This window comes from Paenibacillus lentus, assembly GCF_003931855.1.
GTDB classification, from domain to species: domain Bacteria; phylum Bacillota; class Bacilli; order Paenibacillales; family Paenibacillaceae; genus Fontibacillus; species Fontibacillus lentus.
Window position 1 is genome coordinate 4,325,365 of the sequence record NZ_CP034248.1, and the last position, 115,343, is coordinate 4,440,707.

101 protein-coding genes and 4 pseudogenes (1 of these 105 running past the window's edge) are annotated in these 115,343 nt (G+C 46.5%); 28 read left to right on the forward strand and 77 right to left on the reverse strand.

Features of this window, described 5'->3' with window-relative positions:
• Window positions 1-283: 283 nt before the first annotated feature.
• Window positions 284-4,120: a DNA polymerase III subunit alpha gene (locus EIM92_RS19615; RefSeq protein WP_125084269.1), complete on the reverse strand. Its 3,837-nt coding sequence runs from the start codon at window positions 4,118-4,120 to the stop codon at window positions 284-286.
• Between the two features lie 397 nt (window positions 4,121-4,517).
• Between EIM92_RS19615 and EIM92_RS19620 the strand changes: the two genes are divergently transcribed.
• The 3 genes from EIM92_RS19620 (at window position 4,518) to EIM92_RS19630 (ending at window position 5,816) form a co-directional block, all read left to right on the forward strand.
• Window positions 4,518-4,847 carry a YtrH family sporulation protein gene (locus EIM92_RS19620; RefSeq protein ID WP_110933487.1) on the forward strand — a complete coding sequence of 110 codons (330 nt, stop codon included), beginning with the start codon at window positions 4,518-4,520 and terminating at the stop codon, window positions 4,845-4,847.
• 5 nt (window positions 4,848-4,852) lie between these two features.
• Entirely contained in the window at window positions 4,853-5,341 is a 489-nt protein-coding gene (locus tag EIM92_RS19625) for a sporulation membrane protein YtrI (protein ID WP_484217433.1), read from the forward strand.
• A 163-nt stretch (window positions 5,342-5,504) separates the two neighbouring features.
• Window positions 5,505-5,816 carry a YtpI family protein gene (locus EIM92_RS19630; protein ID WP_125084271.1) on the forward strand — a complete coding sequence of 104 codons (312 nt, stop codon included), beginning with the start codon at window positions 5,505-5,507 and terminating at the stop codon, window positions 5,814-5,816.
• 83 nt (window positions 5,817-5,899) lie between these two features.
• On the opposite strand, the gene EIM92_RS19635 is transcribed toward EIM92_RS19630, so the two are convergent.
• The 4 genes from EIM92_RS19635 to EIM92_RS19650 form a co-directional block, all read right to left on the reverse strand.
• Window positions 5,900-7,237, reverse strand: a complete 1,338-nt coding sequence (locus tag EIM92_RS19635) for a DRTGG domain-containing protein (RefSeq protein ID WP_125084272.1) — start codon at window positions 7,235-7,237, stop codon at window positions 5,900-5,902.
• A gap of 234 nt (window positions 7,238-7,471) precedes the next feature.
• Entirely contained in the window at window positions 7,472-7,801 is a 330-nt protein-coding gene (locus EIM92_RS19640; protein WP_246021071.1) for a hypothetical protein, read from the reverse strand.
• A gap of 113 nt (window positions 7,802-7,914) precedes the next feature.
• A complete protein-coding gene (locus EIM92_RS19645; protein ID WP_125084273.1) occupies window positions 7,915-8,262 on the reverse strand; it encodes a YlbF/YmcA family competence regulator in 348 nt (115 codons plus the stop codon).
• Window positions 8,263-8,357: 95 nt separating this feature from the next.
• Window positions 8,358-9,524: a DUF445 family protein gene (locus EIM92_RS19650; protein WP_125084274.1), complete on the reverse strand. Its 1,167-nt coding sequence runs from the start codon at window positions 9,522-9,524 to the stop codon at window positions 8,358-8,360.
• Between the two features lie 273 nt (window positions 9,525-9,797).
• On the opposite strand from EIM92_RS19650, the gene EIM92_RS19655 reads away from it, so the two are divergent.
• From EIM92_RS19655 to EIM92_RS19675, 5 genes are all read left to right on the forward strand, one after another.
• Window positions 9,798-11,165, forward strand: a complete 1,368-nt coding sequence (locus EIM92_RS19655) for a YheC/YheD family endospore coat-associated protein (RefSeq protein WP_125084275.1) — start codon at window positions 9,798-9,800, stop codon at window positions 11,163-11,165.
• Window positions 11,166-11,183: 18 nt separating this feature from the next.
• A complete protein-coding gene (locus EIM92_RS19660) occupies window positions 11,184-12,305 on the forward strand; it encodes a YheC/YheD family endospore coat-associated protein (protein ID WP_125084276.1) in 1,122 nt (373 codons plus the stop codon).
• A 96-nt stretch (window positions 12,306-12,401) separates the two neighbouring features.
• A complete protein-coding gene (locus tag EIM92_RS19665) occupies window positions 12,402-13,775 on the forward strand; it encodes a YheC/YheD family endospore coat-associated protein (protein ID WP_125084277.1) in 1,374 nt (457 codons plus the stop codon).
• The gene (locus tag EIM92_RS19670) at window positions 13,775-14,899 is read left to right on the forward strand and encodes a YheC/YheD family endospore coat-associated protein (protein ID WP_125084278.1); all 1,125 of its coding nucleotides are present in this window, start codon (window positions 13,775-13,777) and stop codon (window positions 14,897-14,899) included. Before EIM92_RS19665 ends, EIM92_RS19670 begins: the two co-directional genes overlap by 1 nt.
• Before the next feature lie 45 nt (window positions 14,900-14,944).
• Complete coding sequence (locus tag EIM92_RS19675) at window positions 14,945-16,048, forward strand: YheC/YheD family endospore coat-associated protein (protein ID WP_125084279.1); 1,104 nt, start codon at window positions 14,945-14,947, stop codon at window positions 16,046-16,048.
• Window positions 16,049-16,096: 48 nt separating this feature from the next.
• On the opposite strand, the gene EIM92_RS19680 is transcribed toward EIM92_RS19675, so the two are convergent.
• A complete protein-coding gene (locus EIM92_RS19680; RefSeq protein WP_125084280.1) occupies window positions 16,097-16,804 on the reverse strand; it encodes an HAD family hydrolase in 708 nt (235 codons plus the stop codon).
• Between the two features lie 272 nt (window positions 16,805-17,076).
• On the opposite strand from EIM92_RS19680, the gene EIM92_RS19685 reads away from it, so the two are divergent.
• Window positions 17,077-18,222 (forward strand): amidase domain-containing protein, encoded by a 1,146-nt coding sequence (locus EIM92_RS19685; RefSeq protein WP_246021072.1) that lies wholly within the window; start codon window positions 17,077-17,079, stop codon window positions 18,220-18,222.
• A 94-nt stretch (window positions 18,223-18,316) separates the two neighbouring features.
• Window positions 18,317-19,807 (forward strand): oligosaccharide flippase family protein, encoded by a 1,491-nt coding sequence (locus EIM92_RS19690; RefSeq protein ID WP_125084282.1) that lies wholly within the window; start codon window positions 18,317-18,319, stop codon window positions 19,805-19,807.
• Between the two features lie 72 nt (window positions 19,808-19,879).
• On the opposite strand, the gene EIM92_RS19695 is transcribed toward EIM92_RS19690, so the two are convergent.
• The 14 genes and pseudogenes from EIM92_RS19695 to EIM92_RS19760 all read right to left on the reverse strand — a co-directional run.
• A complete protein-coding gene (locus EIM92_RS19695) occupies window positions 19,880-20,251 on the reverse strand; it encodes a c-type cytochrome (protein ID WP_125084283.1) in 372 nt (123 codons plus the stop codon).
• Window positions 20,252-20,276: 25 nt separating this feature from the next.
• A complete protein-coding gene (locus EIM92_RS19700; protein ID WP_125084284.1) occupies window positions 20,277-20,738 on the reverse strand; it encodes a FixH family protein in 462 nt (153 codons plus the stop codon).
• A gap of 604 nt (window positions 20,739-21,342) precedes the next feature.
• Window positions 21,343-23,343 carry a methyl-accepting chemotaxis protein gene (locus tag EIM92_RS19705; protein ID WP_125084285.1) on the reverse strand — a complete coding sequence of 667 codons (2,001 nt, stop codon included), beginning with the start codon at window positions 23,341-23,343 and terminating at the stop codon, window positions 21,343-21,345.
• Between the two features lie 311 nt (window positions 23,344-23,654).
• Window positions 23,655-25,112 carry a glycoside hydrolase family 1 protein gene (locus EIM92_RS19710; RefSeq protein WP_125084286.1) on the reverse strand — a complete coding sequence of 486 codons (1,458 nt, stop codon included), beginning with the start codon at window positions 25,110-25,112 and terminating at the stop codon, window positions 23,655-23,657.
• Window positions 25,113-25,140: 28 nt separating this feature from the next.
• The gene (locus EIM92_RS19715) at window positions 25,141-27,015 is read right to left on the reverse strand and encodes a beta-glucoside-specific PTS transporter subunit IIABC (protein ID WP_125084287.1); all 1,875 of its coding nucleotides are present in this window, start codon (window positions 27,013-27,015) and stop codon (window positions 25,141-25,143) included.
• Between the two features lie 208 nt (window positions 27,016-27,223).
• Window positions 27,224-28,072 carry a BglG family transcription antiterminator LicT gene (gene licT / locus EIM92_RS19720; RefSeq protein WP_125084288.1) on the reverse strand — a complete coding sequence of 283 codons (849 nt, stop codon included), beginning with the start codon at window positions 28,070-28,072 and terminating at the stop codon, window positions 27,224-27,226.
• Window positions 28,073-28,318: 246 nt separating this feature from the next.
• A complete protein-coding gene (locus EIM92_RS19725) occupies window positions 28,319-28,876 on the reverse strand; it encodes a TlpA family protein disulfide reductase (RefSeq protein ID WP_125084289.1) in 558 nt (185 codons plus the stop codon).
• Window positions 28,869-29,612 carry an ABC transporter ATP-binding protein gene (locus EIM92_RS19730; protein ID WP_125084290.1) on the reverse strand — a complete coding sequence of 248 codons (744 nt, stop codon included), beginning with the start codon at window positions 29,610-29,612 and terminating at the stop codon, window positions 28,869-28,871. Before EIM92_RS19730 ends, EIM92_RS19725 begins: the two co-directional genes overlap by 8 nt.
• A complete protein-coding gene (locus EIM92_RS19735; RefSeq protein ID WP_125085286.1) occupies window positions 29,605-30,426 on the reverse strand; it encodes an ABC transporter permease in 822 nt (273 codons plus the stop codon). Before EIM92_RS19735 ends, EIM92_RS19730 begins: the two co-directional genes overlap by 8 nt.
• 17 nt (window positions 30,427-30,443) lie before the next feature.
• Window positions 30,444-31,046 carry a nitrous oxide reductase accessory protein NosL gene (locus tag EIM92_RS19740; protein WP_125084291.1) on the reverse strand — a complete coding sequence of 201 codons (603 nt, stop codon included), beginning with the start codon at window positions 31,044-31,046 and terminating at the stop codon, window positions 30,444-30,446.
• Complete coding sequence (locus tag EIM92_RS19745; RefSeq protein WP_246021074.1) at window positions 31,043-32,434, reverse strand: right-handed parallel beta-helix repeat-containing protein; 1,392 nt, start codon at window positions 32,432-32,434, stop codon at window positions 31,043-31,045. Before EIM92_RS19745 ends, EIM92_RS19740 begins: the two co-directional genes overlap by 4 nt.
• 259 nt (window positions 32,435-32,693) lie before the next feature.
• On the reverse strand, window positions 32,694-33,410 hold the full coding sequence (locus tag EIM92_RS19750) for a GntR family transcriptional regulator (RefSeq protein WP_125084293.1): 717 nt from the start codon (window positions 33,408-33,410) through the stop codon (window positions 32,694-32,696).
• Between the two features lie 9 nt (window positions 33,411-33,419).
• Window positions 33,420-33,908: pseudogene (locus tag EIM92_RS19755) on the reverse strand (carbohydrate kinase family protein); the annotation flags it as partial.
• Window positions 33,902-34,600: pseudogene (locus tag EIM92_RS19760) on the reverse strand (amidohydrolase family protein); the annotation flags it as partial. The pseudogenes EIM92_RS19760 and EIM92_RS19755, both read right to left, overlap by 7 nt.
• Window positions 34,601-34,869: 269 nt before the next feature.
• Between EIM92_RS19760 and EIM92_RS19765 the strand changes: the two are divergent.
• Entirely contained in the window at window positions 34,870-35,622 is a 753-nt protein-coding gene (locus EIM92_RS19765) for a CAP domain-containing protein (protein ID WP_125084294.1), read from the forward strand.
• A gap of 95 nt (window positions 35,623-35,717) precedes the next feature.
• Here the strand turns inward: EIM92_RS19765 and yfcE are convergent, their stop codons facing one another.
• Complete coding sequence (gene yfcE / locus EIM92_RS19770) at window positions 35,718-36,263, reverse strand: phosphodiesterase (protein WP_125084295.1); 546 nt, start codon at window positions 36,261-36,263, stop codon at window positions 35,718-35,720.
• Between the two features lie 178 nt (window positions 36,264-36,441).
• Between yfcE and EIM92_RS19775 the strand changes: the two genes are divergently transcribed.
• Window positions 36,442-37,038, forward strand: a complete 597-nt coding sequence (locus tag EIM92_RS19775) for a cupin domain-containing protein (protein WP_246021076.1) — start codon at window positions 36,442-36,444, stop codon at window positions 37,036-37,038.
• Window positions 37,039-37,225: 187 nt separating this feature from the next.
• Here EIM92_RS19775 and EIM92_RS19780 read toward each other — a convergent pair whose 3' ends face one another.
• The 14 genes and pseudogenes from EIM92_RS19780 to EIM92_RS19840 form a co-directional block, all read right to left on the reverse strand.
• The gene (locus EIM92_RS19780) at window positions 37,226-39,004 is read right to left on the reverse strand and encodes a copper amine oxidase N-terminal domain-containing protein (protein ID WP_125084296.1); all 1,779 of its coding nucleotides are present in this window, start codon (window positions 39,002-39,004) and stop codon (window positions 37,226-37,228) included.
• 30 nt (window positions 39,005-39,034) lie between these two features.
• Window positions 39,035-39,427, reverse strand: coding sequence for a DUF2304 domain-containing protein (locus EIM92_RS19785; protein ID WP_125084297.1), 393 nt, complete (start codon window positions 39,425-39,427; stop codon window positions 39,035-39,037).
• Window positions 39,417-40,169 carry a glycosyltransferase family 2 protein gene (locus EIM92_RS19790; protein WP_125084298.1) on the reverse strand — a complete coding sequence of 251 codons (753 nt, stop codon included), beginning with the start codon at window positions 40,167-40,169 and terminating at the stop codon, window positions 39,417-39,419. The genes EIM92_RS19785 and EIM92_RS19790 overlap by 11 nt, the downstream gene beginning before the upstream one ends.
• Window positions 40,135-41,427 carry an ArnT family glycosyltransferase gene (locus EIM92_RS19795; protein ID WP_125084299.1) on the reverse strand — a complete coding sequence of 431 codons (1,293 nt, stop codon included), beginning with the start codon at window positions 41,425-41,427 and terminating at the stop codon, window positions 40,135-40,137. The genes EIM92_RS19790 and EIM92_RS19795 overlap by 35 nt, the downstream gene beginning before the upstream one ends.
• A 193-nt stretch (window positions 41,428-41,620) precedes the next feature.
• Entirely contained in the window at window positions 41,621-42,847 is a 1,227-nt protein-coding gene (locus EIM92_RS19800) for a sensor histidine kinase (protein ID WP_125084300.1), read from the reverse strand.
• A gap of 1 nt (window position 42,848) precedes the next feature.
• Entirely contained in the window at window positions 42,849-43,559 is a 711-nt protein-coding gene (locus EIM92_RS19805) for a response regulator transcription factor (RefSeq protein ID WP_125084301.1), read from the reverse strand.
• A gap of 495 nt (window positions 43,560-44,054) precedes the next feature.
• Window positions 44,055-44,813, reverse strand: coding sequence for an MFS transporter (locus EIM92_RS19810; protein WP_246021078.1), 759 nt, complete (start codon window positions 44,811-44,813; stop codon window positions 44,055-44,057).
• 499 nt (window positions 44,814-45,312) lie between these two features.
• Window positions 45,313-45,705, reverse strand: a pseudogene (locus EIM92_RS19815) (manganese catalase family protein); the annotation flags it as partial.
• A 54-nt stretch (window positions 45,706-45,759) separates the two neighbouring features.
• Window positions 45,760-45,981, reverse strand: a complete 222-nt coding sequence (locus EIM92_RS24780; protein ID WP_425464167.1) for a hypothetical protein — start codon at window positions 45,979-45,981, stop codon at window positions 45,760-45,762.
• 7 nt (window positions 45,982-45,988) lie between these two features.
• Window positions 45,989-46,579 carry a hypothetical protein gene (locus EIM92_RS19820; RefSeq protein WP_125084302.1) on the reverse strand — a complete coding sequence of 197 codons (591 nt, stop codon included), beginning with the start codon at window positions 46,577-46,579 and terminating at the stop codon, window positions 45,989-45,991.
• Between the two features lie 379 nt (window positions 46,580-46,958).
• Complete coding sequence (gene istB / locus EIM92_RS19825; protein ID WP_125081065.1) at window positions 46,959-47,684, reverse strand: IS21-like element helper ATPase IstB; 726 nt, start codon at window positions 47,682-47,684, stop codon at window positions 46,959-46,961.
• Between the two features lies 1 nt (window position 47,685).
• Window positions 47,686-49,173 (reverse strand): IS21 family transposase, encoded by a 1,488-nt coding sequence (gene istA, locus EIM92_RS19830; RefSeq protein ID WP_125084303.1) that lies wholly within the window; start codon window positions 49,171-49,173, stop codon window positions 47,686-47,688.
• A gap of 216 nt (window positions 49,174-49,389) precedes the next feature.
• Window positions 49,390-49,509: pseudogene (locus EIM92_RS23950) on the reverse strand (EamA/RhaT family transporter); the annotation flags it as partial.
• Window positions 49,510-49,821: 312 nt separating this feature from the next.
• On the reverse strand, window positions 49,822-51,180 hold the full coding sequence (locus EIM92_RS19840; RefSeq protein WP_125081238.1) for an IS4 family transposase: 1,359 nt from the start codon (window positions 51,178-51,180) through the stop codon (window positions 49,822-49,824).
• Window positions 51,181-51,339: 159 nt separating this feature from the next.
• Here EIM92_RS19840 and EIM92_RS19845 point away from each other — a divergent pair, with 159 nt between their 5' ends.
• Window positions 51,340-52,227: a hypothetical protein gene (locus EIM92_RS19845; RefSeq protein WP_125084304.1), complete on the forward strand. Its 888-nt coding sequence runs from the start codon at window positions 51,340-51,342 to the stop codon at window positions 52,225-52,227.
• 632 nt (window positions 52,228-52,859) lie between these two features.
• Here the strand turns inward: EIM92_RS19845 and EIM92_RS19850 are convergent.
• The 8 genes from EIM92_RS19850 to EIM92_RS19885 all read right to left on the reverse strand — a co-directional run bounded on the left by EIM92_RS19850 (window position 52,860) and on the right by EIM92_RS19885 (window position 60,366).
• Entirely contained in the window at window positions 52,860-53,429 is a 570-nt protein-coding gene (locus tag EIM92_RS19850) for a manganese catalase family protein (protein WP_125084305.1), read from the reverse strand.
• Window positions 53,430-53,480: 51 nt separating this feature from the next.
• On the reverse strand, window positions 53,481-53,750 hold the full coding sequence (locus tag EIM92_RS19855) for a spore coat protein CotJB (RefSeq protein ID WP_125084306.1): 270 nt from the start codon (window positions 53,748-53,750) through the stop codon (window positions 53,481-53,483).
• Window positions 53,750-53,986, reverse strand: a complete 237-nt coding sequence (locus EIM92_RS19860; protein ID WP_125084307.1) for a spore coat associated protein CotJA — start codon at window positions 53,984-53,986, stop codon at window positions 53,750-53,752. The genes EIM92_RS19855 and EIM92_RS19860 overlap by 1 nt, the downstream gene beginning before the upstream one ends.
• Window positions 53,987-54,176: 190 nt before the next feature.
• On the reverse strand, window positions 54,177-55,601 hold the full coding sequence (locus EIM92_RS19865) for a hemolysin family protein (RefSeq protein WP_125084308.1): 1,425 nt from the start codon (window positions 55,599-55,601) through the stop codon (window positions 54,177-54,179).
• Between the two features lie 19 nt (window positions 55,602-55,620).
• Window positions 55,621-56,757 carry a radical SAM/CxCxxxxC motif protein YfkAB gene (yfkAB, locus tag EIM92_RS19870; RefSeq protein ID WP_125084309.1) on the reverse strand — a complete coding sequence of 379 codons (1,137 nt, stop codon included), beginning with the start codon at window positions 56,755-56,757 and terminating at the stop codon, window positions 55,621-55,623.
• A gap of 118 nt (window positions 56,758-56,875) precedes the next feature.
• A complete protein-coding gene (locus EIM92_RS19875) occupies window positions 56,876-57,961 on the reverse strand; it encodes an HD-GYP domain-containing protein (protein ID WP_125084310.1) in 1,086 nt (361 codons plus the stop codon).
• A gap of 92 nt (window positions 57,962-58,053) precedes the next feature.
• Window positions 58,054-58,884, reverse strand: coding sequence for an undecaprenyl-diphosphate phosphatase (locus EIM92_RS19880; RefSeq protein WP_125084311.1), 831 nt, complete (start codon window positions 58,882-58,884; stop codon window positions 58,054-58,056).
• Between the two features lie 27 nt (window positions 58,885-58,911).
• A complete protein-coding gene (locus EIM92_RS19885; RefSeq protein WP_125084312.1) occupies window positions 58,912-60,366 on the reverse strand; it encodes a bifunctional metallophosphatase/5'-nucleotidase in 1,455 nt (484 codons plus the stop codon).
• Between the two features lie 514 nt (window positions 60,367-60,880).
• On the opposite strand from EIM92_RS19885, the gene EIM92_RS19890 reads away from it, so the two are divergent.
• Entirely contained in the window at window positions 60,881-61,924 is a 1,044-nt protein-coding gene (locus EIM92_RS19890) for an HD-GYP domain-containing protein (protein ID WP_125084313.1), read from the forward strand.
• Window positions 61,925-62,041: 117 nt separating this feature from the next.
• On the opposite strand, the gene EIM92_RS19895 is transcribed toward EIM92_RS19890, so the two are convergent.
• From EIM92_RS19895 to EIM92_RS19930, 8 genes are all read right to left on the reverse strand, one after another.
• Complete coding sequence (locus tag EIM92_RS19895; RefSeq protein WP_125084314.1) at window positions 62,042-62,413, reverse strand: hypothetical protein; 372 nt, start codon at window positions 62,411-62,413, stop codon at window positions 62,042-62,044.
• Between the two features lie 4 nt (window positions 62,414-62,417).
• Window positions 62,418-63,278, reverse strand: coding sequence for an MSCRAMM family protein (locus EIM92_RS19900; protein WP_125084315.1), 861 nt, complete (start codon window positions 63,276-63,278; stop codon window positions 62,418-62,420).
• 233 nt (window positions 63,279-63,511) lie between these two features.
• Entirely contained in the window at window positions 63,512-64,909 is a 1,398-nt protein-coding gene (sufB, locus tag EIM92_RS19905) for a Fe-S cluster assembly protein SufB (RefSeq protein WP_125084316.1), read from the reverse strand.
• 20 nt (window positions 64,910-64,929) lie between these two features.
• A complete protein-coding gene (sufU, locus tag EIM92_RS19910; RefSeq protein WP_125084317.1) occupies window positions 64,930-65,349 on the reverse strand; it encodes a Fe-S cluster assembly sulfur transfer protein SufU in 420 nt (139 codons plus the stop codon).
• The gene (locus tag EIM92_RS19915; protein ID WP_125084318.1) at window positions 65,349-66,563 is read right to left on the reverse strand and encodes a cysteine desulfurase; all 1,215 of its coding nucleotides are present in this window, start codon (window positions 66,561-66,563) and stop codon (window positions 65,349-65,351) included. The genes sufU and EIM92_RS19915 overlap by 1 nt, the downstream gene beginning before the upstream one ends.
• On the reverse strand, window positions 66,560-67,861 hold the full coding sequence (gene sufD, locus EIM92_RS19920; RefSeq protein ID WP_125084319.1) for a Fe-S cluster assembly protein SufD: 1,302 nt from the start codon (window positions 67,859-67,861) through the stop codon (window positions 66,560-66,562). Before sufD ends, EIM92_RS19915 begins: the two co-directional genes overlap by 4 nt.
• A 24-nt stretch (window positions 67,862-67,885) precedes the next feature.
• Window positions 67,886-68,668: a Fe-S cluster assembly ATPase SufC gene (sufC, locus tag EIM92_RS19925; protein WP_125084320.1), complete on the reverse strand. Its 783-nt coding sequence runs from the start codon at window positions 68,666-68,668 to the stop codon at window positions 67,886-67,888.
• A 521-nt stretch (window positions 68,669-69,189) separates the two neighbouring features.
• Window positions 69,190-69,663, reverse strand: coding sequence for a Dps family protein (locus EIM92_RS19930; RefSeq protein ID WP_125084321.1), 474 nt, complete (start codon window positions 69,661-69,663; stop codon window positions 69,190-69,192).
• 315 nt (window positions 69,664-69,978) lie between these two features.
• Between EIM92_RS19930 and mtnK the strand changes: the two genes are divergently transcribed.
• From mtnK to EIM92_RS19945, 3 genes are all read left to right on the forward strand, one after another.
• Entirely contained in the window at window positions 69,979-71,202 is a 1,224-nt protein-coding gene (gene mtnK, locus EIM92_RS19935) for an S-methyl-5-thioribose kinase (protein WP_125084322.1), read from the forward strand.
• Window positions 71,199-72,305, forward strand: coding sequence for an S-methyl-5-thioribose-1-phosphate isomerase (gene mtnA, locus EIM92_RS19940; RefSeq protein ID WP_125084323.1), 1,107 nt, complete (start codon window positions 71,199-71,201; stop codon window positions 72,303-72,305). The genes mtnK and mtnA overlap by 4 nt, the downstream gene beginning before the upstream one ends.
• A 218-nt stretch (window positions 72,306-72,523) precedes the next feature.
• Entirely contained in the window at window positions 72,524-73,096 is a 573-nt protein-coding gene (locus tag EIM92_RS19945) for a hypothetical protein (protein ID WP_125084324.1), read from the forward strand.
• 88 nt (window positions 73,097-73,184) lie between these two features.
• Here the strand turns inward: EIM92_RS19945 and EIM92_RS19950 are convergent, their stop codons facing one another.
• The gene (locus EIM92_RS19950) at window positions 73,185-73,565 is read right to left on the reverse strand and encodes a DUF423 domain-containing protein (RefSeq protein ID WP_125084325.1); all 381 of its coding nucleotides are present in this window, start codon (window positions 73,563-73,565) and stop codon (window positions 73,185-73,187) included.
• 179 nt (window positions 73,566-73,744) lie between these two features.
• Between EIM92_RS19950 and EIM92_RS19955 the strand changes: the two genes are divergently transcribed.
• From EIM92_RS19955 to EIM92_RS19965, 3 genes are all read left to right on the forward strand, one after another.
• Window positions 73,745-74,158, forward strand: coding sequence for a hypothetical protein (locus tag EIM92_RS19955; RefSeq protein ID WP_125084326.1), 414 nt, complete (start codon window positions 73,745-73,747; stop codon window positions 74,156-74,158).
• A gap of 186 nt (window positions 74,159-74,344) precedes the next feature.
• Window positions 74,345-75,214 carry a DegV family protein gene (locus EIM92_RS19960; RefSeq protein ID WP_125084327.1) on the forward strand — a complete coding sequence of 290 codons (870 nt, stop codon included), beginning with the start codon at window positions 74,345-74,347 and terminating at the stop codon, window positions 75,212-75,214.
• A gap of 26 nt (window positions 75,215-75,240) precedes the next feature.
• The gene (locus tag EIM92_RS19965) at window positions 75,241-76,095 is read left to right on the forward strand and encodes a DegV family protein (RefSeq protein ID WP_125084328.1); all 855 of its coding nucleotides are present in this window, start codon (window positions 75,241-75,243) and stop codon (window positions 76,093-76,095) included.
• A 65-nt stretch (window positions 76,096-76,160) separates the two neighbouring features.
• Here EIM92_RS19965 and EIM92_RS19970 read toward each other — a convergent pair whose 3' ends face one another.
• A complete protein-coding gene (locus EIM92_RS19970; RefSeq protein ID WP_125084329.1) occupies window positions 76,161-79,229 on the reverse strand; it encodes a PAS domain S-box protein in 3,069 nt (1,022 codons plus the stop codon).
• 41 nt (window positions 79,230-79,270) lie between these two features.
• Window positions 79,271-79,441, reverse strand: coding sequence for a hypothetical protein (locus tag EIM92_RS23795; RefSeq protein WP_164515161.1), 171 nt, complete (start codon window positions 79,439-79,441; stop codon window positions 79,271-79,273).
• A gap of 15 nt (window positions 79,442-79,456) precedes the next feature.
• Between EIM92_RS23795 and yhbH the strand changes: the two genes are divergently transcribed.
• Entirely contained in the window at window positions 79,457-80,620 is a 1,164-nt protein-coding gene (gene yhbH, locus EIM92_RS19975) for a sporulation protein YhbH (protein WP_125084330.1), read from the forward strand.
• An 8-nt stretch (window positions 80,621-80,628) separates the two neighbouring features.
• The gene (locus EIM92_RS19980; RefSeq protein ID WP_425464214.1) at window positions 80,629-82,050 is read left to right on the forward strand and encodes a SpoVR family protein; all 1,422 of its coding nucleotides are present in this window, start codon (window positions 80,629-80,631) and stop codon (window positions 82,048-82,050) included.
• A 178-nt stretch (window positions 82,051-82,228) separates the two neighbouring features.
• Here the strand turns inward: EIM92_RS19980 and EIM92_RS19985 are convergent, their stop codons facing one another.
• Entirely contained in the window at window positions 82,229-84,124 is a 1,896-nt protein-coding gene (locus EIM92_RS19985; protein WP_125084332.1) for a PrkA family serine protein kinase, read from the reverse strand.
• A gap of 406 nt (window positions 84,125-84,530) precedes the next feature.
• Here EIM92_RS19985 and EIM92_RS19990 point away from each other — a divergent pair, with 406 nt between their 5' ends.
• Entirely contained in the window at window positions 84,531-85,277 is a 747-nt protein-coding gene (locus EIM92_RS19990; protein ID WP_125084333.1) for a DUF2161 domain-containing phosphodiesterase, read from the forward strand.
• Window positions 85,216-85,644 carry a hypothetical protein gene (locus tag EIM92_RS19995; RefSeq protein ID WP_125084334.1) on the forward strand — a complete coding sequence of 143 codons (429 nt, stop codon included), beginning with the start codon at window positions 85,216-85,218 and terminating at the stop codon, window positions 85,642-85,644. Before EIM92_RS19990 ends, EIM92_RS19995 begins: the two co-directional genes overlap by 62 nt.
• On the opposite strand, the gene EIM92_RS20000 is transcribed toward EIM92_RS19995, so the two are convergent.
• Window positions 85,641-86,909, reverse strand: a complete 1,269-nt coding sequence (locus EIM92_RS20000) for an aminotransferase-like domain-containing protein (RefSeq protein ID WP_164515162.1) — start codon at window positions 86,907-86,909, stop codon at window positions 85,641-85,643. The two genes, EIM92_RS19995 and EIM92_RS20000, sit on opposite strands and share 4 nt — an antisense overlap.
• Window positions 86,910-87,058: 149 nt before the next feature.
• Here EIM92_RS20000 and EIM92_RS20005 point away from each other — a divergent pair, with 149 nt between their 5' ends.
• From EIM92_RS20005 to EIM92_RS20015, 3 genes are all read left to right on the forward strand, one after another.
• Window positions 87,059-87,475 carry a hypothetical protein gene (locus EIM92_RS20005; RefSeq protein ID WP_342772879.1) on the forward strand — a complete coding sequence of 139 codons (417 nt, stop codon included), beginning with the start codon at window positions 87,059-87,061 and terminating at the stop codon, window positions 87,473-87,475.
• Window positions 87,475-88,542: a phosphodiester glycosidase family protein gene (locus EIM92_RS20010; protein ID WP_125084337.1), complete on the forward strand. Its 1,068-nt coding sequence runs from the start codon at window positions 87,475-87,477 to the stop codon at window positions 88,540-88,542. Before EIM92_RS20005 ends, EIM92_RS20010 begins: the two co-directional genes overlap by 1 nt.
• A 489-nt stretch (window positions 88,543-89,031) precedes the next feature.
• Window positions 89,032-89,421, forward strand: a complete 390-nt coding sequence (locus tag EIM92_RS20015; protein ID WP_125084338.1) for a TolB-like translocation protein — start codon at window positions 89,032-89,034, stop codon at window positions 89,419-89,421.
• On the opposite strand, the gene EIM92_RS20020 is transcribed toward EIM92_RS20015, so the two are convergent.
• From EIM92_RS20020 to EIM92_RS20055, 8 genes are all read right to left on the reverse strand, one after another.
• Window positions 89,414-89,659, reverse strand: a complete 246-nt coding sequence (locus tag EIM92_RS20020) for an AbrB/MazE/SpoVT family DNA-binding domain-containing protein (RefSeq protein WP_125084339.1) — start codon at window positions 89,657-89,659, stop codon at window positions 89,414-89,416. The two genes, EIM92_RS20015 and EIM92_RS20020, sit on opposite strands and share 8 nt — an antisense overlap.
• A 307-nt stretch (window positions 89,660-89,966) precedes the next feature.
• On the reverse strand, window positions 89,967-90,431 hold the full coding sequence (gene trmL, locus EIM92_RS20025; protein WP_125084340.1) for a tRNA (uridine(34)/cytosine(34)/5-carboxymethylaminomethyluridine(34)-2'-O)-methyltransferase TrmL: 465 nt from the start codon (window positions 90,429-90,431) through the stop codon (window positions 89,967-89,969).
• A 169-nt stretch (window positions 90,432-90,600) separates the two neighbouring features.
• Window positions 90,601-91,689 (reverse strand): 3-phosphoserine/phosphohydroxythreonine transaminase, encoded by a 1,089-nt coding sequence (gene serC / locus EIM92_RS20030; RefSeq protein WP_125084341.1) that lies wholly within the window; start codon window positions 91,687-91,689, stop codon window positions 90,601-90,603.
• A 156-nt stretch (window positions 91,690-91,845) separates the two neighbouring features.
• Entirely contained in the window at window positions 91,846-92,736 is an 891-nt protein-coding gene (locus EIM92_RS20035; RefSeq protein ID WP_125084342.1) for a hypothetical protein, read from the reverse strand.
• Window positions 92,737-92,885: 149 nt separating this feature from the next.
• On the reverse strand, window positions 92,886-95,615 hold the full coding sequence (locus EIM92_RS20040) for a GH36-type glycosyl hydrolase domain-containing protein (protein WP_125084343.1): 2,730 nt from the start codon (window positions 95,613-95,615) through the stop codon (window positions 92,886-92,888).
• 73 nt (window positions 95,616-95,688) lie between these two features.
• Window positions 95,689-96,525, reverse strand: coding sequence for a carbohydrate ABC transporter permease (locus tag EIM92_RS20045; protein WP_125084344.1), 837 nt, complete (start codon window positions 96,523-96,525; stop codon window positions 95,689-95,691).
• 2 nt (window positions 96,526-96,527) lie between these two features.
• Window positions 96,528-97,421, reverse strand: coding sequence for a carbohydrate ABC transporter permease (locus EIM92_RS20050; protein ID WP_125084345.1), 894 nt, complete (start codon window positions 97,419-97,421; stop codon window positions 96,528-96,530).
• 85 nt (window positions 97,422-97,506) lie between these two features.
• Window positions 97,507-98,868 (reverse strand): ABC transporter substrate-binding protein, encoded by a 1,362-nt coding sequence (locus EIM92_RS20055; protein WP_125084346.1) that lies wholly within the window; start codon window positions 98,866-98,868, stop codon window positions 97,507-97,509.
• Window positions 98,869-99,412: 544 nt separating this feature from the next.
• Here EIM92_RS20055 and EIM92_RS20060 point away from each other — a divergent pair.
• Window positions 99,413-100,435: a LacI family DNA-binding transcriptional regulator gene (locus EIM92_RS20060; protein ID WP_125085288.1), complete on the forward strand. Its 1,023-nt coding sequence runs from the start codon at window positions 99,413-99,415 to the stop codon at window positions 100,433-100,435.
• A 118-nt stretch (window positions 100,436-100,553) separates the two neighbouring features.
• On the opposite strand, the gene aroF is transcribed toward EIM92_RS20060, so the two are convergent.
• The 13 genes from aroF to mqnC form a co-directional block, all read right to left on the reverse strand.
• Window positions 100,554-101,591 carry a 3-deoxy-7-phosphoheptulonate synthase gene (gene aroF, locus EIM92_RS20065; RefSeq protein ID WP_125084347.1) on the reverse strand — a complete coding sequence of 346 codons (1,038 nt, stop codon included), beginning with the start codon at window positions 101,589-101,591 and terminating at the stop codon, window positions 100,554-100,556.
• A 372-nt stretch (window positions 101,592-101,963) separates the two neighbouring features.
• Window positions 101,964-102,917 carry a 4-hydroxy-3-methylbut-2-enyl diphosphate reductase gene (locus EIM92_RS20070; protein ID WP_125084348.1) on the reverse strand — a complete coding sequence of 318 codons (954 nt, stop codon included), beginning with the start codon at window positions 102,915-102,917 and terminating at the stop codon, window positions 101,964-101,966.
• A gap of 76 nt (window positions 102,918-102,993) precedes the next feature.
• Complete coding sequence (locus tag EIM92_RS20075; RefSeq protein WP_125084349.1) at window positions 102,994-104,451, reverse strand: sensor histidine kinase; 1,458 nt, start codon at window positions 104,449-104,451, stop codon at window positions 102,994-102,996.
• Between the two features lie 2 nt (window positions 104,452-104,453).
• Window positions 104,454-105,146 carry a response regulator transcription factor gene (locus EIM92_RS20080; RefSeq protein ID WP_125084350.1) on the reverse strand — a complete coding sequence of 231 codons (693 nt, stop codon included), beginning with the start codon at window positions 105,144-105,146 and terminating at the stop codon, window positions 104,454-104,456.
• 191 nt (window positions 105,147-105,337) lie between these two features.
• Entirely contained in the window at window positions 105,338-106,966 is a 1,629-nt protein-coding gene (locus tag EIM92_RS20085) for a S1C family serine protease (RefSeq protein WP_125084351.1), read from the reverse strand.
• A 157-nt stretch (window positions 106,967-107,123) separates the two neighbouring features.
• Window positions 107,124-107,783, reverse strand: a complete 660-nt coding sequence (locus EIM92_RS20090; protein ID WP_125084352.1) for a response regulator — start codon at window positions 107,781-107,783, stop codon at window positions 107,124-107,126.
• A 13-nt stretch (window positions 107,784-107,796) separates the two neighbouring features.
• Window positions 107,797-108,822, reverse strand: a complete 1,026-nt coding sequence (locus EIM92_RS20095; RefSeq protein WP_125084353.1) for a sensor histidine kinase — start codon at window positions 108,820-108,822, stop codon at window positions 107,797-107,799.
• 2 nt (window positions 108,823-108,824) lie between these two features.
• On the reverse strand, window positions 108,825-109,766 hold the full coding sequence (gene liaF, locus EIM92_RS20100) for a cell wall-active antibiotics response protein LiaF (protein WP_125084354.1): 942 nt from the start codon (window positions 109,764-109,766) through the stop codon (window positions 108,825-108,827).
• A gap of 205 nt (window positions 109,767-109,971) precedes the next feature.
• Complete coding sequence (locus EIM92_RS23800) at window positions 109,972-110,139, reverse strand: hypothetical protein (protein WP_164515163.1); 168 nt, start codon at window positions 110,137-110,139, stop codon at window positions 109,972-109,974.
• Between the two features lie 103 nt (window positions 110,140-110,242).
• Window positions 110,243-110,935, reverse strand: a complete 693-nt coding sequence (locus EIM92_RS20105; RefSeq protein ID WP_246021080.1) for a 3D domain-containing protein — start codon at window positions 110,933-110,935, stop codon at window positions 110,243-110,245.
• Window positions 110,936-111,014: 79 nt separating this feature from the next.
• The gene (thrS, locus tag EIM92_RS20110) at window positions 111,015-112,952 is read right to left on the reverse strand and encodes a threonine--tRNA ligase (RefSeq protein ID WP_125084355.1); all 1,938 of its coding nucleotides are present in this window, start codon (window positions 112,950-112,952) and stop codon (window positions 111,015-111,017) included.
• 391 nt (window positions 112,953-113,343) lie between these two features.
• On the reverse strand, window positions 113,344-114,246 hold the full coding sequence (locus tag EIM92_RS20115; protein ID WP_125084356.1) for a putative sporulation protein YtxC: 903 nt from the start codon (window positions 114,244-114,246) through the stop codon (window positions 113,344-113,346).
• A gap of 163 nt (window positions 114,247-114,409) precedes the next feature.
• Window positions 114,410-115,343, reverse strand: partial view of a cyclic dehypoxanthinyl futalosine synthase gene (gene mqnC, locus EIM92_RS20120; protein WP_125084357.1) — the 3' portion only. It continues 203 nt past the right edge of the window; only the last 934 of its 1,137 coding nucleotides appear in the window; the start codon falls outside the window, past its right edge; the stop codon is at window positions 114,410-114,412.

A 115,343-nucleotide genomic window follows, 5' to 3' on the forward strand; every position in this document is an offset into this window, starting at 1 on the left:
ACTTACGTTATAGCAAGTATTTACGGAACTGTTTTACAGCTTTTTCATATCTTACGGTTTAGTAAAAAGCCGATCCATGATTTCCACGACACCTAACGCCTCTAAAACCACGCCTGACCGCCTCTAGCAGATGGCGAATAGTAGATGCCCGAGAAACACTCCAAGCACTACAGACGGCTATAGCGGCTTGAGAGAGAGGCTTAGTACGCACTGAACTTGAGCCATTCCAAATTGAATAGCATATGAACATAACAAAATTGCTCTAATCTAATTCACATTCGCCTTATTTAATCTTCACTGTCCCTCTCCCCAGCATATCTTCCATCTGCTGAAACAGCTCAGGTGATGGCTTAATGTTGTAGCGCTCGCTTAGTGCGAGCAGCTTGCCAGTGCTCTCATAATAGAGCAACGTAGCGACAGAGCCTGGATGAAGCTGAAGCAGCGACTTCAGCTGCTCCAGCAGGCGGGCGTTCTCCGCCGCCGCCGGGATCTTGATGAAGACGCGCTGCGCGGGCGTCTTCACCTCGCGGGCGGCCGTCGCCGCCCGCTCAAAGGGCTGCCCGGCGCTGCCGGCAGCCCCAGGGGCCTCGCTGCGCTGCGCTGCAGCCGTGCGGGATGACGCCGCCGTGACGGCGTCATTCCCACGCGGGGCTGCAGGCTGCGGCTGCGCCGAGGCCCTGCCCATGCCGCGGGGGGATGCCCCGCGGCTGCGCCGAAGCTGCGCGAGGCTCGCGGCGCTTAGCGGCGCAAGCTCGTCCGCCAGCAGCTTGAAGCCTTCGTCCTGCTGCTGGACGGTGGCGCGCAGCGCCAGCAGGGCGCCTTTGGCGACCAATTCCCCGCTGCGCCGCCATATTTCAGGAAATAATACGACCTCACATCGCTCTACCTGATCCTCCAGTTCCATAAAGGCCATCGCTTTGCCCTGCTTGGTCGTGATTGTCTTTACAGACACGACCATACCAGCGACGACAACCCTGCTCCCATCTGGACTCTCCCCTAGATCCATAAGTCTTTCGCTTCCTTCGGCCACCAGCAATTCGTCGTAATCATCGAGCGGATGACCGGACAGATACAAGCCTAACAGCTCCCGCTCCAGATCCAGCTGCTGCGCCGCACTAAACGGAGGGATTTCTGGATACTCGATATTCCAGTTCGGCGTCTCCACAAAATCAAATAACTGTATTTGCAAATCCTCCCGCTCCTTGCGCCATTTGAGTGCAGCCTCAACCGTCTCGTCCAGCATGGCGAGCAATTGTGCACGATGACCCGGCAGCGAATCAAACGCGCCGCCTTGAATAAGCGATTCAATAACCCGTTTATTGCAAGTCCGCAAATCAACCCGCCTGCAAAAATCGAGTAAGCTATCAAAGGGCCTTTCCTTCCGTTCCCGCAAAATACTCTCCATAGCCTGAGTACCGACATTCTTAATCGCCGCCAGGCCGAAGCGGATAACGCCCCGCACAGCCACCTCAGCATCTTCGGAGTGTCTGCTTTTCTCTTCTACCGGCGCCCCAGAAAGTACCGCAGCCCGCTCTGCCATCATGTTTACCGGTTCGCTCCCGCCCAGCTCCTGCAAATCGTTTGCCGCATACGATTCTACGACTGTAAGCGGCTCAGTAGCCCCGATGTTATGCTCCGCATTTTTTCTATCGGAAGTCTGAACTAGACGAGGCGTAAACAAGATACTGCTCTCATTAACATCCGGCGGCAATACCGTAATCCCCATTCGGCGACATTCGATAATGTATTCAGCCACCTTGCGATGGCTGCCCATCACAGCCGTCAGCATCGACGCCATAAAGTGAACAGGATAATGCGCCTTCAAATAGGCCGTTTGAAAAGCAAGAACTCCGTACGCCGCGGCATGAGCGCGAGGAAACCCATAATTGGCGAAGCGAACGATCATATCGTAAACCGCATTCGCATCTTTCTCTTCATATCCTTTGGCTAGACTTCCAGCTACAAAATGCCCTCTCTCTTCATCCAGTACCTCGCGTTTCTTCTTCGAAACGGCGCGGCGCAGCAAATCGGCTTCGCCCAGAGAAAAGCCCGCCATCTTTGCCGCGATCTGCATAATTTGTTCCTGATAAACGATGATGCCGTAGGTGTCCTGAAGAATCGGAATCAGGTCAGCATGCGGATATTCCACGCTAATCTGCCCGTGCTTGCCTGCGATATATTTTGGAATAAATTCCATCGGACCAGGCCGATACAGAGCGAGAACCGTAATAATATCCTCGAAAACAGAGGGCTTCAGCTCCCTAAGCACCCGCCTCATCCCTGCGGATTCCAACTGGAATACGCCCGTTGTCTCGCCCCTTCCCAGCATCTCATAGGTGGCTGGGTCATTATCCGGAATATGGCGAAAATCAGGGGTTTCTCCCTCCTGCTCCTGAATCCAGTTCATACAACGCTCGATAATCGAGAGCGTACGCAGTCCCAAGAAGTCCATTTTGAGCAGCCCTATCGACTCCAGATGCTCCATGGAATACTGGGTAAGCGGTGTCCCTTCGCCGCCAGCCTGCAGCGGCACAGTGTCCGTCAGCGGATCGCGGGAAATCACAACGCCGGCTGCATGAGTAGACGCATGACGGGGCATGCCTTCTACCTTGCGAGCCATGTCGAGCAAGCCTTGAATCCGCTGCTGTGATTCGTAGAGCCCCTTCAGCTCCGGGCTTTCCTGGATCGCCCGCTCAATCGTCATACCGAGATTGCCAGGGATCAGCTTCGCCACCTTATCCACTTCGCCAAACGGCACGTTTAGCACACGTCCCACATCCCGCACCGCAGCACGCGCGGCCATGGTACCGAACGTAATAATTTGCGCCACATGCTCAGCGCCGTATTTGTCCGCAACATAAGCAATAACCTCATCCCGCCGCTCATCGCTGAAATCGATATCGATGTCCGGCATGGTCACCCGTTCAGGGTTAAGGAAGCGCTCAAACAGCAAATTGTATTTCATCGGATCGACATCGGTAATATTCAGCACATAAGCCACGATGCTCCCCGCAGAGGAGCCCCGTCCCGGACCGGTGGCAATACCCTGCCTGTGCGCGTAAGCGATGAAATCCCAAACGATCAAAAAATAATCCGAGAAACCCATATTTCCGATGACATTCAATTCATAATAAAGCCGCTGTTTCAATGGCTCACGGGTATGCTCCTGCTGCCAAATGTCAAGATGGCCATATCTTTTCTCAAGCCCTTCTTCACATAACATGGTCAAATAGGCTTCAGCGCTCATTCCATCCGGAATCGGGCGATAGGCCGGTAAAATATGCCGTCCGAATTCAAGCTCAAGATTACATTTGTCCGCAATAACCTTCGTATTAGTAACGGCCTCAGAAATATATGGGAATAGCGCCGCCATTTCTGCGCCGCTTTTTAAATACAGCTGATCGGTTGGAATTTGCAGCCGTTCCTCATCCTCTACCGTCTTGCCTGTACCGATGCAGATGAGTACATCCTGTACCTCGGCATCCTCTTGGTTCAAATAATGTACATCATTCGTTGCCACCAGTTGCACATCCAGCTCGCGAGCCAGCTTGATCAGCTCCGGAAGCACCTTTTTTTGTTCTGGAATACCATGATCCTGAAGCTCGATATAGAAATCCTCACCGAATACCGCCTGGTAGCGCTGTGCAGCCTTTCGAGCCTCGTTATATCTGCCGTGCAGCAAATGCTGCGGCACCTCGCCGCCAAGACAGGCGCTCAGGCATACGAGACCTTCGCTGTGTCGCTCCAGCACCTCCCAATCGATCCGCGGCTTATAGTGAAAGCCCTCTAGATGGCCAATGGAAGACAGCCTCATGAGATTCCGGTAACCCGTTTCATTCTTGGCCAGCAAAATCAAATGATGAATCGGCTGGTCTTTGCGAGTTCCCCGTTCCTTGCGCGAAGCGGCCGTAAAGTACATTTCACAGCCAATAATCGGCTTAATGCCGTTTGCCTTGCAATATTTATAAAAAGGAACCGCCCCGTACATGACTCCATGGTCGGTTAACGCCAACGCCTTCATTCCGAAGCTTGCCGCTTTGGCAACCAAATCCTGTAGTCTGGCGGCACCATCCAGCAGACTGTACTCGCTATGCACGTGCAAGTGAACAAATTCGTCCATGCGTCTCCTTCCTTTCCAAGACAATAACTCCTAATTCCTACCTCTATAGAGGACAGACCTCCACTAGCAGATGTTGGCTTTTTAAACTACCTCTTCAAGTCAGGTTTAAAAAGTCGACTTTTCAGCACCGAGAAGGTTGCACGAACCCGAAGAAAGAGGAGCGCAGTGTAGGAGTAGCCTACATGAGCACCGGACTTCGAGGGTGAGTGCAAGATTCGATGCCGTGATACATCTAGAAATCACTTCGTGATCAAAAGACGGCTTTTTAAACTACCTCTTCAAAATATTTTATCATATAAGGCTCGAACGCGCCCATACAATGGTAAAGAAGGACAAGCGGACCGAAGCCATATGGCTTGCACACCATAAATTGCTGATAGAGAGGAGAGTTTGAAGCATGAGCACATTTCTTACAAAAGCGGTGATGGACTTCTTTATCGCTTTCGGTATCGTCCTGGGAGGGGCGCTGGTCGGAGGAATCGGAGCCGTCGTATCCTTGCAACCGCCGACTCAGACGATGCTCGATGTCGCGGACCGAATTAAAATATGGGCGCTCGCTGCCGCCGTAGGGGGAACGATCGATCCGATGCGTGTCATAGAGAGTAATTTTTTTGACGGAAACCTGTCACCAGCTATTAAGCAAATCCTATATTTGTTATTCGCCTTCCTTGGCGCGCATATGGGATCGGAACTGGTACGCTGGGTATGCGGGGGCAACCGGGGATGAGCCCGATTCAGCGGCCGACGATTGAAGAGTTCAGGCGGTTTATCCAGCTGACGGCAATTTTCGTTTTAGGCATGGTTGTAGGAAGTGTTGTGTATAACATCATCTATCAAACGAGCTACAATACGCTGTGGATTCAGAATAAAGACCTGCAAATTCAACTTTATCAAGCGGAGGAAGATAATAAAACGCTCAAAAAATACAATAAAAGATCGACGGTAATCAAAGAAATCAAGATCCGTGTGGAAGATCGGGATCCTCCGCTCGATTCACTCGCAGTGAAGGAGGTCGTACAGCAGCTGCACGAGGAGCTTGAGGTGCTTCGAGGCAGAAGCATTTTCGAAATCGACTCAGACGGAAAAATGGCACGGACTCTGTTAAATCGAAAAATATACGCCGTCCGCGACAAAGAATACAGCATTCAAATCAAGACGATGCTCGTCAGCGAAGGAGTGCTGCAGGTATGGGTGGACATGCGTCCTTATATCAGGGGCTGACTTTTTCACAGTATACGATTACAATAAATATTGCGCAGTTTATTTACCATGATTTCGGATTATCTTCTATGATATTTGCAACAAATTCCCCCATTAATTCGCACAAAGCTAGGTCTTTGCACTGAAATTACAAGGAAATGTGAAAAGGAGCTGTTTTCGTTCCATGATCGAAAGTATCCAATATGTGTTGTATGTCGGACTCATCATTACATGCATTTTCTCCGTGTTCTTTAGCATAAAATCCCGCCGATCCGTAGACGGCAAGGCTCGCGGCCTGTCCCAAGCTAAAATGAATATCAGTATGGGCTTTATGCTTCTAATTCTTGCTTTTATCCAAATGTTCATCTTTAGCGGCTCGTCCATCCGTGTCGTGATCGGTGCCCTGTTTATGGTGTTAGGAGCTTTTAATATTTTTGCGGGTATAAGAAATCATGGGCTTTGGACACGTTACAACCCGGAGTCCAATCAATCGTAATCCAGTACAACGGATAGGATACGTCGAAAAAAAGGACAATTCTGCGCTTTTGAAGCATTTCAGAAATTGTCCTTTTGTTGTTATTAAGCGTGATCGATCGACTGCAGCGTCATGACCGCTTTGGAAATAAGCAGGTCCTGGTGAGTAATAATGATTTCCAGCTTGCAGGCGCGGCGGCTCGTTTCCAGAACGACCGGCGTAATGGTGACCGCATTCTCAATTTGCACGGGCCGGACAAAATAGGTCGTCAAATGATCGACGACATAATCCCCGCCGCCAACATCCTTGGCTGCGCTGAGGCCCGCTTGAGTCATGATCGAAGTTAATACGCCATGGGATATTGTGCCGATATCGGTCGACATTTGCGGTGTAATGATTCCTTGGAAGAACAGTCGTCCCTCCTCGTCCCGTTCCTCGACGAAGCCGTTCCACATCAAGTGCTCAAACGTTTCCCCGAGCTGTGGTTCGTTCCGCGCATCCCGCATCGCTTGCAGTACTTCCTTACGTGTGACAGCGGAGACAAGCTTCCGGTTGCGATCGATCACCGGCAAGAAATCAATACCTTCCCACACCATAATTTGCGCCGCGGAAGCAAGCGAAGTTTGAAGCCCGACCGTAATCGGATGGCGCACCATACATTTCTCGATATGATGGTCTCCGCCACCGATGTCCTCGACATTTTTACGGCTGACAATACCGATGACCCGATTCCACTCATCCACGACTGGAAAGTGCTGCATTCCCGTTTCCAGAGAAAGCTGGTCAAAATCCGAAATATTGCTGTTTACCTTAAGCATATTAGGTTTTGGCTTGGTCGCGACAATGTCCTCGACAAGCATAATCTTTTTCTTGATCAGCCGGTCAAACAGTGCTCGGTTTATCATGGAAGCAACCGTAAAGGTATCATGCCTGGATGAAATGATCGGTAAAGCTAAGCGATCCGCAAGCGCCTTGACTGCGCGGCTCGTCCCGAAGCCCCCGGTAATGAGGACGCCGGACCCCAGTTCAAGCGCTAATGAGTGCGCATCCTCCCGGTTCCCCACGATCAATAGGCTGCCCGCATCAATATACCGGGCCATCGCATCAATCTTCATCGCACCGATCACATATTTATGTAGCGTCTTATCCAAGCCTTCGCTACCGCCCAGCACATGTCCCTCCACAATTTCGACGACATCGGCAAAGGTCAGCTGATCCGATATATTACGCGGCTTCTTCTCTACCCGCACCGTCCCTATCCGCTCTTTCGTAATGACGATCCCCAGATTCTCCGCTTCCTTAACCGCACGATAGGCCGTCCCTTCACTTACCCCCATGCTTCGAGCCAATTTACGAACTGAAATTTTAGTTCCGATTTTCAGCCCTTCAATGTACAGTAGCAGTTGTTCGTGCTTTGTAATGCTTTCCTCATGCCCTTGCAACTGTTACACCCCCCGTTCAAATCTGTACCATTCTGTATCTATTATACACATTTTTCCCTTGAATATAAATGGACACGCTTCATCCAACAATCGCATAAAACAAAAAGAAACAAGCACTGCCTGTCCCTCCTAGGAAAAACAGCACTTGTTTCGTTTAACTTCCCGACGAATTGCCACTTACCACTTATTCTTACAGCTTTTCATAGGGCGCCACTGCCAAGAAAAACTCCTCGATTAGCCCTGCTTGCTCTCTACCTGCCAATCTTTCTTCAGCAGCTTGCTCTGCCAATCGCGCAGCTTGGCCCGACGCACGGCTTCAAGGGCACGCTGCTTCTCCTCGTTGACACCTAGCAGAAAATGCAGGTGCGCACCGACAACCATAAAAGCAAAAGCTGCCCACACGGCGCCAAATAACGACATCCAGCCTGCACCTGGATCAAACGAGATCAGCGGCAGAGCATAGATGAGCATACCCAAGGCAAGAATGAGATAGATCGCATGCTTCCATTTACTTCTCTTTTTCTCTTTCTTAATTAATTGCAATGCTTTTATTGTTTTCATCATCCGCAACTCCTTCATCACGATCTATAAACGAATCTATATTTCTAGTCTATGAAGGAGAGATCAGTAATATGAAACTTTCAGCAGGAAACTTGCACTAAAATTGTTTAGTCCGACTACAACTGCTCTGCCCCGTATAGATGCTGCAGGCTGTCCGTGATAATTTTGTTCACATCTTGAATGATCACGCTCAAGCGGCGTTCTGCATCAAACAAGCGACGAATGTTCAAATTCAAGCTTAGCACCTCAAACAGCTTCTCCATTTGCTCCATTTCCTCGGGAGAAGGCATATCGCCGCTCATCATCCGCTGCTGTACTTCATTTTGCTTCAGGCGAAAATCATCAAGCATCCGCTTGCTTTCCGGATCTGCATCCACCAGTTTCATGGCAGAAGTAATATCAGCTACCTCCTGACTCTCTTTAAGGGCCTTTGCCAAATCATGTGCTTTGTCATAAATGTTCATTTTTAATATCCTCCTCAATTGTAGTGAATCAAGTTATAGTAATACAAGTTGTAAATACGCCTGTCACTTCACCCTAAACCAAATGAGCCATCTTCTCATCGACCGATCCACAGCAGCATTAACGATTGTACCAAGCCGATTATGCCACCCAACAGAACTCCCAGCCAAGTAATTGCTCTAAACTCTTTGCCCGATAAGCTAAGTATAACCTCTTCCAACCGATCTACGGGAAACTTCTGCACCTGCTCCTTCACGAGCTGCGGAAGCCTGATTGCCTTCATTGCGGGCGGAATGACGCGAGCGATAAGAAGAAGCAGGCGATCTGCAAGACCAGGAACGGCAGCTTCAGCTTGACTGCGCCACGGTTCAATCCATGAAGCGACTTCCATGCTCTCGACCTTACTAATCCAAACTTCGAGCGGAAGCTCCTGGAGCTTCGCACCGATCCATGACTCTGGATCACGCCCAATCCAAGAATAGAACAGCTCGCCTACAGGCTTCTCGCCATAAAGCTCCAGCCGGTCCTTAATTGCCGAAGCAACTCTACTCCGCGCTTCATCCCCTTGCAACGCCCGTACGAGGGCTGGTGTCAGCTTCTGAACAAGCTTCTCCTCATCCATAAAGATCGCGGCCATCGTCCCCAGAAAGCCCCCAGTGTTGTCGACAAGACCCGACGCTATTTTGGTCAACAGACGCTGACCCTTGGATGAAAGCATTTCCTCCACAACCGCGTCAAGAATCGCTTTTGCTGCCGCCTCGCCCCATATCTGACGGTTTTCTTCCGACCAGCCCGGCACTATATCTTTTAGCGGTTTTTGCTCCCAATCATATTTCTGCCAAGCTTGTCGGAAGCCATATTGGAGTATCGCTGCCAGCGCCGCTGCCATTTTGCTCTTGAGCGACGCCCACTCCTCCTCCGTCCAAATAAGCAGGGCAGCTTCCTTGACTGTTTTATCGCTGCTCGCCCAACGTTCTAGCAGTACCCCTAGCTTCTCCGCTGCCTGACTGCGGAACTCAGGCCTCAGCACCATTTCCTGCAGCCCTTCCGCAGTAACCAGGTAGTCGGCGACGACAGTGCCTAGAGACTCCGCTATATCCTCTCTCCGCTTCGGAATGAGTCCCGGCGTGAACGGTACGCGCCGCTTTCCGATCATGACAGGGTTCCTTGGGTGAAACAGCATTTTTATCGCAAAATGGTTCGTTACTCCGCCAACAAACGCTGCCACGACAACACTGACCATAATGTATAACCAATCTGCCAACCTTACATCCTCCCTGTAAATCCCTAAAGAATACCGCCTAATAACTCTACCGTTATATAGGCTGTTGTCACAATTTATTACGCTCTAGCCCTCTGCGGATGGCCGTCTCCCTACTTGAACTGACACCGAAATCTGTATTGGCCTGCGTCTGATACAAAGTTATTTCAAAGATGGGTTAATCACCAAGGATTCTATGTCCTCATATGATGCATTACATGTATTTACGAAGATGCACCCAAGACATCAAGCCTAGCTTGGAAGGAGATCCGCTTCATGCACTCCAAAAAAATAAAGGTACAAATCATGAATCCGGGTTTGCTGGAAGAGGATTGTCTCGTGCTCGGCGAGCTGCTGATCAAGCAGCTAAAAATTCCGACCAATCATCCGCTGCAGCTATCCTTCGGTTCATTTCGCCACAATGTCAAGGTCATTCCCTTGTCGCGGTTAGACGGGATCAGGATCAGCCAAGGACTTGCAAAAAGAATGGCTCTTCCGGCAAGGTCGACACTTCGAATCACTTATCGTCCTCATTCATCTACCATCCAGCTTGGACCAATTATCGGTGTGCTGATCAGTCGAGACTATCCGGAAAGTCCGGAGAGACCGTTCGGCCCAATCACCTTGTTCTGCCGGGAACTCGCCAATGCTTGCCAACGACAAGGAGTCTTTGTTTATTTCTTTACACCATCCCATATTGGAAGCAACAGCTCAAATGTAACAGGATGGGTTTATGCGGATGGCTGGAGGAAAACCGATCTTCCTGCCGCAAATGTGTTCTACAATCGCCTGACATCGCGAAAATTGGAGAATAAGCCTAGCGTACAGCATTTTATGAAAGAAGTAAAATCCCTCTTTGGCAGCCATTACTTCAACGAAAAATTCCTGGATAAAACCGAAGTATTCGATGCTCTGGGGCACGCTCCAGCTCTGTCCGTTTATATGCCAGAATCGCATTTATTCCGCAATTTCGCCATGTTGAAATCGATGTGCAACAAACATCCCATCGTCTTCCTTAAACCGATTAAGGGCAGCCTGGGCAAGGGCATCATACGTATCTCCCGGCTGGAAGGAGGAGGTTATCAAACGTTAACGGCGCAAGTCGGCGGAACTCAGAAGCAGACTTACCCCAGTCTCGCCAAATTATTCTCCGCTCTATCCGGCAAAATGAAATCGACACGTTACCAGATCCAACAAGGCCTCCATCTAATGCAGATGGATCGTCGGCCTGTAGATTTTCGTGCACTTGTGCAAAAAAATCGATTCGGAAAATGGAATGTTACCTCTATTGTCGCCCGGATCGCTGGCAATCAACATTTTGTTTCCAACCTAGCGCGAGGCGGTTCGCTCTGCACACTAAAGGATGCTATCTCACGCAGCACGCTCCCTCCTCAAATTAAGAAAAAGTTAAGCGCAAGACTTAAAAAGGCCGCGCTCGATATCGCAAAGGGTATCGACGAGCAAATTCCAGCTCACTTCGGAGAACTGGGCATTGATCTCGCGGTCGATCAGCATGGCCGAATCTGGTTGCTCGAAGTGAATTCCAAGCCTTCGAAGAATGATAATACACCGATTGGCGGGGGCAAAGTTCGACCTTCCGCTAAGCAAGTGATAGAGTACTCACGTTTTCTTTCCGGCTTCTAAACAAGGAGGATCTTTAAGATGAATCCGTCTACTCAAGGCATAGTCGGCATTTTGGTAGGCGAATGCACCGGTCCCCTACCTTTTGCAGAATCAGCGTTTTTCCGCCAATTATGCCATATTGGCAATCAACAGAGAATGACTATCTACGTATTTTGCCCAGGGTGGGTCACTTCAGGCCACAGGAGCATCCCTGGATATACGTTTGAGAATGGGAAATGGATACGAAAGCAGTTCCGCGCCCCGGAAATTATTTATGATCGATGCATATCTCTCGATAAAAGGCAGCAGCGGCGCAAGCAGCGCTGTCTAGAAATCTTGAATGAACTGCAGCCCTTCGTTTACTTAACCCGGGGGCTTGCAGGTAAATGGTCTGTCTATCAAGCCCTTGTCAAACATAAACTTTTCGTCCCCTTCCTTCCCCATACTGTCCGTTACGAGAATTCGAGCCAGCTCGACCAGTGGATCTCAAATCATGAAGGCGAGGCCTTCCTCAAGCCGCAAAACGGTTCGCACGGAAAACGAACCCTACATGTTAAAGAAATAAAATCAGAGCCGGGAGGTGGGTTTGTAGTAACCGGAAGAGACAGCAGCAATCAACCGTTCCTCAGAAAATTTCATTCCAGGCAAGATGGTTTGGAGTGGATCCATCGATTCGTCGGTTCAAGAATATTTCTGCTGCAGCCCTATCTGCAACTAAACAATGCTAACGGCGAGCCATTTGATGTCAGAGTGCTGATGCAAAAAAACGAAAATGGCAATTGGAGCATGACAGGCATGGCTGTACGGGCTGGTCGCAAACACACGTTAACCTCTAATCTCCACGGCGGCGGAAGCGCTCATCGAGCGTTACCCTTTCTGACTAAGGAACTGGGTACGCAGGATGCATCAAGGGCTATAGACACTATCCATCATCTCTCGGAGGCTATTCCTGTGCATTTGGAATCCCATTTTGGCAGGCTTGCTGAGCTTGGGATCGACTTCGGAGTTGATCGCAAGGGGCAAGTATGGATTCTGGAGGTCAACTCCAAGCCGGGCAGGTCCTCATTGTCTCGGATCGGCGATATGCAAGGGGCTCGAAAGTCCGTGGAGAACCCGATTCAATATGCCCGATATTTGTTGCTTCGAAAAAATTTAGCATAGCCATTCTTACTGGTTGCTTCATTGAAACCTTCAAGAACTTTGATCCTGGGCTTTCGAAGCTGTTTTGCTTCGCAATACTTTTAGGAGGAAAAATTCATGAGTTTGACTTTCTGCAACGTCCATTTCACGCAGCAGCCCCAAAGGGTCGTCTACGTGTCGGGATCATTAATGAAGAACCTGAAATTGTCAGGGAAAAAGTCCGTTCATCTTAGGCTTGGCCAAGACCGCATTCCTGCTACAGTCAAACCGATTCATAAACCAGGCAATCATCTGTATCTTGCCTCGGGCGTTCGCAAAAGGATCAAAATTCCAAGTTCAGGCACTATATATCTTCGCAATCACCAGGATGGCGAAGTACACATCGGCCCCCTGATAGGTGTTTTATCCGATGGGCCTACGAATTCGCTCCAAAATCCTTTCGGCTCCAGAACGGGATTCATCAAACAACTGCTTAAGCATGGAAGCAAGCTGTCCTATATATTCGCCTTTACCCCAAAGGACATCAATTGGGAACAAGAAACGATCAATGGCTACTTTCTTACCGAGTCAGGCCGCTTTCAACGAAAAAGTGTACCGCTGCCGGATGTTGTCTATAACCGTCTGCCAAGCCGTAGGGCGGAGACAACGACTCCAATTAACTTGCTGCGCGAAAGGTTTATCCGTAAAAAAATACCCTTTTTCAACTGGAGCTTCTTTAATAAATCGGACATATACAGGCTGCTGGAAAAAGATACAGGCGTCAGCCGTTACGTGCCTGAATCGATTATGAATCCTACGCCTGAGCAAATAAGAGATTTGCTGGATCGACATTCACTCATCTACTACAAACCAAACAGCGGAAGTCTAGGGAATGGCATTTATAGACTATCCCACATTCCAAGAAGCGGTTATTTTGCCCGGTACCGCAATGGCAGTAAAAATGCGCTGCTGCGCTTTGGTTCCTTCACCAGCATGATGCGTACGCTTAAGACCAGGCATGGACGATCACTTCGCGGTTACGTGGCACAGCAGGGGATTCGACTTATCGAGATTGACGGCTGCCCGATCGACTTCCGATTCCATATGCATAAGAACGGTAAAAACAATTGGGTCGTGGTCGGCATTGGCGCCAAAAAGGCCGGCAAAGGCAGCGTAACGACACATCTCAAAAATGGCGGTTCACTGCTGACTCCGGAACAAGCGCTCGGCCGCGCCTTTGGGGAAAGGGCTGAAGATGTGCTGAGGAACGCGAAAAATGTTGCTATCACGCTAGCCGAAGCAATAGAGTATCACCAGCAGCATCTGATTGGAGAAATTGGCTTCGATATCGGGATAGACAAAGACGAGAAAGTATGGATGTTCGAGGCTAATGCCAAGCCAGGAAGATCTATATTCCAGCACCCTTCTCTAAAAGCCGAGGGTAAGGCATCCGTAGAGCATATACTCGAGCACTGCCTATATCTCAGTAAATTCCGGAGGAGGGAAGGCTAATGGGCCATCTCTTGACCGACAGAAAGCCTGTCGTCGCTGTGCTCACCGTAGGAGATCCCGAAGGCCAGTTCCGTGGAAACCGAGCTAACTTCAAAGACATCATCAACACAGGAAAAAACTTGGAAATTCCTGTATATGTTGTTACGACTAAAGATTTGAAACTATCTGCCCAGCGAATCCAGGGCTATCATTACGACCCCGAAGAAAAGAGCTGGACGAAGCAGTGGTTTCCCCTTCCTGATGTAATTTATAATCGAATTCCACTGCGGGAAGACGAACGAAAAAAAAAGGTTCGTAAAAAAATCAAAGAAGTTATCCAGCATAAAACGATTCACATATATAATCCTTATTTTTTTAATAAACGAAAATTGTTTAATTGGTTGAAAAAAAACCGATCTACGCGAATGCTAGTTCCCGATACCAAAAGATTGCTTGGCCCCAAAACGCTATGCAACATGCTCTATACTTATGAACGGCTTTATTTAAAACCCGAAAGCGGCAAGGCTGGAAAAGGGATCATGCTTCTTCAATATGAGGAGGAGCATGTCAAGCCCTATCGTCTAACGATCCAGGGCCAAAGATACAGACATATCATTTATCGAACAGACAATTTAGGCTCGCTCTGGTCTCGAATTCAAAAAGAAATGAACAACACCCCCTATATTATGCAAGAGGGAATTCAGCTCACTTCGTACAAAGATCGAAATTTCGATCTGCGTGTTCTCGTGCAAAAAACGGGAAAAGGAGTGTGGATGGTAACTGGAGTAGGGGCACGGCTCGCCGGACTAAAAAGAATTACCACACATGTCCCGCAGGGAGGCAGTATAGAATCCCCCGAGAAAATGCTTAATCCTTCATTTGGCAGTGAAATGACCACCGTGATCCTTCATCGCCTGAAGTCCAATGCCGTGCTTATTGCCAAACAAATCGAGAAATCCTCAGGGTATTTACTTGGTGAGATGTCAATGGACCTGGGAATTGATACCGAAGGAAATATGTGGTTCTTCGAAGCCAACAGCAAGCCTATGAAATTCGATGAACCACAAATCCGCAAAAAATCGCTACAACGCATTTTTCAATATAGTCAGCATTTAATAAATCAGCCCAAAAACGCGGATCACTAATCCGAATTATATTGGTCCAATTATCGTACAAAGAAGGTGAATGTATTGTCGCAACCTGTTCTCGGCATATTGACGCTGTATATGAATGACAAAAAGCAGCTTGAAGAGCGGCATATATATCAGAAAATGATTATGGAAGGCCAGAAAATAGGGTTAGATGTTTTCGTGTTTACACCGATGGATGTTTATAATGACAAGAAAAAAATTCATTCCCTCCAGTATGATCCAAAAACAAAAAGATGGACACGAAGATGGCGCAGCTTTCCGCACCTCATTTTTGATCGGTGCCGAATTCAAAAAAGCAAGCGCTATGAGCAGCTAGTCAAGTTTCGCAACCGCTACTCGGGTCTCACGTACCTGAACCGTCCAATGCGCGATAAATGGATGATTTATCAGCTTCTCTCCCGCAAGCCGAGATTCAAGCCACATTTGCCAGAAACCGTGATATTTCAAAATATGAGCGATGTATACAAAATTATGAGTTCTCATCCCAGTGTTTACATTAAACCGATGCAGGGAACGGGAGGAAGAGGCATCCTACGCGTAGATCGTGTCGGCCCGGAATCCTATTTACTTCAAGGCAGAAAGCTTAATCGAGATATCATTCCAGCCCAAAAAGTCCACAAGACAAAGCTAGAGTCCTATCTCATGAAATGGAAAGCCAAAAAACGTTATCTTGTGCAACAAGGAATTGAAATTAGGCTGTCCGACGGCCGGGTACATGATTATCGAATGCTGGTACAAAAAAATGGTTCCGGGCGCTGGGAAGTTACCGGATGTGCGGGCAGAGTAGGTCCGCCGCGTAGCGTAACTTCAAATCTGCACGGCGGGGGGCATGCCGTACCAATGGACACTTTACTGCAGCAATACGCCGACATTGATGAGAATCGCGCTGAAATACGCCGAACCGCCGAGAATCTTAGCCTGGACATTGCCGAAATGCTGGAAACAACCTACGGTGCGCTCTGTGAGCTCGCTCTAGACCTTGCTATTGATCCAAGCGGAAATGTTTATGTCCTGGAAGTGAATCCGAAGCCGGCCCGGGAGGTGTTTATCCAGTCCGGTGATACAGATGCTTACCGCACGGCCATCCTAAGGCCGCTTGAATATGCCTTATGGATGTACAAACAAAAAGCCGCTCCTTCTTAACACGAAGGACGGCTTCGTTCATTATCCAAATCCATCAACAGCTTATTTTTAGCGTTCCTTCTCTTCGGAAAAATCTGCTGCTCGATCATACAACGTGACCAGTTCAGCAAAGGAAGAGATCAGCTTATCAGCCCCATCAAGCTCCCTTCCGTGACCATATCCGGCATAAGCACAGCCGATAACCGTCTGTCCGTTCTCTTTGCCCGCTTCCACATCGGAAGAGCGGTCCCCGATCATCCATGCACGGTTTATATCATGGGCATCCAATAGAAGCTTCACTAAATCAACCTTAGATGAGGTTTGATGCTCGCCGGCACTATAAATCCCTTCAAACAGCGAGGAAATGCCGTGCGTATTTGCAACCTCTTTCACATAATGCTCGAGTCCGTTGCTTGCCACAAAGAGCCGGACTCCTCGCTCCTTTAGACGTTTAAGCGTCTCTGCAACTTGAGGATATAGTTCAGTATCGTAGTCCTTCAAACCGATAAGCTCATACTCCAGGAGCAATTCGTCAGCCCGTCGATGAACGGTTATATCATGATCTGGCAGTACTCTCTTCCATATATCATCCAGCAGCATGCCTAACCCGCCAAGTATTCTGTCTTCAGGCGGCGTCTCCCCGGTATACAGTTTCTCTTCCCGCAGCTGATCGAACAAGCGATGATATACCGGAATTAAAAGTGTCTCCGTTTTGAATAGCGTGCCGTCCATATCAAAAATCATCGCTTCAGGTCTTCTCAATCGGGTAATTTCCATGTCAGAGTCCTTCCTATCTTTGTGATAGCCCCATGATATTCCAAAGAAATGACCTTGTAAACCCTATAAGCTTCCCGCTGGAAATTTCCCTCATTACACCAGCGGAGACTAAACCGGAACTGCTCCAAAGTCTTTTACACGATAGAACTCATAATTTCAGTCATAAAGGTAAAGCTAATACCGAGCCTGCCGGATTGCTTGCTAATCGTTAGATAGACGTACCTAGACCTGAGAAAGTTTTGGTTAGCTCTTAGTAGCAGGAGTGGAAAATATTGTTTAAAAAAGACGGTGGTATGAAATTGACAAATAAAATGACATCAGCCGTAATTATTCTTTGCTTAGTACTGTTCGCCTACAGACCCGAAATAACTACTGCTTCCGATGACAAACAGGAAAATGAGGTTCGTGTCTTTCTGAACAAACTTTACAGGCAGAGAGCCGATGTTCTCATTAAACGCAACACGAAGCAATTAGAGAACTATTATTTCAATGGCTCCAAGGTTAGTAAGCATGCTTACCACAATGAAATGAACCGAACGAATTACCTTAATGAATGGGCCACCAAGAGATCAATTAAACTGGTTATGGCGGATAGCGATATTCGTATTATTCGCCTGAAATTATCCAACAATACGGCTAAGATCTCCTTAGTGCAGTCACTGAAGATCGATTATACCTATTTGAATAAATATGTTCCCGTTCAATCATTTGGCATCGGAACAGAACATTTTATTACTCTCAAAAAGATCGACAACGATTGGAAAGTCTATAAAGAATGGTATTTGGATCCATTGAATGAGAACCCGAACAAAATAGCGGCCACCGAGGATGGCCTATCCCCATCCGTCAGCTATAAACAAGAATTAGTGGATGGCCAAAAATATCGCCGAGCCCGTGCAGTAGAATATGCCAATAAATATGCTGGTACTGCTTGGGGTGCTGGGAATAATCATAGGTATAACCGCAAATATGCCGATTATTCCGGTAGGGGTGGAGATTGCACGAATTTCGCTTCCCAAGTTGTAGGGGATGAGGAAGAAGGCGGAGGCTTACCAAAGACTGGTGCCTGGCGTTATTTCTTCAAGAAAGGAGGAAGTGAAGCTTGGATCAGGACAGATTCCTTCTATAACTTTATATTGTATTCCGGATACGGAAAGCTGCTGGCAAAAGGCCATTTCCGGGATATGATCACTCCATCAACCAAATATCCAAATGGGGCGATTTCACATATCCAACCGGGCGATTTGATCGGTTATATTATTAGCGGCAGTGATGTGGATCATTTCTCAGTTGTCGTAGGCTTTGACGATTACGGCTACCCGCTCGTCAATTCGCATTCGGCAGATCGCTACCGCGTTCCCTTCGACCTGGGATGGGATCAATACACTAATTACTTACTTGTCCATATTAAAGATTAATGAGTCTAGCGGGATAAACAGCTTGTCAGCATAACTGCAGTTTAGCGTCATACAATAGAGAACTGGAACATATTGACGGTACGCTGGAGGACAAATGAAATTATCCCGCCTGTTGAAGCAATCCGCGATCAGGGCCGGGGCGATGGCTATCGTAAAGTTGCTCGGATTAGTCGGCCGTGTCGTCTTGACCAGGCTCGTAGGTGCAGAAGGAATTGGATTGTATCAAATCGCATACTCCTTTTATGGTTTGCTGCTGATGATTTCCGGTGGTTTGTCGACAGCTTTGGCCATTATCACTGCGAAAAAGCCTTGGCTCGGTTGGCATTTTTTTAAATGGATCTCCCTCTTTTTAGTGGTGCTAGGGGGCTTTTTGAGCATGGTCGTATTCTGGAACTCACCGCAAATTTCCAGTTTTATAGGGAATCCTGGTTTGCAATATGCTTTACGAAGCCTCGCTCCGGCGATCTTTGCGGCTCCGTTGTTAGGCCTATTAAGAGGTTACTTACAAGGCCTCGAACGCTTTAGCATTATTGCTATATCTGAGTTAATAGAGCAGGGTAGCCGCATATTATTCATGCTGCTTATAGTCGGCCAGCTATTTACTCACGGCATCTATATCGCTGTTGGCGGAGGGTTGCTAGCCGCCTTTATTGGCGTACTTGCATCTTTTACACTGCTAACGATTTATATTTCCACTGTTCAACGGAATAAAACTATTGTCCCTATGTCCGTCCATAAGCTGCCTTTTGTTTGGCTGTTTAAAGCATCTTTCATGATTTCATTAACTCGATTGCTAATTCCCGCCTCCGATTTTATCGATGCCATCCTTATTCCTGGGAGGTTAATGGCCGCAGGTTATGACACTTCCCAGGCCACGGCGATGTACGGCATAATTACGGGAATGGCCGCAATTATGGCATATACACCGACGCTCGTCACTCAAGCGCTGAGCCATACTGTAACGATTCGAATGGCTCATTATTGGCAGCACAAGTTGCTGACCGAGTTCCATAAACTGCTCTCAGTTTCGCTTAAAGCAGCCTGGCTTTGGGGACTATCCGCTGCCATATACATCTACGTATACGCCAATGAGCTATCCTTGTTTATTTTTAACACTGCCGAGGCCACGGAGCCGATCCATTATCTAGCTATTATTCCTGTCGTGGTTGGCTTTCGCGAATTATCGACAAGCATTCTATGGTCCCAGGACATAAAAAAAGTGACTTTTTTCGGACTATTTACCGGTATAGGCTGCTCCATCGTTATTCAATATGTACTCATTGCAATTCCTGGATGGGGCTATTTCGGAGCTGCGCTTGGAATACTCGCAATGGAGATCATATCTTCCCTTTGGAATTTAATCGCACTAAAAATACCATTCGGTCGCTTGCTTAAACGGCTTCCGTTTCTTCTTTTCGATGCGATGATATTGATCGTTTCAATGTTCCTAATCAGCCTATTGTCGAAGCTTTGGAGCGACGGACCAAAGAGTATGTTCAGCTTCTTAGCGGAAACGGCCTTATTCTTCTCTGTCGTCGGCCTCTTCCTCTACGCTCGCTTCAAAGGAAATTTTTCAACAGGATAACGCCTTAGTATCTTGAAGCATGCTGCCGATCTGGTCATTCTTTGCAGCGATCCACGATCCAGCTTATGCGCTTCATTCGGTTGCCCCTTTACTGTCCGTATGGGCGGCGAGCCAGGCGGCAAGCGCATCGATATCCTCGGCTTCTAGCCTTTTATCATAAGGGGGCATCCCTTCTCTCCCGGAACTAATTGCCTCATAAATTTCCGCTTTGGTAAGCGTAGAGCCGATCGACTGCAGATTCGGCCCTACCCGCCCGCTAAGATCAGCGGCATGACAGCCTACACAATTCTGTTTATAGACTAATTTGGCCTTGGCCTCATTCGCGCTTCCGCCTTCAAATGACGCAGCCGAGTTGTCCGTAGTAGCGGATTGTCCGCAAGCCGTTATAGCGAAGAGACAAATTACTAGCAATAGCAGCTGTAATTGCCGTGCTTCCGTTCTCATTTTTGCGGTCCTCCTTGCCTAATATTTAGTCCATATGGGAGCTCTTATCGTATAGCGATTCCTTCGCACGTTCGATTTCCTCTTCCGATACCGTTCCGACAATAAATTGCTTGCGCGGCATATTATGCATATCCCGAGCCGTCACATGAGCGATCACATTGTAAACTCCGTCTTTATCGAAAGTTCTTTCAATACCGTAAACGCCGTTTCCAACATGCGTGCCCTCCAGCATTTTATGCTCCTCGTCTCCGCTATACCATACTTCGAAGATTACGGATTTGGCATCCGTCACTTCTTCACCGCCCTGAGTTACCTTAGCTTGAATTGTCACCGACTCCCCAAGCTTTAATTCCTCGGGATCACTCTGAATTTGTACCTCGATAATTTCCGGAACCTCATTCAGTAGCCCTGTCTGGCTGTTCGAGGATGAGCATCCTGCCAAAATAGCAATCATAAGCACCAGCAACACTGTCGCCCATTTCTTCATATTGGACCTGAACCCCTTCTCTATCAAAAATTAGCTACCAATTCCACGGCCCCTTTACAACTCCGAGCCCTAATAAACAAAACATCTGCTAAACTCATCTTTTGACTCATTAACGAATCTGTCGTACACTTTGCTTCCGGTTCATATCGAAGCTCTCTTGCCTTACTCAGTGTAGACTCTGCGATATTATTCGTCACCTGGGCATCGTTAAAGCAAGGCGGAGACACATAAACATGCAAAGAATGATCCAATATCATCCGCGTCTTTCCCGACGGCATAGCATTGATCGGGATAAAGAATAGACTTAATAGAATAAGTGCAACCAATGATACTGCTATACTTATCCTTTTTATAGCTACTCCCTCCTTACTGGCAGTGTATCTCAATATTATGAGGAAAAAATGATGATTTGGGGCTATTTACATTTTCAGGTTGTTAACGTTTTGTGAATATGAGGAAGACACCACCAAAAACACCATGCGCTCTGTAATAAATATCATTGTAACTATTTAAACCCAAAAAATAAAGCAAGAATCATACCACATAGCGACATGATCCTTGCTTCGTTATATTTCGTTATATTTTAGAAGTTAAATATGCTGGACTAGTATTTGAAATGCCCGATTGTTTCCTCCAATTCAACCGCCATTTCCGACAATGCTTGGGCGGAGGCTGAAATTTGCTCCATCGCCGCCAGCTGTTCCTCTGATGAAGCAGCAACCTCTTGAGCAGCAGAGGCATTACCGGTAGCAATCATGGAAAGCTCATTTGCCGTTGCCACGATCTGCTGTACACTTGCCGATATTTGTTGTGCCGTAGCCGCAATCTCGGCAATCTGTGGTGTCGTTTCACGGATTCCTCCCATGGCCTGCTCTAATCGCTGCATCGTAGTCACGGATATGTTAAGCCCCTCCTCTACCTCTGATGTCACGCGAGTCATCGTCTGTACCGAATCCTCCGCATCCCGCTGAATGCCATCAAGGAGAGTGTTGATTTGCAGTGCGGACTGCTCGGATTGCTCTGCCAGCTTGCGAACCTCGTTTGCGACGACCGCAAAGCCGCTGCCATGCTCCCCAGCTCGTGCCGCTTCTATAGCTGCATTCAAAGCGAGCAGGTTCGTCTGACCGGCAACATCCCCGATCAGCTTCGTAATTTCACCGATTTCACGTGTACGATCATAGAGTGAGCGAATCATGCCATTCGACTGCTCGACAGACTGATAAATAGACCCCATCTGGTTGCCTGCCTGCTCAACCGAGCGACTACCTTCCTCCGCTTGTGCCGATGAATGTTTTGCCAATTCAGCAACAGCGTTCGTGCGCTCGGCAATCAGCATGACTCCTCGTGCAATTTCATCAAGTGCCGCTGCATTTTGCTCCAACCCCAATGTTTGGCGCTCGGCTCCACCAGCTATTTCCTGCACCGCTTGCGCTATATGATGACTCGTTTCTGCGGTCTGCTCAGAGCTTGAAGTCAGTTCGCCAGATGAGCGGGCAACCCGTTCGGCTCCTTCCCCTACCTTGCCGATCAAGCTGCGCAGCTTCTGCTGCATGATTTGAAATGCGGCGGCCAAATCGCCAATTTCGTCATTGGAATTCACCTGGATGACCTGGGTTAAATCCCCTTCACTTACGCTTTGGGCCTGCTCCTTCAACCTGCGAATTGGCTTGATGATCGACTGAATCATGAAATATATAAAAACAAACCCTACAAGAAGACAGACAATTCCGGTGAGCAACGTATTATAAATGATGGGCTTTGTGGCATCATCAATCTCCGATAAATAAATCGTACCTCCGATTTTCCACCCGGTCAGCGCATTGGTTATGTACGTCATATATTTATGCTCACCTTCGCTGACGAAAGTGTACTCACCATAATCACTCTCATACATTCTCTGCTCAGCAGACTCCGAAGCTTTCTCCCCAGCGTTGCTGACAGGATGAACGATAACATGCTGTTCGCCATCCAGAAGTATAGCGTAGCCTTCCTTTCCAACTTTAATCCCGCTGAAGGTTTCCCTGATATTTTCCAACTTCAGGTCAATTCCAAATACTCCTGAACCATCTGCTGTAGCCATGGACACCGAAATTGTAATTTCTTTATTATCATCAGCAGATAAGTAAGGACGACTAACTACAGCTTTGCCCGGTTCTTTCATCGCCGCTTCGTACCAAGGCCTTTCTCTCGGGTCGAAATCGGTCATTCCCTGCGGTTCCGGTATAATCAGAGACTTTCCTTCCTTTGTTCCATAATAAATAAGACTGGTCTCGGGATGAAGATCGGCATATTGCTCGAATGAAGAACGTGTACCCGCAAGCATTTCTTCACCAAGTAAATTTCCTTGCAGCTTTTCTGCGAAAATATGCGCATCATGTAGTTTCGGCTGAACGAGATCGTTAATCATTGAATCCGCGAGCTTAATAGATTCGGTAGCACTGTGTGTAATTTGCTCTTGAATCCCGCTTCTGGCACTCTTTGTCGCTAATACGCCAAGCACTAAAGGAGGAATAAGCAGGATGATGCCGATGGAGATAAATAACTTCACTTTAAAATTGCCGACAATTTTGTTTAATAATGCTCTGATAGTTTCTATTTCTAACACTCCATTTCCTAAATAATATTTCTCTCTATTTTCTAAAATAAGGTAAAATAAGTTGAGGACTTCTTCTTCAAACTGTACGACATATCCTTCCTCCCTATCAATTTATTTCCTGAAAAGGTTGAGCTAGATGTCGCGCAAATCCCCTTATCGAACTGCACCCACCTGCAAGAGCAGCCCCTTCGCTAAATCACGAAGGGGCGCAACATTATCGCATTATTATAATTGAACTCCACGAAATAGGCAACTAACACCATAGCCCAAGACCTACTTAAGGCTACAACCCATGTCTTTATTTCTATCTCATCAACTCCTTATAGTTCTTCACCATTCGTAGCTATTACTTTCTTATACCACTCAAAGGAAGCTTTACGGGAACGCTGTAAAGTTCCATTGCCATCATCATCTTGATCCACATAAATGAAGCCATAGCGCTTAGACATTTCCGATGTGGACATACTGATGAGGTCAATCGGCCCCCAACTTGTATAGCCCATCAAATCTACACCATCTCTAATCGCTTCTTTCATTTGCACAATATGCTGTCTTAAATAGTCGATGCGATACGTGTCCTGAATAGAGCCATCTTCTTCCACTTTGTCATAAGCTCCTAGACCATTCTCTACAATGAACAACGGCTTCTGATAACGATCGTACATCGTATTTAACGTTACACGAAGACCGATGGGATCGATTTGCCAGCCCCAGTCAGATGTTTTCAGATAAGGGTTCTTCACCCCACCGAACAAATTCCCCTCCGCACTTTCATGTTCTGGCTCATCTGATACAGTTATACTCATATAGTAGCTAAAAGAGATGTAATCGACGGTATACTGCTTAAGAAGCTCATCATCCCCCTGTTCCTTGTGCAGAACGATATGATTCTCCTCAAAGAATCGATCCATATATTTCGGATATTCTCCCCTGGCGTGCACGTCAGTGTAGAACAAATTCATCTGGTTCTCATGCTGAGCTTTGAGAATATCCTTTGGATTACAAGAGTACGGGTAGGTTTCCAGCCGCGCCAGCATACAGCCGATTTTGGCATTCGGAATAATTTCATGGCACAGCTTTGTAGCCAGAGCACTAGCAACAAATTGGTGATGCAGTGCCTGATAAATCGTCTGCAGCTTGTTCTCCGCGCGGTCAATCACAACCCCGCCGCCCGTAAAAGGACTGATTGGCATCATATTGATTTCGTTAAATGTCAGCCAGTATTTCACTTTATCCTTATAACGTCTAAATACCGTCTCCGCATATTTCGCAAAGCAACCGATCACTTCACGGCCTGCCCAGCCATTGTATTTTTGCGTTAGGCCAAGCGGCGTCTCATAGTGAGCTAATGTGACCAACGGCTCTATGCCATATTTATGCAGTTCGTCCAAGACGTTCTCATAGAACTGTAGCCCTGCTTCATTCGGTTCGGCATCGTCCCCGTTCGGAAAAATACGTGCCCAGTTAATCGAGATACGGAACACCTTGAAACCCATTTCCGCAAACAAAGCGATATCTTCTTTGTAGCGATGGTAGAAATCGATGCCATGACGCTTCGGAAACCTAGCATCGACCTTGCCGGCAAGTATGTTCTCTATCTGTTCCGAGGTGATTTCAATAGCATGTCCGCCGGTACGCTGCTCTTTAGGTACAAAAGCAACCATGTCCGCGCTGGACAGACCTTTCCCGTCTACATTATAAGCTCCTTCAATCTGATTGGCCGCCGTTGCGCCACCCCACAGAAAATGCTCTGGAAAACCCTTCATACTTTTTGTCATTGTGATGTACCTCCTTCAAATTTGTATATTAAATTACAACGGTTAAAAGATAATCGCCTTGCTTCACTTCTGCATTTTCCGTCTTTAGAACATCCAAGTAACTCGCTGAATTCGTTACGATAATCGGAGTTGCCGTGACGAAGCCTGCAGCTCTAATCTGCTCCACATCAAATTGAAGCAGCACATCCCCTTGCTTGACACGATCGCCTTCCTTCACCTTTTTGTCGAAGAACTGTCCTTTTAACTTAACGGTATTTACCCCCACATGAATAAGCAATTCAACTCCTGCATCGGACATTATGCCAATGGCATGACCGGTTGGGAATACCGTTGTCACGGTTCCATTAACTGGCGATGTCAGCCTTCCAATTAACGGTTCGATCACGACTCCTTTACCCATAGCTCCAGATGCAAACGCCTCGTCAGGTAGTTGTTCCAGAGGCATGATTTTACCCTCTAGCGGACTGACGATCACTTCCTTCTCTATCAGGCTTCCCACTGCAGGTACTGCTGATTCGTTAACGGAGGCAGAATCGCTCGGAGCTTTGCTGCTTGCTTCAACTTCATCTTTAAAACCGAGGATTAATACGAGTAATGCCGCCAAGACAAATGCTACTACTAGCCCGATCATCGTTGCGGTAAAGCCTGGACCGATAAACGTAGGAATTGTTAGCAGGCTTGGTACAGCAAACTCATAACCTGCCCCTCCGCCGGCACCGATAATCGCACTGCCGACTGCACCAGCAATACAAGCATATATAAACGGTTTTTTAAACTTCAAGGTAATTCCGTAAATCAATGGCTCAGTGATTCCGAATATACCTGCAATTGAAGAAGAACCAGCCAGAGCCTTCGTCTGCTCGTTTCTTGATTTTAATAGTACGCCAAGACCTGCTCCAGCCTGCGCAAGCACGGCAGCACCAACCATCGGCAGCATTGTATCGTAGCCTAACGTCGTCACATTATTCAGCATAATCGGTACTAATCCCCAGTGAACACCAAAAATAACAAAAACCTGCCAAAATGCTCCGACGATTACACCAGCGATAATCGGACTCAAATTATAAGCCCATGTATAACTCGAAGCTAAAGCTTGACTGATTGTGTTGCCGACAGGCCCAAACACCAGAAAGGTGAGTGGCACGATAATGACCAGCGCGAGCATCGGAACGAGAATATTTCTAACCGATTCATGGATGATCGATCGTAGAAACTTCTCCACATACGACTGAATCCAAACCGCCAATATGATGGGAATAACACTGGATGTATAACTGGCAAGCGTAACGGGAATGCCTATAAATGCTATTTGCGCACCATCGTTAAACGCAGCGATCATCGTCGGATAGACTAAGGCGCCGGCGACCGCCACCGCAACGAACGGATTTGCCTGGAATTTACGCGCCGACGTGAAACCCAAAAGAATAGGCAGGAAATAAAAAGTGCTATCTGCGGCAGCATTCAAAATCATATAAGTACCTGTCGCCACATCCATCCAACCGAGTCCCACAAACAGAGCCAGCAGTCCTTTTAATAATCCAGCGCCCGCAAAGGCTCCAAGCAGAGGTGAGAAAATTCCTGAGATCAAGTCAATCGCTTTACCCAGTATGGTACTGCTCGAACCTTCCTTATCATTACCGCTTTTCTCGGTGTCCTCCAAATTCGTCTCTTTCATAATTTGCTTGTATACTTGGTCTACATTATTACCAATTACGACTTGAAACTGTCCAGCGCTCTCGACAACCGTAATAACCCCCGGCGTTTTTTCCAAAACGGCCTTATTTGCCTTGGCCTGATCCTTCAACTTAAATCTCAGCCTAGTAGCACAGTGTACAAGAGAAACCACGTTCGATTCCCCACCAACGTAATGAATGATTTGTTTGGACAAATCCTGATTACTCATGGCCAAAACCCCTCTACTTGATTGATTTATGTGAACTTTAGCAATAGGTACCGTAGGGCGCGCTAGCACCTCACCCTACTTACCTAGGTAAAAAGAAAAACCTGAACTCAGGGCAAAACCAACGTCATATCACGTTCATTTTGCCATCAGTTCAGGTTTTGCCTGCATGACCAGTAACACCCTGTAATGATAGTTGTCTAATCTTGTTCTATTCTTCAAAACTGTTGCGTTCCGTCACTCGCTGAATGTGAATCGTCAGATACACATATTCGTCCTTACTTAGGGATTGTCCATAAGTGTTTTGTAGATAATCATTAATCTTACCAGCACATTCAAACGCCTTCGTGTACGTTTTCTTAACCTGGTTATACAAAAAGTCCTCTCCGCTGTTGTGACTTTCCTCCCGCAATACCCGCATGGCGAAATACTGCAAATGCGTTAGGAATCTCGAATAATTCAATGACGTATCATCGAGAACGATGTTGTAATGATAAGTTACAATATTGAGGATATTTTGGACGATTTCGGTCATTTTCATCGTAGCTTTCATTTCATTGCCGTCCATGCGGGCATTCACAAGGTGAAGAGCGATGAAGCCCGCTTCATCCTCCCCGAGAGCATAGCCCGTGTTTCGCTCAATAATTTGAAGCGCATCCAATCCAATTTGAAATTCCTTTTTATAGAAACGCTGAATTTCGAAAAGCATAGCGTTCTTGATGGCTAGTCCCTTCTCATGCCGCTGAATTGCAAAATGGATATGATCTGTCAGCGTCAAATAAATATTATCGCTAAGTGTCGTTTCCAGCATCTCATTGGCATGGGTTACAATTTCATTTACCAGTTCAAGATGAGATTCCGGGATATCATCGAGCAGTTCTGTAAGCTTGGCGGTCAACTCATTGGTGCTCATCATGAATATTTTGTCGACTTTCTCCTGATCGACGGTATCCCCCGCCACTTTATTAAAAGAAATGCCCCTTCCCATTACAATGATCTCTTTGCCTTTTGCGTTCTTGGTTAGAAGAACATTGTTGTTCAGGACCTTCTCAATGATCATTCGTGGCTCGCCTCCAGATTAATTTTAGAAATAAAAAATGCCCAAGCTAATTAAATATCATTCACGCGAATGAGATATAATTAACCTAGGCATTGCCCGCTTTACCGGTCACAATCCTTTATATAGTTCTTATTTTAGCATAAAAAAAAGCGATTACAAGCCTTTTTTATAAATATTGTCCATGACAGTGTCCCGCTACAGCATTGATTTTCTTGAAAACATAAAGCAGATGATCAAAGCAAGGCTTTAATCATCTGCTGCGGCTTGAATATAAGCTTGAAGCTGTTCACTGCTCGTAATTTCACCAATGATGGAATGATGGAGATTGCCCTTTTTGTCAATAATATAAGTAACCGGCAGGCCGACAATCCCATACAACCCAGCCACTTTGCCCGTCACATCGATCATGACCGGAAATTCAAATCGGTTTGCAGTCAAGAATTCATTTACGGTTCCTTTTGACTCTCCAACATTCACAAACAAGGTAGCCACATCCAACTGATTCGATTCGTACACTTCATTGATGAGCGGCATTTCCTTTACGCAAGGCTCGCACCAGGAAGCCCAGAAGTTCAAGACAACTACTTTTCCTCTATAATCAGATAGTAAAACCTTGTCCCCGTATGTGTTCGCAACCTCAAACACCGGTGCGGCTTCGCCGATCGCTATTCTTGCATTCTGCTCCGAGGTGTTCTTCTGATTGGACGTAATGATAATCCATACAATAGCCCCGATGGCAAATAGAGCCAATAGCAAGGTAATGATAGAGCTTATGCGTAATCCTTTGCTTTCTGGTTTACTCATTTAACTCACCTGCTGCGGATGTTATTCCCAAACTCTGCTGAAACGCTGTGTGAAGTGGAAAAGCGCCATACTGCTCGCGGAAGTACTCCACAGTACCTTCACCATAATTACGACCGTTATTCAAGAAAACTACGTAATCAGCAACCTCTTCGGCTATGTCCAATTGATGGGTCGAAAAAAGGACGGTATGACCTTCGCTCTTAATTTTCTGCAGTAACCGAACAAATTCATTCATCCAGTAAGGATCAAGCCCATTCGTCGGCTCATCCATAATTAACAATGGGGGCTTACCCAGCATAGCTTGGGCGAATAAAATGCGCTGCCGCATTCCTTTGGAAAAAGTATGCACCTGCTCATTTCGCTTATCCTCCAAGCCCACGATGCCTAACACCTCGTCAACCCGAGTCTGTGGAACCCGGCGCAATGCTGCCCAGAATGACAAGATCTCTGCCGCCGTCAATCCGTGTGAAAACTGAAAATCATCCGGCATGTAGCCGATTTGCTGCGAGAATTGCTTCCTGTCTTTTTTCCACTGAATCCTATTTACGCTAATTTCCCCGCTCGTCGGCTGCATAATTCCGGCAATCATGCGCAAAACCGTGCTCTTGCCCGCTCCGTTTCCACCACACAGACCTACAATACTGCCCGCATCAATATTCAAGTTGATGTTATCTACAAGCTTCTGTTTCTGTATTACTTTATTTACATCAACTACCTGCACAAATGGGTCAGCCACGAGATCGTCCCCTTTCCCAGATCCAATATACTCCCGTAATAGAGATACCAATCCATGCCAAGCATATTACAAAAAACAGCAGGCTGCCGCCTGGCTGTTGAATCCAGGTCACCCACTCATAATACTCTGGCCCGAGCACAGAACCCCCGCCAAGCTTAATCACGACAAACAAACGCACGAGCTCCGCGGGATTCAAGAGCGTTAATGCGACTAGCGAGGGCTTAATCCATAAATAAGGCAGCGAGCCTAATATAGAGATTAGTATCGTCGTCCAGCCAATCACGTAAAAGAACCAGATCATGACGGAAAACGTCAATGCCTGCCAACGATTTTTGGATAAGGAGCCGACAATTAATGCGACCGCCAAAAACAACAGTACTAGACCGCAGGAAAAGGCAAGGAACAGCAAATAAGTACTAAGTTCAAAAGCTGTACCCGTAAAGACGGAAATTAAGCCCATCAAGCCATAGCCGAACGAGACAATAATCAATAGCACGACAGAAAGGCCTACATATTTACCAATGATAAAAGGCATCGTGCCGAGCGGATACGTCGATAACAGCTGCCAGCTTCCCTCTTCCTTCTCTCCGGTCAAAGAAAAAGAGCCGAGAAACAAAGTCATCAGTGGAAGCAAATATAAAATCAGATTGAGCATGGCTCCAGTAGTGGCAGAATAGCCGCTGACGACATTTCGAGAATTTATAAGCAGCAAGCTTATACTGAATATAGAGAACAGAATGAGAAAAGAATAGGCCCACGGATTGCGGAGCCCAATCTTAATTTCTCTTTTTGCTACTTGAAGCATATCCGTCATCATATTTTCCTCATTTTCTATTGCTGACTTGCGTCATCACTGGCATCGTGATGCGCATCCTCATGGATTCCCTCATGGTCATCTCCGTGATGATTATCGTCATGTCCATCCCCATGTTCGGCGTGATCCCCATGATCTCCATGATCGTGGGGATGCATCATATCCTGACTCTGCTCCCAAGCATGATTCGCAAGCTCCTCGGCACGTAGTACCTGTCCTATCCCCTGCTCAGCAACAAAAGCTTCTGCGGATGCTTTATCTTTGAAGCTAATAACACCATAGGCCATCGGCGTACGGATCGAAGCGTCGTATACATAAGTCGCTTTGCTTACCTCGATCCATTCCTTGTCATTATAATCACGTACATAGTCCCCGCCTATATCGTCCGTACCGTTCTCTTTCTTCCACTCGTACATACAGCCTAAATCATCGAATTTCAGGCTTTTGCCGTCCTTCGTTACGATTTGTGTAGCAAAGGCGTCATCCTTCACTTGCATATTACATACAACGCAGACATCAACATCTTCATTAATAGCCTGAGCCGCATATTTATCCTGACCACAGCCTACCAACATAGTGAATGTAAGCATTATAATCAAAGCTAATGACCATTTCTTCATGTTTTGGATACCCCCGAATAAAGTATAGTTATTATTGCTGTAACAAGCAGCATCGTTGCGATAATCAACATAAACGTTTGATCAGAAATTACTGTTCTAGCCTCCACATCGCCGGATGGCAATGCCAGCATGGCCGATGCCCCATTCAGCTTCATCACAGGTGCGCTGTCCGTCGCCCAGTGCTCCTCATCCTCCGTGTACATCTCATTCAGGAACGTCATCCCTGGTGACTGAAAGAATAGCTGGAAAGCTGGAGTCTTCGAGATTAGCTCCTGATAAAAAGGATTTATCGCATATGGAATATCGCTTGCCCCATCATTATCCATATCCAAGCCCTGAGCAGAATCCCAGTAGTTCCCTCTCATTTCATTAGCTCTGCTATCCGTTGCTTCCGCTTCTATCACATTAGATACGAAGTCATTGGCTTCGATCGTGTTGCCTTCAGCTTGCTTGAATTGAATACCGATAAAATTTCTTATGATCGAATTCTCTATAACCTGGTTATCCTTCGATAATTCGATATATATTCCCACTCTATTGCCCTCAACCAAATTTCTCTCAATAGCCGAATGCTGCACATCAAATAACAGAATGCCTTGGGAATTGACATTCTGGCTCTGCTTCGCAAAAGAATTGTTTGTAACCTGCACATTCCGTACACCCATAATCATGGCTCCAGTTACGTTGAACTCCCCCTGATTGTTATGCACCCGTGTATCTTTTACATACATACAATGGATGCCGTAGCGCGAACCATACAACCGATTATTCTCCACATTTTGTCCATTGCTGTTCTCTAGATAAATGCCGTCCCGCATACCAGCGATCGTATTCTGCTCAATGCGATTTTGATGCGAATTATACAAATCGATGCCATTCCCCTTCTGACTGAGCTTCGTGTCAGCTTCACCAGCCGCACGCAGCCAAGAGATTTCGTTGTTCTGAATCAGGGTAGCATCTGAATCACGCAGCAATATGCCGAAGCCAACAGTTTTAATCCTCAACTCCTCAAGGACTGCGCTATCCGCATGAACTGCAATTGCCGCAGTCTCTTCGCCAGCCGTACTCTGTAAAATATTCACTCCCCGCACAATAACGCCAGACGCTTCAATTTGAATGGCAGCTTGCGGTGTTTCATTATAAATAATCGCCGTCTTGCCACCTTCGATCGTCAGTTTCTTCGTTATAACGGCAGGGCCTGCATATTTTTCTTCGCTCAGCACAAGTGTTTCTCCCGGACTTGCTTCGTCAACCAATTGCTGAAGGGACGGTAGGTCGGACGCAGCTCCTGGTATCTCTGCCGCAGATTCCGCATAAATGGTAGAAACAGCATTTGTTAAAGCCAGATTTAGCAGCACGACCCCGGTAAGAACAAGAAATAATACCACTCCCTTGCTTCTCATAAACTTATTTCTGATGCCCCCTTCGCATGCTTATCGCTTACCCCAAGTGAGTTATTAACATAATAAGCTATAATATTTCTCACTTATATAGCCCATTCGAGTCCCTTTTATCAGGATCCGGCTTGATTTTATGTCTATTCTATGACATTCCTTTCATTTTCTATCAAAACTGCACCAACTCAATGCCAAAAAAGGCAGCCCTGACATAGAGCTGCCTCCGACACGAACATATCAAGTTATCTTTTTATACATCGTAGTTCACGATATACTTTTGTAGCTCCGTATTGTAAAATCCGATGCTAAATTCCTTTACCTTGCCTAGTTCATCGTAAGAATAACGCGATCGCTTCAGCAGGGGCATCCCCTTGCTACCGAGCTGTAGAATCTCTTCAGCCTCCACCGGTGGAACGGCCACCGAGAATTCGTCGCGCAGTTTGTCCAGGGTAATATTGTGCTCCTGAAGCAGCTCATACAAAGACCGTGCATTCAAATCAGAAAGCTCCAAGTCATCAATAACGATAGCCAAATAATGCGTATAGTAAATGTAGGGGTGATCATTTAGGTAGTACACTCGTTCCAGCTTCAAACATAGATCACCGAATAGCATATGCAGCTCTGTCCCCACTTCATTGCGCAACATTTCGGCACGAAGCCACTGCTTATTGATCCGATGTCCCTCTTCCACCAAAATCTCCGTGAAGTGCTTCCATTTCGACAGCTTTGAGGCCGCCTTGTTACGAATCACCTTGGTACCTTTGCCGCTGCCCTTTTCCAGATAGCCTTCCTGAACGAGTTCTTGAATCGCTCCCCGCACGGTAATTTTGCTTACAGAAAACTCCTGCTCCAATTGTGGCTCGGAGGGGATATTCTCCCCTAAGGGATAGACCCCGTGCAAAATCCGATCCTTCAAAATATCCCTGATTTGCAAATATAGCGGTTTATCCTTCCTGGACAAGCTCACTTCATTCCACTACCTTTCTATATCGCGAGCGGATTCCGTCATGGCCCGCAGTATTTCCTCTTCAGATGCCATTGGGGTATCACCCGCCACAGTGTGCGCCAGTATACCTGCAGCCACCGCAAATGCGACGGTCTTGTCTGGCAGGAATCCCTCCAGTTCGCCATGAATAATCCCGCTCGTAAAGGCATCCCCGGCACCTATTCTATCATAGACGGAAAACGTCAGCATGTCTGAAAAAGTAAAGCCCTGATCTTTATATAAAAAGCCACGCAAAGAATGCAAATTATCGTTATGGACCCGGCGGTGCGTACCCGCAATGACCGGGATCTGATATTTCTCGCTAACGATTGGCACCAGCTCCCTAAGCTGCTCTTCGCGCTGCTCCTTTTGCGTGCTCATGCCTAAAGTATGGATTGCATCCTTCTCGTTCATCATCACGATGTCCGCCAGCCGCAGCAATTCCTCATAATACGGTTTCGCCTTGTCATAGCCCCCCTCGCTATCGCATCAGTCAGCACCTGCAGCGGATGACCTTCCGCATCAAATAAATTGTTCTTCTTTCCATTGAGATAGTGCGTAATGATATCTTTTCGCTGCAAAAGAGGAATTACCTCCCGAATGTCCGGGGGGCCGGAACCGATATGTATCATAAGCGGGAGCCCTGTGCTGCTAGACAACTCCCGAGCGATGTGAAGTGGTTTCAATCCGTTATTGCCAACGACGCTCCGACTGATCCGCGCTTTTAACCCCACGATGAAATTCCCGTAGATCTGAATTGCCTGTTTAATCTGCTCCTTGTCGATCCACTCCAGCCGGGACAGCTCATCAATTCTGGACAGACCAATGCGTGAAATATTCAAAAAAGCGTACAGCCTCGTCTTCGCCTGCTGGCTATCAGCTGCCAGTTCCGCAATCCAATCTGCCCCACAGCTGCCGGCATCGACAATCGTCGTCACACCCTGCTTCACGCCGATCTCATCGATATGGTCTCCGTAGGGATCAAAATCAAGAAAAGCGTGGACATGCATATCGATCCATCCGCTAGATACATAAGCACCTGTGACGTTCCCCAGCGGCTGACCGTTTCCTTTCCCGGCTTCGGTAATTTCGGCAATTTTCCCCTTCTCAACGACAATATCGATTTTCTCGCCATTCACACGCTTTATATTGCAAAGCACGTATCGATCCATCGAATTTTCCACCCACTTCACCACCCGACATTATAGTGTTTAAAATAACACGCTTATGCCGGAAAGTAAATATAACGTTATAATGTTTAATTCCGAAAAATTCCGCTGCATTATCCTATCCAATGAACTTCTATCCATAATTTACCTGCCCCATTTCTTCTTAATGCATGTTAGAATGAGGTTGCGCAAGATTACAAAATTGTAACTATTACTGTGTTCAGTCTATCATGTTATCAAAACTCATAGAATGATATGGAGGGAATTTAATAATGAAAAACAAGCAATTAAAATCAATAATAACTGGCAGTATGGCAACGGCTGTACTTGCTGCAGGACTTATATTGCCATCTGGCGCAAAAGCAGAAGCAGCTTCAATTCCAACTAGTGATTGGCAGAAGCAAGTTCAACAAATCTGGCTGAAATGGAGTTGGAATGGGTCTTTTAATCATATAAAATGGTATATTCCTAGTGTGCCTGCGCCAGAGACAACGACTGTGCCTAATCAAAAGCCGTCGACTCCAAGCCAGCAGCCAACTGCGCCAAGCCAAAAGCCGACGACTCCAAGTAAAAAACCAGCAACCGGTAATGGAACAACTACGGCGCCAACTGCTCCAAGCAAGAACAACCATAGCACGAACGGACAAACAGAAGCAGCTTCTTTTGCCGCCCAGGTAGTTGATCTGGTAAACAAGGAGCGCGCCAAAGCAGGTCTGAAGCCGCTAGCAACACAAGCTGATTTGGCGAATATGGCTGCCGTCAAAGCAGCAGACATGCGCAAAAACGGATATTTTGATCACCAGTCGCCAACGTACGGCTCTCCATTCGATATGATGAAGCAGTTCGGCATCACCTACAAATATGCAGGCGAGAACATCGCCAAAGGACAACGCTCACCTGCTGAAGTCATGAATGCCTGGATGAACAGCGAAGGTCATCGCAAAAACATCATGAGCGCAAACTTCACTAACATTGGCGTAGCGTACGACAACGGTTACTGGGTTCAAGTGTTCATCGGGAAATAATATATAAGGAAATCAATAAACCTTGATGCCGCAATGAAATTTAATAGGCATCAAGGTTTATTTGTCTCTCGTATTAATTCAAAGGGATTGAGAGATTAATTAAAAGTAATGAACTTAATAACTTCCCCCTCAAAATCCTTAACGCAAAACGCTCCATTCTCTAACACACCGTAAGAATGGGGAAAGTCCTCTTTTGGCAGCGAAATGGATCCGGGGTTCAGCACATAAATCCCATGCTTGCGATCAGCCACAGGGATATGGGTATGTCCCTGGACAAACACGTCATTCTCCGCGATCGGCGGTAGTTGCTCCATGTTGAAACCATGTCCATGTGTAACATAAATGCGCCGGCCTTCATGGAACAACATCACATAATCCGCCATCATCGGAAAATCAAGCAGCATTTGGTCTACTTCAGCATCGCAGTTTCCACGTACGGCAATAATGTTGTTTTTATGCTCATTCAGTATACGTGCGACCTGCTGTGGATCGTACCCCTCCGGCAGTGGATTACGAGGCCCATGATAAAGAAAGTCCCCCAGCATAACGATTTGCTTTGCCTGCTCCTCCCGAGCCTTTTCCATTGTTCGTTCCAACCAATGACTGGAGCCATGAATATCGGATATAAACATTAGTTTCACACATATTCTCTCCTTTATGCATCTGAAACTACCTCTACGGATATTTTACATCAATACGGTCCCTTGACACCAATCCTCCCACCGATCACCAGCGAATGCTGTGTATCATCTTTATCCCAAGCACCATATTAGAACCTGGGCATATGATGGGTAATAAACCTATGGAGGGCATGTCAAAATGAGTTATTCTTCTGGATCTTATCCTCGCTCAATGTACCCTTATCCAATGTATGCTTATCCCCAACAACCGTCGTATCCTCATCCTTATTGCCAATACACCAACACACCTTTGTATTATTTTAATCATGTACCTAGATATCATCAACAATGCTATGCACAGCCGATGCAAACTGATTCTCGGAATGACGGAGGGAACAGAGATTCCGGGCCAAATCCATTTGTAGTCAATATTGAGCAGGCAACGGAACTAAACAACACATATCGAACTGTTTTATGGACTGGGAATCATTTTCAATTGACCGTGATGAGCATTAATGCGGGGGATGACATCGGACTAGAGGTTCATCCAACAACCGACCAATTCATTCGTATCGAAGAAGGTCAGGGAGTTGTTCAAATGGGGGATAGTAAGGAAAATTTGGATTTCGTCAGAAATGTATATGAAGATTATGCGATTGTTATCCCCGCCGGCAAGTGGCATAATTTAAAAAACACGGGGAATAAACCACTCAAAGTATATGTAATTTATGCACCTCCCGAGCACCCGCATGGAACAGTTCACAAAACCAAAAAAGATGCCATGGCCTCCTCATAGAAGAATTCTACGCCTTTGTTCCACTCCACTCCTATCCGTGCTTTTCATAATTTCGCCGCTGAGCGTCAATACAACTCAAATAAAATGATATCTAAAGGGTCTACTCCGAAGCCTAAAGATTGGGCTGCGGAGCAGACTTCTTTTTTGATGCTGCGTAAAGTGTAAAGTGTAGTCGTGTGGATCGATCTTAGTTCCTCATCTCAGGCAGCGGCAAGAACAGAAACGTAAACGGCAAATTGCTGCCTGCTGCCGGGGTAATCCACAACTCTACTTTTTCTTCTTGATCACCCGTTCGATAGAGGACACTAGTACTATCCTTGGTAGAACCAATGTGCTTAATATGAACGACATCATTATTCACTCTCGCTGCACCGGAGTATAGCCCGCCACGCGGATTGAAGGTAATCAGCGTATTCGGGGCGACGCGGTTAAGAGCGATATAATAGAGCACACCGTAATTGCCAGAGTTCGTAGCCTCGGTAAGCTTAATCCCGTCGATTCCTTTTTGAAAAGGATCCGTGGTATTATCGGTTAGCGGCAGCCGCTCCGGCTTTGTCCCTACCAGCTCGTTATATTCGAATATGCGAGCCGAATCCTCGAAAGTACCGCGTATGATCGATTCCTGTGGATCAAGATATGGCAGGTTGTAAAGCGACTCCAGTGGATCATGGTTTGCCTTAACGATCAGCACCGTATATTGAATCGAGCCTTTGCTCACAAGATCAGCATTCAGTGTCACGACATCGCCGTTCGGTACGGCGGCTGTGCTCAGCTCCGTAAATATCAGCTTTTGTTCTCCTGGCGCAAAAGTTATGCTCTGGCTGGCACTGCCGCTAATCATCGATTCGAAATATCTTGCTGCGGCGGATCTCCCCGCCACTTCGGGATGAATGCTAGGGCCGGCGAAGCCTAAACCGCCTATTTCAACACTCGCGGGAGATTCGCCTTTGTTCTCGGCAACGACATAAAATTTCGCTTTTTCCCCAAGATGGTTCTTATGGTGGATCATAAATAGTGTAGTCCCTTCGATCGTGTCTTGATATAGGATCCCCTCCTGATTTACGGTCTCTGGGCCGCTTGCCCGAAACAATGTATACGGCTCTGTCCGGTATGTATAGGGTAAGACATCGAAGGATAGCACGGAACTTCCTGAAATTTCAAAATTACTGCCCACAGGCGTGAACAAACGTTCGAATTCTTCTTTCGTATACAGCAGCTCTGTGGTAATCTCTATCTGCTGCTTGTACGTAGAGGATAAGCCATGCTTATCGCTAACTACTAGAGTCACTTCAACGATGCCAGGCTCAAAGAAAGCAGGCTGATTATTGTCCCACTGTCGTTCCACGATAGCATCCTCGTCATCAGTGCTCTGATCGTCGTATCGAATGAGCTCTCCCATGCGGTATTTATGCTTGTCCGTTGCAAATAAAGCTACAGGAGGTTCATTTATGCGCTCCGGTTCAGGTTCGGGATCAGATGAGGTTACATCAGGGAGCTCAAGAGTTGCTTTGCTTCCCTCCAACGTGATCTTGATTCCGTATATTGCCGAAAAGGATCGCAGCGGAAGCATGAGTACACCTTCATCCATATAGGGAGTACCATTCATTGAATATGAGATACCGTTCACGGTATACGTATTTCGATCCACTTTGAATCTTGCTTCCGATGTATCACTGCTGCGGATCAGCACTTCATTCGTATTTGCATCATATCCGATTTTATAACCCAAGCGCTCCGCTATTGAGCGCAAGCTAACATACGTAACACCTTGCTTCACCGTTGCCTCCCGGATGGCGGTATATTCCACGCCGCTTTGTTCCATTTTGCGACTATTTAAATATAAGACTAGTGAACCCGTGTTTCCATCTGGCATCCCCTTCGCAGAATCCGCAAACGCCGGCATAACAAATGCCGCTTGCAAAGCGGCAAAGCTTAAAGCTAACATTGCCTTTTTAATGTTCATCATAATTCAAGACTCCTTTTCATTGTTCAATCATTACCTGCTGTCCTTCGGTTCCACCTCCTTATCGGGCTCCTCATTCCGCTTCATCAATGCCTGGATTTTATGTTCATGCAGCGCAAGGGTCTGGATCAATTCCACATTGCGCTGAGCAAGTGAAGATACGGCCATCGTAAGATGCAGCAAAATAAATAAAATCCCGACCACGCTGAGCAAATAAAGCAGCGATGGGGCATAATCAATGCGGATCAGCCTTGCCAAATCATCCAGAATGGATGGAAACAACGTCAGAATCATCATCATAGCGCTGAGTGTCAGCCAGAGCAGGGCGTACTGCTCCTTCAGCTTCTGATTGCGAATGAGATAAAGAATCGTCGCGGCAAAGCTGAGACTGATTAAAAAGCTGAACAAATAAATATTAAGTTTCATGACTCATTTCCCACGCTTTCTTTTTCCTCGTCTTCATCATAAGAATGGCTAAGATCACCTTGCACATATAATAAATCGATTGAAGTGGCGAAATGCTGGACACACCGCCTTGCCGCTCTTTCATCACTACAGGAGTTTCCTGGAACGTCAACTGATAGTTATCGAGCAGTACGAGAGCCTCGACCTCTGGATAATCTGCAGGATACTGCTGAGCAAACAAAGCGATCGCCCTGCGATTGCATAACCGGTAGCCGGAAGTAGGGTCGGTCATTCGTTTTCCGGTCAAACGCGTAACCAGACTACCAAGCAGATCAATGCCGAGCTTTCTAGCAAACGTAGATTGGAATCCCTCTTTCTCGATAAAACGGGAGCCTACGACCATATCCGCGCCATTCTCCCGCATACAGCAGAGCAGCTTGTCAAGATCAGCGGGATTGTGCTGGCCATCGCCGTCAATCTGGACGGCATAGTCGTAACCGTTCTCTACCGCATATCGATAACCGGTCTGCACCGCGCCTCCGATCCCTAGGTTGCTGCACAGATGGAGCACCGTTGCTCCAGCATTCTCTGCAAGCAGTCCCGTATTATCCGTTGAACCGTCATTGATTACCAGAATGTCTGCATAAGGTGCATATGTCTGCAGCGAAGCAATCACTTGCTCAATGCCCTCCTCCTCGTTGTAGGCAGGTACGATGGCAAGAATCTTGTCATGTTTGTGGTGATGTTGGCGATGATGAAACATCGTTTACGCTCCTTTCTGTAGGTAAGACTGCATGTTGTTTGATGGGCAGCCCTTTGCGAATCATGGCGACACCAACGATGCTGCCCATAATGATCATGAATGGCATAACCGTATAGTTGTATCGATATTCCGGGACGAAAACGAGCCTGACCAGCGACATCGTCACAAGGATAATGGCCAGGATCGTGGCAGGCTGTCTCCATTTTCTCGCAAATACGAAGAGCGAGGCGACAGCAGAAAAGACAATCCCGCGATGTAGCCAGTTCAGCCAGCTCCACGGTAAAATCGGAATCACCGGGTATAGCGGCTCATGACCGCTGCCAAAATACATTTTGGAGTATGTATGTTTAAGCTTGCCGTACGTATACCATTTGACGAATTTCCATGTATGCTCCTTAAAGCCGATTTTCAATCGTTCCTTAGCAATTTCCATTTGCGTCTTCCCTTGCCGGTCTACCAAGCCGTCATCATAGTTCTTGTCTGGGTAGGTTCCGGCTTGAAAAGGATTCACTTGAGTAGACGCGACCACGACTTCATTCAGTGTAATCATATTCCGTATCACCCATGGAGATAGCACCACGGCCGTTCCGATCACGGTAAACAAAAACAGTTTTAAGGTCGTACGTTTTTCCTTTTTCCAAAAATAATGAAACATATAGATTGGAAATAGAAGAATCAAAAATTCAGGCCGGGTCAGCACGAGCAGTCCCATGGTGGCTCCACCCAGCAAAGCATAGGCGGTCAGCTTCTTTTCAAATACAATGAGCTGCAGATAAACGTAAGCCACGAAGAACATTGTCGCCAGTGTCTCAGTGAGAACGCTGGCATTGCTCCATACAAATGGCGGATATATGGCTCCAATCAATAAAGCCATGATACCGACGGTTTGTCCGCCGAGCCTTTTGGCGATAGCATAGATTAGCCAAAGCGTAAGTAGACTCATTGCAACCTGGGCATAACGGATTGCCGGAAAAGGATCATGATGCTGATAATCGACCAGCTTGTAAATCGCCGCCATGAATAACGGGTATCCTGGCGTAACCTGTGCATTCGGCTCTGTATCTTTGTAGGCATAAATCCCTGTCTCCAGCAGCTGCCTCACCATTTCGTCGTAGTGAACGGAATCATGGGATATCTTGTGATTGACCGAGACGAGAAAATCGACTCTCAAAAAGGCGGCCAAGGCGAAGATAAACATAATGAGTATAATGGCGAGCCTCGGTTTAGGTAGATGAGCACGTACTGCTCTATTCAACATGGTGCGACTCCTTTCGTGTCAGACAGTCTTGAAGTGAAAATTAACATCTATAACCGTATAATAGACTTCTTAATAAATGACGTCGGAATCCTTAACAAATCCTTAATTAAAACGGTGAAACTGCTTATCATTTAAGAGGGAAAGAAGATAGCAAAAAAGCCTTTCACGGTTGTGAAAGGCTGAAGACTTCGCATTATTTTGTGATAGGAAGAATTGTTTCAAAGCAGGTCTGCCGTTCGCTGCTGCTCGCGGATATGCTGCCACCATGAACCTCGATGATGCTTTTCGTAATAGCAAGCCCGAGTCCCGTGCCGCCCCCTGTCTGCTTGGATCTGGACTTATCAGCACGATAAAATCGGTCGAAGATAAACGGCAGATCGCGTTCAGGGATAGGTTCACCATAATTCACAACCTGAATTACAGCCTTGTCATCTCGTTCCTGAATATAAATATCAATTCGTTTACCGGCATTGCCGTACCGAATCGCATTGGAGATTAAGTTCTCATAAGCACGAACGAGATGATCTCCATCAGCTTTTATGTTGACGGGGTAATCAGGTGCATGGACACGACAGGATACACCTTCGCTTTCCAGGTTAGGCACGAATTCCTCGGCAAGCTGCCGGAAAAAATCGTTCATGTCGATCCGCTTCAGATCCAGTGGCATATCGTTATTAATGCGCGTATATTCAAATAAATCATCGATGAGCTTTTTTAACGCTACGGACTTGTCATAGGCAATACCGATATAATAGCGAAGCTCGACCTCATCAAAATAGCGGTCTTTTTCGATTAGCTCCAAAAAGCCCAGAATCGACGTCAGCGGAGTTCTCAGGTCGTGCGACACCCCGGTGATCAGGTCATTTTTCGTCTTCTCCGCTTTCCGCTCTTCCTGTATGGAATGGTGCAACTGCGCGCTCATTTGGTTAATACTCTCGGCAATCTCACCCAACACATGATCAGGCCTGACCGGGATATCGTATTGAAAATGTCCTTTGGCAATTTCCTGAAGTCCATGATTGATTTCCCGTAAATAGTCGTTCAACTCTTCGGCTACACCATTCGCACGGGAAGCGATCAGGCCAAGTTCGTTCGGGGATTGCACCGGTGCAGGCTGATGGAACCTGCCGTTCTCCATAAGCTGCAGAGTAGCTGCAATTTCCCCGGCATATCGAACCATTGGTCTACTGAAGATGTAATAGAAGAGCAAATATAAAACAGCTCCCGATACAATCATGACAGGCCTGGAGCCAATATGGTTAATGATCCAAACGAGCACAGCATTGATCCTATTGAATTGCAAAATGTAATTTGCCAGCAAGTTGCCTAGCAGCAGGACTAGCGAGGTCAGCAGACTGCTCAGCAGATGAATCAGCAAGAATCTCCATCGGATAGAATCGAACAATCTGATACGGGTCATGTTACAACTCCTTCGATGACTTCATTTTATAGCCAATGCCCCACACAGTCTTTACAAATTGTGGATTTTGCTTATCCTTTTCGATCTTTTCACGAATTTTCCGAATATGAACCATCACTGTATTTTTGGAATCCATGAACGGTTCATTCCATACCTGCTGATAAATTTTGTCCATACTAAGCACGATACCCTGATTCACCGCAAGCATCTCCAATATCGCAAATTCGCGGGGTGTCAGCTTAACCTCCTGATCATCCACAGTGACGGTATGAGTCGCGGTATTGATTACCAGCTCATCGATGACGATTTCGTGATCATTTTTTTTCGAGTCCTGGCGGTTCAAATGCTTGTATCTGCGAAGCTGCGATTTGACACGGGCTACCAATACTAACGGATTGAACGGCTTGGTTACATAATCATCGGCTCCAATGCTGAGCCCTGCGATCTTATCGATATCCTGACTTTTCGCCGACACCATAATAATTGGCGTATTCTTCTGCTCTCTGATCTTCATGCAGGCTTCTATGCCATCCATCTCAGGCATCATAATATCCAGAATAATGAGATCAATATCATGGATTTGTAAAATATGAAGAGCCTCCAAGCCATTGGAAGCTTTATAGAGGATATATCCTTCATTTTTCAAATAAATCTCTATCAATTCAATAATTTCCTTCTCATCATCAACGAGGAGAATCGACTCTCTGGACATAATCTGCACCTCTGCTTTACTCTATATCGTTGCTACAACTCTGTTGTAAATATACCATATCCGATAGAAACCTTGTTCAGCGTCTCCAGCGGGTAAAGTCTATTTTAACTGTTACATCTTAAGAGGGATGATCGAAAATGCTTAAGTTTTTCTTAAGTTTTTCTGTGAGAATGCAGCACCCATTGCTCAGTTCTGACTGAATCAAAGCGGAGCTCCTGCTTGAAGCTTATGCTACGATAAAAAATAGTTAAAGAGCCGTACAGCAACACGACTCCCCCTACACTGTCACCTAACAATTCCGACGAGCTGCCATAAAGAGGAGAAAAAACTCCGTTCAATTACTTAATTGAACGGAGGGGAATTTGGATAAAGATTGTCCTATACGCAACAAAACCATACCCTTTGGAACAATCTCATTATGGAATTTTTAGTGTAATATGCTAAAAAACTTCAGATGGATTCTAAAATATCCTAACGAAGAGATAAGGCTGAGGATTATATTAAATCCAATAAGTAATTGATAATTGTGAACAAATCAAAGTTTATCCCTCCTGCAATTCCAGAAATAGCCCCACCTATTTGATGCGTCAAAATTAGAAAACCAGTCAACATACCGGAAGAGACATTTTTCTTCTCCAACGTTTCGTTGGCCAACAAGATACCACCTGGCAAAGCTCCTAAATAACTCGCTCCGAAAATTAGAGAGAACAAAAGAGGACTTACCGAAAAAAAGGTGACCCAGTACAGATGAATCCAACTGAATCGACTTTCATTAAGTATAAAAACCGGGCTTAAAATTGCTAAGCCTAGCGAAGCTGCACTGTTTAAGATAACAAGGACTTTAGCTCTGTGGTTGATAAACCAATCAGATACAAATACGTAATTTGCGGATGCAGCAATTCCTACTAGACCAGCCAGAATACCGAAACCTACCAAATAACCTATAGTGTTTCGAAACAATAAAAGCGTTCCAACTGATCCTGCTGCAAACAAAGAACTGACCATCATTACTTTTTTATAACCATATTTGTCTATCAGATATCCACCAATAGGTGCACAGAGGGCCCCGATTATAATGTTTATCGACCACGTCGTTCCTAAAAAGCTTCTTCCCGTTGCCAGATAATGGGAAATTTCATTTTGATAGTAGGACTGAACAAAACGATTGATTGAACCAACAAAACCATAAATCCAAAAATACACTAACAAAAACCACGCATATCGACTTCCTGCCAAATATGTTGAGCTTCTCATCTTAACCTCTCACCAAACAAAACCGATAACGAATTTACACAACCAAAGTATACAATACAACCACATATCAAATGTTTAGATAAATCACTAATAGTATATAACGCATCTTATGAGGTATATATTGCTGATCATATGATATTAAGCGGAGAAATGGAAAGTCCTGATGGGAAAAAGGAGGTCGAATTTTCACCTATTTCCGATAGCTACGTCGCACCTAAATCCGGTGATGAAATAAAGGTTAAAATAAAGTGGAATGAAGAATTATTTTCTTACTTTAATCTCGAAACAGGCATCACGTTCAAAAGATCATAAAAGTTAAAATAACCTATTGAATCACATCCGTCACCCATGTGCAAAACGTAGTCGGGCATACTCCGTTTCTTTTACCGTCCTAGCTTTCATATTCTACGATCTAGTAATAACATTCAATGTTTTCTCTCTCCCCTATAGAAAATAAGCCCCGCAGTTTATTAGCGGAGCCCTCTTCTCGTACATCACCTCAAAACACCTTCTTCTTCCCCCGGTCATCCTTCAGGATCTCCACCGCTTCGCGGAAGCGCAGCGAGTGGATAATCTCCCGCTCCCGCAGGAACTTAAGGCCGTCCTGCAAGTCGACGTCATCGGTCATGTCGATGAGCCACTGGTATGTAGCCCTCGCCTTCTCCTCTGCCGCGATATCCTCGTACAAATCCGCAATGGGATCGCCCTTCGCTTGAATATAGGCGGCCGTCCAGGGCACGCCTGATGCATTCTCATAAAACATCGCACTATCGTGCGCCACATAGTGAGGGGCTAATCCGGCAGCATCCAGTTCCTCTACTGTCGCATCCTTGGTCAGCTTATATACCATGGTGGCAATCATTTCTAAGTGGGCCAATTCTTTGGTTCCGATAAGTTATCATTTATGATTTTTTATCATTTTTGTATTATGAAGTGAAATCTTCTTTTACATAATATCAATAAAGTTTTCTTCAACACATGAACTATAGTATTCAATTTTTTCGAGATATTTCTTGGTTTCCTTGAAATTCAAATAAAAGTTATACTCAAAAATATTAACAATTAATGTATTTATTCTATTCTCAATATCACCATTACTTAATAAAGACAAATCCTCCAAATAGGAAATAGTTATTTCACCTTTACATTGATTTTGGTTTCCTAACATTTTTTTATCAAATGAAGCCTGTTTTTTTATTTTTTAAAATCTCAATTATTTTTGTTGTATTAAGATCAGTAGTAAATACAAAATTCGGTCGTACGATATCAAAACGGTCTTCATGATTGTCAGCCGTTACAAAGTTGTATGAGTGAGATAAAGAGTGAACGTCAACTCCAAGTTCGCTTTTTATTTTTTCACAAGCTTTAAACGAATCTTCAGATTCAGATATGATAGAAACTTTCATCCCCCGATAAAAAATGCGTAAATATGTATATTGCTTGTAAATTAGTTTTAGTTCATCTACAACTATAGTATCACCCAAATATTTTAAATAATCGTGTAATAACGGCCTAATGATCACTCTGTTAAATGTATCCTGATCAATATCATAGTAGATATCTAGAACATTTTCATAAAAGGTGATATTTTCACTTTTATACATTTTATTAATGATTTCTTCCTTTTTCGAACTAATATCACTATAAATAAAGCAAGCAGAAAAGTATTCCATAAATGATTTATGAGCCCATTTATAGCTTAATCCATCCTGTACAACTAATGGAACTGATTCAACTAAGTCTATCAGAGGTATCCGCTTCTTCAATACACTCCGTTTTGCTTGATCAATTAGTTTTATTAGTTGATCTTTACTAAAACCTATTTGATTATTACTAAGACAACATGCTAGGTTTCTTAAAAACTTATGAAAGCTCTCTCTTAAAAGCTGTGAGTGTTTTTTTCTATTCCAACCACCCTTAGAAAATCATGGTCTTCAAATAATGCATCCTAAACCTTTCTATAAAATTCTCCTTTATTTATTGGAATATCCTTCTTGTATCTGTAGGTTATATAGATGAACGAAACTAGTAAGGGGTTCCCTAAAAAATAATTCAGATCTTTAAATGTTCCTAATTTGTGTTTTGCAAGTAGAAAATGCTTAGTTTTGCAGCCAAAAGTGCTAAACCCACTTGCCAGCATCAAAGTTACATAGGAATTCGTTCCATTGCTTGCTTGAAGCGGAAGCTCTCACCTGTGAAGGAAAGAATATGAGCATGGTGCACCAGACGATCGACGAGTGCTGACGTGAGTTTGGTATCGCCGAATATCGATGTCCATTGACCAAACTCTAAGTTAGATGTAACGATCACACTCTTTTGTTCATAGCAATCCGCTATCACGTTAAATAATAGTTCAGAACCGGTTTGGTTGAATGGGACGTAACCAACCTCATCAAGAATGAGCAAGTCAACTTTTCTCAACTTATCTCGAAATCGGTTAAGTGTTCCCGTCGTAAATTTCTCCTGAAGCATGGCAACTAAATCGGAGGCTCGGTAGAACTGCACCGCATTGCCACGGCGACAAGCCTCCACACCCAATGCCGTTGCCATATGCGTCTTGCCTGTGCCTACGGCACCCATTAAGAGTAAATTCTCCTTGCGCTCTAACCATTCCAATCCCTGAATTTTCTCTGGACTGCTGCCGTTCGGAAAAGTGATATGGTCATAGGCATACCCCTCAAAGGTCTTAATATGCGGAAATCCTGCCTGCTGGACGAGCTTTCCCAGCTTGGCACGGCGGCGTCCGTCCAGTTCCGCACTTAGAATCTGTTCCACAATGCTTCGAATCTCTTCATTTTGTTGAAGCGATACATAGTCCATGACATGGGCCAATCGTAGCTGCCGACATAAATTGGCTAATTCTGTTGGCATGTTAGCTCACCCCCACAAGCTGGTCGTAGCGCTCAAGAGAGCCCTCCAAACGAGTTCCCGGGGGCGACAGCTTCTCCTCCCACGTAATGGGCAAGTCTCGGCTTCCATATTTCATACCAAGGATACCCGTGACGCGGGAAACTGCCGCATCCTGGCCTAGCAAAGCGATTGCCTCTTGGATCTGTTCTATGGTGTACACATCGCTCCAGTGCAACAGCGCCTGAAGGCGCTCTTTTCGCTCAGCCAGATCCTTCACCGTCACATACACGTGCAGTGTCTCCGGCAGCATGCGAAGGAACTGCGAATGTGTAACACTGCGCGGTTTTCTCAACCATCCGCTAAATACTTTCGACCACGGAACGTCCGCCGTTCGTCCCGTGTAAGGTCTAGGCACCTCCCGAATCTTCTGGTGGTGACCGTTCAGGATAACCAGACGATCCCAGAACGTTTGGATCAGCACCTCGCTACCTGGCGCAACCATTCCTAGTAACGGAATCGTCGTATCTTCAATCCGAATTTCCCCGTACTTATTGACTACCGCAGCAGCCAAGCGAAAAGCATCAAATCCATGCTCCGGCAATGTAAGGAGCTTACGTCGGTCATCCTCCCACAGATCAGCGATTCGGCGGTTTTGAGCATAATGCTTACGCTGGTGATCTTGAGTTGCCTGCTCAGCGAAATACGCGACAAGTTGTTCATGGTTTTCATAGATGGGAATGGGGACGGCCCAGTTCCTCTTAGAGTAGCCGCATTTATTTTCCACATGCCCCTTTTCATGACCGCTATACGGATTGCAGAAGACAGCTTCAAACCGGTAATGGGCACAGAATCGCAGAAAGCCTTCGGTTAATTGCCGCTCGCCTCCTTTCTCGATATGCACGACGGCGGCAGACAGGTTGTCGAACCATATCCGCTGAGGAACACCGCCCATCTGTTCGAAGCATTGCTTCATCGCTTCTAAGAAGCATTCCTGATTTTCCGCCGGTGTCGGATAAACGAATGCAGCGTTGCTATGCGGGAAAGACATCACCAGAAGTTTATATGTAAGCATATGGTGCCCTTGGCTTACCTCAAGGGTCGTAAAGTCGACTTGAGCCTCTCCAGGCGGATGTTCTAGTCGTTCATACGTTTTGGCACGTTCCAGTTCCATTTCACTCTTTCGTTTCTGCACATAGGCTAGCACTGTACGTTGTCCGCCTGTAAATTGATGTTCGTCACGTAACCTTTGAAAAATGCGTACACCTGTATGACGTTGCTTTCGGGGGAGCAAGCGGTCCTCTTCCAACCACGTATCGACAATCTCCATAAATGCCCCCATGACTGGACTTCTACTTTTTCGTTTGGCCACAGATACATTCCAGTTAGTTTGATCGGCATATTTTTTTGCTGTTCGCCAATGAACCCCCACACGTTCAGCTATTTCATTTACAGAACAGCCTTCTACTTCGCGTAGAAATCTGATATAGTCTTGTTGAGGCATTTTCAACATCCTTTCATTTCTCCTCTCGCTACGTTGTCGCAAACATAACGATAGGATGATAATGGGATGCTGACAAGTGTCTCTTTTTTTGCATCAAAGTTCGGCATTTTTACGCTGCAATATTAGGCACTTTTATTATGCAAGAAACACTAATTCCAATGACTCCTCGCAATGATCTATTAGATCAGCTGAAATCTGAAATTTTGTCTTTAAATCATATTTTTAAAACAGCTGGAGGAGTTGTAACTGCCCAACTGCTGCAATTCCTCCCTGTGCAAGACCACGATACCAGAACACAAAGCCGATGAGCATACTGAATAGAGAAACGTAAGCAAGGCTCGTGATCATCTCTTCGCGCTCACTTCGTTCAAACCACCGGTCAATTTACCCATGATAACTGCGTCACTTTATTTTGTATGGCATATACATAAAAACCATAGCAAGTGAGGCATTGAGTACAGGAGATGTTTTTAAATTCATTCCAAATTCATAGTGGGCACCCGATAAATTATGCTTAGTAAAAATACTTCCCTAACAAAAAGAATTTCAAGGAAATAAAACAGTAAATTCCCTAAAGTATACTTTTACCACCAACTATAGTATCCTAAATATAGGAAGAAGAATAAAATATTATCCAGCGGAGGTTGTTTTATGAACTCAACTTTCGCAGCTTGAAATCGGCAAATAAGCCTTGATGTAACTGGGCAAGCCAGCGATCCATTGCTGTAGTTGTGTTTGAATGAGTGCTGTGATCTTCTTACTGGCTTTCTTGGAGATATCTTCGATTAATTCAATCAGTTGTTTTAAGGCTACAGCCCAATCTAGCTGACCTACTTCATCACATAGCAAATAAAACAAGCCACCAAGCGTACGGTTGTCGGTACTTTGTCGGTGTTGCCACGCTAGCAAAATATACCGTGAAAAAACAATCGTGGTATGGCTGATAAGGAGATCATATGAGCGTCCTTGAAACTCTTTTTGTAGGCGCAGTAAGGATTTGGCACACTTAAAGAAGACTTCGATATCCCAGCGAATGCCGTATATCTGAATCATTTTTTCTTCCGAAATCGTTAGGTCGGTGCATAGAATGGCAAGCCATTCTTTCTTTTTTGAGCGGTGACGCACGAAAACCATCATGACTGGAATCCCTGGAGACAACTCGGTACGGATAGAGCGTAAGATTCCCTTGTTTTTTCCTTGAACAGGGATGGCTTCATAATAAAGTTCTTGCAAAGATAATCGGCGTTCGTCAACAAGATAACGCTTCTTATCCGCTTTGACCATGCCGATCACATCTAGGCCTCGATCAACGATGGCTTGGATTAATGGAGCATGTGTGAACCAACTATCCATTAGCACGTATGAAGCCTGCACACCAGCGGAAAGCGCACGATCAATCATCGATGGAATAATTTCAGGAGCAGGAAGCAAAGCTTCGACCCGACGCTTGTAGCCAGACGTTCTCTTGTCGATCCCTTGCATGATCCCATTTATTTGCGATTTCATCGAAGCTAGCAAGGAGAAGTCAACGGGAATAAACGTATGACCATCCGACCAGCCTAGCGTAAGCATCCGAAATCCTTTATAAAAGGAACCCGTTGCATGATCTTTAAATCGAGAAAGCAGTTCAACCTTCTTGCTACGATTGCGCTCAAACATGGAGTCGTCAACAACAAATGCAGACATGCGATCTTCACCTGTCAGTGGGCGAATTTTATCGATAGTGGAGGAACTAAGCAATGACAGAAATTTGCGCCATGCATAGCCGCTGTGATTCAGGAATCGATAGATCGCATCCTTCCCAGGAAACGTATCACCTTTCTCGCTTTCCAACAGGCGGAACCAGTTTTTGTGGTGAAACAAAAGGACAAAGACAAGCTGGAATAAAAACGAACAGGTATAACCAAATCTCTTTTTAAATCCAGCTGTTCTTAAATGTTGCAATACTTTCAGCTCTTTAAAAGCGGGTTTAATTTCATTTGGAAGTTGATTTTGTAATATGCTTTGCTCTATCATGTAGAGGACACCTCTTCTGTATGGTAGTGATTGATTCGACACTCTCACTTTACCAAATGAAGCGGTGTTTTTCTATTATTGCAACATCCATATTCTAATCAGGGTTTATCTAATCACATCAAGCAAGTAAGCCGATTTTCGCTCTGCGAAAGTTGAGTTATGAAAAAGAAATTAATCATGTTATGTTCGTCTATGGCCTTAGTTTTTTCTTTGGCAGGAACAAGTTTTGCTGATGTTGATCCGTCTACAACAGAGAGGCTAAGTGGATTTAGCTATAACTCAGTTGATAATGTCTTTTCAGTTGATTCGGAATTAAAAAATATCCAAGTGACAAAAAATGAATCTCATCTTTCTGTCTCATATACTCTGGAAGGTAAGGAAGTTTATCTGGAAACAGAAAAATATTCAAGTGACGGATTTGTAAGTTATTACGGAGAAGCTTTGATCGATCAAACGTATAAACTTCAGACAGATGTTATTACAAACGAACACGGCTTAAGCGGTCTAGTATACGATTCAAATCAAACCGTGAATCACGCTTTTGTTATAGACTACAAAGGTGAGATTGTCAATGATTCTATGGAAATTATTGATACAATAAACGAAAGTCAAGGAGTTTTCGACGTTGTTGTTGAACAAGATTCAGATATATCTTTGTTTTCTACTGCAAGAGATTTTACTGCCAGAATCATTCACAAACCAGATGAAATGGGTGGCATAGGTAGAACAGGTTATAATGATGGAACATTATACTATACAAGATATACAAATAATCCAGATGGAATCACTGCTTATTTTGATAGACTTTATGCTACAATTGAAAAGTTAGGGCCTTACGGTTCTTTTGGGATAAAAAATGAAGACGAAATGTATGGTTTTGTTTATACTACCCCATTTGATGTTACACAACCATTACAGGATTACGACATTAAAACAACGTCCAATAGTTCAAAAGTATTTATTTTTTATTCTGCAGCAGCAAAAAAAGCCACTGTAGGAATCGTACCAATTTACACATTTGAAACCAAAGAACTTGTATTACCTTAAACCATTTTTAAAAGAAGGATATTAATATGAAAAATGACTGGCGAATTATTCAAATTATAGTCATAATAAACATCTTAGGAAGAGGATACTACAACATTGATAGATTTCTCAACTATGAAAAGTATAAGATTTTTAATTTGTCACTAAGCCACTTCTGGTATTTAACGCCAGTTATATTTGCACTACTAGTATTTATTTCGAGTTTAATCTATTACTTTTTGAAAAAGGATTATGCAAAAAAATTATTAGCAGTCTCAATATTCACAGATGGTTTATATTTAATCGTCAGTGCTTTAATTATTCTTCTTCCAAACCTAATTAACTCTTGGTATATCCTTATTCTTAGTATTTTTATAGGTCTAGTACAGATCTATGTAGGAAGAAAACTCTTCGTAGAAAATAAAATTTAAAGTTCTTCCGGGAAGTGGACGTTTATTAGAAATCCCACTTCCCGACTTTTTTTTTATAGCCTGTGGACTTTCACCGCCAAGTTATCGCTCATGCCGGGCGCACTTAAACAAACTGACGCCAGTAGAGTTCCAGCGTCAGTTTGCAGCTAATTTTTTAACGTCCACTAACTGGGTATCTTGACCAAATTTGCGGACAAGCTCTTGTTCATGAGCAGCATTCCTCTAAAAAAACTTCTTCTTATCCCGGTCATCCTTCAGAATCTCCACCGCTTCGCGGAAACGCAGCGAGTGGATAATCTCACGCTCGCGCAGGAACTTCAGACTGTCCTGCAAATCGCAGTCATCGGTCATGTCGATGAGCCACTGGTATGTAGCCCGCGCCTTCTCCTCTGCCGCGATGTCCTCGTACAGATCCGCGATCGGATCACCCTTCGCTTGAATATAGGCGGCCGTCCAGGGCACACCTGATGCATTCTCATAAAACAGCGCACTATCGTGCGCCACATAGTGAGGGGCTAATCCGGCAGCATCCAGTTCCTCTACTGTCGCATCCTTGGTCAGCTTATATACCATAGTGGCAATCATTTCTAAGTGGGCCAATTCTTCGGTGCCAATATCATTCAACAGCCCTATGACTTTGTCTGGTATCGTATACCTCTGATTCAAATACCGCAGGGCAGCAGCAAGTTCGCCATCAGCTCCGCCATATTGTTCAAGCAGCAGCCTTGCCATTCGAATGTCGCATTTCCCTACACGTACCGGGTATTGAAGCTTCTTCTCATAGACCCACATTTCTTCGTATTTCCCTCCCTATTCTTGATCGGCAAAAACATATCGCAGGCACTACACCTGCCAGGGCCACGGTACTTTTGACCATTCCCAAGGAAATTTAGAAAAAGAATGTCCGAAATTCATCAAGGGGCCATAAAGCTGCTGAAAATGGTTGGCAAGCTTGGTCCGTTCCTGCACAAGCTGATTATATTGCTGTATAGAGGCTAAATCATCAGGATGCGTATCCAGAAATAGATTGAGTTCGACAAGCACAAAGTCAAGGGCCTGCAGCTTTTCTAGCATTTCATAAAATTGTGGATCCAGATTGTCTTTGTGTGACATTATCTCACCCTTCCTTTTCCCCATCTGGATTCGTAGGGACTATAAAGTGCAGGCCATAATGTTCCGTGTCTTAACGCATCTTCCGGGCAAAACTGGGGGAGATTGAGCGGTTGAAAGTTCATATACAAATGCGGAGGGGTACTATAGGTCTTACATAATATCGGCGGGCAGGGATCAAATGGGCCAATAAAAGGGGCCCAAGCATGCTCTTGGGGATGACTTGTTGGATGACTCAACGGTCGTTCCTCCTTCTGTCAATTTGGTTGTTCCAGCCTTCAAGGAGATGAAGCTCCCTGATCCTCACCATTAACATATGACGTTCGCCCAGAATTTGAACCTAAGAGAGCCAACAAATCAGCAAAAAATCGGAATAAACAAAAAAAAACTCCGATCAAGGTAATTTTACCTCCCCTGATAAGAGTTAAGTTAAACGCCAGGCTCGTCCTCTTTCGATTCGTATTCTGGCGCATTATCCTCCAATGCTTCACTGTTCGCCGAATCCATATTAGAACCGGCGTCCTTTTCGTCATCGCTTATCCTCTTGATGTTCACCCGCGTGATTCGAAGCGGCTCAGCTTCAGCTACCTCAACGAGTATATCCTCGATTTGAATGGCCCTCCCTACGACCGGCGCTCCGTCCAGCTCTTTGAACAGCCATCCGCCAATAGAATCTACCTTATTATGCTCAATAATGACACCCATCAGGTCGTTCACGTCTTCAATCAGCAGCCGTCCATCCACGGAAAAGGTGCCATCGCTCAGCTTCTCAATCTCTGCACGCTCCTCATCGAATTCATCGTAAAGCTCGCCAACGATTTCCTCCAATATTTTCTCGGCTGTGAGCAGTCCTGCCGTACCCCCATACTCATCTACGACAACGGTTAGCTGGGAATGCTTCTTCTGCATGAGACGAAGCACATGACTGACTTCCATCGACTCGGGCACATTCAAGATGGGCCGTACTAGGCTTGCTAGATCATGAGAGCTTCCACCGTCTGGAAGCAGCAGATCGGCAAGATGCACAAATCCGATAATCTGATCTTTGTCCTCTACGGCGACCGGATACCGGGAATGCTTCGTTCCCTCCACGATCCGCATGTTCCCTTCCCAAGACAGATTCGTGTATAGGCAATCCATATCGGTTCTGGGCAGCATAACTTCCCTAGCGAGCAAATCGGAGAAATCAAACAAATTATCCATCAGCTTCATCTCATCTTGGTCGATAACGCCGCTCTTCGCGCTTTGATCCATCAGAATGCGTATTTCCTCCTCTGAATGAGCTGCTTCACCTTCGCCAGCCGGCTCTACGCCAAGCAATCGCAACAAACCATTAGCCGCTGAATTCAGCAGCCAGATTAACGGCAGGAACAATCTATAGAAAAACAAAAGTGGAGCAGACAACCATAAGGATGTTGCTTCTGATTTCTGGATAGCCAATGATTTCGGTGCAAGCTCACCGATCACAATATGCAAGAATGTAATCATCGCAAATCCAACCACTACAGAAACCGTAGATATGAGCGTAGCATCCGTTACACCTAATTGATGCATTAACGGTTCGATTAACAGCTCGGAAATGGCAGGCTCACCTACCCACCCCAGCCCAAGCGAGGCCAACGTAATTCCTAATTGAGTAGCCGATAAATAGGCATCCAGCTTCTTATTTACTTTGAGCGCGTATGTAGCCCGCTTATTGCCTTCGCTGACGAGTTGAGTCAGCCTGGACTGACGCACCTTGACCAGCGAAAACTCCGCTGCCACAAAAAATCCATTCAATAGTACTAAAATAATTACTAGAACCAAATTAAATATCAGCTTGCCAACCTCAAATTCCGTATGTCCATCGGGCATGGGTGCAGCGCCTCTTTTCCTAAAGTGTGATTGCTTTGCGAGATTTAAAGTCGATATCCTTATAGTACATATCTGCGACGAGCAGATTTGGACCACAGCAGCTGGCTGCTTCGCAATAACAATTTACTTTCTGGTTGAGCGGATGGTCGTTTAGCCATTTGGCAAAAATAGCATCCAATCCTTCCTCATGCACATTGCCGAACGAAGGGATGTCTGCAAAGTCCGTCACAAACACCTCCCCCGTAAACATGTTCACGTTTACCCGGTTTCTGCCGTCTGGGTCATTGCGTACTGTGACCATCGGTTCCTGACGCAGCCGCTGGAGCAAAGCGCTATCGGCTTCATTACTGTTGCAGGCATAGAACGGCAGCGTCCCGAACAGCATCCATATTTCTTTATTACGCTCATCGAGCAGGGAATGAATCGCCTGACGCATATCTTCCAGCGATAATACGGGCAGTCCTTTGGCAAAATTGGACGCATACATGGGATGAACCTCATGCCGCTGACAGCCCATTTCCGTAATCAGCTTGTGAATCGTCGGCAACTTGTCATGGGTGCGATAATTGATCATCGACTCCGCAGAGATATACATTCCCGCCTCGCTTAATTTTCGTGAATTCTCCATCATTGTGTGATAGAGCTTATAAGCAACCTCCTTCTTGACAGGATGTCCACTATTCGCAAAGCCCACCTCATAAAAATCCTGCTCACTCGTATAGTTAAACGAAATATGCATCACATCCAGATACGGAAGCAGCTTCTCATACCGCTCATAATCCAGCGTCAAGTTAGAGTTGATTTGAGAACGGATCCCTCGCTCTTTCGCATACTTTAAAATAGGCACGATCTTCTCGTCCACCATCTGCTTGCGGAAGGTCGGTTCGCCCCCCGTGATACTGATAGTCCGCAGATGCTCAACTTCATCCAGCCGCCGCAGCATTAACTCCAGCGGAATTTGCTCCGGCTCCTTCAACACTAAACTGTCCCCGACGGCACAATGCTCGCACCGCATATTACAGAGATTCGTAACCGTCATCTCCACACTCGTCAGTACGTGACGTCCGAATTCACGCAAAGAGACAATCGGATCCCACGGATCATCGTTCGGACTTACCGGAGCTGGTACAACAGATTTATGCTTAAGTATCTTCATTATTAGCCCACCTTATTTCTTTTATTAACCTAAAAAAGAAAAGAGTGCACTCCAGTCGCACATCTTCCCTCTTAATCTATATTATATCTTAATAATCACCTTCATTATGGTAACTAATTTAAATCATCCCGTCCACTTCTGTAATAACAATGGATAATTGCTTCGACAAATCCAGATCGTAAGGTGCTTTTAAGTCTATTCCTTCAGAATCGGTCAAAATACGTACAACTGGACGCTGTGGAAAGATACCGTGGATTTTAGCAACAACGCCCGTCTCTCCCGTGCTCAGCCTGACTGTCATGCCTAGCGGATAAATGGCCACCCGATCGCGGAACAGCTCCAGCTTGGATTTCTCGTACAAATTTCCACATCCGGTATACAGTACTTCAAGCGCCTGATGGGGCAGCATTGCCGAACGGTATACCCGATGAGTCGTCATCGCATCATACGAATCAGTAATTGCGATCCAGCGGGCAAATTCGCTGATTTCCTCTCCCTTGATCCCTCGGGGATAACCGCTGCCATTCAGCCGTTCATGATGCTGGTAAGCACAATGTGCGGAAACAAGGGGAATACCAGGCTCATTCTTCAGCATTTTAAAGCCGATCTCCGCGTGCTGCTTGACTTGCTCATACTCCTCATCCGTCAGCTTGCCCGCCTTCGTCAGAAGTTCTATTGGAAGTTTTGTTTTTCCGATATCATGCAGCATGGCCCCTAGACCAAGCAGAGTCAGATCACTTTTGGAATAGCCATGAATTTGTCCAAGCAATATCGTATAAATGCAAACATTGAGCGAGTGCCGATACAAATAATGATCCATACTATGAATATTCATCATCATGATCATGGCATCTTCCCTCGCACTAAGATCATCCATAATATCCTCGATCAGGCCAGAGAACATTTTGCCAAGGTAAGGGTACACCAGACCTTTTACCGTCGGCTCGGTCATTTTTCGAAAATTCGCACGGATCTCCTTCAATGCCCTGCGACGCGTATCCTCTTCAATCATATCGAGAGGAACAACGTCCTCGGTGAGAGGATCGGCCACATACACGAAATTCAAACCATGACTGCGAAGCCGCCGGATAATGACATCCGTAAGCTCAGCATTTTCCGACAAAAGTACGATGCCATCCTCGTTATATATTTTCTTACCCAACTTCATTCCGGGCTGAAGTGAGTTGATAGGTATTAATCGCATAATAAATCCACTTCCGTCTCTCTATTGTTAAGTTATGTTATGTATTTGCGAAGCGGCTTTATAATATGATCTGACTGGCTTTGTACCCAATACTATCGCATGATGAAAGTCCAAAATAAAGCAGCAAGAATGAAACGATAATAAGCAAAATGCCTGAGCTGGATTTTCTGAATTGATTTTAGGAAGGCCATAACCACGATATAAGCCACAACAAACGACACAATAAAGCCAATAGAAAAATAGCCAATGGTTTCTAAGGTAAAATATCGGTATGAATCCAGCATTTCGTAACCGGAAACTGCACACATGATCGGAATTGCAATCAGAAAAGAAAAATCAGCTGAAGCCTTATAGCTTACACCGCTGAACATCCCTCCCGCAATGGTCGAGCCGGAACGGGAAAAGCCAGGCCATAACACAGATATGCATTGATACAAACCAATCATGAGCGCCTGCTTATGAGTAAGCTGATCGAGCTCCTTCGCGGTAACCTGTGCTTTGTTCTTCGAGAACAATTCCGCTGCAATCATGAATATTCCCCCGACGAGCAGCGCCCAGAGAACCGTGGATGGACTGAACAAGCTTTTAATAAAATCCCGGAAGAAGAAGCCGACTGCAAGCGCAGGAGCAATACCCAATATAACATGAAGCAGATCAAGACGTTTGGCTGGAGGCTGGCCGCGAAATAGTGGCTCCACCCTCCTGCTCATACCTAGCAAATGAACGATTCGTTCCCTGTACACCCAAGAAATAGCCAAAATAGCACCGAGTTGGATGACGATCATGAATGTCTTCATCTCGGGAGTCGAATCATCGTAACCTAGCAGCTTAGCCGTCAATATCATGTGTCCTGTTGAAGATACCGGAATAAACTCGGTCAGGCCTTCAACAATCCCCAAAATGATCGCAACAATAGAATTCATAGCTTCCTCCTTTACGAAGAATATCAGCTATTGACCATGGTTATCCGTTTGGGATTTCCACCGGGGGTAGAAGCAGCTTTCGATCGCCCCCGCCGTCTGAAGCTCCATTCGCAGCAAGTCTCGTAAAAACTCCGGAAGCAAAAACACTTGATCGCTGCCCTGTTTCAAACTTTCGTAGCCAATGCCGAACGTAAACATGTCCAGAGTGCCTACGGAATAAAGATCCTCTGAAACGATTGGGACGCCCTGCACGCTCGCTTGGATAATTTTATGAAAAGGCTTAGCAGTTGGATCGTAAATGATTTCCATACCATCGACGCAAATTCCCCCAAGTTGTTTGCCACGGAAGCCAAATCCAAAGATCACCTTGTCTGTAATATCTGTCAGCAGGGATTGCTCCAGGCTGTACAATATATGCTTGCCTGACAAATTCATGCGACAAGGATTAATAGGTGAAGGACAGCGCTCATGTAGCATGCCTTCACTAATCTCCCCGGCAGGCAGACCAGCAAGTAATTGCCCGCTGTTGATGATCGATAAATCGCACCCTGTAAATCTCCTTACTGCTTGGGCCAGCAAATTGCCAAATGGAGATTCGACATCGTAACGAATCGGCAGCTCTTCCTCAATAACCGCTACTGTTCGCGCCATGCGCTCTGCGGCTCGGAGCCTATGGATATTCACTGCTTCAAGCACGTTAGCATCCTCTTGCCCACTATCCACGGGCAAACAGATGCCTGACACGACCTTGGCTTTGCCCGTTATCGAGTCTCTCTCGATCGTGATATGCCCCAGATGCCTTCCGAATTTCCCCGCCGCCACAATTGTGGTTTGTCCGATCAGAAGCGGCTCCTCCAGCAAATGATGCGTATGGCCGCCAAGGATAAGCTCAATCCCGGGGACCCGCTCTGCAAGCTCACGATCGAAGGGCAATCCTACATGAGACATAACGACAACAAGATCTACCTTATTGCGCAGTTCATTTACCGACTTCTCAATGCTATCGAACGGATCAAGCGCGATTAAGCCTAACAGCTTGTAGAAATCAGCATAAGCGGCCGTCACCCCGATGAGTCCGATTTTGAAGCCGGCCTTGTCTAGAATTATATGCCTCTTCATCCATGCGGGCGGTTCGCCGGTCTTTATATCTAGCATATTCGCACAGACAACCTCACAGGCTAGTCCAGCATAGGCTTGATCGAGCTGCTCAGGCGTAAATGTCAAGCCTTCATTGTTGCCTATCGTTATAGCGTCGTACCCCGTCAAATTCAGGACATCTACGTTAGCTTGTCCCATGGTTCCTTCGGTTTCTGGTGCGGCGCGATCCATGTGGTCGCCAATATCCAGCAGCAGCAGGGCTTCATGCTGCTCCCCACGAAGCTCATCCACCATAGAGGCAATGCGTCCCATGGCACCGAAATGACTATGCAAATCATTGGTATAAAGTATCGTTAATATATCCTGGTTCGTATTCGGCAGCATGATTTGTCCCTCCTGGTATATGCCTATCCAGCTGTCCTATTAAATGATTTAGTTGTAGAATATTATATACTTCAAATTTGATGATTGTCTCCCTAAATATGATATCTTATAAGGGTTTCTTCCGCACTAGTCAACACCTCTTTTCTAGCCGTTAATCATGAATATGCGGCAGATGATCTCCTCATTACCGAGCAGAACGAGGTTGGTCTGATTCTCCTGTCAAATTCCTGTACAAAATGGTACAAATAAGGGGGAAACTCGCCGTGAACTGACCTGACGCCAAATGTGGGCAAGCCGTTATGCCATAGATAGATTAAAGCATTGTTCCCATGTAGAGGATAGAAGTTTGGAAGGAGGATGGATCGAAATGAATAGAACCCAGGCAAGGACCTTGGAATCTATCATACCAGGCCAAATATCACACCAAGCACATCTAAAGGCCCCATAACGTCATTGCCAATCCAGTTATTCCCTGATATCATTAGAGAAATACTGCATTAATGGGGTGTCATTCTTGAAATTACATGTAATCGAAATCAGCCCTGGCGACCGTCTCAAACATGATATTTTCAATCAATTCGGCGTTTTAATTTTGCATAAAGGGACAGAACTGACAAACGATGCAATTGTCAAGCTCATGCAGCATGGAATTGACTACATCGATATTGAACCACGCACTGTAGACATCGACCGCAATTCAAAGGTGAGTAATAACCCGGCCAAGAAGGTTGCGCCACTATTCGACGAGGCCGTCGAAGGATTTGAAGGCATATTTCTGGAAGCGCTATCCAGCGGCACCTTTGACGAAGCCAAGGTCGACAATTTGCTGCAGCCTCTAGTCAATGAGTTGGTTGGCCAAAAGGATGTTGTCTCGCTTCTATTGCTCCTGGAAAATGGTGACAATTATACATATAATCATTCCATGCAAGTCGGAATGCTCTCTTATTATATCGCAACTTGGCTTGGTTATCCTAAAGAAGAAGCCTACATAATTGGTAAAGCCGGTTATTTAATCGATATTGGCAAAAGCATGATCTCTCAAGACATACTCAGTAAACCTGGTAAGCTGAAACCGGAAGAATTTGAAGAGGTCAAGCGCCATACCTTATATGGGTATGATATCATTATCAATTCTACCGGTGACGAACTTTCTGCTTTGGTGGCACTGCAGCACCATGAACGAGAAGATGGAAGCGGCTACCCCAAGGGCCTACGCAAGGAAGAAATTCATCCGTATGCCAAAATAGCCGCAGTTGCGGACGTATATACGGCCATGACATCCAATCGCGTATATCAGTCCAAGCAAGAGTGGCTAACGGTACTCCGGGAACTGAATTCCCTCAGCTTTGGCAAACTGTGCCCAGAGCCGACCCAAGCACTGATCAGTCACTTATTGCCGAATTTTATCGGTAAAAGGGTGCTGCTCAGCTCCGGAGAAATAGGCTCGATCGTAATGACGAATCAGACCGACTTCTTCCGCCCACTCGTCCAAACGGATTCTAGGTTCATAGATCTATCCAAGGAACGTGAAATGTCGATTACTGAAGTATACATATAATTTAATAGTCGCTCTGAACCCTTCCGTATTTTTACGGAAGGGTTTTTCGATAATAGCATCATAGACTCTTTCGTTAGATGTCGACCATTGCTTTGCTGTAACCGAATCAATGAATAATTAAAGCCTGTTAACCGAGTAACGCTGACGCTGCAGCTGTGCTCCCTTACGTACGGAAACAAACAGTTTTACGCCAACAGACTCATGACATATCTTTTCACGTTTTCGACTTTTTGTTCGTTGATTAAACAACTTCTGCCGGCTAGAAATTTGGCTGAGGTAAGGTTCATTTTCATATCGTGCCAGCTTAATGCGAATACGCTGCTTATATTTTTTTCTTCCTTTCTTTACAGCCAGGCAAAAAGAAATATATACAGGGCGGGTTTGTTGCAGTTCACCCTGAGTTAGCGCTAGACTCACAGCCGCATCCTTGCCAGGGGTTATCGTGAAAGGCGTGCTGCCCTTTAATAGATATTTCTGCTGGATCGGCATTGAGCTATACCTCCGTTTGCACAGTTGCCTTAACGCGGTAGGTGCCTGGCGGCACATCCCCGAACAAATATAGACCACCAGCATTTGTACGTGTAATATCAACGACGTTCTCTATGCCGTTAGAGATTTCGTAAAGAGCAACCGTTGCGTTCGCAAGAGTTGTTCCCGTCGAGCGGTCGGTAATAATTCCACTAACCGTTCCTGTGTTGGCGTCTGGATCCACGGATAGAACGAGATCAAGCGGAGCAAATTGCCGACCGGCAATCGTAACCTCCGCGCTCTCACTCGATAAATATCCAGCTATAGACGCTCGAATTAAGTACGTTCCACTAGGCAAGTCAGAGAATAAATATTGGCCCGCCGAGTTGGTCTGGACACTCCCGAACAGGGTCTCGGTCCCTCCCGTTACCTGAAACAGCTGGACAGTGGCACTGACTATCACCTGACTGCTTGCACTGTTACGCACAATTCCAAAAATGGCTCCTAACGTTGCTGTTGGATCAGCCTGCATTATAATCGTAACCGTTGTAGGTCTGCCCTGGGCTACGGACAATGGAATTCGTGTAGGCGTTGTATAACCAGGCTCGGATGCTGTAATAAAATAAGAGCCTACTGGGATATCCGGGAAGGTAAATCGTCCCTGTGGATTGCTGTTGGTATGGTCAAACGGATTACCGCTTGCATCAAATAACTGCACGGTAGCCCCGCTTAGCGGAGTTCCGTTCGACAGCTGAACAATTCCCTGTACAACGCCCACTTCGGCTGCTGGAGCTGCCTCCAACGAAAGATTGATTTGTTCATCTTCATGCCCATTTATCACAATCGGATCACTCGGCTGTAGCCTATATGAATCAACTCTTGCCAATAGATTCACCACCTTTGTAATTATGTTACTTACTATATGAAGCTGTCGGAGCATCGGCGTAGTTAAGAGCCCCCGTAGAACATAAATAAAATATGTACCTAAGCAATTGGCCATCTATACGAAGTAATTGGAAATACACTCTGAAATTAATTAAACTAAGCTTATAAGAAAAACAAGCTACCCCCTGCCTAAACAGGGGGTAGCTTGTTTTCAAGTTCTATAAGAGATCTGATTTATCCTATGCTTCCTTCCATCTCGAACTTGATGAGACGGTTCATTTCTACCGCATATTCCATCGGCAACTCTTTTGTAAACGGCTCGATGAAGCCCATAACGATCATTTGTGTCGCTTCATCCTCGGTCAAGCCGCGGCTCATCAGGTAGAATAATTGATCCTCGGACACCTTCGATACAGTTGCCTCATGCTCCAGAACGATGTTATCGTTCATGATTTCGTTATAAGGAATTGTATCGGAAGTAGATTCGTTATCCAAAATGAGCGTATCGCATTTAACGTTGGATTTCGCGCCCTCAGCCTGGCGGCCGAAGGAAGCCAAACCGCGGTAGGTTACCTTACCGCCGTGCTTACTAATCGATTTGGAGACAATCGTGGACGTTGTATCTGGTGCCAAATGAATCATCTTCGCCCCAGAATCCTGATGCTGATTCTTGCCTGCTACAGCGATCGACAGCACGCTGCCCTTCGCGCCCCGTCCTTTCAGCACAACAGCAGGGTATTTCATCGTCAGCTTGGAGCCGATATTGCCGTCAACCCATTCCATTGTCGCATTTTCTTCAGCTACAGCCCGTTTGGTTACGAGATTGTAGATGTTAGGAGCCCAGTTCTGGATCGTCGTATAGCGAACACGTGCGTTCTTCTTACAAATAATTTCAACAACAGCACTATGCAGTGAGTTTGTGCTATACACCGGAGCTGTACAGCCTTCCACATAGTGGACAAAGCTGTCTTCATCTGCAATAATAAGCGTTCTCTCAAACTGCCCCATATTTTCCGAGTTAATGCGGAAGTAGGCTTGCAGAGGGATTTCACATTTTACGCCCTTAGGTACGTAAATGAAGCTTCCTCCGGACCAAACAGCACTGTTCAGTGCCGCAAATTTATTATCTGTTGCCGGAACGATTGTTCCGAAATATTCGCGGAAAATTTCTGGATGCTCCCGCAGCGCAGTATCTGTATCGCTAAAGATAACGCCCTGCTCTTCCAGGTCCTTCTGCATGCTGTGGTATACGACCTCAGATTCGTACTGAGCGGATACACCAGCCAGGAACTTTTGTTCCGCTTCCGGAATACCTAGCTTGTCAAACGTTTCTTTGATTTCTTGTGGAACCTCTTCCCAGGTCTTTCCTTGCTTCTCAGATGGTCTAACATAATACTGAATATCATCAAAATCGAGCCCATCCAAATCCCCGCCCCAACGTGGAGTAGGCATTTTCTCAAATTGCTCGAGTGATTTTAAACGGAAGTCAAGCATCCACTGTGGTTCATTCTTAATTTTCGAAATTTCCTCAACGATCTCGCGAGTCAGGCCCTTGCCTGTCTGGAAAATAGATTTATGTTCGTCGCGGAAACCATATTTGTATTCCCCAATATCTGGAGCCTTCTTAGCCATGGTGGATTACCTCCTTTAATTTATGACTCTTGAATCCCTTTCTTCAATGCGTTCCAGGCTAGCGTCGCGCATTTGATCCGTGCAGGAAATTTATTTACTCCGGATAGAGCCTCGATATCTTCCAGTTCGTCAAATTGAACCTCCTCGCCCTTCATCAGCGAAGAGAATCGTTCTGCTAACTGGAGGGCATGCTCGAAGGTAAGCCCCTTGACGGCCTCTGTCATCATCGATGCGGAGGACATACTGATCGAGCAGCCTTCTCCAGTGAAGCGCGCGTTCTTTACGATTCCTTCTTCAACGATAAGCTGTAGAGATATGCGATCCCCGCAGGTCGGATTATTCAAATCCACAGTCAAGACGTCATCATCAAACTTACCCCGGTTACGGGGATTTTTATAATGATCCATAATAACGCGTCGATACAAGTCATCCAATTGCATTACTTGAAATACTCCTTTGCTTGGATTAAAGCGTCGGCCAAACGATCGATGTCTTCTTCCGTATTGTACAAGTAGAAGCTAGCTCTCGCCGTCGCACTCGCTTCAAGCCAGCGCATGAGCGGTTGGCAGCAATGATGTCCTGCCCGAATCGCGATGCCCGATGCATCCAATACTGTGGCAACATCATGTGGGTGAACATCGTCAAGATTGAACGTTATCAACCCGACTTCCCTTTCCCGAGGCCCGTAAATCGTTACTCCGTCAATTTCAGACAGACGCTCGATTGAATAGGCTGCCAGCTTCATTTCATGACGATGGATTTCATCCATACCGATCTCCTCCAGGAAATCGATAGCTGCCGCCAATCCAACGGCTCCGGCAATAATGGGAGTACCCCCCTCAAATTTGTAGGGAAGCTCTTTCCAGGTCGATTCGTACAATCCTACATCGTCGATCATTTCTCCGCCGTATTCGATCGGTTCCATGGCCTCAAGCAAACGCTTCTTACCATATAGTACCCCAATCCCGGTCGGAGCGCACATCTTATGACCGGAGAAGGCATAGAAATCGCAGCCTAGCTCCTGAACATCCACCTTCATATGCGGTGTGCTCTGAGCCCCGTCAACCACCATAACGGCTCCGTGACGATGGGCAATTTCAGCAATCTGCTTCACTGGGTTCACCACGCCAAGCACGTTCGATACATATGACATTGCTACGATCTTCGTCTTAGGGGTCACGGTTTTCTCCACATCAGCCAAAGCAACACTGCCGTCCGGCTGAAGCGGAATAAATTTCAAGACAGCTCCCGTCTTTAAGGCCAGTTGCTGCCAAGGTATTAGATTGCTGTGATGCTCCATCTGTGTGATGACAATTTCATCGCTCTCGCCGAGGGCGGATGAACCGTATGACGAAGCGACAAGGTTAATCGCCGTCGTCGTTCCACGGGTAAAGATAATTTCTTCCGTATGCTCCGCCCCGATAAAACGGGCCACCCTCTCACGAGCCGATTCATAATCATCCGTTGCACGGCTGCCCAGCGTATGGACCCCGCGATGCACGTTCGCATTATCCCATTCGTAGTAATGCTTCAGCGCATCGAGCACCTTCCGGGGCTTCTGAGAACTTGCGGCGCTATCAAGGTAGACGAGTGGGTGCCCATTGATCTCCTGATTCAGAATAGGGAACTGTTCCTTAATCAGCGCCGGGTTCATTGTCCTAGCTTCCCTTCAACTAATGTCTGCAGTTGCTGCTGCAGCTTCTCCAGAGGAATATCGGCCACTACAGGAGCAAGGAATCCGTAAATAATGAGACGTTCTGCTTCTTCTTTCGTAATCCCACGGGACATCAAATAATAAATCTGTTCAGGATTCACTTGACCCACAGATGCCGCATGACCTGCCGTTACATCATCCTCATCGATAAGAAGGATAGGATTCGCGTCACCGCGCGCCTTCGGACTTAGCATAAGCACCTTCTCAGTTTGCTCGCCGTTCGCCTTTGTAGCGCCATGTTCAATCTTCGTTACACCATTGATAATCGCTGTGGCCTGCTCGCGCATGACCGCACGAGTAATCATCTGACTATCCGAGTTCTTACCGAAGTGAACAGCTCTCGTCGTATAGTTCATTTTCTGGGAACCCGATCCGATCGCGATGACCTTAGCATCGGATGTTGAACCGTTGCCTTTCAGTACCGATGACGTATCGCTCATTGTATCGCCTGCGTTCATTTCCCCAATGATCCATTCAATGCGCCCGTCATTTTCGATCACGGAGCGACGGTATGTCAAATCAGTCGTCTTCTCACTCAAATCATGCACAGTCGCAAATTGAACCTTTGCTCCTGCTTGCACAATCACTTCAGCCACACCGTTATGAACGATAGGGTCTGAAAGATCGCCGGAAATATAATTATCCACATAGGTTACACGGCTGTTTGCTTCAGCCACGATCAATACGTGCGGAGCAAATACGGATTTGCTGTCGTCTACTAGGAAAATACTCTGCAGCGGAACCTCAATCTCTACATTCTTGGGAACATAGAGGAAGACTCCCCCACTCCACATGGCGGAATGAAGAGCAGTAAGCAGGTTCTCTTCAGTCTTCACGACCGTGTACAAATATTTCTGCACCAGATCACCATGTTCACGGGCAGCCGTCTCCAGATCAGTAAAGATAACGCCTTTAGCTGCCAGATCAGCGGATAGCTTCGTAAATACAGCAGCTGAATTGCGCTGAACGATCAGATTGCTCTGCTCTTTCAAGTCGACCAAGGCAGACACGATTTCAGGAATTTCCTGTGCCACATCTGCTTTCCCTTGGCGCGGCGTTCCGTAATTTTGCAAATTCCAACGATCAATTCTCGTCTTCTCCAGCTGCGGCAATGGTAGCTCTGCCGCAAGCTTCAGCGCATTCACGCGACTTTCAGTCAACCAAGCCGGTTCTCCGTTGCTCACGGAAGCGGTCTTCAAAACATCCGGTTCTACCGGTAGAACGGTTTGTGTAGTCATCTTAGCTCCTCCTTCCTTCTCGCGTTAAACTTGCTCTCCCACTGTCTCGTCAACAATACCAAGCTCTTCCTTAATCCAATCGTATCCGTCCTTCTCCAAACGCTCAGCGAGCTCTGGACCGCCGGATTTCACGATGCGTCCTTGCATCATAACATGGACAAAATCAGGCTTGATGTAGTCTAAGAGGCGTTGGTAGTGAGTAATGATCAAGAATCCGCGATCCTCACTGCGCATAGAGTTCACACCTTCGGCTACGATGCGTAATGCGTCAATGTCAAGACCGGAGTCAACCTCGTCAAGAATAACGATCTTTGGATCAAGGAGCATCATTTGTAAAATTTCGTTCCGTTTTTTCTCACCGCCAGAGAAGCCTTCGTTCAAATAACGATGGGCAAATTCAGGATTCATTTCAAGCTCCTTCATTTTGCTCTCCATTTGGCGGATAAATTTAATGAGGGAAACTTCATTGCCTTCCCCACGGCGGGCGTTAATCGCACTGCGAAGGAAGTCGGAATTCGTCACTCCGGCAATTTCGCTCGGATATTGCATAGCAAGGAACATCCCCGCGCGAGCACGCTCATCCACTTCCATTTCCAGTAAATCCTCTCCGTCAAGGAGTACTTTTCCTTCGGTAACTTCATACTTAGGATGACCCATTAACGCGGAAGCCAGCGTACTTTTCCCCGTTCCGTTCGGTCCCATGATGGCGTGGACTTCCCCACCCTTTATTTCAATATCGATTCCCTTAAGAATCTCCTTTTCTTCTATTGTCGCTTTAAGTCCTTCAATAACGAAATGTGTAGCCATATTTATTGCTCCCTCCATTAAGTCGTTAAATAATTAACGTATATTATTAAAGGGACGCCTCCCTTTGCTCCTGCATTATAGCACAATAATTCTCACTTTAGAATTATTCTAAGTGATTCTCATTGATTCTCATTTTATTCTAACCTACTTCAGAGGCTTAATCAACGTGACTCAGCTTGAAATAGGCCATATAGAGTGCTGTTTTGGTGCTGTTTTAAGGAAAAACAGACGTATCCTTCCTTCTTTTGTCGTAAACATGTCGTAAGTAATCTGTTGAAGTAGACAACTGTCATTACTTCTCGGAAAATCTGCGGCACCGGGAATAAAGTTCATATTTCCACGAGCACGTTTGCTCCGGGAACTCCAAACTAAGAAACACTTCACAACTATGCACAAGCTAGGATGAGACAGGCGCTCAAGAAAAAACAGCCCCAGGGACTCCCTGTTAGGCTGCCTTTATTGCTTTCAGGGGCTTAACCGTTATGAGCGAAATTAAGCCCCTACTGTGCTACTTACTCGCCTTATCCTAAATACGTACGAAGCATCCACATATGCTTCTCCAAATCGCCTTTGAAGCCGGTCAACAAATCGGCTGTCGCTTCATCGCCTTCTTTGTCTGCAAGCTCGATGCCTTCCTGGCACGATTCCGACAGGGTGGCGAAGTCCTCAACCAACGTCTGAACCATAGCACGCTCGTCTTCCTTCCCGGTAGCTTCCTGAATCGTAGCGATTTCCAGATACTCTTTCATCGTAGCCGCCGGACTTCCTTTAATCGTGAGCAGGCGTTCGGCAACGGCATCCATTTTCTCAGTAACCTCATCATAAAACTCTTCAAATTTAGCATGTAACGTAAAGAAATTTTCACCTTTAACATACCAATGATAACTGTGTAATTTAACATACAATACGTTCAGGTTAGCAACCTGCTCGTTAAGTACCTGTTCCAAACTAGCCTTACCTGTCTTATTCGCAGACTGTGAATCAGCTTTAGCCATAAGTCAATCCCTCATTTCTACATATTATTATATGTTCACCTCAGAGCGCGAAAATCATGCCTGAAATGAATACATGTTATTTAGCGGGCGCAACACCCGTAATATTATGTTACCCTAGTCCAGTTTTTACGAAACAACATAAGCATTTTTGCTTCCGCTCTGTATACATCATAACCGATTTGGGGGGATTTCAAAAAAGTAATGCCAATAACATAGTTTTCCGATATACTAACTTTAAACTTATTTAAATGATGTTTTCTATATTTTAAATAGAAGCAAATTTAAACAGATAATACATTTGGAGGTGTCTTAAATATGTCCTTATATCATGCCTTTTCACCAGAGGATGCCATAGCCTATGCCAAGTCGATTACCGGTTTTTTCGCCGCGAATGCCCTACTTGCTTGTGAAGAGATTGGGGACGGTAATTTGAATCTGGTGTTCAGAATTTCCGACCCGCAGCAAAATAGGAGTCTAATCATCAAACAGGCCCTGCCTTATGCCAAAGTCGTTGGAGAATCATGGCCGCTTAGCCTCGATCGCGCCCGCATCGAACGGGAAGCGCTGGAAATTCAGCACCAGCTCTGCCCTGAGCTCGTCCCAGCAATCTATGGGGGAGATAACGAGCTGGCGATTACCGTCATGGAGGACTTGTCAGACTATACGATTCTGCGCCAAGGTCTAATCGACGGAAACACCTACGACAATTTTGCAGAGCATATCGGCCTTTTTATCGCTACCACACTGTTCTACACCTCTGACCTGGGGATGAATCAGCAGGACAAAAAGCTGCGATCCGCGCGTTTTGCTAATCCTGATTTGTGCAAAATTACCGAGGACCTCATTTTTGAGGATCCGTACCGAAATGCGGATAATAACAACTTTACAGAAGACATTCGTTCGGAAGCCGAGAAGCTGTGGCAGGATCATGCCCTCCATCTGGAAGTGGCCTTGCTTCGAGAGAAGTTTCTTACGCACGGAGAGGCGCTGCTCCATGGCGATTTGCATACCGGCAGCATCTTCGTCACCTCCGACTCCACCAAAGTGATCGATCCCGAATTTGCCTACTACGGACCGATCGGCTTTGATATTGGGGCTGTTATCGCAAATTTACTGTTGAATTACGCTGCACAGCCCGGCTGGTGCGACAATCATGATATTTTACAGGAGCGCCGGGCATGGCTTCTTTCAACCATTAACGGCGTATGGAATCATTTTGAGCAAAATTTCCGCAAGCTTTGGGATGCAAACGGCATAGACTTCATGTCGAAGACGCCTGGTTACCAAGATCTCTACATGAGAAAAATACTCCAGGACACAATCGGCTTTGCTGGCTGCAAAGTGATTCGCCGAATCGTGGGACTATCTCATGTCGCGGACATTGATACGATTGAAAGTGAACTACACCGCCGTCAAGCTAAGATCACGGCACTGGAGATCGGCAAACGGCTTGTAAAGCAAGGCAGAATGGCGGCTTCCATAGCCGAGGTGATTGAATGGGCCGAAGCGGCCGCAGCCAAGGAAGGTGCTAACGTATGACAACTGAGCCTCATAACAATAACACCGATCTCTCCCTAGCAAAGCAGCAAAGCAACAAGCCTCTGCTTAGTCTCTGCTGGGATCAGGGCAAGCTCCTGATGCTTGATCAGCGACTGCTGCCTGAGAAGATCGTTTTTCTAGAATTAACGACTCCAGAAGAGGTATGGGAAGGTATACATACCATGAAGGTGCGGGGAGCTCCAGCTATCGGCATCGCTGCGGCCTATGGCGTGGTGCTGGGAGCGTACTCCTTCCAAGGAGACAACAACAAGCACTGGCTGGAGCACGTACTGGCTGCTGCCGATCATTTGGCCACGTCGCGCCCGACGGCGGTTAACCTGTTCTGGGCGCTTGACCGAATGAAAGAGCGGGCTGCACAGCTCGCGAAGGATCAGAGCAGCCGCGCTTTACGTAATGAGGGATTGCTGGCAGAAGCGGTGGCGATTCATCGGGAAGATGAAGAAGTATGCCGAAAAATCGGACAGCATGCACTCCCCCTGTTTAATTCAGGGATGGGAGTCCTTACTCATTGCAATGCCGGAGGCCTGGCTACCGCCAAATACGGCACGGCTTTAGCCCCATTTTATCTCGCGCAGGAGCAAGGTATATCCCTTAAAATATACGCCAACGAAACAAGGCCTGTTCTTCAGGGGGCAAGACTGACCGCCTTCGAGCTACAGCAGGCTGGCATCGATGTAACCCTGCTCTGCGACAACATGGCCGGCCTAGTCATGTCCAAAGGCTGGATTGATGCTGTCATCGTAGGGACAGACCGAGTTGCCGCTAACGGCGATGTGGCAAATAAAATCGGGACATACAGCCTTGCTGTGTTGGCGAAAGCCCACAACATTCCATTCTACGTGGCTTCGCCATTGTCCACGATCGATCTGGATACAGAGAGCGGAGAGCTCATTCCTATTGAGGAACGTCCGGAGCATGAAGTAACTGAAGGGTTTGGTAAAAGAACGGCACCATCCGGCATTAAAGTATTCAATCCTTCCTTTGATGTTACTCCGCATCATTTAATAACGGCCATTATTACAGAGAAAGGGATCATTAAACCCCCATTTCGTGACAATTTGGCAGCCTTGTTGAAGCCCTAGTGCAACCATCGTTATACTCAAGGTGTAGAGAGTATATTGTAATTTTTTTCATCTTTTTTCAGAAAATGCACTTTCTATTGTAACTATAAGAGAAAAAGTTTTAATTTGAACCTTTAGGGCTATGATTGTCTATCAAGCGATGCTATGATTAATGGGTAATTTCATAATTACCTGACATCTAAGAGCAACGATACTTAACATGTGTTACTGGGGGATTTATGGACAATCACAACAATAATGATCATGAGCAACTAGGTTATTTGTTTAATGTGGAAATTTTGGTGAAGAGCAAATCAAACGCCGTCGCACTCCAATCGCTGCTTCAGTTGCTGAACAGCGGAGAACAAATTATTGATTATCGAATCAACTCAGGGATTGAGCTTGGGGAAGTGATCGACTCCCTACTTGCCGCTAAGAAGCAATCGATCATCTCCAGATCATACAAACGACTTACAACGAACACATCCACCAAACAAGAATCTTCTGACATATCTCATGACAAAGCGGATGACAATAGTGAGGCAACAGACAAGACAAAGATCGCGCCAAATGCTGAAAACAGCTTCGCCGCCGTTGCCATGAGTGGAAATTTCCAGGAATGGATCCAGAAGTACATTTCGGAGAATCGCCTAGTTCGGCTTTTGATTAACCGTAACGGAGAACGCGTTAACATCCCTTGCCGTATATTGAATTTCCAAGTGGAAACCTACACCATCAATGTATATCATGTTGACGAGAAGCAGGTATATACCTTCACGCTTAGCGAAGTCATTGATTTCATGGATGCCTAAAGCTCCCAATCAGACTCAGTAATATGCAAGACATACAAAATGCTGTGCCGTCCCCAGAGGATAGCGCAGCATTTTGTTAAATACTCATTTATTTTTGTCCTGTCTGGTCCCACGCCGATAGGGCAAGCAGAAGCCATCCAGCAATGAAAGAAACTCCCCCAAGCGGAGTGATGGGACCCAGCCATCTCCAGCCCATCACCGATAGCAGGTAGAGGCTACCGGAGAACAATACGATTCCAATCAAGAACAGCCAGGCCGACCAGCGCAGCTTTCCACTCTCCCCCCATATACCGGCTGCTAACGCAACGAGGATTATTCCTATGCCATGGATCATATGATATTGAACCCCAGTCTTGTACGTCTCGATCGAGTCTTGAATGATCGGCTCCAGCACATGAGCTCCAAAAGCGCCAAGAGCAACGGCCAACAGCATAATTATTGCTCCTATTCCAGCTATTTTTCGCTGCATAGATATCCCTCCCGAAAAGTTTGCCTTTCAAACTTCAAATCTACTTACCTATCATAACCCAGGCTGCGTCACCTTTGCCAGAACTGGCACTAAAATGAATTTTTTCTTGATTTTTTGCCGAATCTATGGAAGATTATACGTTAATGTGACTAATTCTCTACAAAGGAGCTTGATTATTAATGAATTATGAACCTGGGGCACAACCCCCAACTCCCAACTATGATTATGCACCTGGCCAACCCTCGGCCCGTCGGAAACACTCCGGCCTTGGCATAGCCTCATTCGTTATGAGCATCATTGCATTGCTCGGTTATTTCATCGCTTTCTTCCTGATCATTGCCGCCGTTGGTCAGGCCATCCAAGATCCAGCTTACATTGAGGAAACCATAACGAATGATCCCGCAGCAATTATGGGCACTCTGGCCATATTCGGGGCAGCTATTATAAATTTGATCGCTCTCATTCTAGGCATTGTCGGACTTATTATCAAAAACCGTAAAAAGGTGTTTGCTATTATTGGCACCGTGTTATCCTCACTATCCGTACTGTTGATTGTCTTTCTATTTATCGTCGGTACATTACAGCAACTATAAGTCCAGCAACACAACTTGCCTCCCGTTAGCCCTAAACAAGTTATCGCGGAGGCATGTTCTTGTTAGCGCACCGTAGTAAGTCCCTGTTTACCAACTACACTTTCTAGTGAAAAAAATAGAAATGATGTTAAAGCTCTTGCTTTTTGATAAAATAAAGCAGGACTATTTGAATTTAAGGAGATACTTATGGCACAAGTTAAAATTTTTGCGGACAGCACATCCGATCTGCCGGCGTCTTGGGCCACAGATTACGGTATCGGCATCATTCCGCTATATGTCGTCTTTGATGACCAAACCTATCGGGACGGTATCGACATTACTCCGGTCGGCATTTACGAGAGAGTCGCTGCCGCTGGGAGCTTACCGAAAACGACAGCCCCTTCTCCCAAAGACTTTATAGACGCCTTTGCACCACATATTGCAGAAGGATATGATATCGTCTATATCAGCATTTCGTCCAGTCTATCTTCTACATATCAGAACGCGCTCATCGCCGCGGAGGAATTTCCAGAAGGACGAGTGCAAGTCGTAGACTCGCTTAATTTATGCAGCGGCATCGGCCTGCTTGTGATGAAAGCAATCAGAGCTTCACAGCAAGGGCATAGCGCCGTGGAGATCGCAGCTTTGCTTGAACGCTCCAGACAGTTAGTCAATACCGAATTTGTCATTGATACGCTGGAATATCTGTACAAGGGGGGGCGCTGCTCGGGCATGCAGAACTTCATTGGCAGCTTGCTTCAAATACGGCCCGTACTTAGAGTCGTTGACGGCAGCATTATTCCTGCCTACAAAATCCGCGGCAAGAAGGAAAAGGCTGTTCAACAAATGCTCGACAACGCTCTTGCCAAAAAAGATCAAATGGACGATGATTTAATTATCGTAGCCCACACCCTAGCTGAAGAAGAGGCACGCCGACTGGCAGCAATTCTCAGAGAACAGACCCCGGCGCGCGAGGTGGCAATTGCCGAAGCAGGCTGCGTCATATCCAGTCACTGCGGTCCCCACACCGTGGCGATTATGTATATGAGCAAGGGCTCCGAGGAACGAATCGGATAATCCGAATTACATTTGGAGGGATCACTTTGCGAACCATAAAAATATTTGCGGACAGTACCTGCGATCTGCCAGAAGCATGGATCAAGGATTACGATATCGGCATCGTTCCGCTTTACGTAACGTTTGAGAACGAAATGTTCAAGGACGGAGTCGATCTTACAACGCCGCAGTTGTATAGCAAAGTAGCGAAGAGCGGCCGCCTGCCGAAGACGGCAGCACCGTCTCCCGCCGATTTTATCCAGGCCTTCACCCCTGCGATTGAGCAAGGACAGCAAATTTTGTACATTAGTTTGTCTTCTGAATTATCTTCTACTTATCAGAATGCCCTTATCGCAGCTGAAGAGTTTGAGGAGGGGCAGGTCACTGTTTTTGACTCGCTCAACCTATCCACCGGAATTGGATTGCTCGTCATGAAAGCAGTCAGAGCCGCAGATAAAGGCCAAAGCATAGCTGAAATTGTTGCCTTGCTGGAGAAGACAAGGCCCCAAGTTGAAACGGAATTCGTTATAGACTCCCTGGATTACTTATATAAAGGCGGCAGATGTTCCGGAATGCAGAACTTGGTAGGAAGCCTGCTTAAAATCCGGCCAGTCATCAAAGTTATTGACGGAAAGATGACACCCGCCTCGAAAATCCGCGGCAGCCGCGAGAAAGTACTCGAGCAATTGCTTAACAATGCGCTGGCCAAAATCGATGACATGGACAATGACTTAATATTTATTACCCATTCATTAGCAGATGAAGATGCCCTTCATCTGCAGGAAATATTGCAATCGAAAACAAAGGCCAGAGAAGTCGCCATATCCGATGCAGGATGTGTCATTTCCAGCCATTGCGGAGCCAAGACAATCGGAATTTTATATACAAAATCGATTAAATAGAACAATTTGGACAAGCCGACGATTCGTTATTACGATGCCATCGGCTTGTCCATTTTTTATCATGCTTAGGCATTGGATTTACCGAGCCTATGGCTCCACTCTCTCAGCAATACAGCAACCTCATTCCCGCAGAGTGGCTTGCTTAAAAGTCCTGCCATTCCGCTAGCCAAACAGCGTTCGCGCTGCTGCTCGATGATTTCATTACTGCTCATGCCGATGATAACAGGCATTTGCTCCACCGGCACCCACTGTCTGATTAAACGCGAGGCCTTGATTCCGTCCATCACCGGCATCTCAATGTCCATGAATATCAAATCATAGGTCTGATTAGATACAGCCTCTACCGCTTCCACACCATTATGGGCAACATGAGGCGCATAGCCGAGCTTCTCAAGCATTTGGACAAAAATTTGACAGTTTACCGGATGATCCTCTGCTACCAGCAGCGATAGTTGACCCTCCCGTCTGATCGAGCTGTTCTGTTTCCCCCCGTCTGCATCACATGCTTGCATCGAATCCGTCTTTTCGATAGTTGCAGCAGCAGCTTCCTCTTCCGCTTTCAAAAGAGCGAAATTATAATCAGGCTTTGCTGATTCGTCGGTGCAAACTTGCTGTTCAACCTGTCGTCCCGTCGCTCCCTCTTCTTCATTCTCCCGCTCGCCGCAAATCAGCGTAAATCGAAACGTCGAGCCCTCCCCTTCCTTACTATCTACCGAAATCGTCCCACCCATCAATTCGACCATTTTCTTACATATAGCCAATCCAAGTCCCGTTCCCCCGTATTTGCGATTCACCACAGGATGAAGCTGAGAGAAGGATTGGAATAATTTATATTGCTGATCCTCTGGAATGCCGATCCCCGTATCTGATACGCTAATTTCCAGCAGCAGAGATGAAGGAGTTTGCATCTCTTGTCTAGCAATCATGATGATAATTTCCCCCTGCTCCGTAAATTTCAAAGCATTACCAATTAAATTAACGAGGATTTGCCGTAATCGCACGGGATCACTAACGATAAGCTCTGGCACGTGGGGACCGATATAATAGGTAAGTGCAATATTCTTCTTGTCTGCGCTAGGCAAAAACAGCTCTACGGCACTTTCTACACAGGCATTTAAATCAAATAACTCATATTCGAGCGCCATTTTTCCTGCCTCAATTTTGCTGAAATCCAGTACATCGTCCAAAATCGCTAAAAGCGCCTGACTGCTGCTCGAGATAATATCTGCATAATACCGCTGTTCCTCATTAAGCTCCGTCTCCAGCAGTAAATCAGTCATGCCGATGACGCCATTCATCGGAGTCCGAATCTCATGACTCATCGTGGCCAAAAACTCCGATTTCGCGAGCGCCGTTCGTTCTGCAGACTCCTTCGCGCGCAAAATCTCCCGTTCTCCCGTTATATCGTGAAATACAACGACTGCACCCACAATTTGCCCTCTTTCAACCATCGGATTCACCGTATACTGTACTAGAAAGCTGGAGCCATCCCTTCTCCAGAATACATCCTCGTTCACCGCCCGTGAAATCCCGTCCTTCATCGTTTGAATAATCGGACACAGCTTCGCCGGGTAGTCCGTTCCCTCGCTGGTCGTATGATGGATCAAAGAATGATCGGATTGCCCGATGAAATCCTCCTGTTCATATCCAAGCATATTCGCAGCAGCCTTGTTAATAAAGACCGTTCTTCCATTCTCATCAAGACCGTAAATCCCTTCGGATACGGATCCCAAAATAAGCGAATGCTGGTAGCTGAGCTTTTCAATCTGCTCCACATAACGCTTTCTTTCCGTAATGTCGTTAACTAAGCCATACACTCCGACAACGCGCTTATCTACCATGATCGGTACATTTGTAACCGCAATTTCGATCTTTTTTCCCTCTTTATTGATAACTACGGTTTCATAGGTTTGCGGCTTCCCTTCCTTCGCCAGCTCAAAATGATGAATCGTATTGACGAGATCTGCCGGGTCGATAAGGTCGTGAAAGCTCATTGTCGTAAGGTCATCCCGATTATAACCCGTGAGCAGCTCGAAGTTTGAATTCAACGTCAAATACCGGCCCAGCAAATCCATGGAATATACGCTGGCAGGACTGTATTCGAACAAAGATTTATAGCGCTGCTGGCTTTCCTGCAACCTCCGTTCGCTTTCTTTGCGCTCAGTCACATCCCGTGAAATGACGATCATCTCAGCGATTTCTCCGGTTAATTGATCGTATCGGTATCTCCCTGTGCTTTCAAACCAAATATACTGCCCGTCCTTACAGCGAATGCGATAAGTTACTGTATAAACTTGGCGGGATTTCATCTGCGACTCCAAATACGCCTTAACCACCGGCACGTCCTCTGGATGAAAAAATTCATAAACGCTGCAGCCGACCATTTCCTCGGGCTCATACCCGAGCAAGGTGACCGAGGACTGCGAGGCGAATAAGAATACCGCCTCCTCATCCGCAGTGTGCCGAGCAATCAAATCCATGGAATATTCGGAGATGAGCCGAAACTGCCGCTCGCTCTCCCGCAATGCAGCCTCAATCTTCTGACGCTCCGTAATATCCTGCACCACCCCGATCATCCTTACAGGGATACCAGTCGAATTGAATTCAATCGACGCTTGAGAGCGAATCGCCGGTGAGATTGACAGGCATTTTCCCTTCAGATCCGTGGATGCAACGACATCCTCTGCATAATTGGATACCAGTTCATAAAGCTGCTGGGACTGCCTCAGGCTCTCCTCCACAGCCCTGACCTCTGTGATATCTTTAGATATCGAATATACCCCAATCACTTCGTCCTCGTGAACGATCGGTACATAGGTAATGTGAGCCTCACGAATTCGGCCGTTCTTATGCGTGAAGGATGCCTGGAAATATCCGGACTCTCGCTCCAGTGCCCGTCCAAAGCATTCCTCCCTCTTCTTTCTTTCTTCCTCACAGAACAGTCGCTCCAGCGGCAGCTGTACAAATTGTTCAGGCGGGTAGCCCGTCATTTTCTCGGTTGCCGGATTGGCGTCCACATAATTCCCTTCCACATCAATGACACAAATGGCATCCGGGTGATGAACATACAATGACTTATATGTTCCCCCTTCTAACAGTAATTGCCGAAGTAGTCCATTTTTATCGTTGATCACAGTGAGGGCTCCTTTTCTCGCATGTTGTCGATGTTACAATTTTACCGATTGTCCTTGAAAATGGCTAGGGACTCAGCGCCTATACCAGGTACACTGTATTTCTCACCGCCGTTCAGCCGATTCATATGAAGTAAACTCTTCCCCTCACATATCGTCCCCTCTCCTGAATATACTTTAGTTACATCCACTCTCACTGTTTCCAACCATTTCATTGGGAGGTGTCCATCATGTCATCTGCACCTGGCCCGCATTCGTTCATTGTTTCAAAGGAAGATTGGTCCCTTCATCGCAAAGGCTATCAGGACCAGCAACGCCATCAAGAGAAAGTGCGGGAAGTGATCAGACAAAATCTCCCGGATCTTGTCACCGAGGAGAGCATAATCATGTCCGACGGTAAAGGGATCGTCAAAATCCCTCTCCGCAACTTGGAGGAATACCGATTTATCCATAACTATCAAAAACATAAGCACGTAGGACAGGGCGACGGAGACAGCCAAGTAGGAGATATACTCGCCGAAGATAGTCCGAATGAAGGCGGCAAAGGGAGCAAAGCAGGCAATAAAGCCGGGCAAGACGTCGTCGAAGCCGAGATTAGCATCGAGGATTTGGAGGAGATGCTGTTCGATGAGCTCGAACTGCCCTTCATGGAGGAGAAAAACAAGGAAGAACTCGAGACGACCTCCGTCCGTTTTAACGATGTCCGTAAAAAAGGGCTCATGTCCAATATCGACAAAAAGCGCACCATTCTTGAAAATCTACGCCGTAATGCCACATCTGGATCGCCCGGAATTCATGGCATTTCGCCGGACGATTTGCGCTACAAAACATGGGAGGACGTCATCGTGCCGAGATCTAGCGCCGTCATCATAGCAATGATGGATACCTCGGGATCGATGGGTACGTTCGAGAAATATTGCGCCCGCAGCTTCTTTTTTTGGATGACCCGTTTTCTTAGACGTCAATACGAAAAAGTCGAAATCGTTTTCCTGGCCCACCATACCGAGGCAAAAGAGGTTAGCGAGGAAGAATTTTTCACTAGAGGGGAAAGCGGTGGCACGATATGCTCTTCCGTATATCAGAAAGCGCTGGAGATTATCGATTCCCGTTATCCCTCCTCCAGCTATAACATTTATCCCTTCCACTTTTCCGATGGTGACAATTTAACCTCTGACAATGACCGCTGCATTAAGCTAATCGGCGAATTATTGGAGCGCTGCAACATGTTTGGTTATGGCGAGGTCAATCAATATAACCGAGGCAGCACGTTGATGTCGGCCTATCGCCACATTAAACAGGAGAAATTTATGCATTACGTTATCAAAGAAAAAGGCGAGGTATACAACGCATTGAAGCGATTTTTTCACCGCCGGGAAGGAGGTAGCGCCAGTTGAACGAGGAAATGAAGCAGCTGGAATATGCCATTGCCGAAATCATGGAGATTGCCGACGGGTTCGGACTCGATTATTATCCGATGCGCTATGAAATTTGTCCGGCGGACATCATTTACACGTTCGGCGCTTACGGTATGCCGACGCGGTTCAGTCATTGGAGTTTTGGAAAAATATTCAATAAAATGAAAATGCAATATGACTTTGGCCTTAGCAAAATATACGAGCTTGTCATCAACTCCAACCCCTGCTACGCCTTCCTGTTAGAGGGGAACTCCTTGATTCAGAACAAATTGATCGTAGCCCATGTGCTGGCTCACTGCGATTTTTTCAAAAATAACTTGCGGTTCTCGGCCACAAATCGGGACATGGTCGAGAGCATGTCCGCCACCGCTGAGCGCATAAGCAAATATGTGCTTATCCACGGTGTTGATGCCGTAGAATTGTTCATCGATGCAGCTCTCGCTATTCAGGAGCATGTCGACCCGCAATTGATTCGGCCATTTCGTTATGATAAACGTCAGCAAACGGAGGAATTAATACGAAGGGCAAAACAGACCGGGACACAGCCTGAGAACAAGGGGCCGTATGAGGATCTCTGGAGCCTAGAGAAGCGCAGCGATTCAGAAGAGCCAGGGAAGGGCTCCGCTAACTTCCCTCCTCAGCCGGAGAAGGATATGATGTGGTTCATCCAGGAATACTCTGAGACGCTGGAGGATTGGCAGCGGGATATCCTCAGCATGCTTAGAGAAGAGATGCTGTACTTTTGGCCTCAAATGGAAACGAAGATTATGAATGAGGGCTGGGCCTCCTATTGGCACCAACGCATTTTGCGTGAAATGGATCTGACTAGCGAGGAATCCGTAGAGTACGCCAAACTCAACGCCTCGGTCGTTCAGCCATCTCGCCACACTTTGAACCCCTACTACTTAGGCCTGAAAATATTCGAGGATATCGAGCGGCGATGGGATCATCCGACCGAGGAAGAACAGCGGCGCTTCGGGCGCCAGCCCGGAGAAGGGCGCGAAAAAATTTTTGAGGTACGCGAACTGGATTCCGATATTTCATTTCTACGCAGCTATTTAACCAAGCAACTCGTGCACGATCTCGATCTTTACATTTTTGAAAAACAAGGACCCGAATGGAAGATTACCGACAAGAGCTGGGAGAATGTCCGAGATCAATTGGTAAAATCGCGGATCAACGCAGGAGCCCCCTACATCGTCGTTCAAGACGGTAATTTCAACCGTGCGGGGGAGCTTATGCTTAAACACCAATATGAGGGCATTGAGCTCGATTTGAAATACCTGGAAAGGACACTCCCTCATGTACAGCGTCTCTGGGGACGCACCGTGCATTTGGAAAGCGTCGTCGAGGATAAGAAAGCCGTCTTCAGCTATGATGGCGAGAAGCATTATCGCAAGCTGATTTAACGCTAACAACCCGTCTTAGCTTAAGGAGACGGGTTGTTTCATATCTATTTTCAATACATTTGAAATAGATGTAAAATAACCGCAACATGGGACAAAACGGCCAAGTTACGGTTATTCAAATCAATATAGAGGGAGGGGTTTAGAATTAAATCCCTATATGTTGCTTGTGAAAGTGGGATTAACGGTTTAGCAGGCTGCCGACATACCTTAATAATTCATTTGCACAAACCGGGCAATAACCGTGTTCGTCGATCAGTCGTTTACTAACCTCGTTAATCCGCTTGAGTTGACTTTCATCCGGCGTTTTCGTCGATGTCGTGATCTTGACAATATCCTTCAGGTCGGCAAACAACTTTTTCTCTATCGCCTCCCGCAGCCTGTCATGGTGATTATATTCAAATTTCCGCCCTTTGCGCGAGTATGCGGAAATACGAATCAATATTTCCTCGCGAAACGCTTTTTTTGCATTTTCGGAGACACCGATCTGCTCCTCAATCGAACGCATCAGCCGCTCATCGGGATCGAGTTCTTCATCAGTCAGCGGGTCGTGAATTTTACTCCAGTTGCAGAACGCTTCAATGTTATCAAGATAGTTCTCAAACAGCGTTTTTGCCGACTCCTCAAAAGAATACACGAACGCCTTCTGCACTTCATTCTTAGCGAGCTCATCGTATTCTTTACGGGCAATGCTGATGAAATTAAGGTAGCGCTCGCGCTCCTCTTTAGTAATCGAGGCATGCTGATCCAGACCGTCCTTAATCGCCCGAAGTATGTCGAGCGCCCCCATGCAATGCAAATCCTGTTTGATCAACGCGCTAGAAATTCGATTGATGACATATCGCGGATCAACACCAGACATGCCCTCCTCCAAATACTCATTCTGCAGCTCTTTCAAGTCAGCATCCTTATATCCTTCAACTTCCTCTCCGTCATAGAGCCGCATTTTCTTCACGAGGTCCAAGCCTTGTTTCTTCGTTTCCTTAAGCCGGGTCAATACCGAGAAAATAGCCGCTGAACGAAGCGCATGAGGAGCGATGTGCACATGCTTCATATCACTCTGACCAATGAGCTTCGCGTAGATCTTCTCCTCTTGCGATACTTTGAGATTGTAGGGGATCGGCATCACGATCATTCGCGATTGGAGTGCTTCATTTTTTTTGTTGGCGATAAACGCCTTGTATTCCGATTCATTCGTATGCGCGATAATCATTTCGTCAGCAGAAATTAACGCAAACCGTCCGGCCTTGAAGTTCCCCTCCTGGGTGAGCGATAGCAAATTCCACAGAAACTTCTCATCGCACTTCAACATTTCCTGAAACTCCATCAAGCCGCGATTAGCCTTGTTGAGCTCCCCGTCAAAACGATAAGCCCTGGGATCGGATTCGGAGCCATACTCAGTTATCGTGGAGAAATCAATGCTTCCCGTCAGATCGGCAATATCCTGCGATTTCGGATCGGAAGGACTGAAGGTACCTATGCCGACCCGGTTATCTTCGGATAGCAGCACCCTCTCCACAGCGACCCGTTCGATATCTCCGTCGTAATCCGTCCTCAGCTTCATCTGGCAGACAGGGCACAAATTCCCTTCAATCCGGACGTTCAGTGTCTGCTCTACCTCCGGGCGGAGCTCATGCGGTACAAGGTGCAGCGGATCTTCATGCATGGGACATCCAGAAATTGCATAAACGGCTCCCTTGTCCGTTCGTGAGAATTTTTCCAATCCTCTTTTTAAAAGAGTAACCAGTGTGGATTTCCCTCCGCTAACCGGCCCCATCAGCAGCAGAATTCGTTTACGAACGTCAAGCCGCCGCGCCGCCGAATGGAAATATTCCTCTACTAACTTTTCAATTGCCTGATCCAGGCCGAAAATCTCCTGTTCAAAAAATTTATACCTCTTACGCCCATTCACTTCCTCGACTCCATATGACTCAATCATTTCATATACCCTGGCATGGGCGGTCATGGCAGGCGAAGGATCCTTGGACAACAGCTCGATATAATCTTTAAAAGTGCCGCTCCACGCTAAAGAATCGCTTTCTGCACGGTAAGCTGCAATACGCTTGAAAATATCCATGTTCGGTACCTCCTGTACTTCCGCTAGGGGTAAAGCGCATCCCCGATCGGTGATCCTTGCTGAACTGAATGGAACCTCCATGTGAAAAAAATTCTATCGTCGCGTTTACGCTGTAGACAAACCGCGTTTCCATGTTTTTCTTGTGTAAATAAAGCACAATCGTGAAACGTTGCATTTATATTTTTTAGAAAAGTGTATTACATAACTATGCGACTTGAAGGAAGAAGTTGACCATTTTCAGCGCCAAAAATTATACAGATCGGAGTAGTATGAATTATTGAGGTGCACACTTTATTTCCTTCCGGCGGAAATGCAGGATTATGATATAATTTTTGAAGGCCTGTCTTATTCATTGTTGGATGATTTGGATTACTAGCACCATTTGCAGAAAGGAAGATCGGATATCATGGCCGTTCAGCATGAGACCGAATTATACGCCCCGCTTAAGGCATATTTTGAGGCGCGGGGTTATGTCATCCGGGGGGAGGTTCGCCACTGCGATCTCGTCGGGATTCATCCGGAACAAGAAGATCCGCTGATCGTGGAGATGAAAAAGACGTTCAATCTTTCCTTGCTGCTTCAAGGTCTGGAAAGACAGAAGCTTAGCGGAGAAGTATATTTGGCGGTAGAGCGCAATCGTACAAAAAAAGGGGCACACAACCAGAGATGGAGCGAAATTACGCTACTGTGCCGCAAGCTTGGACTTGGTTTGATTACAGTTACCCACTACAAAACGAAAAGTCCGTTTGTAGAGGTTTTGTGCTCGCCGGGTGATAAAATCATTGTTCCCGCGCCGAAAGTTATTAAAACACGCGCAGCACGGCTGCTGAATGAGTTCCATGAACGGAGCGGGGATTATAATGTTGGGGGCAGCCATGGGACGAAGCTGGTCACCGCTTATCGCGAGCGAGCTCTGCGCGTCGCCAGCACGCTTCAGGCTGGCGGCATAATGGCGCCGCGCGAGGTGCGCGATATCAGCGGCGTCGGCACGGCTGCCGCTATTTTGCAGCGCAATTACTACGGCTGGTTCGATCGAGTAGCGCGCGGACGCTACGCTTTGACACCAGCCGGCGCAAAAGCGCTGCGCCAGTATGCCAGCGTTATCGAGAGCTGGCGTACGGCCGCAGCCGCGAACGAGCGGCCGGCGGAGTGAGGCGCAGCGAAGCTGGCGATGCGGAGCAGTGCTGGGTGTGGCGATGCGAAGCTGGCGGTGCGGAGCAGTGCTGGGTGTGGCGATGCGAAGCTCGCAGTGCGATGGCGGAGCTGGCTGTGGCGATGCGAAGCTCGCGGGGCGATGGCGGAGCTGGCTGTGGCGATGCGAAGCTAGCAGTGCGATGGCGAAGCTGACTGTGCAAGAGCAGCAACACATGGGGCGGCGAGCGAATCACACAGCCTCACAGCATCACGCTCTCTTTGCTCCTGGTGCTCCGAACAAAACGCCTCATCTCCCTAACCACTTCCAAACGCGAACTCGCCCCAGCACAGCCATCGCAGGCTGCACCATCGGCCCGCGCTTCTAGCCCGCGCCGCGCGCCGTGAACTCCGCGATCGCCTCCGCGATCCGCGCCAAGCCCTGCCGTAGCCGCGCCGCACGGTGCGCGGCAAACGTGAGCCGGATGGCATCCCCATCCGGCTCTGCGCCCCCGGCGGCGTAGCACCGCGCGCCGGGCATGAATGCGGCGCCCTTGGGCAGCGCCGCACGAAGCAGCGCTTCGGAGCACAGCCCCGGCGGCAGGCGCAGCCACAAGAAGAGCCCTCCCTGGGGCTCTTCATAGCTGGTGCCCTGCCACGGAGCCTGCTCCCGAAGCAGCTCCAGCATGGCCGTGCGGCGGGCGGCATACTCCGCCTCAAGCCGTTCAGCATGCGCCGGCCAAGAGAACTCCGGCGCGCTAAGCAGAGCATAAAGGCGCTTTTCATAAGCCGCCTTCTCTTGAACAGACGCCTTACCGCGCCCTGCCAAAGCCAATCGAACCTTTGTTAAAGCTTCAATGACACGCTTACTTCCACGGATCCAGGCAACAGGCAAGGACGGAAACGCCGTAGCTTGAAAAGAACCAATTCCAAGGACGTCAGCACCCGCATAAAGCGCGCCCCCCTCCTGCTGAAGCTGGTACAAGGTTAGATGACCCTCTCTCCTATTGCTGTAAGTTCTAAACGGAATCACACCAGCAGAATCGTCTTCCACAATAAGCAATGAATACCCTGATCCCAACTGAAGCAGCGCTCTCTTCCTTTGCTCACTCCATACCCGGCCGGAAGGATTGGAATAACTGGGTGTAATATACACTAACACCGGCTGATTCTTTGCAATTTGCTGCTCCAACGAATCTATCCTCATTCCATCCTTGTCGCAGGGGATCAGAACTGCCCGCCCCCCCTGCTGACGGATCAATTCCAGCACCTCGGGCGATGCCGGTGTCTCCAGGAGTACTGTACCGCCCGTTCTGATTCTCCAGCGAAGGATAAAATCGATCGCTTCGGCACTGCCACCTGTTAATAACAGCTCCATTGGATCGACCCTGCTGCCCTCTTCTTTCATATATGCTGTGGAAAGCCAATTCCGCAAGGCTCGGGATCCCTGCGGTTCATATTCATTTAAAGTCCCGGGAATCTCCAGTTTAGATCGCGCCTGACGCAGCGCCGCGCTCAAGCCCTCAACCCCTTCACCGCCGTCGCCCCCACAAAGAGCCAGTGAAATCATTTCCGCCGCATCGCTCAATTTATTGAATTTCTGTCCTAAAGGCAACAGTTGCTTCCTTTGCGCTAAATCCAACCAACGCTCCAATGTATCCGCCTCCATGCGATTATTCATTGCAGCTATTGTATAGGAGGACAAATTTCCCATTCAACAGGCAACATTTATACGAATCTATCGTTTTTGCCATTAAAAAGTGCACGTGATAGAATGTAATCTTGAACTAACAAGTCGAGGTGATGATTGTGTCTTATTCTACGGAGCCTATGACCACTTCCGAACCCCAACGCAGCAGGAGAACGCGAAGGTCTTCCGTAAAAATCGTTTTGCTTATTTGGTTTTTGCTCATTGGCGCAGGGATCACCACCGCATACTGGTATAGCAACTATTTAAAAAAATCGATGCTGGAGCAGCTTGATGCCCGCATACAAAGACAGACAGAAATCATGAAAACCGATTATACAGCCCAACTGGCAGCATTATCTGAGCAAGTAGAACAATTGAACAACAAGGTAGAAACATTTAACGAACTGCTATCCTTTACCAAAGACAATGCAAGCGATAAAACCGATAACAGTAACAAATTGTATTCCCAACTGAACGATGTGAAGAACCAGTTGGCCAAACTGCAGAAGCAAATGGAATTATTGAAATAATGAACAATATCAAAGGAATCAATCGGTTTTTCCTGCTTGCAACCGCTCCGCTGTTTGGTCTTCTGATCGCGTTGGCCTTAAGTGGACCTAAAATCGGCTGGGTGAGCGAACCGGGGCAAATTACCTCAGATCCGCTCGCCATAGATCAAACCTTCGAAGCTATCTCTGCGGGCTTGCAGCAAGCTGAAGAGACAGCCCAATATACAGTCTCCTCCATTCAGCAGACGGCTGAGCTCTATCACAGAACAACAGGTACGATGGCGACCATCGTTCAAGCAGCCAAGAATACGGCATCTAAGCCCGAAAGCATATACAACAGACGAATAACAGCCAAATTAGGCACGCCTAAAGAAACTATAAAGAGTGATAGGATTATTATTGAGCTGTACAAAGTGAACCCTGGCAATTACAAAGGCTATGCCATGAAAGTGAAGCTAAAATCCCCGGATGCGATGAAAATGACGCTCGGCGGCGATAAGCTCGGTGTCTCGGAGACGACCAAGCAAGCGGCATCCAGATACGGAGCTGTTGCGGGAATTAATGCCGGCGGCTTTGCCGATGCCAAGGGCAAACGTTATCCATTAAGCACAACAATGATGAATGGTAAATATTTGAACGGATTTGAAGCTTCCTACAAAGACTTGTTCTTCGTCGGAATGAACAAGAACGGCAAGCTCATCGGGGGTAAGTTCCATAGCCAAGAAGAGCTGGACAAGCTGGAGCCCTCCTTTGGGGCATCTTTTGTGCCTATCCTGCTCAAAAACGGACAAAAAACGACCATTCCTTTAAAATGGCAAACGTCCCCGCTGCGCGCACCGCGAACCGTCATCGGCAACTATAAGGATGACCAATTAATTGTTCTCGTCATTGACGGATACGATGAAAATGGCAATTCCGGCGCAACGCTGCAAGAATTGCAGGACAAACTCTTTAACATGGGTGTTGTCAACGCATATAATTTGGACGGCGGTGGTTCTTCTTCCCTTGTATTTAACGGAAAAGTAATCAACAATCCTTCCGATGGCGAGCTTCGTCCCGTGCCGACCCATTTTCTGTTCTTTAAATAACAAAGCTATGCCGTTAACGTGAAACAAGCGCATTGTCAATGAAATATATCATATAAGCATTTATTTTTTTAACAGAGGCGGGTATAATAAGAGGCAGTTAAATGTGGAGGTGTTCACCTTTGTTTTCTTTTTCGTTAACGTTTTGGATCGTAACTTTGGTGTTTGCTCTATATCTTTGCGGGATTTTAACCTCATCGTATAATAACGATAAAACAAAAGGTTTGTAAGAATTCTTCCTCATTCTTACAAAAAGTCAGGTTGAACGGCGCCGTCCTCTTTGATCTAATATCCAAATGAACAAGCTTCCCTTACGGGGAGCTTGTTCATCATATCGAAGAATAATCGAGGAGAAGGGAGAACAAGTCTACGAATCCGATACAGTAATTAGTAAGATGCAAATTAACAGTAGCTATGGTAGCTACACCATATCTTTGGATAGAAAACCGATTAGGGTTAAGTCTTTATCAAATATTGATTTTTTAGCTGTTCATGTTGACGATCAATAGTTATAATTGGTCTCCTGACGGCAAACAGCTTGCTTGCGCCTTTGGCGATCTGGGGTCAAGTTTTTTAGCCATTTTTAACACAGGAAACGGGGAGCTGCGAGTTGTATCTGATGAAGATTATGAATCGATACCTGCGGTTGTTTGGCATAAAGACGGCCTGGGTTTGGATTTCATTTCAAGGTGGGCTGCCTCCGAAGAAGAAGTACTGTACCGCTATAGGCAAGATTCAATCAAAGAAGTTTTGAAACTCAACGAGAAAAACAGACAAATGATCATGGATATATTGCCTTTCACCGTACATGCGGGCGTACTAAAAATAAGCATCTGCAGACTGCAGATGCTTATTTCGCTAACTCTTATGCAACTTATGTGAGGCGGTTCATTTCTACGAGGCATTGGTTACAAATGCAGCGTTCCTTGAAATCACTTACGCCCTCCATCGAGCCGCAGAATACGCACTTTGGACGGTAACGCTCTAGAATGATGTGATCGCCCTGCACTAAAATTTCGACAGGATCTCCCTCGTTCATTTGATATCTTTTACGCAATGATTTGGGCAAGACAATTCTTCCCAGCTGATCCACTTTACGAACCACACCAGCAGGTTTCATATTTACTTACACCTCTCCTAAAAATGGTATGTACACAATTAGACGAAAATGATACTTCCCTCTTTATATATTTCGCTCTTATTCCTAGAATTCCTGCTTTTATTCGACATATTTTAATATTTTTGCAGGATTTCATCCTACAACAGCACCATTTGAGACGTTTTTAGTCATAACAGCCCCCGCTGCTATGACTATATTGTCGCAAATTATCACATTTTGAGCGATAACCCGCTCTTCCACCGATTCATACATATTACCAATGGTTACTGGCTTGCCATATTCTCCCGCGGATTTAAGCTCCTCTAAATTATTGCATTCCCGGAAAATCTAACTGCCGCAGCGCCTCAAACACGATAATAGCTGCTGAATTGGATAAATTCAAAGAGCGTACTTTGTCCGTCATCGGCATGCGGATTAATTGTTCCGGGTGTGCTTGCAGAATATCATCGGGAAGTCCCTTGGTTTCTTTGCCGAATACGAAGAAATCACCGTCCCGGTATTCGTAATCCGTGTATTTTTTTTGCGCCTTGGTCGTAGCGAAGAAAAAACGGCTGCTGCTGTATTTCTCTATAACCTCTTGAAAGGAATCATGATATTCGATATGCACTGCATACCAGTAATCAAGTCCAGCCCTTTTCAATGTAGCGTCATCCGTACGGAAGCCGAGCGGACGCACCAAATGCAGGTGAATGCCCGTCGCTGCGCAAGTACGCGCAATGTTGCCTGTGTTCGCTGGTATTTCCGGCTCTACAAGTACAATATGCAAAGTCATACTACAGGTCCTCACTAATTTCAGTTTGAATTTCTTGTTATCTGTTTTACTTGTCCATTATAACAGCTAAAGCACTTTCCCCAAAACAAAAACCTCCCGCCATCCTTCAGGCGAGAGGCTTACTTTATGTCAGCGAGAAAACGCGCTGACCATGCTCATACTCGACTTCTTATCCATTCGACTTCTGGAACTCTGCCATGAAATCAACCAGTGCCTTAATGCTGTCATAAGGAACAGCATTGTAGATCGAAGCGCGCAGACCACCGACGCTGCGATGTCCTTTCAAGCCCACAAAGCCTTCTTTCTCGGATTCCTTCACAAACTGCTTCTCCAGTTCTTCGGAGCCTAAGCGGAAAGTCACATTCATCAATGAACGGCTATCTTGATCCGCACAACCACGATAAAACCCGCCGCTGTTATCAATCATATTATAGAGAAGTGCCGCTTTCTCCCGGTTCTTCTTCTCGATGCCTGCTAGTGATCCCTGTTCTTCAATCCATTTCAGTACTTGATTTACCATATAGATTGAGAAGGATGGCGGTGTGTTATAAAGGGAGTTGTTGCCCGCATGAGTATCATAACGCAGCATCGTAGGCAAGTGCTTCGGTGAATCCTGAAGCAGCTCCTCACGAGCAATCACGACGGTTACGCCGGAAGGCCCCAAGTTTTTCTGCGCCCCGGCATACACCATTCCGAATTGATTCAAATCAAACGGACGGGACAGAATGTCACTCGACATATCCGCAATCAGCGGAACACTACCCGTATTGGGGAAACTCTTAAACTGTGTTCCTTCTATGGTTTCATTGGAAGTAACATGCAGATACGCTGTATTGTCCGGCAAACTCAAGCTGCTTAGATCAGGCAAGCTCATGAACTTGCTCTCTTTAGAAGATGCAGCTTCGAAAACATCCCCAATCAGCTTTGCTTCCTTAACTGCCTTATTTGCCCAGCTTCCTGTCATCACATAACCGGCCGATTTGCCCTCTGTCAGGAAGTTCATCGGAATCATGGAAAACTGTGTAGAAGCGCCACCTTGCAGGAACAACACCTTGTATCCTTCTGGATTACCCAACAAATTTAATAAACGGCTAGCCGCTTCATTATGAGTCTCCTCATAAACGGCCCCACGGTGCGACATCTCCATGATTGACATTCCTGTACCACGGTAATCGACAAATTCCGCCTGAGCCCGTTCCAATACTTCCAACGGAAGTGCTGCAGGCCCTGCATTAAAGTTATAAGCTCTCTTACTCATTTCTCCCCCGTCCTCTCTTTTCACTTGTTACATAGGCTTTCGAAGTTTTGATAAGGTTTATCATAGCAACTATTCTTTTTTCCAGCAAGAAGATATTTCATTAGATTTGATAGTTTGCAGAAATGACACATTAACGCTTCATCTCAACAAAGTTTTTTATCGCTTTGAACAAAAAAATTCATATACCCTTGTCCATTTTTTCCGCTCTCCCGGCGCCAGCTCGATCTGAATAAACATTTCCGGGGAGACGACATGACCGATGCCCCATACCGCAGCAGAAGAGACCGGGAAAGTGCTGATTTCTCTAACGCCGACGCCGCTAGGCCGATGCTCCAATTCCCAAAGCCAAGAGAACGAACGATTCTGAAACCCCTCAATGTGAAAATAAAAAGGGGTATCCGGGGTTCCTGCCCACGTAACCTCTCCTCCTTTAATCACAACCCCATCCAGTGTTTCCGGCTCATCGCTCCAGGGTTTAATATCAAAAGGAAACCTTAATGCATACTCAGGCCCAATCTGGTGGCGGTCGATCCCAAAGAAGTTATGATTGTACTCCTCCGTCCGAATGACGCGTGTCCCCGTATTCGTTAATTGATAAGCAATCCGCAGCTGGTTTCCTTCAATACAGATAGATTTTTCAAGTCGAGCGGCATAGCCAGCACAATCTTTCGGATGTACTATAAAATGAATATGCTGTGCGTTCTCCTGCCCAACTTCAATGCGATAGGACTGAAGCGGATAAGCTCGATAAAATTGGTAAGGTTCTTGATCTATTCGGGTAAGAAGTCCCACACCAAGCTTGGGAAAAAGGCCTCCAACTGGGACATCCTCATATCCAATGGCTTCTCTTAATGAGAATTCGTTGCACAACCCCATGCCGCCTGTTCCCTCCCCCTCCTTAAGGCTCTCTGGAACACAAAAGGAATGGTTACCTTCCCGCAGCGTTACCCCCGTAATAAAACCGCTCCAGTCAAAGCGTGTACCCTTATAATCCCCAATACTGGCTATATCTATGACCAAGTGCTCATTGCTTAGTTGAAATCCCATATTTAACCCCTCTTGTATCCTAATAATAAATTGATCATCTCGCCCGCGATGAACTCCTTAAGGAAGAAAACCCCGGCTCAATACTTGCGAGCAACAGGGTTTTCCATACAGTTTAAGTGCTTAAGGACGGATACGCCCTCTAGCCCCATTCACTTTTGTTCCAATACAACTTCAATACGCTGGGTGCCCTCTTTAGGGAGTACATCCAATACAGATCGGTGCAGGAGTCCGCCAATGCCAACAGCTTCAAATGATACAGGCTGATCGTTTATAGTGATCGAACTGATGCGATATTGGCCATAATCGAGAAGTTCAGTATTCCGATAGACGATATGCAGCATCCGATCAGCGAATAATGTCTCAACGGAGGCCTTTCCTTCGCTGTCAAATTGAGCTTTAACAAGTTTAGGCTCGAGATGCAGATGACCGTAGCTTCCCTTCACCCCATAAACTTCTGTCAACTCAGTCAGCAGCAGCCAACTTGCCGAGCCCGTCAAGAACGTATACATTCCCCGTCCCTTTTCATTAATGTATTCTGGCACACCAGGATACATCCGGCTCAGCTCAAAATCTGTAGAGAGGCGATAAATAGAGTCCATCACCTCGTAACCTTCCTTGACAAAACCACGTTTATAGAGTGCATTAGCATACATGACTGTCATATGGCTAAACATTGCACCGTTCTCTTTATGACCGAAGGCAAATCCAAAGGCACGGCCCAGATTTTGCTGAATGCCCCCAAAGTTCGAATTCAAGCGATAGCCAATCTTCTCGTCCTTCAGATACCGATCTACAGCCTTCGATATTTTACCGACCTGCTCATCGGTAGCGACACCCCCCATAATGCTGAACACTTGACCAGTGAGCGTCATGCGCACGCCCTGAGGGAAATCGCCTTCAACCCGCTCGGCATCGTCGTTATAATAACCGTTGAACCATTCATAGCCTTCTTTATTGGAAATCCATTCGTTTTTGCGCAAATGAGCCATAGCCCACTCCGCTTTGGTTCTTAAATCATTCGCTACTTTTTCGATATCCAACTTGAGCTTCTTCCCGCTAACAACCGGCGTAACAGCGTCATAATATTGATTCAATAGAGCCAGCTTGGCTTCAATACTCTCGTAATCCACCGACTCTGAAAGCGAGTCTAGCAGAATCGCCATCTCCTCTGCCAGTTCAATCGTCTCAATACCTGCATTTTGCTTCAGGTAAGTTAAGAGCTCTGCCAACTCCAGCAAGTTGCTGGCGTAAAAGGCCGTAAATGCTACGCTTTCGCCGCGGTTTGGTGCCAGGTCAAGCCCGTCGTTCCAATCGGCGCCCTCCAGCTTAATATTGTTATGCTCGCCAACATGGAAGAATGGAACGATATTTTGCAGCAAAATATGCTCCAAAATAGTACCCTCGTACACTTTTCCATCTTGAGTGGTCAGCTTATTTCCATTATCCGCACTCCAGCTTAAATCCCGTTCTGCGCAACGCTTTACGAAGATGTCTCTGAAATACGTTTGTGGCTGAAGCAGAATCTCCCAGTCGCCGCTTTGATGTACATATAGCATTGTTGTCAGAAGGGGCCAAGCACCGTGATCCATCCATACTCTCGGAATATTATTCCGGTCAGCAATGAACTCGCCCGGCTTCGATCCGATAATCGTTGCATTACTGCCATCGATGCGAACACCAGCATAGTTGTTCACCAGCAGATTTCTCACTTCATTTGGCTCCATTACCATTAGCGCCAAACAGTCTTGCCACAGATCTCGCCAGCCTCGTCCGCCGCGGCCGTAGTCATGATAAGGCAGGAATGAGTTGCCGTACAGACGCCGTAATATTGGCTGAAGCGTAACCCATTTCATCCATAAATCCTGCTCCGCATCACCGGACTTAAATTTAATCGTATCCAGCTTTTCTCGCCAGTACGCCTCATTCTCTTGCAGCAAAGCATCGAATTGTGCTTCGGATAAATATTCAGCCGCATATTTCGCCGGAACAATCCGGTCATCCGAAATAACCATAGCCACAACATAGCTTACCGATTGCCCGGGTAATAATTGTACGGATGCAAACCGAAGCGCACCGATCGCTTCATAGCCTTCGAGCTCGGCTCCTGCCGTTGCCAGCGGCTCCAGGTTACGAACGACCGCCTCAGGCCAATCCAGCGCTCCGCCTTCCCCAACAAACTCCTCACTGATCGGGAACATACCGACAGGTGCTGTACCGCTGCCCTCAGCACCAAGAACGCTGTAAGTGACCTTATTTATCCGATGTCCCCGTTCGTCGAAGGATAGCGCAGGTTGAACCTCCATGCCATAGTCAGCAACAAAGATCCGGTGCAGCAATGAAGTAACATGACGATGATCCCGAAGGTCGTCTGCTGAGCGGCCGTATAAAGGAATAGCCGCTGTTGGCGTTAGAGCAAGCGACGCATTGCCCGTGTTTGTTATTTTTACCTTCATAAGCTCGACCTTGTCATTCTTAACAGGAACAAAGCTAGTCGTTTCCGCTTTTATACCAAGCTCCGCATTTTGACGGGTAAGCTTATGCCATAGAAATCCGGCTTCCATCTCGGTATACTCGTCATCAGCTACAAATTGAGCTGCGTTCTGCTTCGCTGAATTTCCGCTAACAGACCATGCACCGTAACCTTCAATATGAAGCCAGAAATTCCGCGATGCTTTGGAATTATGCAGATCCTCCACGGACACCGGCTCCATTAGAAATGTGTTATGCCCCGATGTAATGCCGCCATGAAGATTCGGAGTAATCGCGGACATCATTCCTGCTTCATTAACTAAAGGAAAATACAAATAACTGTTTTTTTCTGGATGCTTTAGTTTGAATACGCCCTGATCTCCTTGAAACTGCCAACCGGACTTTGTCATATCTTTTCTCCCTCTCCTGTTTACATTTAAAACAAATCCCGCTCCATATACTGCAGGTGCGGGATTCATCAAGCTACGATTTGACGGCACCTGCGAGAGCTCCGTCCACAAGATATTTCTGGATAAATGTGTACAATACAATCAGCGGAGCTGCAACGATTGTAATTCCGCAAGCCAGTAACGGCCAATTGTTGCCGTATTGTCCTTTAAATTCCTTAAGCCCGAATGTAATTGGGTAATTCGCCTGACTCGGCAGATACATTATCGGACCAACAAAGTCGTTCCAGATGCCAATCGCGGTCAAAATAACACCTGTTGCGATAACCGGTTTCATAAGCGGAGTTATCATTTGGAACAAGTAACGGACGTAGCCTGAACCATCCATGCCTGCGGCTTCATCCAGCTCACGGCTAATCGACTTGATATAACCGACGAACAACATAAATACGACACCGGTTCCCGTTGTTTTTAGAACGATATACCCCAGCTTCGTATCGTATCCGAAGAAACCAAAGGATTCCTTGAAGCTCAGCATCAATTTGTACTGCGCAACCATCGGGTTAGGAAGAAATTGCGACAACAGGAAGAACATATAGATGAACCCGCTCCACTTTACGTATTTCCGTGCAACCGGGAACGCCCCCATAACCGAAACGATAATTGTCAGTACTGTAGCGACAGAAGTATAAATAAGACTGTTAATGAAGTAATTGGCGAAATTCCCTTCCGTCCAAGCTGTAACATAGTTGCTCCACTGAATTTCTTTGACGAAGCCAATTGGATTGATCAAATACTCAGGGTACGACTTCAAAGAAACATTAAGCACCAAAATTAGCGGCACTACATACAAAACGAGCATTACAGCAACAACAGCGTAGGATAGAATAGTAAATGATTTGGAACTTTTCATAATTAATATTCCACCTCTCTCTTACGCGTTTGCCGAACAGCTACGACTACAAAAACTAGAATGATCAGGAACTGAACGACCGATAGCGCCGAAGGTAGTCCCATTTCGAGGCTGCCGCGGAATGTCTCCTTATAGACGTCATAGGCCATCGTTCTCGTATTAAAGCGACCATCTGTAGTTGCTAGAATAATATCGAAGGTCGACATCGCTCCGATAATCGATAACAGCATATTTACGGTAAAGGATGGAGCGATCAGTGGGAACGTAATATGGCGGAAGGACTGCCATTTGTTAGTTCCGTCAATATAGCCGGCTTCATACAAATCTTTAGGAACCGATTGCAAGCCAGCGAGAAAAATCAGCATGGAGTAACCCATGTACATCCAAATTTGCACAAATATAATGTAGCCAAAAGCATGCGTAAAGCTGGCAAAGAACATGTCCTTATAACCGAACAGCCAATCATACAGCATATTTACCGGACCACTCATCGGGTCAAACATCATGCCCCAGATGAGGGCAACTACAGCGACACCGAGTACTACCGGCAGGAAGAATACCGCACGATAGAAATAATCGCCGCGCAGCCGCTGATTCAGCAGAACTGCTACGAACAGTCCAACCCCGTTCTGAACAATCGTTACAACAAACATAAAAATAAGTGTATTCGTAATGGAACGCCAGCGTTCCCCCGAGTTTCCGGAGTAAAATAGATCGTAGTAATTTTCAAGCCCGACAAACTTCATTGTACTGCCGGGAATATTTTTTACATCTGTAAAAGAGTAAATAACCGTCATGACAGAAGGTCCAAAATAAAAAACTAAGTATAAAGCCATTGGTATTAATAGAAGTAAAAGGGGTAGGTAGCGAGCCATTCCTTTTCCAAATGGATACATCTTTCTCACCTCGCGGGTCCGAATCGATAAATGGTCGGGGCCTGAGTATTCAGACCCCGAGACAGTACAATATGGTTATAACTTCTTATCTAGGTGCCGCAGCTTCCCATTCCTTCTGTTGTACGTCAGCAAGTTCTTTCGCTGTTTTGTACACGCCGCCTGGAGCGAGGTATTCCGTATGCACGCCTTCTGCTGCAAGGTGCTCACCTACGTTTTCACGGTTGATCATCATGATTTCATAAGCAAGCTCGAAGTCGCCCAGATAAGGTGTCAGTTCGTTGTCGATGAAATCGCTGTCTGTGGAAATCCCATCCATTGTAGGGATGAATCCAGCAGCTTTAACGAATGTTGTGTAGTTCTCAGGCTCGGAGAAGAATTCCAGCCATTTCAGAGCGCCCTCTTTGTTCGGGCCTTTTTCAGCAGCATACCAAGTCACATCATATTTACCTACAAAGGATGCATTTTTTTCTGCATCTTCGGTAGCAGGCACCGGGAAGTAACCGAATTTAAGGTCTGGATTCGCTGTAGCGATCGTCGGAGCATCCCAAGAACCATCAGCCAGCATAGCTACTTTACCAGTTGCAAAAATAGATGGAGCAGATGCATAATCAATTCCCATGAAGCCTTCGATCATATAGTTATCTTGAAGAGTTTTCATTTTCTCAAGAACTTCAATTGCCTCGGCATCGTTGAACGCTGTCTCGCCTTTCCATACGCCTTCGATCCATTTCTGCTGATCGCCGCCGCCTAGAATTTTCGCTTGAAGCGCGAACACAGGCAGTTTCAACGGCCATACGTCTTTACCAGCAACGCCAATTGGCGTAATGCCTTTGGACTTCAGTGTTTCGTTCAGCTCAATGAACTCACTCCACGTCTTAGGCACTTCAAGTCCATGCTCTTCAAAAATCTCTTTATTGTAGAACAAACCGGACATCGCTACTTTACCAGTCGGAATGGCGTAGACTTTACCTTTATAGGTACCGGCTTTTTCAATGTCGTTAGCGTTCCAGTTTTTGATGAAAGCTTGATCGGACAGATCAGCGATCAGACCGGAGTTGATCCATTGCTCCCAGTCAGGAACCTTAGCGCCTGGTGTCCATTCCTGCGGTGACAATCTCATGCCGGACAAGTCGGCCAGAATGTCAACATCATTCGCTGTCAGTCTTGCTCTTTGCGCTTGTTTATACTCATCATCCGGACCAGTCGTCGTGTACTCGACTTTATATTCCGGATACTTCTCTTCAAACTTCGCATTGATTTCTTCCATCGCTTTGTTAATGTTTTCTTGTTTCCAATGTAAAATCTTGATTACTTGCTTTTTCCCGGAAGAACCCTTAGCGCCTTCGGCATCGTTTCCAGAAGCTGCGTTGTTACCACCGCCGCCGCAAGCCGCCAAACTAAGCGTTAGTGCGCCTGCAAGTACGATGGCAGAAATTTTCTTGACCATGATTTTTCCCCCTATTTATAGTCATTGATTGCGAAACTCTGCGATGGATCCCTCATTCAAAATCACTTAAACATTGAAAATGCTCTGAATAATGCATGCTGCATTTTCGTAGTTCTAACGTTCTAAACAAGGAAAACTCCGAAAGCGGTTTCGTCAAATTCATTATTACATCATTTTTTTCGTTTGTAAAGACCTATTTTAAATTATTCCATCTTTCTTGTCGCTTCATGCAATCACATACAAGAAATCATTAAAATCCCTTTATACATCAAGGATTTTAATATATAATCCTGACTTAAAACTCATTGACCGAACAATAGAAAAAAGGTAAGATGTTCTACGAAAGGGTTTTCGTGATTTCGCAAATATAGAATGTAAAACGCTTTTATTTCGTTAGTATTTTCGAAAACAACATACAATGCAGCTGAATCTAAAGTTTCAATAAATCGTGAAATCGTGGAAATGCTGCTCCTTATACCAAGGACTTACGATTTACATTCTATAGGTTAGAATGCCTTATCAAGAAGGGGGTTATGTCTTGACCATCAACATCAGAACGATTGCGGAAATGGCCGGCGTTTCGGTATCGACCGTATCCAAAATCATCAACAACTACAGTGATATTTCTGAAGAGACAAAAAATAAAGTACTCGAAATTATGAAACAAACAGGATATGTACCATCCAACTCTGCCAAAACATTAGCGACTAAAAAGTCGAATCTTATCGGTGTTATTTTTGCTGGAAAACTGAATATCGACTTTACCCATCCTTTTTTCGTCGAGGTTCTCAATTCATTTAAGAAACAAGTCGGCCTACTCGGCTATGATCTTCTATTCTTCTCCAATGAAAAGTTCTATGCGGTCGATGGCGAATATCTCGCCAGATGTAAGCACTTCCAATTGGATGGCTGCATTATTGTAACCGGACAGCAGGTTGAACCCTCGATCCGTGAGCTGGACTTGAGCGACATTCCTTGCATTGGGGTGGATATCGAACTGAAGGGCAAAAACTCCGGTTTTATTATGTCAGACAACTATAAAATGTCCTATAAAGTCGTGGAGCACTTTTATTTGCAAGGATATCGGGAGCTCGGCTATATCGGGAGTACTGAGGAATCAGAAATCTCCAATATGCGAGAGGGAGGCTATAAGAATGCGATCGATAGCTTTGGCCTGCCTTTAAATGAGAATTGGTTCGTGAATGGGGACAACTTCTTTGAAACGAGTGGATATGAAGCGATGAATCGGATGATTGAATCGGGCTCACTGCCACGTGCCATCTTTGCCGCCTCAGACCTGCTTGCGATTGGAGCTATGCGTGCATTAAAGGAACATAAGCTGAGCGTTCCGCAGGATGTGGCAATAATCGGCTGCGACGATATCGAAGCCTGTAAATATACGAGTCCCGCCCTCACCACAATCAGGCAGAACAAAGATAAAATCGGCAGACTTGCCGGCTTGATGCTATATGATCTCATGAATAGCCAGGCGGAGACGAGCAATATTGTGGTAGAGCCGGAACTCGTTATTCGTGAGTCCTGCGGCTGTAGACTAGACAACTTTTAAATGCATCAAACCGACAAAACACAGATTCCATATATATTCTTTAACAACCCTTCAAAAATAATACACCCCTCTGTTCTTCTTAAAAGAAAGAGCAGAGGGGTGTTATCATCTGATGTGCTTAAATAGCTGATTTTGGTGTATCGAAACGTTTGCCAAGCAATGGAGCCAACTGCTCCAAATCGCGAAGCAAGGCAGCGAATTGATCAGGGAACAATGACTGGACGCCGTCGCCTGTCATCGAGTTATCCGGGTCAGTGTGCATTTCAATAATCAATCCGTCCGCACCGGCTGCGACGGATGCTTTTGTCATTGGCTCTACAAGCTCACGGCGTCCCGTTCCATGGCTCGGATCAGAAATAACCGGTAAATGACTTAAGCTTTGCAGTACTGGTATTGCGGATAGATCAAGTGTGTTTCTTGTGTAGGTTTCGAAAGTACGGATTCCGCGTTCGCACAGCATGACATTCGGGTTACCGCCTGCAAGAATGTACTCTGCCGCATTTAGAAATTCGTCGTATGTTGCACTGAAACCACGCTTCAGAAGTACCGGTCTGCCGCATGTTCCAAGTTTACGAAGCAGATCAAAGTTTTGCATGTTGCGCGTACCGACCTGTAAAATATCCGCATACTCTGCGCATACATCAACATATTCCGGTGTCATGACTTCCGTAATTGTCAGCAGGCCATGCTTTTTCCCGGCTTCAGCCATCATAACCAAGCCTTCAACTCCCACGCCTTGGAAGCTGTAAGGACCCGTACGAGGCTTAAATGCTCCGCCGCGCAGTACTTGGCCGCCTGCCGCCTTCACTAAGCGGGCGATTTCGTCAATCTGCTCCGCCGATTCCACAGCGCAAGGACCGCCCATAACGACAAGATCTCCTCCGCCAATCTTCACATCGCCGATCTCAATAACCGTATTTTCCGGGTGGAAATCACGGCTGGCTAGCTTATAGGATTTGGATATTTTCACCACATTCTCTACGTCTTTCATCTGCCGCAGATGCTCAGCAAGCTTCGGCTCAATCGCTCCGATCAACCCAATCACGGTACGGTCGCTTCCACGTGATACATGGGTTTGCAGTCCTTCCTTCTCAATAACAGCGATAATCTCATTAATACGCTCTTCCGGCGTTTGATTAGAAGTAATTACGATCACGATTTATCATCCTTTCATGTCACGGGCACTGGGCCAAAAATTATATATTTTCCGTCACCAAACAATCAAACCTATTTGTCGCTTAAACGCTTGTTCGCTTTCAAGCTTTTATCAACTAAAGTAACTATACCTGAATCCAGTTTCCCCGTCAAGCATAACATATGCCCAATCATAAAAGCTGCAAATCCCTTCCAAAGCATAGCTCCCAGCCTCCATGATGTCGTTGTCTTTTACTTTAGTCTATTATTTCTTCTTCATCAGGGATAATGCTATTTCGCTTGCATTTACGGTCAAAATATATAAAAAAGCCGTCTCTGTAGCGGTAGCAAAATGCTTTCCGGTCGAGACAGCTTTTATGAACATTATTAAAATTTAAGATTTCTTTGCGCCGATCTTAACTGGCGGCAGAAGTTTTTGCATGTTGACAGTTCGCACGATTTCCCATGTATCCGGGTTCTCTGGATCATACTGCTCCAGATAGGCGATAACCTCTTTCGTAATCGGTGTCGGTGTGGATGCGCCTGAAGTAACGGCCACTTTGCCTACTCCCTCCAGCCATTCGCGTTTCAGCTCGGTTACATCCGAAATCCGATAGGCTGTGACCCCGGCAATCTCTTCCGATACCTGAGCCAGACGATTAGAGTTGTTGCTGCGCGGATCGCCCACGACAATAAGAAGATCCGCCTGCCCTGCCTGCTCAGCAACAGCCTCCTGCCTTACTTGTGTTGCCAGGCAAATTTCATTATGAATCTCTGCGCCAGGAAATTTCTCCAGCAGCTTCTTCATAATATGCTTAATGTCCCACTGGCTCATCGTCGTCTGATTGGTTATGACAATCCGCTCTGCATCGACCTTAAGGGAATCGATTTCCTCTTCCTTCTCGATCAAGTGAACATGATCCGGAGCGACACCAATAGCTCCTTCCGGCTCAGGATGTCCCTTCTTCCCGATATAAATAATTTCGTAGCCCTCCGCTACCTTCTCTTTGATGAGAACATGCGTCTTGGTTACGTCCGGGCAAGTCGCGTCTACAGTAGTCAAGCCTTTATCGCGAGCGATTTTACGCACCTCAGGAGATACGCCATGAGCGGTGAAAATAACCGTGCCACTCTCCACTTGACTTAATATATCCAGACGGTTAGGTCCATCGAGCGTAATGATTCCTTCATCCTCGAAGGATTGGGTCACATGACTGTTATGCACAATCATCCCCAATATATATATCGGCCGCGGCAAATCGAGATTTTTAGCAGCTTGTCTCGCAAGCACCATCGCATCGACAACGCCGTAACAATAACCGCGCGGCGAAATTTTGATCACTTCCATGATTTGCACCCCCGCTTTCTTGTTCCCCTGTATCCAGATCCAAATCTGTTTGAAGGGCAACAATCTTTATTATAGCCTATTCTTGCTGCTCGTTAAAGACAACGGGGAGCCAGATCACGAAAGTCGTCCCTTCGCCGCGCCGGGTAATCACCTCAACCGAGCCTTGATGCTCATCGATAATCCATTTGGCAATAGACAAGCCAAGACCCGTTCCCTGAGTCACTCCCCGTGATGGATCTGCACGATAGAAGCGTTCGAAAATTTGTGGAATTTCGCTGCGATCCATGCCGATGCCGCTATCCTTGATCCGTATGCCGATCTGATTACCGGATATAATGGCATCGATGCTCACTTGGCCTTCCGGAGTGTACTTAAAGGCATTCTCTATAAAAATAAACAGCATTTGCTGCAAATAATCCTTGTTGCCGACGATGCAAGCGTCCTGAATGACGGATAAATCACCCTGCAGCCACAACGCTTTACGCGGAAGGAAATTGGCTCTCCGCACAACTTCCTCTACAATCGGGGCTAACGGCTGGGGCTCCTTTTCGATGGTCTGGCCAGCATCCGCACGGGCTAGGGATAACATATCATTGATCAACCGGCTCATGCGCTCCGACTCATCCGCAATATCGCTGACGGCCTCCAAGGAGAACTTACGCAGTTGCTCCTCGTTCATGACTGCCGGCTCTGTGCTTTCCCGGACCCAGATTTTCTTCAGCAGATCGACATTGCCGCGTATCGTTGTTAGCGGAGTTCTCAGCTCATGCGATGCATCGGATACGAACCGCCGCTGGTTTGCATATGCCTCGTCCAATTCCTTATAGAATCCTTCCGTTCTGGCCAGCATATTGTTTACGGTGCCGATCAGCCGGCCGATCTCGTCGCTAGGACCTTCATATTCGATTCGCACGCTTAAGTCGGTTCCCTTCTGAATGCCATTGGCCGCCTCGATGATTTTGCCAATCGGCGCCATCGATTGTCGGGCGAGGAACAATCCGAAGGTACTTGCTACGGCGATCGTAATAAATGAACCGAACAGCAGCACCGTCTTGAGCTGGCCCATGATCCGGTTCTCCGCATTAGTATCCGCGGCAAGCTGAAGCAGACCGACGATCGTATTTCCGTAGATGAGCTGTCTTTCATATAACATATAGGAGTTTCCATTGATCGTTATGTTCTGGAAGTCGCCGTTTTTGCCAATCTGATCGATATCCGGCACCGGAAATACCATTTCTCGGTTCAGCATACCTTCAGAAATACGCGTGGTATTTTTGACATAATTGTTCAGCTGCCAGAAAATACGTGCATCCTCTAAACGTAGGATTTGACTCCGATCCATCTGCAGATCCAGACCTTGGGAAAGACTTACGTTCTGGGCTTTTTCGATTTGAGCCGCATGCTCCACGACCCTCTTCTTCACTTCAAAAAAGATATTGTACCGCACTATTCCATATATCGACGCGCCAAACATAATAAGAGTGATCGCTAATATCCCCGTATACCAAGCTGTTAGACGTAGCCGAATCGACATGCCTAGGAATCACCTCTCAGAATATAGCCGGCACCGCGTATCGTCTGAATGAGCCGCTTTCCTCCATGCTCCTCCGTTTTTTGCCTGAGCATGGCAATATAAACTTCAAGCACGTTCGACTCACCGCTGTAATCGTATCCCCAAATTTTGTCCATAATGAGATCCCGCGTCAGCAAGCGCTTTGGATTTTGCATGAACAAATGCAGCAACTCGAACTCCTTAGCAGTTAGTTCCAGCCGTTGACCAGCCCGCAGCACTTCGCGGGAGTCCAAATCCATAATAACATCCTCAAAGATAAGTCTGTGATTTCCAGCTTCTCCTCCCGAGGATTCTTTACGGCGCAGCAAAGCGCGTACCCGAGCTAACAACTCCTCCAACGCAAAAGGCTTTACCAAGTAATCATCAGCCCCTGTATCCAGCCCCTTGACCCGATTCTCGACCTCGTCTTTAGCCGTCAGCATTAGAACAGGAACCGTGCTTCCCCCTTCCCGGAGCCTGCGGCATACCTCAAAACCATCCAGCTTCGGCATCATCACGTCCAATATGATTAAATCCGGATCAGCAGTCATCATCATCGAAAGACCTTCCATCCCGTCATTCGCCGTATATACGTCGTACCCTTCGAAGGCTAATCCCCGGCGAAGCATAGATGTAATTTTCTCATCATCATCGATTACCAATATTCCCGATCTCACGGCTATCTCTCCTTTACTAAACCGCTTGTTCACTTACGTTCGCAGCTTGCACCTATATTCATACTAATATTGTACACCAGAACCCGCTTTGTTTCCGCTTAGACCATGGCATGAAGAAACGGCAGGGCAATAAGCCGTGCCGCCTCTTGTAACTTCTGATTCAATTTTGCTGAATAGAAGTCCCCCTGTTATTATTGGATGTTCGGGAACTCATTTCTGTCGCCGATCGTTACTTTCAGGTCTATTTTCTTACCGTCTCGAACAACATTGAAGGTTACGACCGTTCCGACACTTTGCTTCTGAATATATGCGATTAAATCTTCTTTGGTCACATATTTCTTGCCGTCTGCTCCGGTAATGATATCATATGGACGAAGATCTGCGTTATATGCCGGAGATTTGAAGACAATATCCGATACGACGGAGCCTTCAGTTACATCGGTGCCCATCTCCTTAGCCACTTCGTCCGTCATTGTCATCAGCGTTGCCCCGATAAACGGCACCGGCTTCTTAGGAATTTCCTCATTGTTTTTTAGCTTATCCAAGACTTCCGTGACGGTGGATGTTGGAATCGCAAACCCAATCCCCTGGGCATCGGAGCTAACCGCAACGTTAATTCCCACGACTTCTCCATTTAAGTTAAGCAGCGGACCGCCGGAGTTCCCCGGATTAATCGATGCATCAGTTTGGAGCAAATGCTCATATTCCCGATCCTTCTCCCCGTTCTCACCCGCGATGCGAATACCGCCTCTTTCCTTAGCGCTAAGCACACCGGCCGTTACCGTATGATCGAATCCCTGTGGATTACCGATTGCCACAAGCCACTCGCCTACTTGCGTATTATCAGAGTTGCCAAGCGGAATCGAAGGGAAATTGTCGTCGCCCTCGATCTTCAGTACCGCAAGGTCAAGCTCGTAGCTTGTACCTAGCACCTTAGCTTCATAAGGCTTCTCACTATCTTGAAGCGTAACTTGAACGATGTCGGCATTATGCACCACATGCTCATTTGTCAGGATGTAACCTGTTTTATCGAAAATAAAGCCTGAGCCGATTCCCGTTGGTACCAGCTGATTCGAGTTGGACGAGCTGCCACCATTGTTACTATTATTTCCGTAGAAATCGTCCCCGAAGAAGAAGCGATAGAACGGATCATTGCTTTGAATGCGCTGACTTTGTCTTCCGGCCTTGACCAATGTCTCAATCTTTACAACGGCCGGACCAGCCTGCTGAACGACGCTTGTTACATCCCCAGGGTTCGTCATCGGAAAGACCACAGTCGATGTCTTTGCAGATGATCCTCCGTCTCCTGTTGCCGGTTTGGACTCTGGCGCAGCAGCTGAGGCTGGAACATTGGCTGCCGTATCCGGTGTAAAGAGGTTGGTTCGATCCGCAAATACCATGGCTCCTGTTAGGATCAACATCCCCGCCAGCATCCCGGCAAATACAGATTTAAAGGATGAGCGTTTCGGCCGCTCATTATACTGCCAATTGGCATTTTTGGGTGCCGTAGATGTAGATCCCAGAGCCCCCATATTGCCGTTCCCAGCCATGCCTCGCGGGTTATCCGATGTAGAATAACCGCTAAAAGAAGATGTAGGGATAGGCTTCACCGGTTGAGGCTTGGTGATTTCAACCTCATCGTGCTGGCGGCGATCATAGGAATCGCCTTGACGAGGCTCCTCGCCGTTTTTGCCATAGGATTGAAATGGCCCGTACGAATAGTAATATGAAGAAGACGAGCTCGACTCTGGAGTTTGCTGCGGCTTGTCATTCCCGTTCTCTCCAAAGCCTTGACCCGGTTTGTTTTTTTGATCGTCCATGTTGAAATACCTCCTTCCCCCAGTCGTTCAGGGGTTCTTGTTTACTTGTTCTTATTTTGTACTATAAACCTTAAACGTACCTTAAAAACAATTAAAAAGGAGATAAAAGCCAAAAACAACCTATATCATACTGCAGTACCTTGATCAAACCAAAAGGCTAGGAGCCCGTTACCCAGCCTTGGCGATGCGCGTATATCGCTAGCTGCGTCCGGTCTTCCAGCTCGCACTTCATCAGCAAGTTGCTAACATGAGTTTTGACCGTCTTAATGCTGATGTGCAGTTCCTCAGCAATATCTTTGTTGCTCTTGCCCTCGGCAATCAGCAACAACACTTCCTTTTCCCGCTCGGTCATGCCAGAGTTATCCCCCTGCACGGTACGCTGACGCAGTCCGCGCGTTAACGCCTGAGCCACATCCCCGGTCATGACAGGCATGCCGCGATAGGCTCCCTGCAATGCATAAATCAGCTCCGCTGCTGAAACGGTCTTCAGCACATAACTGACGGCTCCCGCTTCAATGGCCTGAACTACAAGATCGTCCTCTAGGAAACTGGTAAGTATAACGATTTTCAAATCAGGGTACCGCGTCAGTACCTCCTTCGTTGCTTCCGCCCCGTTCATGGCGGGCATCATCAGATCCATCAGGACGATGTCAGGCAGCCCGCCTTCGATGCCTAGGTCGAGCAGCTTCACGACCTGATCTCCATCGCTGGCCTCGGCCACGACCTCAAAGCCCGGGTCAAGCATTAAGTATGTTTTGAGACCCATACGGACCATATCGTGATCATCCACGATCATCACTCTTATTTTGTCGTTCATTTGCGTCCCCCTCCTACTCCTCTTCGAACTTTGGAATATGAACGCGAATTGTCGTGCCTGCCCCGGGCTTGCTAATGATTTCGACATTACCACCCAGCTTCTCCGCGCGTTCCTTCATCGTCGTTAGTCCATAGGAGCCTTGCTTCTGCACTCCATTACTGAACCCTTGTCCATCATCACTAATACTCAGAACGACCTGCCTCGGCCCTTCTCTCAACGACAGGCTGACCAGCTTCGCTCCAGAATGCTTGACGATATTCGCCATCGCCTCCTGTACGATTAAGAACAACTGATGCTCCTTCGCTTCGGATAAATCGCCCTGCAGATCCATATCCTTCATTCCCCTAAGACCGTTCTGCCGGCAATAATCGGGGAACCAATGATCCAGCGCCTCAGCCAATGTCTTGCCCACCAGCTCCATCGGACGCAGCTGAGCGATGAGCGCACGCATCTGCTTCTGAGCCATGTTGGACATTTGAATTAATTGTTCCAGAACAACCTCGGCCTGAGCTTCATTCATTTCCAGAACCTTCGGCAAGGAGGACGCTGCCATATGAATGGCGAACAACTGCTGACTGACGGTATCATGCAAATCACGTGCAAGCCTTCTGCGCTCCTCGAGTACCGCCATCTCAGCAGCCTGCTCCTTCTCGATCACTTCCTGCTCACCAAACTGCTGAAGCAGCTTCATTTTCTTCTCAACAGCCTCTGTCATATTATTAAATTCCTGATAGACCCCGGAAAATGTCTGGTCCGCCGTTTCCTGCATCCGCACGGATAAATTCCCCTTCGCCACCTGGAGCATGTTTAAATGCAGCGAATCAAGACGGCGCTGGATCCGCTGTCCAGCAATATAACCAATGACAAGTACAAACACAAGAATCCCCGCGATGATATAAATCCATACCCGAGGATCAATGACAAGTACGGCTCCATAGATCGAGCCGACGTAGAGAGCCACTGCCGTCAAACTTCCCGTCAACAGGAAGAAGAGCAGCAGCTCCCATTTTGTGTTTTTTATTATACGCTGCACGATCATAATCAGCCCACCATGTTCACTTTTACGTCGCCGACGAACACGCTGACGACTAGTTTGATTCGCTTGCCAGCTTCGCCGTAATGCGGCGACTGTGCGTTCACGTTGCTCAGGAAGCCCCCCCGCTTTTGCGACAATACCTTCAAATCGCCAATAAGCGCGCTCGAGGTTGCTGTAATGCCGATATCCATATCCTCAGGTATAAACACCTTCACATCGCCAATGAATGCGGAAACTGTAATCTTCGTCTCTCCGTAAGGAATTTGCGCTTTCGTCAAATCGATAATGGTGTCCCCGATAAAATGGGATATATTCATTGGCTGTAGCTGAAAATAATCTTGTCCGAGATGAACATCCCCAATGAACCCGGCCTTCGTAAGAATTTCACGTTTCCCGGTGTTGGTGCCTTGTTGAAACTTGCCATAGTTGAACTTATCACTATATTGTTTTTCCTCCTGATCCGTTCCCGTCTTCGTCGTCGTTCCAAAGATTTTATCAAGCGGCGACTCCATCTCGGGGTGGAAAGCGGGATCGATCGGAGCCTCGAACGGATTATCGACTGGTGGCGGTGGCGTCTTGGGCAACTCCTCCTTATTTCGCGATCTGTCACGCGGCTTAAAGAGGATCGACAGACCAGCGATAATGAGCATAACCGGTATAAACATTTTGAAGAAATCCGCAGCGTCGATATGAAGATACCCTAAATTTTTGCCAAGAAAGAACAGGCCTAATGCGATTAAGACCAAACTCCAAATGAAATTCGAATCCCCGCGTTCCCTATTCACAAGTTGTAATATTCCAGCCAAAATCATAAATACAGGCCAATAGGTCGAAAACAGATATCCGATACTAATATCGGTGAAGCCGAGCTGATTCAATAAAAAAACGACACCGATCGCAATGAGGACAAATCCTCCAATAATTCTGCCTGACATTCCGTTCTTCATTTTCAATCCCTCCATCATATAAAGCACAAGCTTTATCTGGTTTTAGTGTACAACATCCTGCAAGGAAGGAACAGCGACGAGAGATTGAATGTTAGCTCGGTCCCGAGACCGAGGAGGTTACAATTATTGGATGTTTGTGATAAACTTAATGACCACTCAAAATAAAAGAGCGTCCTTTACAGGACGCTCGTGTTTGTTCGAAACATTATTTTCCGCTTTGAGAGCTTGGATTCGAAGCTGCATTTCGGGAAGCTTTCGCTTTTTGAGCAATGGTAGCATTGCTCTCTTCAGCGAATTCAGCATTGAATTTCTCGTTTGGCGTTTTATAGCCTGGAGAAGCTGCTTTCTTTTGATTTTGATTTTGGTTTGGCATCTTTGTTCACCTCCCTTAAGCCGTCGCGTGCATAACATGCAGCGACTGCATGAATGCATTTTGTATTATGCACCTCGGGAAGTCATTTTATGCAACTTATAATTCAAATAGCCTTGTCCCAAATATTGGCGGGTATCTCCTTATTGACCTCAAGCGCCTTACCCAGCTCGTTGAACATTTCCTCCGTCAGCTTTCCCGAACCTTTGCGAATCACTTGAACCTCTACTTCCTTCTTGCCCCACTCTTTGAAGACCTGCTTGGTGGTTTTAAAATATAGGTCGATTTTGTTTCCTTTTATGGCTGAGCCTTTATCTGCTACAACGCCATAGCCATAGCCTGGTATATACAAAATCGTTCCAAGTGGAAACACTTTTAAATCAGCTGCAATAGTAGAAATCGTGTCTTTGTCCCTTCGTACCTTAACGCCGGAATAAGTGATCCCATAGCCTGGATGGTTAGGACGTTTACCTGTAGACTCATAACCTGCGGTATAACCAGTAGCTACTACTTTCACAGTCTCAAACGTGGCGCTAGTAGCCTTTTCTCCAACATTGACTTCTGTTGTTGCTTGCTCGTATTTTTTTGGTAAGTTCGAAATAAATATCGGCTTAGGGATTACTCCCTGCCGTGCTAATATAGCGGTCGTTTTGAACGTTTTCATCGCCGCCATTTGTTGAAATTCCTGTTGCCAAGCCGGATTGGCATGTATTGTACTATCCTTACTCATCAATACTGTTAGCACGAATACCAGCGCACAATACATACCAAATCGTTTCAATATAATAGTTTGGCGCATGTGACAATCTCCTCCCTTATTCCAGAGGATGTCCACATGCGCCAATGTTTATACCTTCGTTAATGGTTCTTTTATTTACTTAGATCTTATGGTTTTGAATATCGGTTTGCAGCAAGGAAATCACTTCAGCCAGCGATTTCGCACCAAGATCGCCTTCACCGCGCTTACGTACGGAGACAGTTCCCTCTCTTTGCTCGTTTTCGCCGACAACGAACATATAAGGTATTTTCTCCAGTTGAGCTTCACGGATCTTATAGCCCAGCTTCTCGTTGCGCAAATCGCTTTCGGCGCGGATTCTGCCGGCTAGCAGTTTCTCTTCTACTTCACGCGCATAGTCTTCAAATGCCCCCGATACCGGAATGACTTTCGCTTGAACAGGTGCCAGCCAAAGCGGCAGATTACCTGCATAATTCTCCAGCAAGAAGGCTGTGAAGCGTTCCATCGTCCCGAGAATACCGCGATGTAATACGACAGGACGATGCTTAGCCCCGTCATCTCCTACATATTCGAGCTCAAAGCGCTCTGGAAGCAGGAAGTCGATTTGCACCGTGGAGAGCGTCTCTTCCTTGCCGAGCGCAGTCTTAATTTGTACGTCCAGCTTCGGCCCGTAAAATGCGGCTTCACCCTCCGCCTCGAAGAAGGGAATTCCCTCTTCCTCGACAACTTCACGCAGCATACGCTGAGCTGTATTCCACATATCATCGTTTTGGAAGTATTTGTCTGTATCCTCCGGATCACGATAGGACAAGCGGAACCGATAATCATTAATTCCGAAATCTTTATATACTTGCGCGATTAAAGCGAGCACTCGTTTGAACTCGTCTTTAATTTGATCCAGACGGCAGAAGATATGAGCATCGTTTAGCGTCATTGCACGGACGCGATGCAGTCCCGTTAAAGCTCCAGACATTTCGTAACGATGCTGCAAGCCAAGCTCGGCGATTCGAATGGGCAGATCACGGTAGCTGTGCATCTCGCTCTTATACACCATCATATGGTGCGGACAGTTCATCGGCCGGAGCACAAGCTCCTCGTTGTCCATCACCATTTTAGGAAACATATCATCCTGATAATGCGCCAAATGGCCTGATGTCTTGTATAATTCCACATTGCCTAGAGCGGGTGTGTAGACATGCTGATATCCAAGACGCTCTTCAATATCTACAATATATCTTTCCAGCGTGCGGCGTAAAGTAGCGCCTTTAGGCAGCCAGATTGGCAGGCCCTGGCCTACAAGATTCGAGAAAGTAAAGATGCTCAGCTCTTTACCTAGCTTGCGGTGATCGCGCTTCTTGGCCTCCTCCAGCAAATGCAAATGCTCATCCAGCTCGGCTTTTTTAAAGAAAGCTGTACCGTAAATCCGCTGCAGCATTTTATTATCGCTGTTCCCGCGCCAGTAGGCGCCAGCCACGCTCAACAGCTTGAATACTTTGATTTTGCCTGTAGACGGCACGTGCGGGCCGCGGCAAAGGTCGAAAAATTCGCCCTGATCGTAAATAGACAGCACGCTGTCCTCAGGCAAGTCGCGAATCAACTCTAATTTATAAGGATCGCCCAGCTCGGTAAAAATGGCCACCGCTTCCTCGCGGCTCACTTCCCGGCGGGTAATCGGCAGGTTCTCACCGATAATCCGCTCCATTTCCTTTTCAATCTTCTGCAGATCTTCCGGATTGATCGGATGCTCTAAATCCATATCGTAATAGAAGCCATCCTCGATGACCGGGCCGATGCCCAGCTTGACTTCCTTGTTGCCGAACAAGCGTTTAACTGCCTGTGCCAAAAGGTGAGCCGTACTATGCCGCATAATTTCAAGGCCATCCTTGGAATCCGGCGTGATGATTTCCACGGCTGCCCCGTCTGTAAGCTGCGTCCTTAAATCTACAGCAACTCCGTTGATTTTCCCTGCGAGCGCATTTTTGCGCAAGCCGCTGCTAATCGATGCAGCGACATCCTCCAAAGTACTTCCGTCCGCATACTCCCGAATCGAGCCGTCCGGTAAAGAAATTGATACTGCCACTTCTTGTTCCTCCCTTAGTTTGTAATTCATTGCCGGGAGCGGACAAACAAAAAACGCCCGTCCCGGAAAGGGACGAGCGTTAATACCCGTGGTTCCACCCTCATTCGACCGTTCCATGCTGTAGAACACAGCCAGAAAAGTCCTTGTTTAGGCATTATGTAACGGTAATGAACCGGCATTCCTTAATTTCTGGGCAGAAATGCTCAGAGTTCGGGAACACAGCTACAAAGGGGTAAACCAAAACCGACTCTGAAGGGAATTCCAGCCTAAGTTCCCTCTCTCTGTACTGATCAACTTTCTGGTTCATGTCTTTGTCAACGCTTTTCACTTGAATATTTGTAATTATAATGCTATCCACATCTACCGTCAAGAACCTCACGACTCTATATCATTATGTTACCAAGTCGCGCTGTCTTGTGCTTTGATGGAAATCCTTACATTGCGGGCAGCGCAGGCATAATTGTACCCGCTCACCGAATATCCGCCGAATTGTCTTAATGGCTAATGCTTCCGGATCCCGGGTGTGAAGCAGTATCCGCTCCGGCGATAAGGAAATGAGCGTGCTGACGATGACATCCTCCATCTGCAATTCCTGGTCAGCCATCCGCATGACCACATCACCTGAGGATGCTTCAATTTGCTTTAGCCTATCGTTCAGAATGATAAATTCACTGCCACGCTTATGCATGACGTGTATAAACGGAGTCAGCGGCTCTTGAAAATGCACGAAGTACTGCAGCAGCTCAATAAAATCCTCATACTGCTTATCCAGCAAGAACTCTTCTACGGCATAATCGACCATCTCGCGCAGCTTTAACCCGTAATTGTGCAGCCTAAACGTAATAAAACCGTCGAGATCAAAAGTACTTTGTTGTCCTTCAAGCATTTGACGAAACGCTGCCTCGATCAACATCAGACGAGCTTTTCTCGCCTCAGCCTGTCCTTCTTCCATGGTCAAAAATTTACGGCAAATTGCTTCAACGGCCTGTTTTTCGTTTTCGTTGAGTTCATAATTCTTCGTTAAGATTCTGCGAATGATTCCCGGCTCCCTGACATCGACAACATATTCAGCGACAGCAAGAGCGATGTCGTCCATGATTTTCGCCTCGGACTGTGCTCCTTTCTTGGGACGTAGGCTCATGCTCCATTCCACTCTTGAGTATTTAGGCAGGTATATAATTTCTGATTTTACGCTGCCATTATGTAAACTTTTGGTCAACCGCTGCATATAATTGCCGAACTGGTTAGCTGACTCGGCGGATTCGACATTCGTGCCAATCAAAAAAAATTCCATGAACTCGCCCCTTTCCGCTTCCTTCTCAAAGTATATGGTGAGGAGGAGACAGATATACGGAGCGGCTCATGGAAACATAAACAGCTATTCCTTTGTTTTGGCAGTTTACCTTTGGATCACGAAGTATATCCTGGAGTAATTCGGCTTCGAATCTTAATCATCCTTAGTTCTGCATAACAAAGTCTTTTTCGACCTGACTGGATTGATCAAATGTACGTAAAATTTCGTATTTCGTATTCCGCTGGGCCGGGATTTTTCCTGCCTCCCGAATGATGGACAGTATCGATTCAATGTTGACTTTGTACGTTGCGCCTGCAGAGGAGACTACGTTCTCTTCAATCATCGTGCTGCCGAAATCATTACAACCATATTGCAGCGACAGTTTACCGATTTCAGGCCCCATGGTCACCCAGGATGACTGAATATTCTTAATGTTGTCCAGCACAATTCGGCTGATCGCCACGGTTTTCAAATATTCCCGCGGTGTCTGTCTTTCCCGCTTCAAATTCGTATTATCCGGCTGGAACGTCCACGGAATGAAGGCGAGAAAGCCCTCGGAATCATAGCCGTTCTGCAGGCATTCATCCTGAGCATCGCGGACACGCATCAGATGCAGCGCACGCTCCTCCATCGATTCACCAAAACCGATAACCATTGTCGCAGTCGTGTTCATGCCGATCCGATGAGCCGTCTGCATGACATCCATCCAGTCTCTCCAAGAGCCCTTCAGACGGCTGATTTTGCGACGCGTCCGGTCATCGAGAATCTCCGCCCCCCCTCCTGGCAACGAATCAAGACCAGCCTCATGAATTTGCCGCACAACCTCTTCGAGAGAAAGGCCATCCGATACTTCCTTCATTTTCACAATCTCTGCTGGCGAAAAGGAATGCATCGTGATATCCGGGAATCTTTGCTTAATCGCCTTAAGCAAGTCCGTATAATAGCTAAACGGCAAATTCGGATTCGTGCCGCCCTGCATCAATATTTCAGTACCGCCTACATCGATGGTCTCTTGAATTTTCTGAAAAATGACCTCGTCAGGCAGCACATATCCTTCTTCTGAGCCCGGTCTGCGATAAAAGGCGCAGAATCGGCAA

Coding starts and splice junctions, on each gene's coding strand:
- EIM92_RS19615 (WP_125084269.1), bottom strand. CDS start 4,120: ATGGACGAATTTGTTCACTTGCACGTGCATAGCGAGTACAGTCTGCTG.
- EIM92_RS19620 (WP_110933487.1), top strand. CDS start 4,518: ATGAGCACATTTCTTACAAAAGCGGTGATGGACTTCTTTATCGCTTTC.
- EIM92_RS19630 (WP_125084271.1), top strand. CDS start 5,505: ATGATCGAAAGTATCCAATATGTGTTGTATGTCGGACTCATCATTACA.
- EIM92_RS19640 (WP_246021071.1), bottom strand. CDS start 7,801: ATGATGAAAACAATAAAAGCATTGCAATTAATTAAGAAAGAGAAAAAG.
- EIM92_RS19645 (WP_125084273.1), bottom strand. CDS start 8,262: ATGAACATTTATGACAAAGCACATGATTTGGCAAAGGCCCTTAAAGAG.
- EIM92_RS19655 (WP_125084275.1), top strand. CDS start 9,798: ATGCACTCCAAAAAAATAAAGGTACAAATCATGAATCCGGGTTTGCTG.
- EIM92_RS19660 (WP_125084276.1), top strand. CDS start 11,184: ATGAATCCGTCTACTCAAGGCATAGTCGGCATTTTGGTAGGCGAATGC.
- EIM92_RS19665 (WP_125084277.1), top strand. CDS start 12,402: ATGAGTTTGACTTTCTGCAACGTCCATTTCACGCAGCAGCCCCAAAGG.
- EIM92_RS19670 (WP_125084278.1), top strand. CDS start 13,775: ATGGGCCATCTCTTGACCGACAGAAAGCCTGTCGTCGCTGTGCTCACC.
- EIM92_RS19680 (WP_125084280.1), bottom strand. CDS start 16,804: ATGGAAATTACCCGATTGAGAAGACCTGAAGCGATGATTTTTGATATG.
- EIM92_RS19690 (WP_125084282.1), top strand. CDS start 18,317: ATGAAATTATCCCGCCTGTTGAAGCAATCCGCGATCAGGGCCGGGGCG.
- EIM92_RS19695 (WP_125084283.1), bottom strand. CDS start 20,251: ATGAGAACGGAAGCACGGCAATTACAGCTGCTATTGCTAGTAATTTGT.
- EIM92_RS19700 (WP_125084284.1), bottom strand. CDS start 20,738: ATGAAGAAATGGGCGACAGTGTTGCTGGTGCTTATGATTGCTATTTTG.
- EIM92_RS19710 (WP_125084286.1), bottom strand. CDS start 25,112: ATGACAAAAAGTATGAAGGGTTTTCCAGAGCATTTTCTGTGGGGTGGC.
- EIM92_RS19715 (WP_125084287.1), bottom strand. CDS start 27,015: ATGAGTAATCAGGATTTGTCCAAACAAATCATTCATTACGTTGGTGGG.
- licT (WP_125084288.1), bottom strand. CDS start 28,072: ATGATCATTGAGAAGGTCCTGAACAACAATGTTCTTCTAACCAAGAAC.
- EIM92_RS19725 (WP_125084289.1), bottom strand. CDS start 28,876: ATGAGTAAACCAGAAAGCAAAGGATTACGCATAAGCTCTATCATTACC.
- EIM92_RS19735 (WP_125085286.1), bottom strand. CDS start 30,426: ATGACGGATATGCTTCAAGTAGCAAAAAGAGAAATTAAGATTGGGCTC.
- EIM92_RS19740 (WP_125084291.1), bottom strand. CDS start 31,046: ATGAAGAAATGGTCATTAGCTTTGATTATAATGCTTACATTCACTATG.
- EIM92_RS19765 (WP_125084294.1), top strand. CDS start 34,870: ATGAAAAACAAGCAATTAAAATCAATAATAACTGGCAGTATGGCAACG.
- EIM92_RS19775 (WP_246021076.1), top strand. CDS start 36,442: ATGAGTTATTCTTCTGGATCTTATCCTCGCTCAATGTACCCTTATCCA.
- EIM92_RS19780 (WP_125084296.1), bottom strand. CDS start 39,004: ATGATGAACATTAAAAAGGCAATGTTAGCTTTAAGCTTTGCCGCTTTG.
- EIM92_RS19785 (WP_125084297.1), bottom strand. CDS start 39,427: ATGAAACTTAATATTTATTTGTTCAGCTTTTTAATCAGTCTCAGCTTT.
- EIM92_RS19790 (WP_125084298.1), bottom strand. CDS start 40,169: ATGTTTCATCATCGCCAACATCACCACAAACATGACAAGATTCTTGCC.
- EIM92_RS19795 (WP_125084299.1), bottom strand. CDS start 41,427: ATGTTGAATAGAGCAGTACGTGCTCATCTACCTAAACCGAGGCTCGCC.
- EIM92_RS19800 (WP_125084300.1), bottom strand. CDS start 42,847: ATGACCCGTATCAGATTGTTCGATTCTATCCGATGGAGATTCTTGCTG.
- EIM92_RS19805 (WP_125084301.1), bottom strand. CDS start 43,559: ATGTCCAGAGAGTCGATTCTCCTCGTTGATGATGAGAAGGAAATTATT.
- EIM92_RS19810 (WP_246021078.1), bottom strand. CDS start 44,813: ATGAGAAGCTCAACATATTTGGCAGGAAGTCGATATGCGTGGTTTTTG.
- EIM92_RS24780 (WP_425464167.1), bottom strand. CDS start 45,981: ATGTTAGGAAACCAAAATCAATGTAAAGGTGAAATAACTATTTCCTAT.
- istB (WP_125081065.1), bottom strand. CDS start 47,684: ATGCCAACAGAATTAGCCAATTTATGTCGGCAGCTACGATTGGCCCAT.
- istA (WP_125084303.1), bottom strand. CDS start 49,173: ATGTTGAAAATGCCTCAACAAGACTATATCAGATTTCTACGCGAAGTA.
- EIM92_RS19840 (WP_125081238.1), bottom strand. CDS start 51,180: ATGATAGAGCAAAGCATATTACAAAATCAACTTCCAAATGAAATTAAA.
- EIM92_RS19845 (WP_125084304.1), top strand. CDS start 51,340: ATGAAAAAGAAATTAATCATGTTATGTTCGTCTATGGCCTTAGTTTTT.
- EIM92_RS19850 (WP_125084305.1), bottom strand. CDS start 53,429: ATGTGGGTCTATGAGAAGAAGCTTCAATACCCGGTACGTGTAGGGAAA.
- EIM92_RS19855 (WP_125084306.1), bottom strand. CDS start 53,750: ATGTCACACAAAGACAATCTGGATCCACAATTTTATGAAATGCTAGAA.
- EIM92_RS19865 (WP_125084308.1), bottom strand. CDS start 55,601: ATGCCCGATGGACATACGGAATTTGAGGTTGGCAAGCTGATATTTAAT.
- yfkAB (WP_125084309.1), bottom strand. CDS start 56,757: ATGAAGATACTTAAGCATAAATCTGTTGTACCAGCTCCGGTAAGTCCG.
- EIM92_RS19875 (WP_125084310.1), bottom strand. CDS start 57,961: ATGCGATTAATACCTATCAACTCACTTCAGCCCGGAATGAAGTTGGGT.
- EIM92_RS19880 (WP_125084311.1), bottom strand. CDS start 58,884: ATGAATTCTATTGTTGCGATCATTTTGGGGATTGTTGAAGGCCTGACC.
- EIM92_RS19885 (WP_125084312.1), bottom strand. CDS start 60,366: ATGCTGCCGAATACGAACCAGGATATATTAACGATACTTTATACCAAT.
- EIM92_RS19895 (WP_125084314.1), bottom strand. CDS start 62,413: ATGCCGATCCAGCAGAAATATCTATTAAAGGGCAGCACGCCTTTCACG.
- sufB (WP_125084316.1), bottom strand. CDS start 64,909: ATGGCTAAGAAGGCTCCAGATATTGGGGAATACAAATATGGTTTCCGC.
- sufU (WP_125084317.1), bottom strand. CDS start 65,349: ATGCAATTGGATGACTTGTATCGACGCGTTATTATGGATCATTATAAA.
- EIM92_RS19915 (WP_125084318.1), bottom strand. CDS start 66,563: ATGAACCCGGCGCTGATTAAGGAACAGTTCCCTATTCTGAATCAGGAG.
- sufD (WP_125084319.1), bottom strand. CDS start 67,861: ATGACTACACAAACCGTTCTACCGGTAGAACCGGATGTTTTGAAGACC.
- sufC (WP_125084320.1), bottom strand. CDS start 68,668: ATGGCTACACATTTCGTTATTGAAGGACTTAAAGCGACAATAGAAGAA.
- EIM92_RS19930 (WP_125084321.1), bottom strand. CDS start 69,663: ATGGCTAAAGCTGATTCACAGTCTGCGAATAAGACAGGTAAGGCTAGT.
- mtnK (WP_125084322.1), top strand. CDS start 69,979: ATGTCCTTATATCATGCCTTTTCACCAGAGGATGCCATAGCCTATGCC.
- mtnA (WP_125084323.1), top strand. CDS start 71,199: ATGACAACTGAGCCTCATAACAATAACACCGATCTCTCCCTAGCAAAG.
- EIM92_RS19945 (WP_125084324.1), top strand. CDS start 72,524: ATGGACAATCACAACAATAATGATCATGAGCAACTAGGTTATTTGTTT.
- EIM92_RS19950 (WP_125084325.1), bottom strand. CDS start 73,565: ATGCAGCGAAAAATAGCTGGAATAGGAGCAATAATTATGCTGTTGGCC.
- EIM92_RS19955 (WP_125084326.1), top strand. CDS start 73,745: ATGAATTATGAACCTGGGGCACAACCCCCAACTCCCAACTATGATTAT.
- EIM92_RS19960 (WP_125084327.1), top strand. CDS start 74,345: ATGGCACAAGTTAAAATTTTTGCGGACAGCACATCCGATCTGCCGGCG.
- EIM92_RS23795 (WP_164515161.1), bottom strand. CDS start 79,441: ATGAAATGGTTGGAAACAGTGAGAGTGGATGTAACTAAAGTATATTCA.
- yhbH (WP_125084330.1), top strand. CDS start 79,457: ATGTCATCTGCACCTGGCCCGCATTCGTTCATTGTTTCAAAGGAAGAT.
- EIM92_RS19980 (WP_425464214.1), top strand. CDS start 80,629: ATGAAGCAGCTGGAATATGCCATTGCCGAAATCATGGAGATTGCCGAC.
- EIM92_RS19985 (WP_125084332.1), bottom strand. CDS start 84,124: ATGGATATTTTCAAGCGTATTGCAGCTTACCGTGCAGAAAGCGATTCT.
- EIM92_RS19990 (WP_125084333.1), top strand. CDS start 84,531: ATGGCCGTTCAGCATGAGACCGAATTATACGCCCCGCTTAAGGCATAT.
- EIM92_RS19995 (WP_125084334.1), top strand. CDS start 85,216: ATGCCAGCGTTATCGAGAGCTGGCGTACGGCCGCAGCCGCGAACGAGC.
- EIM92_RS20005 (WP_342772879.1), top strand. CDS start 87,059: ATGATTGTGTCTTATTCTACGGAGCCTATGACCACTTCCGAACCCCAA.
- EIM92_RS20010 (WP_125084337.1), top strand. CDS start 87,475: ATGAACAATATCAAAGGAATCAATCGGTTTTTCCTGCTTGCAACCGCT.
- EIM92_RS20015 (WP_125084338.1), top strand. CDS start 89,032: ATGTTGACGATCAATAGTTATAATTGGTCTCCTGACGGCAAACAGCTT.
- EIM92_RS20020 (WP_125084339.1), bottom strand. CDS start 89,659: ATGAAACCTGCTGGTGTGGTTCGTAAAGTGGATCAGCTGGGAAGAATT.
- trmL (WP_125084340.1), bottom strand. CDS start 90,431: ATGACTTTGCATATTGTACTTGTAGAGCCGGAAATACCAGCGAACACA.
- serC (WP_125084341.1), bottom strand. CDS start 91,689: ATGAGTAAGAGAGCTTATAACTTTAATGCAGGGCCTGCAGCACTTCCG.
- EIM92_RS20035 (WP_125084342.1), bottom strand. CDS start 92,736: ATGGGATTTCAACTAAGCAATGAGCACTTGGTCATAGATATAGCCAGT.
- EIM92_RS20040 (WP_125084343.1), bottom strand. CDS start 95,615: ATGACAAAGTCCGGTTGGCAGTTTCAAGGAGATCAGGGCGTATTCAAA.
- EIM92_RS20045 (WP_125084344.1), bottom strand. CDS start 96,525: ATGAAAAGTTCCAAATCATTTACTATTCTATCCTACGCTGTTGTTGCT.
- EIM92_RS20050 (WP_125084345.1), bottom strand. CDS start 97,421: ATGTATCCATTTGGAAAAGGAATGGCTCGCTACCTACCCCTTTTACTT.
- EIM92_RS20055 (WP_125084346.1), bottom strand. CDS start 98,868: ATGGTCAAGAAAATTTCTGCCATCGTACTTGCAGGCGCACTAACGCTT.
- EIM92_RS20070 (WP_125084348.1), bottom strand. CDS start 102,917: ATGGAAGTGATCAAAATTTCGCCGCGCGGTTATTGTTACGGCGTTGTC.
- EIM92_RS20075 (WP_125084349.1), bottom strand. CDS start 104,451: ATGTCGATTCGGCTACGTCTAACAGCTTGGTATACGGGGATATTAGCG.
- EIM92_RS20085 (WP_125084351.1), bottom strand. CDS start 106,966: ATGGACGATCAAAAAAACAAACCGGGTCAAGGCTTTGGAGAGAACGGG.
- EIM92_RS20090 (WP_125084352.1), bottom strand. CDS start 107,783: ATGAACGACAAAATAAGAGTGATGATCGTGGATGATCACGATATGGTC.
- EIM92_RS20095 (WP_125084353.1), bottom strand. CDS start 108,822: ATGATCGTGCAGCGTATAATAAAAAACACAAAATGGGAGCTGCTGCTC.
- liaF (WP_125084354.1), bottom strand. CDS start 109,766: ATGAAGAACGGAATGTCAGGCAGAATTATTGGAGGATTTGTCCTCATT.
- EIM92_RS23800 (WP_164515163.1), bottom strand. CDS start 110,139: ATGCCAAACCAAAATCAAAATCAAAAGAAAGCAGCTTCTCCAGGCTAT.
- EIM92_RS20105 (WP_246021080.1), bottom strand. CDS start 110,935: ATGCGCCAAACTATTATATTGAAACGATTTGGTATGTATTGTGCGCTG.
- EIM92_RS20115 (WP_125084356.1), bottom strand. CDS start 114,246: ATGGAATTTTTTTTGATTGGCACGAATGTCGAATCCGCCGAGTCAGCT.